This is a genomic window from Pseudomonas sp. TE21394, assembly GCF_054057835.1.
This window is the reverse complement of the sequence record NZ_JBSRZR010000001.1, coordinates 2392012-2506923: the sequence shown is the minus strand read 5'-3', so window position 1 is coordinate 2506923 and position 114912 is coordinate 2392012. Positions and strand designations below refer to the sequence as shown.

Genomic DNA, 114912 nt, shown 5'->3' with positions numbered 1-114912 from the left:
TCGTTTACCATTGTTTCCAAATATGTAGCCGTAAGCGAGGAAGTACCCGCATGACGATCCGCCCGCAACCGCTGATGCGTACCTTGGCCGCCGCCGTGCTGAGCCTGGTCATCGGCGCTCCGGCCGCCATGGCAGATGCACCGGTCACCCTGACCATGTACAACGGCCAGCACAAGGAAATCGGCGAAGCCATCGCCAAGGCCTACGAGGCCAAGACCGGTATCCACATCAATATCCGCAAGGGCAGCAGCAACCAGCTGGCCAGCCAGATCATCGAGGAAGGCGAACGCTCGCCGGCCGATATCATCTACACCGAAGAGTCTCCGCCCCTGAACAACCTGGGCGAGCTGGGCCTGCTGACCAAGATCGACGATGCCACGCTGAACATGCTTCCCAAGGAGTACGTTGGCGCCAACGGCACCTGGATGGGCGTCACGGCACGCACCCGCGTCGTCGTGTACAACCCGAAGAAGATCGACGAGAAAGACCTGCCAACCACTGTCATGGATTTTGCCGGCCCTGAATGGGACGGCCGCGTCGGCTATGTGCCTACCAGCGGCGCGTTCCAGGAGCAGGCTGTGGCCATCCTGAAGCTGCACGGGCGTGAAGCCACCGAAGAATGGTTGACGGGCCTGAAAGCCTTCGGCAAGACCTACACCAACAACATGGTCGCCCTGAAGGCCGTGGAAAAAGGCGAAGTCGCTGCGGTGCTGGTGAACAACTATTACTGGTACGCCCTGGAACGCGAGCGCGGCAAGCTCGATTCCAGGTTGTACTACCTGGCCGATGGCGATGCCGGCAACCTGGTAACCATCTCCGGTGCAGCAGCGGTCAAGGCCAGCAAGCACCCGAAGGAAGCCCAGGCCCTGCTCAACTGGATGGCTAGCGAAGAAGGCCAGCGCGTGATCACCCAGACCACCGCCGAGTACCCGCTGCACAAGGGCATGGTTTCCGACCGCGGCCTGAAACCGTTCGAAGAGCTGCGCCCGCCGAAGATTTCGCCTGCGGACCTGGGCAATGCCGAGGAAGCCATCGAGCTTGAACGCGAGGTCGGTCTGCTCTGATGACTGCCGCCCTGTCCGAGCCGGTGCCGGTACGCTTCGTACCGCGCCGCAAGCGCCCCTCCATCTGGGTGGTGCTGCCTGTGCTGTTCCTGGTGGCGATGAGCTTGCTGCCGCTGCTGTATGTCGCCACCAAAGCCTGGGAAGCCGGCTGGCGCGAGGCGTTGCACCTGCTGTGGCGGCCGTTTGTCTGGGGGTTGATGCGCAACACCCTGATGCTGATGGTCGGGGTAACGCTGGCCTGCCTGGTGGCCGGCCTGGCCCTGGCCTGGCTGCTGGAGCGCAGCAACCTGGCCGGCCGCCGGCTGTGGGGTGTGGTGCTGTGCCTGCCTTTTGCCGTGCCGTCGTTCGTCAGCAGCTTCACCTGGGTGTCGTTGAGCTCGGATTTCGAAGGCCTGGGCGGGGCGATCATGGTCATGGCCCTGTCCAAGTATCCGTTGGTATTCCTGCCGGTGGCCGCAACCCTGCGCAACCTTGACACCTCGCTGGAGGAGTCGGCGCGCACCTTGGGTTGCAGCCGCTGGGGCGTGTTCGTCAAGGTCACCCTGCCGCTGCTTTGGCCGTCGATGCTCGGCGGCGCACTGCTGATTGCCTTGCACATGCTGGTGGAGTTCGGCGCGCTGTCGATCCTCGGCCTGCAGACCTTCACTACGGCGATCTACCAGCAGTTCGAACTGGAGTTCAGCAATGCCAATGCGGCCATGCTGTCGGCAGTACTGCTGGCGCTGTGCCTGGTGATGCTGTGGCTGGAATTGCGCGTTCGCGGCAAGGCCCGCCACGTGCGCATCGGCCAGGGCGTGGCACGCCGCGCACAGCTGGTGCGGCTACGCGGCTGGGGCGTACTGGCGCAGCTGTTCTGTGTCGCCCTGGCGGTACTTGGCAGCGGCATTCCGCTGGCCATGCTCGGCTACTGGCTGAGCGTGGGCTCATCGGCGGCATTTCCGGTGGCAGCCATCTCCAAGGCGCTGGTCACCTCGCTGTCGGTTTCGCTTGGCGGCGCGGGCTTCTGCGTGCTGCTGGCGCTGCCGATCAGCTTCCTGGTGGTGCGCTACAAAGGGCGCCTGGCGATCTGGGCCGAACGCCTGCCGTACCTGCTGCACGCCCTGCCCGGCCTGGTGATCGCCCTGACCCTGGTGTTCTTCGCCCTGCACTATGTACCGGCGCTTTACCAGACCACGGCCTTGTTGTTGCTCGCCTACGCGCTGCTGTTCCTGCCACTGGCCCAGTCGCCTGTGCGTACTGCGCTGAACAAGGCTTCGCCGACACTGGAGGAAGCCGCACGCACCCTGGGCGCGAACAGCTTTGCCGCGTTCTGCCGGGTGACCTTGCCGATCATCTTCCCGGCCATGGCAGCGGCCTTTGCGCTGGTGTTTCTGGATGCCATGAAAGAATTGACCGCGACATTGCTGCTCAGCCCTACCGGCATGACCACCTTGGCCACCGAGGTTTGGGCACATACCGCCAACGTCGAGTTCGCGGCAGCAGCGCCTTATGCGGCACTGCTGATCGTGGTGTCAGGGTTGCCGGTCTACCTGCTGACTACGCGGATGTATCTGAACAAGGCGTAACCTGCTTCGCGGGCTTGCCCGCGAAGAGGCCGTCAGGCGATGTTACATGGCATGCGCCGCACGATAGGCCCGTGAGCCTTGCCGGCCGGCAGGATGTAGAGCCGGCCGCGTCAGGCTCTGAACTGGCCCAGGCTTGCCCGCAGTTGTGCCGCCAGGTCATCCAGCACCTTGCTGCTGGCCGTGGTCTGCATCACTACTTCGGCCGAACGCTCGGCCTGTGCATGGATGTTCTCCACTCGTCCCCGTACCGCCTGCGCACCATGGGCCTGCTGTTCGGCTGCCCGGGTCGCCAGGCCGATGGCCGCATGCACCTGCTCGACCGCCGCCTGCACCGACTGCTGGCGACGTTCGTTGTCACGCAGCACCAGCAGCCCCTCACTGGCCTTGAGCCCGGCCTGGCTGATTGTTGCCACTGCCTCCTTGGCACCTTTCTGCAAAGCGGCGATATGCGCCTGGATGTCACCGGTGGAGCTTTGCGTCTTGCTCGCCAGCGCCCGCACTTCGTCAGCCACAACAGCGAACCCGCGCCCGGTCTCACCCGCCCGGGCCGCCTCGATGGCTGCGTTGAGGGCCAACAGGTTGGTCTGTTCGGCAATACCGTGGATGACCGTCAGCACCACTTCAATCTGTTCACTCTGCTTGGCCAAGCGCTCGATTACCTGTGAGCCGGTTTCCACCTGCCCGGCCAGATTCTCGATCAAACCGGCCAGCTGGGTCGAAGTGCGGCTGTTTTCATCGGTAGCCTGACGAATATCCACAACCTGCTGCAGGGCCGCCTGCATCGCCTGGCTTTCGGCCTGGGCCTCATCAGCCATGCTTGACAGGTCGCGCAGGCTGGCCGCCACTTCATCGCGCTGCAGCGCGGCCGCGGCGTCGGCGCCGGCATTGCGCTGGGCCATCGCGCCAATTTCCACGCCGGTGCGCTGCGCCACCTCGCCCGCCTCGCGGACGATGGGCTGCAGTTTGTCGACGAAGCGGTTCACCGCTGAGGCCATGTCGCCGATCTCGTCGTGACTGTCGAGCGGCACGCGCTTGGTCAGGTCGCCTTCGCCGGCCGCCAGGTCGTCGAGGGCGGCAATCAGCAGGCGCAACTTGCTCAGCACCCGGCGACCAAGCACCACGGCCACCACCAGCAGAACGCCCAGCCCGACCAGTACCAGGCCCAGGCCGATACGCCAGCGCAGCTCGGCAGCGGCATCGCGCACGGTCTGGGCGGTGTTGGCCTGCATGGCAGCAGCACTGCCCTGCGCTTTCTGCAGACGCTCGCGCAGGGTCTTGCCACTCTCCGCAGCAGCACCGCCCAGGCTATCGCCGACCAGTTGCTCGCCACTGGCGATCAGGGCGGTGAAGCGCTGGTCGAGGGCCCTGAGCTCCTGATCGATGCCGGCCGTGGAAACGCCCATGATCACCTTGCCGATTTCCGCGCCATTGGGGCTGATCGAGGCTTCGACGAAGTACACCGCCGGGTCGCGTCGGGCGGCATCGATCACCTTGTCCAGCGCGCGCTCGCCCTGGCCTTTGTCCATCAACGCCTGGTTGATCGGGTTTTGCCGGTTCAGGTAGCGGGTCAGGTGCTGGCCTTGGGCATCGTCATATACCACGAACAACACGTTGGGATTGCGCTGGGCGCGCCGGGCAAAGTCCGAGAGCACCGGTACATCGTTGTCCCAGATCGCACGCGGGGCCACCGACGCCAACAGCTGGGCCATGTCGTTGGCGGAGTCCTTGAGGTTCTTTTCCAGGGTACCGCGCAGTTGCTGCTGTTCGCTTTGCAGGCGTGCCGACAACCCTGCGCTCAGGCGCTGGCGAGTGCTGCTGGACAGGCTGTCGAGCCCCGAGCGGACATCTTGCCCGGCTTGCTCCAGATCGCTGGCAAGTTCGCGGCTGTCGTTACCCAGGCGTTCGCCCAGTTCGGCTTCCAGTGACGTGACCGTGCTGCGGGTAAGCGCAACGGCTACCAGCACTTGCACCAAAAGGGCGATACCAAGGGCAACAAACACAGGCCGCAAAAGGCGGCTTCGTAACAGTGAGAGGATGGCAGACACGGTGAAACCCTCGTGTATTCTGGCGCCACTACTTTGATGGCATCTACAGAAACTTCTTACAGCAAGGGTTGTGCCGGTGGCAGCGGGGATAAGTGCCAAGGTTCAGCAGGTTGCCTGTAGCAGCCTCTTCGCCGGCAGCCCCGCTCGCATAGTTCGCACACAGGGCCTTTGCCACAAATGAAAACGCCGCGGCCCCTATCGGGACCACGGCGTCAGATCAGCCTGGGAGGCAGATCAGGCGAACGGATGGCGCAGCACGATGGTCTCGTTGCGGTCCGGGCCGGTGGAGATGATGTCGATCGGCGCACCGATCAGCGCTTCGATGCGCTTGATGTAGGCACGCGCATTGGCTGGCAGTTCTTCCAGGGTTTTCACGCCCAGGGTCGACTCGCTCCAGCCCGGCATCTCTTCGTACACCGGCTCCAGGCCGATGTAGCTGTCGGCATCGGAAGGCGCGTCGATGACGGCACCGTTCTCGTTCTTGTAGCCCACGCAGATGTTGATGGTTTCGAGGCCGTCCAGTACGTCCAGCTTGGTCAGGCAGATGCCCGAGATACTGTTGACGTCGATGGCGCGACGCAGGATGACGGCATCGAACCAGCCGCAACGGCGGGCACGGCCAGTGGTCGAACCGAACTCGTGGCCGCGCTTGGCCAGGGTAGCGCCAGTCTCGTCGAACAGTTCGGTCGGGAACGGACCGGAACCCACGCGAGTGGTGTAGGCCTTGGTGATACCGAGGATGTAGTCGAGGTACATCGGGCCAACGCCGGAACCGGTGGAGATACCGCCAGCGGTGGTGTTGGAGCTGGTGACGTACGGGTAGGTACCGTGGTCGATGTCCAGCAGCGAACCCTGGGCGCCTTCGAACATGATGTCCTTGCCGGCGCGACGCAGGTTGTGCAGCTCGGCAGTGACGTCGAGCATCATCGGCTTGAGCTGTTCGGCGTAGGCCATGCACTCGTCCAGGGTCTGCTGGAAGTCGATGGCCGGCTCTTTGTAATAGTTCACCAGCTGGAAGTTGTGGTAGTCCAGCAGCTCACCCAGCTTGGCGGCGAAACGCTCACGGTGGAACAGGTCGCCCACGCGCAGGCCGCGACGGGCGACCTTGTCTTCATAGGCTGGGCCGATACCACGGCCGGTGGTGCCGATCTTGGCTTCGCCACGGGCTTTTTCGCGGGCCTGGTCAAGGGCCACGTGGTACGACAGGATCAGCGGCGCAGCCGGGGAAATGCGAAGGCGCTCGCGCACCGGTACGCCTTTCTCTTCCAGCTTGGTGATTTCACGCATCAGCGCGTCCGGTGCAACGACCACGCCGTTGCCGATCAGGCACTGTACGCCTTCACGCAGGATGCCCGAGGGAATCAGGTGCAGAACGGTCTTCTCACCGTTGATCACCAGGGTGTGACCCGCGTTGTGGCCACCCTGGTAGCGCACTACGGCGGCAGCATGTTCGGTCAGCAGATCGACGATCTTGCCTTTGCCCTCATCACCCCACTGGGTGCCCAGGACGACGACATTCTTACCCATTACATTGGTCCTCATTCACGCAAACTTGGTTGTCGGCCTGTTGCCGACGCAGAAACTCACTGGGTCAGCGGCAGAACCTGCCAGCGCCCGTCTTGCTGAATCAATTGCCGATCACAATCCGCCTCGAGAGCAGCACTCAACGGCTGGCCAGGCAGGGCCTGAACCACACGCTGGCCCTCGTTGCGCAACTGGCAGACTTGCTGCCAGAGGGCCGCGTCGCCACTGTCCGGCATCCAGATGCCGCCAGCTGGCAATACGACCTCCGCTCGCCCCAGTGTGACCAGGGTCTTCAAATCCGTGGAGAAACCGGTGGCCGGGCGTGCCCGGCCAAAGTCGGCGCCGATGTCGTCGTAGCGCCCGCCCTGGGCGATCGATTGGCCTTCGCCAGGCACGAACACGGCGAATACCACGCCGGTGTGGTAGTGGTAACCGCGCAGTTCGCCGAGGTCGAAGTACAACGGCAGTTCGGGGAAGCGCGATGCCAGGCGATCGGCGATCGCCAGCAGGTCATCCAGCGCCGCCAGCACGCTGGCCGGGGCACGGCCCAGGCGCACGCGGGCCTCTGCCAGCACCTCACGACCACCGCACAGCTCGACCAGCGCGCGCAGCATGTTGCCCAGGTCCTTCGGCAGGTCGGCGGTCAACGCCTGGACCTCATCGACGGCCTTGCGCTGCAGGGCGTCGAAAAGTTGCTGCTCGACCGCACCAGACAGGCCGGCAGCGTGGGCCAGGCCACGGTAGATACCGACGTGGCCGAGGTCCATGTGCACGTCCGGCACATCAGTCAATTGCAACGTGGCGAGCATCAGGCTGATGACCTCGACATCGCTGGTTGGGCTGGCATCGCCGTACAACTCGGCACCCAGCTGGATCGGGCTGCGCGAGGTGGACAGGGCGCGCGGTTGGGCGTGCAGCACGCTGCCGGCATAGCACAGGCGGCTCGGGCCTTCACGGCGCAGGGTGTGGGCGTCGATGCGCGCCACCTGCGGGGTGAAGTCGGCGCGGAAGCCCATCAGGCGGCCGGACTGCGGGTCCACCACCTTGAAGGTGCGCTGATCCAGGTCCTGGCCGGCGCCGGTGAGCAGCGACTCCAGGTACTCGATATGCGGGGTGACGACCAGTTCGTAGCCCCAACTCTGGAACAGGTCCAACACCTGGCGGCGCGCGATTTCGATGCGCGCAGCCTCAGGTGGCAGTACTTCCTCGATGCCATCTGGCAGTAGCCAGCGGTCTACCGTTGCCATTACGCCATTTCCCCTCTGGTCCGGGTGGCTTGCCAGCAGGCGAGCCGTCAGTAAAGCCGGTATCGCGCACAGCAGCGGGCAGCACTGATCCCAGCGCAGCCACCGTACCCGATACCCTCGAATTGCCATGCGACCTGACCAAACCGTCAACTGGCGTTTGCCAATCAACCTTGCAGACGCAAAAAAGCCGGGAAATTTCCCGGCTGCCTCATCATACACCCCTTTTCAATCAGGATGCACCCCGCCAGGTGTTTTAGCTGCCAGGCGGGGTGCCGCTACATTGAAAATCAGGGCCTGAGCATCACGGCCTGCTCTTGTCCAGGAAACGGAAGAACTCGTTTTTCGGGTCCAGGACCAGCACGTCGCTCTTGCTCGAGAAGCTCTCGCGGTACGCCTGCAGGCTACGGTAGAACGCATAGAAATCGGCGTCCTGAGTGTAGGCCTTGGCGTAGATGGCGGCCGCCTGGGCATCGCCATCACCGCGGGTTTCTTCTGCTTCGCGATAAGCTTCGGCCAGCAGTACGCGGCGCTGACGGTCGGCATCGGCACGGATACCCTCAGCCAGCTCGTTACCCTTGGCGCGGTGCTCGCGGGCTTCACGCTCACGCTCGGTGCTCATGCGATCGAACACGCTGCGGTTGACTTCCTTCGGCAGGTCGATGGCCTTGACGCGCACGTCGACCACCTCGATACCCAGCTCCTTGGCGGCCATGCGGTTCAGCGATGCAGTGATGTCAGCCATCAGCGCATCACGTTCACCGGAAACCACCTCGTGCAGGGTGCGTTTACCGAACTGGTCACGCAAGCCGCTTTCCAGACGACGCGACAGACGCTCGTCGGCGATCTGTTTCATGCCGGAAGTGGCGGTGTAGAAGCGCTCGGCATCCTTGACGCGCCATTTGGCGTAGGCGTCGACCATCACCGCTTTCTTCTCCAGGGTCAGGAACCGCTGGGTCGGGGCGTCGAGGGTCATCAGGCGGGCGTCGAACTTGCGTACCTGGTTCACGTACGGAATCTTCACGTGCAGGCCCGGCTGGACATCCGCCTGGACCACCTTACCGAAGCGCAGCATTACCGCGCGCTCGGTCTGGGCCACGATATAGAAGCTGTTCCAGGCAACGATGGCCAGGACCACGGCGGCGATCAGGGCGATCAGCGATCGGTTGCTCATCAGCGGCTCTCCCTAGTGCGCAGCGGCTGCTGTTGCTGTTGCAGGTCCTGCGCCGCACGGGCGGCCGCATCGTTGACCGATGGTGACACGCTGGTGGTTGGCGCGGACGGGTTGCGGCTGCCTTCGACCATCTTGTCCAGCGGCAGGTAGAGCAGGTTGTTCTGCCCATCCTTGGTCGCCACCATGACCTTGCTCGAATTGCTGTAGACCTCCTGCATGGTTTCCAGGTACAGGCGCTGACGGGTCACGTCAGGTGCCTTGCGGTACTCGGCAACCAGCTTGCTGAAGCGGTCGGCCTCACCCTTGGCCCGGGCAATGACTTCGTCACGGTAACCGTTTGCATCCTCGATGATGCGCTGGGCCTGACCACGGGCTTCCGGCACCACGCCGTTGGCGTAGGACTCGGCCTGGTTGCGCGCGCGCTGCTCGTCTTCGCGCGCACGGATCACGTCGTCGAAGGCCTCCTGCACTTCACGCGGGGCTGCCGCGCTCTGCACGTTGACCTGGGTAACGGTGATACCCGTGCGGTAGTTGTCGAGGAAGCGCTGCAGGCGTTCGCGGATATCCACGGCCATCTGCTCGCGGCCTTCGGTCAGCACCTGGTCCATCGAGGTGGAGCCCACCACGTGGCGCAGGGCGCTTTCGGTCGCGTGCTGCAGGCTGACCTCGGGCTGGTCGACGTTAAGCACGAAGTCCTGCAGGTTGCTGATCTTGTACTGGACGGTCAGCGGCACCTCGACGATATTCTCGTCTTCGGTCAGCATCTGGCCCTGCTTGGTGTAGGCACGCTCGCGCGTGACGTTTTCCATGTACTTGCGATCGATCGGCGGGAAGTAGATGTTCAGGCCGGGACCGACCGTTTCATAGTACTTGCCGAAGCGCAGCACCACGGCCTGCTCCTGCTCGTCGACCACATACACGGCGCTGTACAGCCAGATTGCAGCCAGTACCGCCAGGCCGATACCCAGCAGGCCCAGGCCACCGCCCTTGCCGACATTGCGGTCGCCGCCGCCACGTTTCTTGCCACTGCCGAACATGCCGTTCAGGCTGTCCTGCAATTTGCGGAAGGCCTCGTCCAGATCCGGCGGACCTTTCTTGTCACCGCCGCCACCGCCACCACGGCGGCCGCCCCAGGGATCCTGATTGTTCGAGTTGCCACCCGGCTCGTTCCAAGCCATAGCGCTCTCCATCTGATAAAGCAAAGACGCGCCCACGGCGCGCCGTCCAATGCTACAGAATGCCTGTCACTGCTGCCCGGCGACCTCGACGAGCATTTATTGCAAAGTGTGTTGCTCGACAAACACTTGCGGCTCCATGCCTTCACGGCTGACCAGGCGATTCAGTTCCACCTTGGGCAGTCGCACGCTCAGCAGGCTGCGCCCTTCTTCATCATGCGCTTCACCCTGCACGGCACCCAGGGCAAAGAATTGCGCGCGCAAGCGGGCAAAACGCTGCTCCAGACACAGGGTACCGACAAACAGATCATCCCCCAGCAACTCGGCAATCGCCTGGCCGACCAGCTCCAGGCCACGCCCATCGCGTGCCGATACCCAGACCCGCTCTGGCTTGCCATCGGCATTGCGCTGGATCTGCGGCTCGACATCTTCGAGCAAGTCGAGTTTGTTATACACCTCGAGGATCGGCAACCCTTCGGCACCAATCTCGCCCAATACTGCCAGTACCTGCTCGATCTGCTCCATGCGCTCTGGCTCATGGGCGTCGATCACATGCAGCAACAGGTCGGAATTGCTCGACTCTTCGAGCGTAGCCCGAAATGCCTCGACCAGCTTGTGCGGAAGGTGGCGAATAAAACCCACGGTGTCTGCCAGCACGATCGGCCCCAGGTCGTTCAGCTCGAGCCGACGCAGGGTGGGGTCGAGGGTGGCGAACAGCTGGTCCGCGGCATACACCTCGGATGCAGTCAGAGCATTGAACAGCGTGGATTTGCCGGCGTTGGTATAACCCACCAGCGACACCGACGGGATATCCGCGCGCTTGCGCCCGCGACGTGCCTGCTCGCGCTGGCTGCGCACCTTCTCCAGGCGCGACTTGATCTGGCGGATGCGTACCCGCAACAGACGGCGGTCGGTTTCCAGCTGGGTTTCACCCGGGCCGCGCAGGCCGATACCACCCTTCTGCCGTTCAAGGTGGGTCCAACCGCGGACCAGCCGCGTGCTCATGTGCTCGAGCTGGGCCAGTTCGACCTGCAGCTTGCCTTCATGGGTACGCGCCCGCTGGGCGAAGATATCGAGGATCAGCCCGGTACGGTCGAGCACACGGCACTCGAACACGCGCTCGAGGTTGCGCTCCTGACTGGGCGTGAGGGTGTGATTGAAAATCACCAGGTCTACCTGTTCGGCATGGACCAGGTCGTGCAACTCTTCGACCTTGCCGCTGCCAATCAGGTATTTGGCGGAAGGCTGATGCCTCGACACCGTGACCAGCGAGACGATGTCGGCACCGGCCGACAATGCCAGTTCCTGAAACTCCTGCGGGTCTTCGCGCGCCTCAGGGTTCTGACCTTCCAAGTGAACGAGCAACGCCCGCTCACCACCACCGTGGCGCTCAAAGAACAATGCAGGCTCCTATCAGGCGTTGCCTGGCTCGCTGTCGCCGTGTTCGGAATCGGACGGGCTTGGCAGGCGAACCGGACGCGCAGGAACCACGGTCGAGATGGCGTGCTTGTAGACCATCTGGCTGACGGTGTTCTTCAGCAGTACTACGAACTGGTCGAAAGATTCGATCGAGCCCTGCAGCTTGATGCCGTTGACCAGGTAAATGGATACCGGGACCTTTTCTTTTCTCAAGGTGTTCAAGTAAGGGTCTTGTAGCGAATGCCCTTTTGACATATGCCGCACTCCTGTAAGGATCAATAATAGAAAATCAAGAAAATCGATAAATTAGGCCGCCCCTTCGCAAGAATAGACGGCAATCAGCAGGGACTCAGCTCAATATGGAGATGGCCCCGAGGTATTTCAAGGTGCGGGACAGATTGTCGCAGGCCAGGCTGTCAAGCCAGTGCACGTCAGGCCAGCCACGCAACCAGGTAAACTGCCGCTTGGCCAGCTGCCGGGTGGCAATGATACCGCGTTCACGCATCTCATTCTCAGCCAGCTTGCCATCGAGGTAGTCCCAGACTTGCCGATACCCCACTGCCCGTATAGACGGCAGCCCCGCGTGCAAGTCACTTCTGGCTCGCAGCGATCGGACCTCATCGACAAAGCCCTGTTCCAACATTTGCGAAAATCGTAACGCAATTCGCTGATGCAAAATGTGACGATCTGTAGGAGCAATCGCCAAACTCGCGACAGTATAGGGCAAATGTCCGCCAGCGCCTGCGTCTGCGTCGCGACTTTCCGCGAATTGACGCCGACGATGGACTGTCATGCTCTCGCCACTCACCCGATATACCTCCAGCGCCCGGATCAACCGTTGCGGGTCGTTGGGGTGGATGCGCGCCGCCGATTCCGGATCGACCTCGGCCAGTTGGCGGTGCAGCTCGGCCAGGCCCACAGCCTCGGCCTGGGCCTCCAGCTCGGCACGTATCGCAGCGTCGGCGGCCGGCATGTCGGCCAGCCCATCGATTAACGCCTTGTAATAGAGCATGGTGCCGCCCACCAACAAGGGGATCTTGCCGCGCCCGGTGATTTCGGCCATCGCCTCCAGGGCATCGGCACGGAACTGCGCTGCCGAATAGCTCTCGGCCGGATCGCGAATGTCGATCAGCCGGTGCGGGTGGGCGGCGAGGATTTCCTTCGAAGGCTTGGCCGAACCGATGTCCATGCCGCGGTAGACCAGTGCCGAGTCGACACTGATCAACTCGCAGGGCAGAACCTTGGTCAGTTCGATGGCCAGGTCGGTCTTGCCGGCTGCCGTTGGGCCCATCAGGAATATTGCAGGGGGCTTGCCGCTCATGTCATCGACCGCGCAGGAAGAGTTTGTCCAGGTCGTCCAGGCCCATCTGGGTCCAGGTGGGCCGGCCGTGGTTGCACTGGCCGCTGCGCTCGGTATTTTCCATGTCGCGCAGCAGTGCGTTCATCTCGGGGATCGCCAGGCGCCGGTTGGCGCGCACGGCGCCGTGGCAAGCCATGGTGCCGAGCAGCTCGTTCAGGTGCGCCTGGATACGGTCGCTGGTGCCGTATTCCATCAGGTCGGCGAGCACATCCTGCACCAGACGGTTGGCCTCGGCCTGCTTGAGCAAGGCCGGGATCTGGCGAATCGCCAGGGTTTCCGGACCCAGGCGCTGCAGTTCGAAGCCCAGACGCTGGAACCACTGCGCGTGCTCTTCGGCGCAATCGGCTTCGCGCTGGCTCAGGGCCAGTGTTTCGGGCACCAGCAGCGGCTGGCCACTGAGGCCTTCACTGGCCATGGCCACCTTCAGGCGCTCGTACATGATGCGTTCGTGGGCTGCGTGCATGTCGACCAGCACCAGGCCGATGGCGTTCTCGGCGAGAATGTAGATGCCCTTGAGCTGCGCCAGGGCGTAGCCCAGCGGGGGAATGTCGCCCTGGCTTTCGGGCAGCGTCGCCACCGGGACCACGCCTTCATCCAGCGGCTTGTAGAACTCGCGATACACCGCCTGCGCCTCGGCGGCCGGCAGCGGTTGCGCAGGGCGCGGGGTGTACTGGTACTGGTAACCCGCACCACTGCCGCCACCCGCATAAGAGTGCTGCGGGGCACGTGGCTGTTCGAGCACAGGCGAGGCCAGGCGCATTTCGCCCTGTGGGCCGAACTCGCCGGCCTGCGGCCCGGTGGGGCGGATGATTTCAGGCACGGCGGCAGGCGCAGCCAGCTGGTCTTCCGGGCGCACGTCGGCCAAGGCGCGATGCAGGGTGCCATAGAGGAAGTCGTGCACCGCGCGCCCCTCGCGGAAACGCACTTCATGCTTGGTCGGGTGCACGTTGACGTCGACGCCGTTGGGCTCCAGCTCCAGGAACAGCACGAAGGTCGGGTGTCGACCATTGAACAGCACGTCGCGGTAGGCCTGACGCACGGCGTGGGCGACCAGCTTGTCGCGCACTGCACGGCCATTGACGAAGAAATACTGCAGGTCGGCCTGGCTGCGCGAGAAAGTCGGCAGGCCGACCCAGCCCCACAGGCGCAGGCCGTTGCGCTCCACATCGATCGGCAGCGCCTGCTCCATGAAGCCTGGGCCGCAGATGGCGCCGACCCGCCGCGCACGTGCGGTTTCGTCGTGAGCCTCATGCAAGCTGAGGACGCTCTTGCCGTTGTGGCGCAGGTGGAAGCCGACATCGAAGCGCGCCAGTGCCAGGCGCCGGATGACTTCCTGCAGGTGGTCGAATTCGGTTTTTTCGGCCTTGAGGAACTTGCGCCGGGCCGGGGTGTTGAAGAACAGGTCGCGCACTTCCACCGACGTGCCTACCGGATGTGCCGCCGGCTGGACCCGCGGGGTCATGTCACGGCCTTCGGTTTCCACCTGCCAGGCCTCGGTCGCGCTGGCAGTACGTGAAGTGAGGGTCAGGCGCGCCACCGAGCTGATCGAGGCCAGGGCCTCGCCGCGGAAGCCCAGGCTCAACACCCCTTCGAGGTCTTCCAGCTCGCGGATCTTGCTGGTGGCGTGGCGGGCCAGGGCCAGCGGCAGGTCGTCGGCGGAAATGCCACTGCCATCGTCACGCACCCGCAGCAGCTTGACGCCACCCTGCTCCACTTCCACGTCGATGCGGCGGGCACCAGAGTCGAGGCTGTTTTCCAGCAGTTCCTTGGCGACCGAGGCCGGCCGCTCGACAACTTCGCCGGCGGCAATCTGGTTGGCCAGCCGCGGGCTGAGCAGCTGGATGCGCGAACCGCCACTCATTGCGAGGCCAATGTGGTGGCAGGAATATCGAGGCGCTGGCCAACCTTCAGCTCATCGGTCTTGAGGCTGTTGCTACTGCGCAGGCTGGTCACGCTGACCTGGTAGCGGACCGCGATCATCGCCAGGGTCTCGCCAGGGCGCACCGTGTGCTCCCGCGGGCCTGCGGCGATCTTGCCGGTGTCACGCAGCCAGGCGATGTAGGTGCCAGGCGGCGGGTTCTGCTGGAAGTACTGGCGCACACCGGTATGGATCGAACGGGCGAGGGCCTGCTGGTGGCTCGCAGTGGCGAGCTTGGCGGCTTCGTTGTTGTTCGAGATGAACCCGGTTTCAACGAGGATCGACGGAATATCCGGCGACTTCAGCACCATGAAGCCAGCCTGCTCCACGCGCTGCTTGTGCAGCGAGGTGATACGCCCCATGTTGCCCAGCACCTTCTGCCCGACGTTGAGGCTGGAGCTGAGCGTGGCGGTCATGGACAGGTCGAGCAGTACCCCGGCGAGCATGCGGTCCTTGTCGTCGAGGCTGACGTTACCGGCGCCACCGATCAGGTCGGATCGGTTTTCCGTATCGGCCAGCCAGCGCGCGGTCTCGGAGGTGGCGCCGCGGTCGGACAGGGCGAATACCGAGGCGCCAAAGGCGGCACGCGACGGCGCAGCATCGGCATGGATCGAGATGAACAGGTCGGCGCCCTTCTTGCGGGCAATTTCCGTACGCTTGCGCAGCGGGATGAAATAGTCGCCGGTGCGGGTCAACTCGGCACGGAAGCCTTTTTCAGTGTTGATCTGGCGCTGCAGCTCCTTGGCGATCTGCAGCACGATGTCCTTCTCATGCTGGCCACGCGAGCCGGAGGCGCCAGGGTCTTCGCCACCGTGACCGGCGTCGATGGCCACCACGATGTCGCGCTTGCCGTTGGGTACCGGTGGCAGCTTGATCGCGGGTTGGGCCGGAGTGACAGGCACGGCCGGCGTGGTTGCCGGCGCCTGTACCGGGGCCGGTGGCGCGCTTGGCGCACTGGCGGCAATGGCGTCGGCTTCCTGGTCGTACAGGTCGACCACCAGGCGGTTGCCGTACTGGGCATTGGGCGCCAGGGTGAAGCTCTTCGGGGTGACCGACTTTTTCAGGTCGACCACCACACGCAGGTCGGTCGGGGTGCGCTGGGCCGAACGCACGCTGCTGATCGGTGTGTTGGAGGTGGCCACGTTCAACGGCGCGGCCAGGGTCGCGCCATTGATGTCGATAACCAGGCGATCCGGTGCGCTCAGGGTGAAGACGCTATGCTGCACGGGGCCAGACAGGTCGAAGACCAGCCGCGTGTTGTCTGGCGCGCGCCACAGGCGCATGCTCTTGACTTGAGTGACGGCCAGAGCGTCAACGGTCACCGTTGTCAGCAGCAGCCCAACGATGGCGACCAGTGCGCGTATGCGCATACCTACCCCACTTACTGTTTATGATGTTCAGCCAGTGCCACGCACCAGGCCTCGCCGCGAGCCCCCTGCGGCGAAAGTTTCAGCGAGCGTCCGCCCGCTTGGGGGCTTATGGTAATGGTCAGGTCAGGCTTTGGCAAAACGCCCGCACCCTTTTGTGGCCACTCGAACAGGCACAGCGGGTCGCCCTCGAAATAGTCACGAATCCCCATGAACTCCAGCTCTTCCGGATCGACCAGGCGGTACAGGTCGAAGTGGAACGCCCGGATCTCACCGATCTCGTAGGGTTCGACCACGGTGAAGGTCGGGCTTTTCACTGCACCAGTATGGCCCAGGCCACGGATCAGGCCACGCGACAGCGTGGTTTTGCCGGCTCCCAGGTCACCTTCCAGAAAGATCACGCCGTGACCGCCGGTCACCTCGGCCAGTTGTGCGCCGAAGGCGACCGTGGCCGCTTCATCGGCCAGAAACAGGTTTAAGCCAGACACGCAGAATGCTCCTCCAACAACTCACGAATGACCGGTGCCAGATCGCTGGCGGCCAGGCCTCTACCTTTGCTTCCCAGGCGCTCGCCCGCACAGGCGTGCAGCCATACCCCCAGCCCCGCGGCCTGCCAGGCATCCAGGCCTTGGGCCAACAGCGCCGCCAGCACGCCCGTCAGCACATCGCCCAGCCCGGCACCGGCCATCGCCGGGTGCCCACGCTCACACAGCAGCAGCTGGCCGGCCGGGTCGGCGACCAGCGTGCCAGCTCCCTTGAGCACGCAAACACTGTTGTAACGGCGCGCCAGCTTGCGCGCGGCGCCATGACGGTCGGCCTGCACCGCCTCGGTGGAAATCCCCAGCAGCCGCGCCGCCTCGCCCGGGTGCGGGGTGAGAACGCTGCCACTGGGCAGGGCCAGCGGGGTGCGCGCCAGCAGGTTCAGGGCATCGGCATCCCACACCTGCGGACGCTCGGCATTGGCCACCGCCGACAGCAGGCTACGGCCCCAGGCGGCCTGACCCAGGCCGGGGCCGACCACCAGCACCGAAGCACGCTCCAGCACCGTCATCAACTGATTGGCCGATTCGACTCCCAGGCACATCGTCTCCGGCATGCGGGTGAGGCCGGCAGCAACATGTTCAGGGCGGGTCGCCACGCTGACCAGCCCGGCTCCACAGCGCAGCGCGGCTTCGGCGCTGAGCAACACGGCGCCACCGGTGCCGAGGTCGCCACCGACCACCAGCACATGGCCGAAGTCGCCTTTGTGAGCCTGCGCCTGTCGCCCCGGCAGGCGGGCGACACTCACGCTGCTGAGCAGTTGCGGGGCATGGCTGGGGTGTTTGGTCTGCGGCATGCGGTCAAAGGCTCCAATGTCTGGCAGAATTATACGCACCTGAGCCCGTAATGCCTTGTCCATCCATGTCCGCTTGTACGCCTGACCTCGCCCAACTGGCCCAATCCATCAAGATTTGGGGCCAAGATCTCGGTTTTGCCCACGTTGGCATCGCCGGGGTCGACCTTGGCGAACACGAACACCACCTGCAACGCTGGCTCGATGCCGGCTACCAGGGCGAGATGGAGTACCTGGGTGCCCACGGCAGCAAGCGGGCGCACCCGGAGCAACTGATCCCCGGCACGGTGCGCGTGGTATCGCTGCGCATGGATTACCTGCCCGGCGACACGCAGATGGCGCAGCGCCTGGCGCAGCCGGAAAAGGCCTATGTGTCGCGCTATGCACTGGGGCGGGACTACCACAAACTGGTGCGCAAGCGCGTGCAGTTCCTCGCTGACCGTATTCAGGAGGCCATCGGCCCGTTCGGCTACCGCGCCTTCGTCGACAGCGCCCCCGTGCTGGAAAAGGCCCTGGCCGAGCAGGCCGGGCTGGGTTGGATCGGCAAGAACACGCTGTTGCTCAACCGCAAGGCGGGCAGCTACTTCTTCCTCGCCGAACTGTTCGTCGACCTGCCGCTGCCGGTGGACGAAGCTACCAGCAGCGAGCATTGCGGGCGCTGCCAGGCGTGCCTGGACATTTGCCCGACCCAGGCATTCGTCGGGCCCTATGTGCTGGATGCGCGACGTTGCATCTCGTACCTGACCATCGAGCTGAGGGGGCCGATTCCCGTCGAGTTGCGCGCCAAGATGGGTAACCGGGTGTTCGGTTGCGATGATTGCCAGATCGTCTGCCCGTGGAACCGCTTTGCCAGGCCCAGCCAGGAGCAGGACTTCCAGCCACGCCACGGCCTGGAAAATGCCGAACTGGCCGAAATGTTCCTGTGGGATGAAAGGACGTTCCTGCGCAAGACCGAGGGCGGGCCGTTGCGCCGGGCCGGGTATGAGCGCTGGTTGCGCAACCTCGCAGTGGGGCTTGGCAACGCGCCATCGACGATTCCGGTGATCGAGGCATTGAAGGCGCGGCGCGAGGATGCCTCGGCACTGGTGCGCGAACACGTGGAGTGGGCGTTGGCGCAGCACGGCATTCGATAGTTAGAGGTTTGCATCCACCTTGAACTGCGCCAACCTGCAGGAGCGGCTTCAGCCGCGATCACCGACACAGCCGGTGCCATCCACCGCCTCCCCTGTTTCGCGAAGTGATCCGTTCCTACACGGACCGCTTCAGCCTCACTGCTGGTCGTTGTAGTGGAACTTGGGCATTTCCCAGTGGAAACGGATCGCCAACAGGCGCAACAGGAAGCCGCCAAACAACGTGAGCAGCATCGCCTGCTCCGCCGGCACCTTGAAGTAGACGCAGCCCAGGTAGAACCAGGCCGCTGCAAACGACACGCTGGCATACAACTCGCGACGGAACACCAAGGGAATGTCATTGCAGAAGATGTCCCGCAGGATCCCGCCAAACACTCCGGTAATCACCCCACTGAGCGAAGCCACCAGCATGCCCTGCCCCATTTCCAGCGCAGTCATGCAGCCAATCAGGGTAAAGGCCACCAGCCCCAGGGCATCGAGCACCAGGAACAGCGAGCGCAGGCGGCGCATCATCGGCGCGATGAAAATGGTCAGCAGCGCTGCACAGCTGGTCAGCACCAGGTATTCCGGGTGCTTTACCCAAGTCAGCGGGTAATGTCCGAGCAGCACGTCGCGCACCGAGCCGCCCCCCAGGGCGGTGACGCAGGCGATCAGCACCACGCCGAACCAGTCCATGCCGCGGCGGCCGGCAGACAACGCGCCGGTCATGGCTTCGGCGGTGATGGCGATGAGGTAGAGCATCAACAGCATGGTGCGGGGTCCGTGCGGGCGGGCAAGAAAGGCGCGCAGTCTAACCAGTTGCACATGGCACCAAAAGGGGGCACAGATACAATATCTGCGCCTTTTCGATTCACACCTTGATGAAGTGTTCGCGGTAGTGGCGCAGCTCGGCGATCGATTCGCGGATGTCGTCCAGCGCCAGGTGAGTGTTACCCTTCCTGAAGCTGTCACGCACATCAGGTGCCCAGCGTGCTGCCAGCTCCTTCAAGGTGGAGACATCCAGGTTGCGATAGTGGAAGTAGTTTTCCAGGTCGCGCATGTGGCGGTAGAGGAAACGGCGGTCCTGGCAGATGCTGTTGCCGCAGATCGGCGACTTGCCTTTCGGCACCCACTGCTCGAGGAAAGCAATGGTCTGCGCCTCGGCTTCGGCCATGCCGACCTTGCTCTCGCGCACGCGCTGGGTCAGGCCCGAAGCGCCATGGGTGCGGGTGTTCCACTCGTCCATGCGCGCCAACACCTCGTCACTGTGGTGGATGGCAATCACCGGCCCTTCGGCCAAGGTGTTCAGCTCGCTGTCGGTGACGATGGTGGCCATTTCGATAATGACGTCGCTGTCCGGATCCAGGCCGGTCATTTCCAGGTCGATCCAGATCAGGTTCTGTGGGTTTTGCATGCAGGGGGCTCCTCCTATAGGCGTTCATAGTAGCGCAGTGGCCAGGGCACGCCCATTCACACCATGCAGGTAAGCGAAATGGTCCGGCGCCTGGCATGCTAAACTGCCTGCCGTTTTCAACCTGCCCCACCACCCACGGAACCTCCATGGCCAAACGCCAGCTCAACCGCCGCCAAAACTGGCGCATCGAAAAAATCCAGAACGAGCGCGCCGCGCGTGCGGCCAAACGTGAGCAGCATGTGCTGCAGGAGCTGGAGGGTGGCGACTTGGGGCCGGAGCAACTGGGCCTGGTGATCGCACACTTCGGTGTGCAGGTAGAAGTGGAAGCCCAGGACGGCGAAGCCGCGGGCCAGGTGTTCCGCTGCCACTTGCGCGCCAACCTGCCGGCCCTGGTCACCGGCGACCGCGTGGTCTGGCGCGCGGGCAACCAGGGCATCGGCGTGATCGTCGCGCAGATGCCGCGCAGCACCGAGCTGTGCCGGCCGAACAACCATGGCCAGCTGAAGCCGGTGGCGGCCAACGTCGACCTGATCGTGATCGTCTTCGCCCCGGCCCCCGAACCGCACCCCAACCTGATCGACCGTTACCTGGTCGCGGCGGAACACGCCGGCATTCGCCCACTGCTGCTGCTGAACAAGGCCGACCTGATCGATGACCAGAACGGCCCGGGCCTGCATGCACTGCTTGAGGTGTACCGCGAGCTGGGCTACCCGCTGCTGGAAGTATCGGCACACCACGGTGACGGCATGCAACGCCTGCAGCAGATGCTCGATGGCCACATCAGCGTGTTCGTCGGCCAGTCGGGGGTGGGCAAGTCGTCGCTGGTCAACAGCCTGCTGCCGGATGCCGGCACCCGCGTCGGCGACCTGTCGGAATGGTCTGGCCAGGGCACCCACACCACCACCACTGCGCGGCTGTACCACTTCCCTAATGGCGGTGACCTGATCGACTCGCCGGGCATCCGCGAATTCGGCCTTGGCCACGTCAGCCGCAGCGATGTGGAGGATGGCTTCATCGAGTTCCGCGACCTGTTCGGCACCTGCCGCTTCCGCGATTGCAAGCATGATCGCGAACCGGGCTGTGCGCTGCTCAAGGCGCTGGATGAGGGGCGCATCAAGCCGCAGCGCATGAGCAGCTACCGCTCGATCATCGCCAGCCTGCCGGAAGACGCCTACTGACCTGCCCGCTCCCGCAGGTACTACACAAGGCTCAAGGGCCACGCCAATCCTGTGGGAGCAGGCACCGCGGTGCTTGGCACGGGCTTCGCCCGTGTTCGCGGGCAAGCCCGCTCCCACAGGTTCCGCGCTTGCTTCAGCTACAGCGCGATCCTGTAGGGTTTACTGCTCCTTGGTCTCATCCATCTTCAACGTCCCCTCTTCGAAGATGTTCAGCTTCTGGCGCAGTTCACGCGGCTGCATGGGGGCCTGCTCGGTCCCCCCTGGCACAGCCGGTGCCGCAGCGGCCGGGCGTGTAGGCTCGGCAGCCGGTGCTTCTGGCGCGCCCTGCTCACCCTCGATGTTGCGCTGGGCCTTCTTGGTCAGCACGATGATGTCGATGCGGCGGTTGACCGGGTTGAACGGGTTGTTGCGGTCGAACAGCGACGACGAGGCATACCCCACCACGCGCGCCACCTGGCCATCCGGATAGCCACCGGCCACCAGCGCACGACGCGCGGCGTTGGCGCGGTTGGCCGACAGCTCCCAGTTGCCGAACTCACCGCTGCCCGCATACGGCTTGGCATCGGTGTGGCCACTGATGCTGATCTTGTTCGGCACCGCCTTGATGGTGTCAGCCATGGCCAGCAGGATGTCTTCGAAGTAAGGCTGCAGGCGCGCACTGCCGATGTCGAACATGGGCCGGTTCTCCGCATCCATGATCTGGATGCGCAGGCCGTCCTGGGTGATCTCGAACAGGATCTGGTCCTTGAACTTCTGCAGTTGCGGGTTTTCCTCAACCTTGTTCTGCAGCTCTTGCAGCAACAGCTCCAGACGCTCGCGCTCGACCTGCTCGGCCATCGTTTCCACCTGATCCTTGTCCAGCTGGATGCTGGTATCAGGCGTCGGCTCCGACTTGGCCTCGGGGTTGATGGTCTTTTCCGGGGCCAGCTGCGGTGAGCCACCGAGGTCGATGATGTACGGCGTACCGCTTTCCGAGAAGCCGATCGGGTCCTTGAAGTAGCCGGCAATGGCGATCTTCTGCTCCGGCGTGGCCGTGGACAACAACCACAGCACCAGGAAGAACGCCATCATCGCCGTGGCGAAGTCGGCGAAGGCAATTTTCCACGCGCCGCCGTGATGGCCGCCGCCATAGCGCTTGACGCGCTTGACGATGATGGGCTGATTGTTCTCCATGACTCAGCGACCGCGAACCGCTTGTTCCAGTTCGGCAAAGCTCGGGCGGTGCTTGGGGTACAGCACCTTGCGCCCGAATTCCACCGCCAGCGAAGGCGGCATGCCCGAGGCCGAGGCCACCAGCGAAGCCTTGATCGATTCGTAGAGGTTCAGCTCTTCCTTGGCATCGTGCTCCAGGCACTTGGCCAGCGGACCAAAGAAGCCATAGGCCGCCAGAATACCGAAGAAGGTACCTACCAGCGCCGCCCCCACATGGAGGCCGATGGAGGCCTGGTCACCATCGCCGAGCGAAGCCATGGTCACCACGATACCCAGTACCGCCGCAACGATACCGAAACCTGGCATGCCGTCGGCGATGCCGTTCACCGCATGGGACGGGTGCTCCAGCTCTTCCTTCATGCTCAACAGCTCCATGTCGAACAGACCTTCGAGCTCGTGCGGCGCCATGTTGCCGGTGGACATGATGCGCAGGTAGTCGCAGATGAATGCGGTCATGCGCTCGTCGGCCAGCACTGTCGGGTACTTGGCGAAAATCGGGCTGGCTGCGGCATCCTCGATGTCGGCCTCGATGGCCATCATGCCCTCACGACGGCTCTTGTTGAGGATTTCGTACACCAGGCCCAGTACTTCCAGGTAGAAGGCATGACTGAAGCGCGAGCCGAACATCTTCATCGACTTCTTGATGACGTGCATGGTCATGTAGCCAGGGTTGGCCTGCAGGAACGCACCAAAGGCCGCACCGCCAATGATCAGTACTTCGAACGGCTGGATCAGCGCCGCGATCTTGCCGTGAGAGAGTACGTATCCGCCGAGCACGCTCGCGAATACGACGATGATGCCGATAATTTTAGCCATAGGTTCAAAGCACTTGCTGTCGTGGTCAGGGGAAGAGACGGGAGCCTGAAAACTCTTCTTCTACTTATCGGCAGAACTGCGCCAGACTATAGCCACTCATTGCGAAAAGCCAGTTCGGACTGATGTCAAAATGACAATTGAAACCAAGGTGCCCGCTCAGGCCCCACGTACGCTAGAGGCCTGGGTAAAGCTGCTCGAGGGTGTTCGCATCCCGGTGCCGAAGCACAGCTACGACCGGGTCATGACCGCGATCCACGATAGCCGCCGCTCGCTGCGCGATATCGCCGAACTGATGCAGGATAGCCCGGCGCTGGTGCTGTCGGTGATGCGCGAAGCCAATCACCCCACCAATGCCAGCCTGGCCGAGCCGGCCGAGAGCCTGGAAGTCGCCATCAACCGCCTGGGCCTGGAGCGCAGCGAACAACTGCTCAAGCGTCTGCCTGCGCTGCCTGCGGAAGAGATCCCGCCGGTACTGTGCCAATTCCAGCTGATCAGCCAGCACGCCTCGCAGCAGGCCAGCGGCCTGTTCGCCAGCCGCCTGGCACGGCTATGGCAGGAAATTCACTGGGGCAGCCTGCTGTTCCTGGCACCACTGTGGCCGCTGGCGCTGGCCTACCCCAAGCTGCTCGACACCTGGGAACTGCGGGTTATCCACAAGGGCGAAGACGCCGCCCATGTCGAGGAACAGCTGTTTGGCGTGCGCATCATGACGCTGTGCCAGACCATGGCAGAGTACTGGCGCCTGCCACAGTGGGTGACCCAGGGTTATCGCCTGCTGCTGGAAGAACGCGAACAACTGGCCCAGGTGCTCAACATCGCCCGCGATCCGGACCTGCTCAGCCAGCAACATCGCCTGGACGCCGAGCCCGGCCTGCGTCGCTGGTTCAACCAGCCGGCCAATACCGTGCTTTTGGCCAACAACCTGGCCCTGGCGGCGCAGGTGGGCTGGGACAACCCGCACCTGCTGCGCTGGCAACTGTTGACCGCGCTGTACCTGCAGACCTCGCTGGAAGACGTGCAGCAGCAGGTGCACCAACAGGCAGCAGCCAGTGCCCGCCGCCATGCCCAGCACGCCCTGTTCCATCCGGCCGAAGCGCTGATCTGGCCTTGGCACCAGCGCCGCCCGCATCCGGACATGCTGACCTCGCCACCGCCCGGCAACGACGACCTGACGCGCTGGCGCAAGCTGTGCCAACACCTGCTGGCCCAACCCAGCCCGTTCACCAACGGCGTGCACCTGGCCACCCAGGTCCTTGAAGCCCTGTTGGCCTGCGGCATGCAGCGCGTCCTGCTGCTGAGCCTGGACAAGGCCAGCGATCAACTGCGTGTGCAGCAGTTCGCCGGCCTGCCCAAGGAGGTCGGGGCGCTTACCCTGCAGGTATCGCAGAACAAATTGCTGCAGAAGCTGCTGGCCCAGGCCGGCCAGTTACGCATTACCCCGCAGAACCACAGCCAGTTCTCGGCGCTGCTGCCGGCCCCACTGCAGGCCTTGTTCAGCAGCGAGCACGTGCTGCTGCGCTCGCTGGCGGTGAACGACCAGGTGTTGATGCTGATGGTGGCTGACCAAGGCAGCCGACCGCTGGCAGATGTCAGCGTGCAGGCTTTCGCCAAGACCGCACAATGCACCGAGCGGGCGCTGTCGGTGTTTGCCAACCGCAAGGCCTGAGCCTTGCGCTACAATCTCCCCCTCTTTGCAACTGGAGACCGTGGATGACTGACTTTTCCGGCCTGCCCCTGGTAATAGAAGCTGCAGACTTGCTGCCGCGCCTCGGTTCGCCACAGCTGATCCTGGTCGACCTGAGCAATAGCAACCGCTATACCAGCGGGCACATCCCCGGTGCACGCTTCGTCGAAGGCAAGCGCACCCAGCTCGGCCAGCCCCCTGCGCCCGGCTTGCTGCCAACCCAGGGCGAGCTGGAAAAACTGTTCAGCGAGCTTGGCCACCGCGACGATGCGGTGTATGTGGTATACGACGATGAAGGTGGCGGCTGGGCCGGGCGTTTCATCTGGCTGCTCGATGTGATCGGCCACAAGCGCTATCACTACCTGAACGGCGGCATACAGGCCTGGCCGGCCGACAAACTCTCCACCGAAGTGCCCGCCAGCGCTAACACCCCCGTGCAACTGCGCATCGACACGGCGCCCACAGCCACCCGCGAGTACCTGCAAAGCCGCCTGGGCGCGGAAGACCTGGTCATCTGGGATGCCCGTGGCCCGCAGGAATTCCGCGGCGAGAAAGTGCTGGCAGCCAGGGGCGGCCACATTCCCGGTGCCATCAATTTCGAGTGGACTGCCGGCATGGACCTCAACGACCACCTGCGCATCCGCCCGGACATCGCCCAAGTCCTGCAGAACCTGGGTATCACCCCCGACAAGGAAGTGATCACCCATTGCCAATCCCATCGCCGCTCCGGTTTCACCTACCTGGTGGCCAAGGCCCTCGGCTACCCACGCGTCAAGGCCTACGCCGGCTCGTGGAGCGAATGGGGCAACCACCCGGACACGCCTGTAGAAGTCTAAGGAACCTGCATGAAATCCCGTTTGTTCATCATCAGCCAGTACCTGCTGCCGCACCATCTGCTGTCGCGCCTGGCAGGCTGCATCGCCGAATGCCGTGTACGCTGGTTCAAGAACGCCTTTACCGCCTGGTTCGCCAAGCGCTACCAGGTGAACATGGCTGAAGCCCTGGTCGAAGACCTGAGCGCCTACGAGCACTTCAATGCGTTCTTCACCCGCGCCCTGAAGCCAGGCGCACGCCCGTTGGACGAAACCCCGGGCGCCATCCTGTGCCCGGCCGACGGTGCCGTCAGCCAGCTTGGTCCGATCGAGCACGGCCGCATATTCCAGGCAAAGGGCCACGGCTTCAGCGCCCAGGAACTGCTGGGCGGTGACCCGGCGCTGGCCGCACCGTTCATGGGTGGCGAATTCGCCACCATCTACCTGTCGCCGAAGGACTACCACCGCGTACACATGCCGCTGGCCGGTACCCTGCGCGAAATGGTCTATGTGCCGGGCCGCCTGTTCTCGGTCAACCAGACCACCGCTGAAAACGTCCCTGAGCTGTTCGCTCGCAACGAACGCGTGGTGTGCCTGTTCGATACCGAGCGCGGGCCGATGGCCGTGGTGCTGGTAGGTGCGATGATCGTCGCCTCGATCGAGACCGTGTGGGCCGGGCTGGTGACGCCGCCCAAGCGCGAGCTGAAAACCTTCCGTTACGACGAAGCCAGCCGCGCGCCGATTCACCTGGAAAAAGGTGCCGAGCTGGGCCGCTTCAAGCTGGGCTCGACCGCTATCGTGCTGTTCGGGCCAGAGCAGGTGAAATGGGCCGAGACGCTGGGTGCCGGCTCGGCTGTACGCATGGGGCAGCAGTTGGCGATGCCTGTGCAGGCCTGATTCAAGCAGCATGAAAAAGGCCCTGCACGAGCAGGGCCTTTTTATTGGGGCCGCTACGCTGCCTCCAGGTCGCGATCAGCCGCGTGCGTCGCGGTCACGCACGCCGAGCAGGTACAACACACCATCCAGCCCAAGGGTGGAAATCGCCTGTTTGGCCGACTGGCGCACCAGTGGCTTGGCACGAAACGCCACGCCCAGGCCAGCCAGTGACAGCATCGGCAGGTCGTTGGCACCATCGCCCACGGCAATGGTCTGTTCCAGCTCCAGGCCTTCTTCGCTGGCCAGCTTCTGCAGTAGCTCGGCCTTGCGCTGAGCATCAACGATGGGTTCCACGGCCACGCCGGTCACCTTGCCGTCGACCACTTCCAGCTCGTTGGCAAACACGTAGTCGATACCCAGGCGCGCCTGCACCTGGCGCGCGAAGTAAGTAAAGCCACCAGACAGGATCGCGGTCTTGTAGCCCAGGCGCTTGAGCTCGGCGAACAGGTTCTCGGCCCCCTCGGTCAGGCGCAGCGAAGCGCCGATTTCGTCCAGCACCCCGACGTCCAGGCCTTTGAGCAGGGCCATGCGCTCCTTGAAGCTGGCGCGGAAGTCCAGCTCGCCACGCATGGCGCGCTCGGTGATTGCCGCCACCTGGTCGCCCACACCAGCGGCCTTGGCCAGTTCATCGATGACTTCGGCTTCGATCAGCGTCGAGTCCATGTCGAACACCGCCAGACGACGGTTGCGGCGGAACAGGTCGTCCTTCTGGAAAGCGATATCAATGCTCAGTTCCTCGGCCAGGGCGAAGAAATCGGCACGCAGGGCCTGGCCGTCGCTCGGCACACCACGCACGGAGATCTCGATGGCCGCCTTGCCTTTGCCAGTCTGGGCATCCAGCGCGACACGGGCCGACAGGCGCTCGATACGCTCGATGGTCAGGCCGTACTGGCTGATCACCGCACTCACCCGCTGCAGTTGCTCGGGGGTGACCTTGCGGCTAAGCAGGGTGACGATGTGGCGCGCCTCACCCTGGCCGTCGGCCCAGTGCTGGTAGTCGGCCTCGGAAATCGGCGTGTAGCGGGCCTGCAGGTTCAGTTCGTGGGCCTTGGCCTGCACGCTTTGCAGCAGGGCAGTGGCCACTTCGTTGTCCGGAAGGTCGACCAGGATGCCGAACGACAGGGTGCCGTGCATGACGGCCAGGCCGATGTCGAGGATACTCACACCGCCCTGCAGCAGGACGCCGGTGATGGCCGCAGTGAGACCGGGACGGTCCTCACCGGTGATGTTGATCAGGACGATTTCGCGCACAACCTGGCTCCGACTTCGATGAAAAATGCGCATTCTACCGATTTTCCGTGACCATCGGGCGCCGACGATACTTTGCCGACAAAACCCGGCTCGCTATACTCCCCACACTTTCATGCCATTAAGAGCCGAGCTCAGTGAACCGGCCCACGCCCGTCAAACCAGACAACTTCTTCCTGATGATCTATCGCGCCCTGAGTCAACGTCGCGTGCCGCTGGCACTGCGCATCGCCTGCACCAACATTTTCCTGGTGGCACTGGCGCTGGTGATCTACGCCTGCGTGATGGGCCTGCAATTCAAGCAGGCCATGCACGAGCAGGCCGATGCCCTGGGCCAGAGCCTGACCACCCAGACCGCCACCTCGGCGACCGAACTGCTGGTGGCCAACGATATCCTCAGCCTCAACGTGCTGCTGGGTAACCTGGTGAAGAACCCGTTGGTAGCCCATGCCGCCATCTATAGCGTGGACAACCGCATTCTCGCCGAAGCCGGCCAGCGTCCGCGCAACAGCCTGCTGGGCGAGGCCGAAGGCCTGTACCAGACCAAGATCACCTTCCAGGACGTGACCGCCGGGCAACTGCGTATCAGCCTGGACATGAGCCAGTTCCAGCAGCCGATGCTTATCAGCTTGCAGAGCATGGGCATCCTCGCCGCCATCCTGCTGGTGCTGGCGCTGACCCTGAGCCTGCGCCAGGGCCGCTTCATCACCTTGCCGCTGCTGCAATTGCGGGTCTGGCTGCGCGACCCGCAGCCCCATACCCCGGCTACCGACCGCCAGGACGAGATCGGCGATATCGCCCGCCAGCTGCACGCACGCCTGGCGCCGCCGCCACCACCGGAGCCGGAGCTGGAGGAAGAAGACGACGAGCATTTTCACGACCTGCAGGACGCCCCTGTCGCAGCGAAAGCCGCACCACGCGCCAAGGTTGCCGCCCAGGCCGATGAAGATGACGACGAGGCCTTCGCCGGCCTGCTGGACGACGACAACGCCCCACGGGTTGCCGTGGTTGAGTCCGACGAGCCGCAGTTCACCGCCGTGCTTGCCGTACAGCTGGGTTCCCAGGAACAGCTGCGTCGCCTGCCACGCACGCGCCTGACCGAGTTGACCGAGCGCTACCGCGACTGCCTGGAGCACGCGGCCTCGCTCTATGACGGCGAAACCCACACGCTCAACGACGGTAGCACCTTGGTGCTGTTCCACAGCCGCGACTGCGGCGAGGAGTACCTGACCAACGCCATCTGCTGCGGCGAGCTGCTGCGCGCCCTGGGCCATGCCCTGCAGATCGAGGTGGCGGACAGCGGCATCACCTTGCAGTTGCAACTGGGCCTGGCCTTGGGTAACGACCTGCAAGGCCTGGAGCTGGTAGACCTGCTGATGACCGAGAAGGCCCAGGACGCGCTGGCGCTGTCGCAACACAGCCGCAACCTGTTGCTGGTGGAGCGGCAGATCAGCGATGACACGCTGATTCGCCAGCGCGCCCGCATTCGCCCGATTGCCAGCCCGGAAGGAGCCTGCTGCGTGGAGCGGTTGATGGAGCCCTACCCATCGATGCTGGAACGGCAGTTGACGCGGATGCACGAGCGTAGGGCCTGACAGATGTAGATACCTGTTCGCGATGCCAACCTTTCGACAGGTTTACTGCAGCCATAAAAAAGCCCGCACCAATGCGGGCTTTCTTATAACTGACGGTTCGATCAGAACCGATAGACTTCCATATCGGTACGAATCGGCGCAGCCATCGGGATCTTGGATTTCTCCGGAGTTTTTTTCACCTGTACCGGTGCAGCTGACTTCTTGGGCGTTTCTTCGGCAATCGCAGGCTGATTGGCCAGCGGTTTCACTGCGGTGCTCAGCTGTTCGGCCAGCTTCTGCAGCAATTGGCCCTGGGCCTGCACCTGCGACGCCTCACTGCCCTCGTGCTGTTGCTCAAGGTGCACGATGCGGTTGTCGCGCACATGACCACGGCGGTCCAGCAGGCGCCACTGGGCGTCCAGGATGGCCGGCTGGTCCTTGCCCGAATCCAGGCGAGTGATCGATAGCAGCACTTGTACATCCGGGGTGAAGCCGGCAGTCGCCGGAGCCAGCACCACGCGCTGGCTGTCCAGACGCCAGGCAAGCTGGCGCACCAGCAGCTGGTCGATATCTGCCGAAAGGCTACCAGCCCAACGACCGTCGGTCGCCGAGCTCAGGCTGCCGTCGGCCTGACGCTGCAGGAATGTCTCGCGTTGCAGGTAATCGGCTACCGATACCGGGCCGAGTACCACGGCCATGCCTGCACTCTGCGAAGGCTGGCCAGGATCACCACTGTCGAGCTGGTACAGGGCAACCGGCTGGTGCATGGTGCACCCGCCAAGGCCCAGCAGGCCAGTCATCAACAGCGCAAATGGAAGGCGCAGAAGTTTCATCATCCCATCCAGGCGGTCGCCAACAGGCCAACCGCAGTGATACACGTAGATTCAAACGGGCACACGGCCACGCCGGCACCGCAAGGGCCATATCATCCGCGAAATAACCGTCCGACTCCAGCATTTCTGCCCGGAACAGCGCTGAAATTGCCGTTCCAGACATTTCAAGCGGTCAAGCCGGCACTTCCACCTGCAATCCGTCGACTCGCTGGAACCCGCGCGGCAGCTTGCTGCCACGCCGTCCACGCTCGCCCTTGTAATGCTCCAGGTCGTCCGCTTTCAGGGATAGGGTACGCTTGCCGGCTTGCAATACAAGTGTCGCACCCTCGCCTATCACAGCAAGATCGGTAACAAATTCTTCACGGCTGGCCACTCGATCGCCGGGTATACCGATGATCTTGTTGCCCTTGCCTTTACCCAGCTGGGGCAGATCGCTGACCTTGAATACCAGCAGACGGCCTTCGGTAGTCACCGCTGCCAGCCAATCCTGCTCGCGGTTGGCCACCGCGCGGGGGGTCATGACCTTGGCGCCGTTGGGCAGGCTGAGCAAACCCTTGCCGGCCTTGTTCTTGGCTTGCAGGTCCTCACCCTTGACCACGAAGCCGTAGCCGGCATCCGAAGCTACCACGTACAGCGCCTCGTCATCAGGCAGCAGCACGCATTCAAACGTGGCCCCCGGTGGTGGCGTCAGGCGCCCCGTCAGCGGCTCACCCTGGCCACGCGCCGACGGCAGGCTGTGGGCGGCCAGCGAATAGCTGCGGCCGGTGGAATCGATCAGCACGGCGAATTGGTTGGAGCGCCCGATGGCTGCGGCCTTGAAACCATCGCCCGCTTTGTACGACAGGCCGGTGGCGTCGATGTCGTGGCCCTTGGCGCAGCGCACCCAGCCCTTTTCCGACAGCACCACGGTAACCGGCTCGGTCGGCATCAGCTCGTTTTCCGACAGCGCCTTGGCTTCGGCGCGCTCGACGATCGGCGAGCGGCGATCGTCGCCATAGGTTTCGGCATCCTTGATCAACTCGCTGCGGACCAGCTTGCGCAGCTTGGCGTCGCTACCCAGCAGGGCCAGCAGTTTGGCCTGCTCCTTCAGCAGTTCGTCCTGCTCGCCACGGATCTTCATCTCTTCCAGACGCGCCAGCTGCCGCAGGCGAGTCTCGAGAATGTAGTCAGCCTGGATCTCGGTCAGGTCGAAACGGGCGATCAGGGCCTGCCTGGGCTGGTCCTCGGTACGGATGATGTGGATCACTTCATCCAGGTTGAGGAACGCGGTGAGCAAACCTTCCAGGAGGTGCAGGCGCTTCTCCACCTTGTCCAGACGGTGCTGCAAACGGCGACGAACGGTAGCGGTGCGGAACTCCAGCCACTCCAGCAGCAACGCACGCAGGTTCTTCAGCTGTGGCCGACCGTCCAGGCCGATAATGTTGACGTTGACCCGGTAGGTACTCTCCAGGTCGGTGGTGGCGAACAGGTGTTGCATCAGTTCGTCGACGTCGACGCGATTGGAGCGCGGGATGATGACGATGCGGCACGGGTTCTCATGGTCCGACTCGTCGCGCAGGTCGGCGACCATCGGCAGCTTCTTGGCCTGCATCTGCGCAGCGATCTGCTCCAGCACCTTGGCCCCGGAAACCTGGTGCGGCAGTGCAGTGACGACGATATCGCCATCTTCCACGCGGTACACCGCACGCATTCGGATCGAGCCGCGGCCGCTTTCGTACATCTTGAGGATTTCTGCCCGCGGCGTGACGATCTCGGCCTCGGTCGGGTAGTCCGGCCCCTGGATGTGCTCGCACAGCTGCTCGATGCTGGCCTTGGGCTCGTCCAGCAGGCGCACACAGGCCGTAGCCACTTCCCGCAGGTTATGCGGCGGTACGTCGGTGGCCATGCCCACGGCAATACCGGTGGTGCCATTGAGCAGAATGTTCGGCAGACGCGCCGGCAGCACGGCCGGCTCCTGCAAGGTACCATCGAAGTTCGGCACCCAGTCCACGGTGCCATGGCCGACTTCGCTGAGCAGCACTTCGGCATAGCGCGACAGCCGCGCTTCGGTGTAGCGCATGGCGGCGAACGACTTCGGATCGTCCGGCGCACCCCAGTTGCCCTGGCCGTCGACCAGGGTGTAGCGGTAGCTGAACGGCTGCGCCATCAGCACCATGGCCTCGTAGCACGCCGAGTCGCCGTGGGGGTGGAACTTGCCGAGCACGTCGCCGACAGTACGCGCCGATTTCTTGTGCTTGGCGTCGGCATCGAGCCCCAACTCGCTCATGGCGTAGACGATGCGTCGCTGCACCGGCTTCAGGCCATCGCCGATGTGCGGCAGGGCGCGGTCCATGATCACGTACATGGAATAGTTGAGGTAGGCCTGTTCGGTGAAGTCAGCCAGCGAGCGGCGTTCGACGCCGTCCAGGCTGAGTTCCAGTGAGTCGCTCATGCGGGCCTCGTCATTTCAGGTTCTGGCGCAGCAGCATGGTGCCGCCGCGCTGGGTAAATTCAAGTTGTTTCAGGGCACTCATGCCCAGCAATACGGTTTGCCCGTCCAGGCCCGGCACCACAATGGCGCGTACGTCCTGCAGGCGGATGTCCCCCAACTGCAGGCTGGCCAGGCGCGTCCGGTAGCCTTCGGTGCGGCCGTTGGCGGTACTGAGCTGCACCGGGCTACCACGTTCCAGGCTCAATTCGCGACCGAGCGCCTCGGGGATGGCCACGTCGGTGGCGCCGGTGTCGAGCATGAAGTGCACGACCTGGCCGTTGATCGCACCATCCATCACGAAGTGGCCCTGGCCATTACCCAGCAGGCGCACTTCGATAAAGCCTTCGCCATGCGACGACTGCACCTGCGCATTGGGGTTGCGCTGGCGGTCCTCCCACTGGCCGAAGAAACGTGTGGCAAGGAACAGCGCCGCAGCCCAGGCGACGAACATCAGAACCTTGCCAGCCCGCCTGCCCGGTGCCTGGCTCATGGCTTGGCGCTCCAGCCACCTTGCGGCGCGTCGAAACGCCAGACGATCGGCCGTATCTCGCCATCGGCACGCGCGCCGTTGTTGTTATCCACGCCGATCCAGGCGCCCTCGGCATCGATCACCAGGGCCTCGGCCAGACCATACGGCTGTTGATAGCGGCGCGACTCGATCAGGGCGTCGGCAGCGAACGACCAGCAGCGCTCGACCGCACCGCTGTCGGCATCACGCCGGCACACCCGGTAGGCGTTGCGCTCGAGGGTGAACAGCTTGCCCTCGAACCAGGCCAGGTCGGCAAAGTCGCGCGACAGGGCCCGGGCATCAGGCATTTGCGCCGGTTGCATCTCGACCCCGGCTTCGCTGAGCAGGACACAGCTGCGGCCACAGGCCCACACCGACTGCTGGCGTTCGATCGCCACCAGGCCACGGCGCTCGCGCTCGGCAGCCAGCCACAGGCGGTCGCCCGCCGGGTTGATGGCCAGGCCTTCGAACAAGGCATTGAAGTTCAGCAGCATGCCGCTGGCCCGGGCCTGACGCACCATGGCCGGGTCGATCTTCAACCAGCCCGCCTGGTCATCCGGTGGCAATTGCAGTACGCCGGCATTAGCCTCGCTGACCAGGTACAGGTTGCCGGCCTGGTCGCAGGTGATGCCTTCCCAGTCCAGTTCGCCCCCGCGGATATACGACGCCGCCCAGTTGCGCGACTTCAGGCCCCACGGCAGGCCGCTGTCCGGCGCCGGCGGCGGGGTGAAGATGAGCGGCTGCGCGCGCCAGGCCGCGTCCTGCCGGTCGAAGCGGTAGATGCGGTCGTCGTCGCGGTCGGACACGCCCCATAACCCGCCCCGGCACTCCGCCAGGCCAGACAGGTTGCCCCCGCGCATGCCGTCAATCGGGTATTCGGCCCTCAGCTTCAGCTCTGGCCAGTCGCCCGCCGGGCTTGGCAGGGCAACCAGCATCAGGCAGGCAGCCAGAAGCCGCCGAATCAAACCATGACCTCGGCCAGGTTGCCCTTGGTTTCCAGCCAGCTCTTGCGATCGCCCGCGCGCTTCTTGGCCAGCAGCTTGTCCATCAGCTCGCAGGTGGCCTGTACATCGTCCAGGGTCAGTTGCACCAGGCGCCGGGTATTCGGGTCCATGGTGGTTTCACGCAGCTGGGGCGGGTTCATCTCGCCCAGGCCCTTGAAGCGGGTGACCTGCGGCTTGCCGCGCTTCTTCTCGGCCACCAGGCGGTCGAGGATGCCATCGCGCTCCGCTTCGTCGAGGGCGTAGTAGATTTCCTTGCCCAGGTCGATGCGGTATAGCGGCGGCATGGCCACATACACATGCCCGGCCTCGACCAGGGCGCGGAAATGCTGGACGAACAGCGCGCAGAGCAGCGTGGCGATATGCAGGCCGTCAGAGTCGGCGTCGGCGAGAATGCAGATCTTGCCGTAGCGCAGTTGCGCCAGGTCGCTGGCCCCCGGGTCAACGCCGATGGCCACGGCGATGTTGTGCACTTCCTGGCTGGCCAGCACTTCACCGCCGTCCACTTCCCAGGTGTTGAGGATCTTGCCGCGCAACGGCAGGATCGCCTGGAATTCCTTGTCGCGCGCCTGTTTGGCCGAACCACCGGCCGAGTCACCTTCGACCAGGAACAGCTCGGCGCGCATCGGGTCCTGACCGGCGCAGTCGGCCAGCTTGCCGGGTAGCGCCGGGCCCTGGGTGATGCGCTTGCGCTCGACCTTCTTGCTGGCCTTGAGTCGGCGCCCGGCGTTGCTGATCGCCAGTTCCGCCAGTTGCATGCCCAGTTCGGGGTGGGCGTTCAGCCAAAGACTGAAGGCGTCCTTGACCACGCCGGACACGAACGCCGCCGCCTCGCGCGAGGACAGCCGCTCTTTGGTCTGCCCGGAGAATTGCGGATCCTGCATCTTCATCGACAGCACGAAGGTGATGCGTTCCCAGACGTCTTCCGGCGCCAGCTTCACGCCGCGCGGCAGCAGGTTGCGGAATTCGCAGAACTCGCGCATGGCATCCAGCAGGCCCTGGCGCAGGCCGTTGACGTGGGTGCCACCCTGGGCGGTGGGGATCAGGTTGACGTAACTTTCCTGGATGCTGTCACCACCTTCGGGCAGCCACAGCAAGGCCCAGTCGACGGCTTCCTTATTACCGGCCAGGCTGCCGCAGAACGGCTCGTCGGGCAGGCGCTGGAATTCGTTGACCGAGTCGACCAGGTAGGAACGCAGGCCATCCTCATAGTGCCACTCGACCTTTTCGCCGCTGGCCTTGTCCTCGAAACTGACCAGCAGGCCCGGGCACAGCACGGCCTTGGCCTTGAGCACGTGCTTGAGGCGGCTGATGGAGAACTTCGGCGAATCGAAGTACTTGGGGTCGGGGCTGAAGTACACGCTGGTGCCGGTATTGCGCTTGCCGACCGAGCCGATCACTTCCAGCTCGCTGGCCTTGAAACCGTCGGCGAAGGTCATCTGGTATTCGTTGCCGTCACGTTTGACGCGCACGCGCACCTGGGTCGACAGGGCATTGACCACCGAGATGCCCACCCCGTGCAGACCACCGGAAAACTGGTAGTTCTTGTTGGAGAACTTGCCGCCGGCGTGCAGCTTGGTGAGGATCAGCTCCACCCCGGACACGCCTTCTTCCGGGTGGATGTCCACCGGCATGCCACGACCGTCGTCGCTGACTTCCAGCGAGTGGTCGGCATGGAGGATAACCTGCACCGAACGGGCGTGCCCGGCCAAGGCTTCGTCGACACTGTTGTCGATGACTTCCTGGGCAAGGTGATTGGGGCGGCTGGTGTCGGTGTACATGCCTGGCCGCTTGCGGACCGGGTCAAGGCCCGAGAGGACTTCGATGGCGTCTGCGTTATAGGCGCTAGCGCTGGGATTGGCCATGGGGTCTCGTCGTCAGTCTGGTGAATGCAAGAAAGTCAAAATACAGAAAAATCGAGCGCTGCATACTGCCCGCGCGCAATGCCGGCGAAGGCCAGCAGTGCCGGCAGGCGCTCGGCGAAGCCCTGGAAACTGTGGTCACCACCAGCCTGGATGCGCAGGGCACAGCCACGGTAATAGCGCTCGGCGTGACGATAGTCCAGGGTTTCATCGGCGGTCTGCAGCCACACTTGATAGCGGCTGGGGTCCACCGGGGCCGGTACCTCCAGCTCGGCCAGCGCCTGCACGTGATCGTTGGTCAGCTCCCAGGTTTCACCACTGTAGTGATTGCGCTGGGTGCCCAGGTAGCCGTCGAAATGCTTGTGCGGCGTCACCGCCGGGTTGACCAGCAGGGCCTTGAGGCCATGGTGCTCGGCCAGATGGGTGGCATAGTAGCCGCCGAGCGAACTGCCTACCAGCAGAGGCGCACCCAGTTCGGCGATGGCCGCTTCAAGCTGGGCGATGGCCTGGCGCGGGTGGTGGTGCAGGGCGGGCACGCGCAACTGCCCAGCCATGCCGAGCTGCTGCATGACGGCCTCGAGCTGGCGTGCCTTGGTCGAAAGCGGCGAGCTGTTGAAGCCATGGATATAGAGGATGGAACCCGACATGCTGCCCCCGGTAATCTGTGGCCTGGCGCCTGATGATGCGGGCGCAGGGACGCGCAGTGTAGCGCGTTCGGCGGGTTTTGACGCAGCGTCACGGGTTTCGCAACAATTTTGCCCCGCTTGGCTGACGCGGGCCCGGAAGGAGCGGCCGCGCCTGCAGTCGCAGCTCAGTAGCCCGGGCTGTCGAAGTCGAGCTTCACTGCGAAGTCCGACGCCCGCTCCACTCCAGTCTCCAGCCACCCGTCGGCGTGCAGGCGCAACCAACGGTAGCCAGGCTGTTCTTCACTGACCTTGAAGTCCTCGCTGCCTGCCGCGAACTGAATGCAGGTGGACGGTGTGGCCAGCAATCGGCGACCCGCGCGCATTTCATCCCATGGCTGGTGCACATGCCCCCAGAGCAACGCCCGCACCTGTGGATAAGCGTCGACGATAGCGAACAGCGCCTGCGCGTTGCGCAAGCCGATCGGCGCGATCCAGGCACAGCCGATGTCCACTGGCTGATGGTGGAGACACACCAGGCAGTGCCGGTCGCCCGCCGACTTCAGGGCCGCTTTCAGCACCGCCAGCTGCTCATCCTGCAACCACCCATGTGTCGCTCCGGGCACCGCTGTGTCGAGCATAACGATGCGCCACGCACCGATATCGGTCACTGCCTGCATGAATTCCGGGGCGACCTGCGCCATCACCCGCGCCTCGTCATGGTTGCCTGGCAACCAGCGAGTGGGCACGGCGAACGGCGCGGTAAGCTCGCGAAACGCTTCATACGACGCCACGCTGGCATCCTGGGACAGATCACCGGTACACAGCAGCAGGTCGACAGGTGTTTGCTCGCGGCGCACCTGGGCTATCACATGGCGCAGGCTGTCACGGGTATTGAGCCCGAGCATGCTGCCGGCCGGGTCAGCGAACAGGTGGGCATCGGTCAGTTGCACCACATGCACGGGGCGCGATTGGTCTGGCTGCGGCAACGGCCGTCTCCTCTAACGGATTCAGCACGAATTATGGCTGCACATCGGTTACGAGCAAACACCCGCAGCCGACCCACGTCACAATTCCGCGATCGTCAGCGAACGCTGGCCAGTTCGTGGCCGCAGGCCAGGCAGTGGCTCAGCCATTCGCCGAGGAACAGGTTGAGCTGGGCCTTTTCGTCCGGCTGGTGCATGGCCGCGTTGGGATAGGGGTAGATGCTGCGCAGGCGTCGGGCATGCTCGGCACTGACCACTTCGGCCATGCGGGCATCGTGGTACACCTGCACTTCCAGATGCGGCACCGGCAGCCATGGCAGGCTGTGCTCCTGGCGCACATGCAGGGTGGTGGTGTACGGGCACGCGAGCACCACGTCGAGCACCAGCACGCCAAGCATCTGGTCGCCCTGCGTCATGCCGATGCGGCGCGAACTCTGGGTGGTGCGCATGTCGGGCAACAGGCGCATCAACCGGGCGTAGTTGGCCTCGCAGGCTGCCTGCAGCCCGACCAGGTCGACCCGATAACGTTCGCGCAACAGGTTCACTTCCACATACCTCGTACTTCGTCGCGGTTCAGCGCCAGCCATTGCAGGCCGATGATGGTAGCCGCGTTGCACACACGCCCGTCGCGCACGGCTTGCATGGCATCCTCGAACGACCACACCCGCACGCGAATGTCTTCACCCTCCTCCTCCAGGCCATGCAGGCCACCTGCACCTTCGCTGCTGCAGCGGCCGAGGAACAGGTGTACGTATTCATCACTGCCGCCAGGCGACGGGAAGTAACGGGTCATCGGCCACAGCGCGGTGAAGGCCAGGCCAGCCTCTTCTTCGGCTTCGCGGTGGGCGACCTGCTCAGGTTGCTCGTCCTTGTCGATCAACCCGGCAACCATCTCGATCAGCCAGGGGTTGTCAATCTTGCCCAGGGCCCCTACCCGGAACTGCTCGATCAGCACCACTTCATCGCGTTGCGGATCATAGGGCAGCACGCACACTGCATCATGGCGCACGAACAGTTCGCGGCTGATCTCGCGGCCCATGCCACCGGCGAACAACTCGTGGCGCAGGTGTACCTTGTCGAGCCGGTAGAAGCCCTGGAAGCAGTTATCGCGCTTGACGATCTCGACCGCCCTGGGTACTGAGTTCAACGTATCTGACATGGGAATCCTCATTACCTCGCTTACCAGCATCGCGCCATCCTACTCTGCACGCCAGCGGGTTTCACCCCTTTCCGCTAACCGTTCGCGCAGTCGGGACAGCGCGCCAGCTCTCTGTTAGCTTAGTGGCGAACTGAAGGCCGCGCAGACGGTCAAAGGCCGACTTTCCCTGTTCTGCAAGGATCACCATGACACTTGTCAAACTGACTTCCGTGGCCGTGCTGGCCCTGGCCCTGGGCGCCTGCCAGAGCCTGTTCACGCCCAACTATCGGGCGCCGCTCGAGGTCAAGCGCGAAGCCTGGGAGCATGTCAAACCCGGCTGCAGCGAAAGCGACTGCCCGCTGGTGAACATTGACACCATCCATTTCCCGACCTTGCCGAAGCTCGACGGCATCGTCGAGAAACGCCTGCTGCAGCTGACCGAGGACAACCAGCGCGGCAATTCGCCAACTACCCTGCAAGCCTACGAGCAGCAGTACCTGGCCAGCGCCGACAAGCGCAACAGCAGCTACCTGCAGGCCAAGGTACGCGAGCAGCATGACGGCTTGGTGATCATCGAGCTGTCCAGCTATCTGGACAGCGGCGGCGCTCACGGCATGCCCGGGCGCGGCTTCATCAACTATTCGCGCAAGCTGGACAAGGTGCTGACCCTGCAGGACATGCTGGTGCCCGGCCAGGAAGACACTTTCTGGAAAACCGTCGAGGAATCGCACCGCGCCTGGCTGATGAGCGTGGGCATGGACAAGGACACCGAGTTCCTCAAGACCTGGCCGTTCAAGCAGTCGCCGCACATCGCCCTGACCTACGGCGCGGTGGTGGTGAAGTACGAGGTCTATGCGATCGCACCCTACTCCATGGGCCACGTGGAACTGAAGATCCCTTACCCACGCCTGAATGGCGTGCTCAAGCCTGAGCTGTTTCCCGGTCGCGGCTGAAACCCAGCAGCCCGTGCACCAGCCCTGCCAGCAGCAATGCCGGCAGGGTCGCCCCCAGGTCGGGGGCCTGTGTGGCGATGCCATGATAAGCCGCCACGCCCACCACCCAGGCCAGCAGTGCCTGCCAGTGCAAGCCACTCTCGTGCACTGGCAGGCGACGACGACGGATCAGGTAGTGGTCCACCAGCACCACGCCGAACAGCGGCGCGAACACTGAGCCGATCAGCAACAGGAAGTGCTCGTACTGTGCCAGCGGCGCCAGCACGGCGATCAGCGTGCACAGCACGCCAATGACCAGCGCCAGGTGTTCGACCTTCAGGCGCACCAGCACGCTGCTGGAAACGGCCGCAGAATGGATGTCGGCGAAAGCCTTTTCCGACTCGTCCAGCAGAATCAGCAGCAGTGGAATGCCCATGCCTGCGCCCGCCAGGGCCAGCAGCAAGGCGTTGACCTCGCCACTGGCGGCGAAGGCCAGGGTGTAGGCCACGCCCAGGCTCATCAGCCAGGCATTGCCGATGAAATAGCCGATTACCGTACCGCCGAACACAGACTTGCCGTTGCGGGCGAAACGCGAGTAGTCGGCGATCAGTGGCAGCCAGGACAGCGGCATGGCAATGACGATGTCGAAGCCCACGGCCAGCGACATCGATCCGTCCCCGGCGCGGCCCCACAATCCAGCCAGGTCCGCCTTGACAAACAGGTTCCAGGTCAGCCACAGGCATGCACCCAACAATAGCCAGATGCCCCACGCACGCAGCACCTTGCGGACGAAGGCCAGTGGCCCGCTGACTGCCAGCAAGGTGGCCAGGGCGCCAAAGCACAGGGTCCAGAGCATCGGGCTGTTCCAGGCGCTGGCTTCACCGAACGCCCGCGCGCCCAGCAGGCTGGCGGCATCGCGCATGACGACGATCTCGAACGCACCCCAGCCCACCAGTTGCAACAGGTTGAGCAGCGCTGGCAGGCGTGCGCCATGGCTGCCCAGGCTGAGTTTCAGGGTGCCCCATGGCCGACAGGCCGGTATCGCTACCGATGACACCCGCAGCGCCCAGCAACAGCACGCCCATACCCGTACCCAGGGCAATTGCCAGCATCGCGCCAGTAAGGCCCAGGCCTGGCGCCAGCATGGCGCCGACCTGCAGCACCATCAGGCCAATGCCGAGGGAGAACCACAGCGAGAACAGGTCGCGGGTGCCGAAGATGCGCTGGGCGGTGGGGACCGGGTGTTCGGGTGAGAATTGGCTGGGTGATGTCATGCTTGCAGGCACTCGGCAAGGTAGTTTGATTGGACGCGTGATAGAGCCTTGTGTCGCGAAAGGGCCGCAAAGCGACCCCGGCTTTTCAGCTTCACGACTGAAATTGCCGGGACCGCTTCGCGGCCCATCACGACCCGACGCTGCTCCTACACAGGGTTAGCGCTGCGGGTCAGACCTTGTGGTACAGCTGGCTGCCTTCCTGGCGGAACCGCTCAGCCTGCTCGCGCATGCCTTGCTCGACCGTGACGTCCACGGTTTCGATCTTGGCGGCATACTCCCGCACTTCCTGGGTGATCTTCATCGAGCAGAACTTCGGCCCGCACATCGAGCAGAAATGCGCGACCTTGGCCGACTCCTTCGGCAGGGTCTCGTCGTGGAAGGCACGGGCGGTATCCGGGTCCAGGCCCAGGTTGAACTGGTCTTCCCAACGAAACTCGAAGCGCGCCTTGGACAAGGCGTTGTCGCGAATCTGCGCGCCCGGGTGGCCCTTGGCAAGGTCGGCAGCATGCGCGGCGATCTTGTAGGTGATGATGCCGGTCTTCACGTCATCCTTGTTCGGCAGGCCGAGGTGCTCCTTGGGCGTGACGTAGCAGAGCATGGCGCAACCGAACCAGCCGATCATCGCCGCACCGATACCCGAGGTGATGTGGTCGTAGCCTGGGGCGATATCGGTGGTCAACGGGCCGAGCGTGTAGAACGGCGCCTCGTCGCAGCACTCCAGCTGCTTGTCCATGTTTTCCTTGATCAGTTGCATCGGCACGTGGCCGGGGCCTTCGATCATGCACTGCACGTCGTGCTTCCAGGCAATCTTGGTCAGCTCTCCGAGGGTTTCCAACTCACCGAACTGCGCGGCATCGTTGGCGTCGGCAATCGAGCCCGGGCGCAGGCCGTCGCCCAGCGAGAAGCTGACGTCGTAGGCCTTCATGATTTCGCAGATCTCTTCGAAATGCGTGTACAGGAAGTTTTCCTTGTGATGCGCCAGGCACCACTTGGCCATGATCGAGCCACCGCGGCTGACGATACCGGTGACGCGCTTGGCAGTCAGCGGCACATAACGCAGCAGCACGCCGGCGTGGATGGTGAAGTAGTCCACGCCCTGCTCGGCCTGCTCGATCAAGGTGTCGCGGAACAGCTCCCAGGTCAGGTCTTCGGCTACACCATTGACCTTTTCCAGGGCCTGATAGATTGGCACGGTACCAATCGGCACCGGCGAGTTGCGGATGATCCACTCGCGGGTTTCGTGGATGTGCTTGCCGGTGGACAGGTCCATGACCGTGTCCGAACCCCAGCGGATGCCCCAGGTCAGCTTGGCCACTTCTTCCTCGATCGAGGAACCCAGTGCGCTGTTACCGATGTTGCCGTTGATCTTCACCAGGAAGTTGCGGCCGATGATCATCGGCTCCAGTTCCGGGTGGTTGATGTTTGCCGGAATGATCGCGCGACCACGGGCGATTTCCTGGCGAACGAACTCGGGGGTGATTTCCTTGGGAATATTGGCACCGAAGCTGTGGCCGGCGTGCTGCTCGTTCAGCAGGCCGGCAGCGCGGGCCTCCTGCAGCTTCATGTTTTCACGGATGGCCACGTATTCCATCTCGGCAGTGATGATGCCTTTGCGGGCGTAGTGCATCTGCGAGACGTTGGCGCCCGCCTTGGCACGGCGCGGGTTGCGCACATGGGCGAAGCGCAGCTTGGCCAGTTCGGCATCGTTCAGGCGCTGCTGACCGAAGTGGGAACTCAGGCCGTCCAGGCGTTCCGTATCACCGCGGGCTTCGATCCACGCGGAACGCACATCGGCCAGACCCTTGCGTACATCGATGACCACGTTGGGGTCGGTGTACGGGCCGGAAGTATCGTAGACCAGAACCGGAGCATTGGCCTCGCCACCGAAATCGGTCGGGGTATGGTCCAGGCTGATTTCGCGCATGGGCACGCGGATGTCGGGGCGCGAGCCTTCGACATACACCTTGCGCGAACGCGGGAACGGTTGCACGGACTGCTGATCGACTTGTGCCGATTCGCTGAGGTTTATCGCTTTTTCTTGTTTGGTCATCACAGGCTCTCCAGACGGCTTCCTAGCAGTGGAATGTCGGGGTGAACCTGAAAGGCGCGGACGCACCCCTTCATGGGTGCAGTGCCGGATATGGGGTGCCTGAAGCTGCATGCAGCCGCGACATTCCCGGACCTGGCACAAGAGGCTGGCCGGGAAGGCGAGCAATCTTGTTCCCTACGCAGGCGCTAACCTGATCAGGTTCAACGGGATCCGCAACTTTGCGATCTCAGCCTTTGCTTCAAGGCACCCCGACAAGAACATGCGCAGTCTAGACTGGAGTGGTCGGCAAAGCCAAGCGGGTAAATGCGCGGGTGATGAAAGGCACACCGAGCGATTGTTGCCAGGTGCGCATGGCACTACACTGGCGCGGCGCTCGATACTCAACAGTTCAGTAATTCAATTTTCGTACAAGGATTGCCTCTATGCTGCGCAAACTCTCACTGGCGATAGCCGTGTCTTGTGCGTCCAACGGAGTGGTCTGGGCAGCGGACGTGCCCTCTACAGTGAAAACCGACCTGGTCAGCGTCTATCAGGAAGCCGTGGACAACAACGCCGATCTGGCCGCAGCCCGCGCCGATTACGGTGCCCGCCGCGAAGTGGTGCCGCAGGCCCGAGCCGGGTTGCTGCCAAACCTGTCTGCCGGTGCCGAGATGATGAACACCCGCACCAAGCTGGATGAGCCATCGATGACCTCCAACCGCAGTGGCAATTCATGGAGCGCGACCCTGGCCCAACCGATTTTCCGCGCTGACCGCTGGTTCCAATTGCAGGCCGCCGAGGCCGTCAACGAACAAGCGGCACTGGAACTGTCCGCCACCGAGCAGAACCTGATACTGCAAACCGCTCAGAACTACTTCGCCGTGCTTCGTGCCCAGGACAACCTGGCTGCCACCAAGGCCGAGGAAGCAGCGTTCAAGCGCCAGCTGGACCAGTCCAACGAGCGCTTCGATGTGGGCTTGTCGGACAAGACCGATGTCCTGCAGTCGCAGGCCAGCTACGACACTGCGCGCGCCAACCGGATCATTGCCGAACGCCAGGTACAGGATGCCTTCGAAGCACTGGTTACGCTGACCAACCGTGAGTACACGTCGATCCAGGGCGTGGTCCACACCCTGCCGGTGCAGGTACCTACCCCGAACGATGCCAAGGCCTGGGTCGAAACCGCCGGGCGCCAGAACCTCAACTTGCTGGCAACGAACTATGCGGTGTCTGCGGCCGAGGAGACGCTGCGCCAGCGCAAGGCAGGTCATGCACCGACACTGGATGCGGTAGCCAAGTACCAGAAGGGTGACAACGACAGCCTCGGCTTCACCAACCCGTCCCTGCCAGGGGTGCGTTACAGCGGTGATGTCGAGCAGACCAGCGTCGGCCTGCAGCTGAACATTCCGATCTACAGTGGCGGGCTGACCAGTTCGCAAGTGCGCGAAGCCTACCAGCGCCTGAGCCAGAGTGAGCAGCAGCGCGAGAGCCTGCGTCGCCAGGTGGTGGAAAACACCCGCAACCTGCACCGCGCAGTGAACACCGACGTGGAACAGGTTCAGGCGCGCAAGCAGTCGATCATCTCCAACCAGAGCGCCCTGGAAGCCACCGAAATCGGCTACCAGGTGGGTACCCGCAACATCGTCGACGTGCTCGACGCCCAGCGCCAGCTGTATACCTCGGTGCGCGACTACAACAACAGCCGCTACGACTACATTCTCGACAACCTGAGCCTGAAGCAGGCAGCCGGCACCTTGAGCCCGCAAGACCTTCAGGACCTCAAGCAGTACCTGAAACCAGACTACAACCCGGACAAGGACTTCCTGCCGCCGGACCTGGCTGCTGCAGCGGCGAAGAACTTCGAGCGACGGCCGTAGGAATATGTCGGGCGCCTCACCGAAAGACGGCGAGGCGCGCGACCTTGCCGTCATAGTCAGACGGGGACGGGAGAGACCTGCAGCTTGGCAATGAGAAAATCATTGCCATATTCCGTGTCTGTATGGTTTTCGATAGTAATGCTGGTCAAATCATCCTTTACCGTGAAGATGCCAGAAAAGACTTGCCATTCATGGAGTCGGGAAAGTGTCACTTTTTCGATCACCACGTCCCCCGAAGCCTTCACTTCCAGTTCAGGAGGATTGCCCGGGTAATCCAACATCACCGTCATGGAAAACTCGTACTTTTTGTCACGCACCAGCAGGGGGTATTCTTTTTTCAAAAATACGCCTTTATGCCCAGCTTCAATTTTGTGTGTATGAAGATAAAGGACCTTACCTTCATCCTGGGTGTCCCGGAATTCAAGCCTGTAATCTTCACGCATTACCCAGCCATTCAAGCGCTCTTCATCCTCACCTGTTTCAAAATCGGTGACATCAACCGCTGAACGAAACATAAACTGAGAAAATCTATAATCATTCCCATCCAACTCAGGGTTATGATTAGCTATTTCAATGAAAAACGAGCCATCATCCTGCTCGACATCAATAGAACCGTAGTAATTCGACCAGCGATCCTCACTCTGTTGCCATAGGTTCGTCTCTTGAATAATAAACCTGCTTCCCGCGGGATTTTTGCCCACTACAGAAATACGCGCCGGACTTAGCTCACTGACACTCCGGGCGCGCATGCCAAACTGATAGCTCCCCGGCACTAAGCCGACGTATTGCTTTTTAAGTACGATGCCGTCCGCCTTTTTTTGAATGGTTGGAAAATCCAGCACATAGCCCTCCTGGCCTTCTGGAATGATCTTCGCCTCTTCACCGACGAAGTCACTGACCTCCCATCCATTCATAGCCCGATCAGCAAAATCAGTGAAATCGCTATAACTTTTAACTGCCATGTTCGACACTCCCTTGACATTAAGCCATGCCAAACAAAAGCTAGATGAAACTGCTTTAACGTGAAACTGGCAATACTGACAGTTGACAGCGTTCCTGACTATCAGCGACCTGTTCAGCCTCACGTACAATCTGCGCTTTCACTTATGAAGCAAGTCACCAAGCCCCTTCAGCAACCGTTGCAACGCGCCCTGGTTGGCCCGCATCACCGACCTGCCCGCCTCGCCCATGCGCTGCGCATCCTGCGGCAATTCGATCAAACGCCGCACCGCCTCGGCCAGCCCTTCGGCATCGTCCACCTGTTGCAGCGCCCCCGCCTCACGCAGCATGGCGCTGATTTCGAGAAAATTGAACACATGCGGCCCCATCAGCACCGGCAAGGCCAGTGCTGCGGGCTCCAGCGGGTTGTGCCCACCAGTCGCTACCAGGCTGCCGCCAACGAAAGCAATGTCGGCCAGTGCATAGAGGAACAGCAACTCGCCCATGGTGTCGCCAACCAACACCTGCGTCTGCGCATCGACAGAGGTACCGACCGAACGACGCACGCTGGTGAATTGTTCGCTGCACAGCGCATGCACCGCAGCGAAACGCTCGGGGTGACGCGGCACCAGGATCAGCAACGCATCACCATGCACCTGCAACAACTGCCGATGCGCCTGCAGGATCAGGGCATCTTCGCCTTCATGGGTGCTGGCGGCGATCCACACCGGGCGCTGGTCGGCACCCCACTGTTCACGCAACGCCCTGGCACGCGGCAGCAGTTGCTCGTCGATCTTCAGGTCGAACTTGATCGAACCGGTGACCTGCACGCACTCAGGACGCGCGCCCAGGTCACGGAAGCGCCGGGCCTCGGTTTCGGTCTGCACGGCGATCAGGCTCATCTCGGCCAGCATCGGCCGGGTCAGTTTGGCAAAGCGCCCATAGCCACGGGCCGAGCGCTCGGAAAGGCGCGCGTTGGCCAAGGCCACCGGGATGCTGCGCTTGGCGCACTGGTGAATGTGGTTGGGCCATAGCTCGGTTTCCATGATGATGCCCAGCTTCGGCCGGACATGATCGAGGAAACGCCCCGCCGCCCAAGGCAGGTCATAGGGCAGGTAGCAGTGCTGCACGCATGGCTCATCGGCGAACATGGCGCGAATGCGCTCGGAACCGGTCGGGGTCATGCAGGTCAGGGTGATCGGCAGCCCCGGGTAGGCCTTGAGCAAGGCACGCACCATGGGCGCCGCAGCGATGCTTTCGCCCACCGAAACGGCATGCACCCATATGCCGCTCTGGCGCATGGCCGGCAGCTTGCAGGCAAAGCGCTCGCCGATGCGCTGGCCATAGGCCGGCGCCTTGCGCGAACGCAGGTAGAGGCGCAGCGCAACCAGCGGCAGGCCCAGGTGAAACAGCAGGGTATAGAGTGTTCTGTTCATGGCGGCGGAGTTTACCCGATCGCACGCAGGTGTACTGCAAAGCGCTCGGCCAGCCACTGCGCGGCGGGCCCCAGTGGCTGGTCACGGCGCCAGGCCAGCTCTGCCACCAAGGCCGGCGGACACCACTCGCTGTCCAGTTCTACCATGTGTGCCTGGTAGGTCGGGTACTGCACCACGTGCCGTGGCAGCCACGCCCAACCCAAACCGCGCATCAACAGTTCGGCCATGGCATAGAAGCTATCGGCACGCCATACCTGCGGGCTGATCGCCTCACCACCGGGGTAGCCACTCTGCTGCGGAGTGATCAGCAACTGTCGGTGCCGGGCCAGTTGTTGGCGGGTTACCCGACCTTCGCCTGCCAGCGGGTGGCCGACCGCGCACACGGTGACCATTTCCACACTGCCCAGGGCGCGCCGCTCCAAGGAGGCCGGGATACGTTCGTGGTTGAAGAACAAGCCCAGGTCGGCGCGTCGCTCCACCAGCTTGCGCGCCACATCGCCTTGGGCGCCACTGGCCAACTGCACCTCCAGGAACGGGTAGCGGCTGGCCAGCTCGTCGAGGCTGTCGATCACCGGCTGGTAGGGCATGGCCTCGTCCTGAGCCACCCGCAGCAGAGCCTCCTGGCCGCGCATCAGCGCCAGCGCACGGCCATCCAGGCGCTCGCACTGGCGCAACAGCTCACGGGCATCTTCCAGCAGGGCACTGCCGTTTTCAGTCAGCCGGGGCTGGCGGCCACTGCTGCGCTCGAACAAGGTGACCCCCAGGTCGGTTTCAAGCAGGGCTATCGCGCTGCTGATCGCCGACTGGGCTTTGCGCTGTTCGCGGGCGACGGCCGAGAACGAGCGCAGTTCAGCAACCCGCAGGAACGTGCGCAGCTGTTCGAGGTTCCACTGCTCGGCCATCGACCTATCTCCCGTATAGATAGGTAATGACTTTACCCCATTCAAGGTAAGTCTAGAATCTGCCGCCAGTTACCGGAGGATCCTCGCCATGAATGCCTACACCTACCTCGCCATCGCCATTTGCGCCGAAGTCATTGCCACCGCCTCGATGAAAGCGGTCAAGGGCCTGAGCACGCCCTTGCCGCTGTTGCTCATGGTAGTCGGGTATGCCGTCGCATTCTGGATGCTGACCCTGGTGGTACGCAGCATTCCGGTGGGGATCGCCTATGCCATCTGGTCAGGGTTGGGGATCGTGTTGATCAGTGTGGCGGCGCTGGTGATCTATGGGCAGAAGCTGGATGTGCCGGCCATGCTGGGTATGGCGATGATCGTGGGCGGGGTGGTGGTGATTCAGCTGTTTTCGAAGACGGCTGGCCATTGATGTTGCCTGTATACTTGCCAGCTGTCCCAGTTTTCGAGGTACCGCCATGCCATCCGCCATTTCCACTGACGTGCTGATCGTCGGCGCCGGGGTCGCAGGCCTCTGGCTCAATGCCCGCCTGCGCCGCCTGGGCTATTCGACGGTGCTGGTGGAGCGCGCCAGCCTTGGCGGCGAGCAAACCATCAAGTCCCAGGGCATCATCCATGGTGGTACCAAGTATGCCCTGCACGGCGCCCTCACCGGTGCCTCGGAAGCCATCGCCGACATGCCGCGCCGCTGGCGCGAAGCGCTGAATGGCAGCGGCGAGCTGGACCTTACCCATACCCGCCTGCTGTCCGACGCACACTACCTGTGGTCGCCAGGCACCCTGGCCGGCAACCTCACCAGCTTCTTCGCCAGCAAGGCCGTGCGCGGCCGGGTCGACCAGGTCAAGGGCGAGCAACTGCCACCCGCACTGCAGGACCGCGCCTTCAAGGGCAAGGTCTATCGCCTGGCCGAACTGGTCGTCGACGTGCCCAGCCTGCTGGCCAACCTGGCCGAACTGGCGGGTGACAGCCTGCTGGCCGGCGAGCGCATCGAACCGTTGCGCGAGGCTGACGAGCTGGTCGGCCTGCGCGTCGACGGCCGCGACATCCGCGCCCAACGCATCGTGCTCAGCGCCGGCGCCGGCACCGAAGACTTGCTGCATGCCCTGGGCCTGACCCAGCCTGCCATGCAGACCCGCCCGCTGCACATGGTCATGGCCAAAGGTGCCAACCTAAAGCCGCTTTATGCCCACTGCCTGGGCGGCGGACCCAAGCCGCGGGTGACAGTGACCACCCATCCGGCCGCCGATGGCCAGTGGGTCTGGTATATGGGCGGCGACCTGGCAGAGGCCGATGGCGTCGCCCGCGAGCCGTCTGCGCAAATCGTGGCGGCACAGAAGGAAATCGCCAGCCTGCTGCCATGGGTCGACCAGAGCCAGGTGCGCTGGGCCACCCTGCGGGTCAACCGCGCAGAACCGGCGCAGTCGGGCCTGGTGCGCCCGGACAATGCTTTCCTCGCCGACCAGCAGCGCCTGCTGGTCGGCTGGCCGACCAAGCTGGCCCTGGCACCGGACTTCAGCGACCGGGTCATCGCCCACCTGGAGCGCGACGGCATCCGGCCACAGGCCCATGCCGACCTCGCCGACCTGCCGCGCCCACCGCTGGGCGTACCGGCCTGGGAGCAACTGCTGCCATGAGCCTGCCAACCCTGCACGACTTCCACCGCAACCTGGGCAGCACCGGCTTCAGGGTTTCGCCTCTGGGCCTGGGCACGGTCAAGCTGGGCCGCGACCAGGGCGTCAAGTATCCCGCCGGCTTTACCATCCCCGGTGATGACGAAGCCCGCCTGCTGCTGGCCCAGGCTCGCGAGCTGGGCATCAACCTGATCGACACCGCCCCGGCCTATGGTCGCAGTGAAGAACGCCTGGGCCCGCTGTTGCGCGGCCAGCGCGATGAATGGGTGATCGTCAGCAAGGTGGGCGAAGAGTTCGTCAATGGCCAGTCACACTTCGACTTCAGCGCAGCCCACACCCGCCGTTCGGTAGAGCGCAGCCTGCAGCGCCTGGAAACCGACCGTATCGAGCTGGTGCTGGTGCACTCCGATGGCAACGACCTGGCGATCCTCGAACAGCAGGAGGTGTACCAGACCCTCGCCGAACTCAAGCAGGAGGGCAAGATCTGCGGCTATGGCCTGTCTGGCAAGACCGTCGCCGGTGGCCTGAAGGCCCTGGAACAAGGCGACTGTGCCATGGTCACCTACAACCTCAACGAGCAGGCAGAACGCCCGGTGCTGGACTACGCTGCCGAACACGGCAAGGCCATCCTGGTGAAGAAGGCCCTGGCCAGCGGGCATATCTGCCTGGCCCCGGGCGTCGACCCGGTGCAAGCCAGCTTCGAGCTGCTGTTTGCCCATCCGGGCGTCAGCAGTGCTATCGTCGGCACCATCAATCCGCTGCACCTGGCCCACAACGTGGCAACCGTCGCCCGTATTCTTGGCCAGCATTGAGTTGCCCCAGGCCCTCGAGCCTGGAGACTGACCCGACGCAAGGAGGAGCCGCGTGGCGCGAACGCTGATCCGCAAGAACCCGAGCAACTTCAAGACGCTGCCGCTGCATGTCGAGGCCACGCCCGAAGGGCTGATCTACCAGAGCATCGGCATGCCGCTGAATTTCGCCCAGACCCAGCAGCGGCGCAAGGCCATCCAGTTGCCCGATGCGCAGCGCTTCGTGGTGGAGCTGGCCAACCTGGGTGTATCGGTGCGGCTGACCTTGCATTGGCAAAACCGCGATTACTGGGTGTTGGTACGCCAGCGTCGACAGGACCGTGGCGATGTGGTGCTGAAACTGATTTCCGGTTACGTGCCGGCGCAGGAGCTGAACCTGCCGTTGCACACCGCCGTGCAGGAAGTCGCCGAGGAATGCCTGCTGGAAACCCCGGAAGGCTGGCTGGGCGGGCGCTTCAACGATACCTGGCTGCCTGTGCCCTACGCGGCCGCCCTGCACTATCGCGAAAACCCACACTTTGTGCTGACCCCGCAGTCCGGTGCCGCGCGCCCGGTGCATTGCGGCAAATTGATGCTGCTGGAGCGGCCACGTGCTTATGTACACCTTCCTACCGCCTCGTTGCAGCTGATCTATGACATGCGCCTGCAGGTACCTCGGGAAGCCAAGAAGCTCAGCCTGTTCCACGTCGACGAGCGGCTCGAGGGTGACCAACTGGTGGCGCGGCTCAACCGCAAACGGCCGGACCTGTACCTGATGCCTTTGCAGGATGGCCAGCCATTGCCTGAGCTGTATACGCTCAAGAAGGATGAACTGGTGCCGGCAAGCACGCGGGGGCTACACCTGGCTGAAAGTTTTGCTCACCAGGAGGGTTGGATGGTGAAGGAAGAGCGGGTGCGCTGGAAGGATTGGGTGAAGCAGCAGGGGTTAGTGGAAAGCAAGCCGGTGCGAGCCTCGCACCTGCAACGCTTTGGAGACAAGGCGCGGGCGCTGCTGGAGCGGGCGCGTATTTCGCTGCACAAGTGATCAGGGGCCGCCGCGCGGCCCCGGCTTCAGTTCTTGCGGATCTTCTCGACAATCGCCGTGGTCGAGCTGTTCTCGACCAGCCCCAGCACCTTCACGGTACCGCCGTAGGCCTTGACGATATCGGCGCCCACCACCTGGTCGATGCCATAGTCACCACCCTTGACCAGCACATCGGGCTTGACCTGGCTCAGCAGGTTTTCCGGGGTACCCTCGGGGAAGCTGATCACCCAGTCCACTGCTCCCAGCCCGGCCAATACGGCCATGCGCCGGTCGACGCTGTTGATCGGCCGGCCCGGCCCTTTCAGGCGGCTGACCGAGGCATCGTCGTTGACCGCGACGATCAGGCGGTCGCCTTGGGCACGGGCCTGCTCCAGGTAGGTGACATGGCCCGCGTGCAGGATGTCGAAGCAACCGTTGGTAAAGACGATCTTCTCTTTGTGCGCCCGCGCATCATCGATGGCCAGCAGCAACTGCTCCAGGCCCAGCACGCCGCGCTCGGAGCCTTCCTCACGCTGGATGGCCCGGCGCAGCTCAGGGGCGCTGATCGCCGCAGTGCCCAGTTTGCCGACCACGATACCCGCCGCCAGGTTGGCCAGTGCCACCGCGTGCGGCAGGTCCTCTCCGGCAGCGATGGCTGCCGCGAGGGTGGAGATGACGGTATCGCCGGCACCGGTCACGTCGAATACTTCCCGCGCCCGTGCCGGCAAGTGCAGCGCCGGCTGGCCGCTGCGCAGCAGGGTCATGCCGTGCTCGCCACGGGTCACCAGCAGGGCCCCCAGGTCGAGGTCTTGCAGCAACTGCAGGCCCTTGGCGACCAGATCGGCCTCATCGGCGCAACGGCCGACGATGGTCTCGAACTCGCTGAGGTTCGGTGTGATCAGGCTGGCACCGCGGTAGATCGAAAAGTCCTTGCCCTTGGGGTCGGCCAGCACCGGAATGCCCTTGGCCCGCGCCGCCTGGATCAGGCCCTGGTGATTTTTCAGTGCGCCCTTGCCGTAGTCGGACAGGACCAGCACCTTGACGCCCTCGAGCAGGCTGTCGACCTCAGCCCCCAGCGACAGCGGGTCGGTGGCGAACGGTTCTTCGAAATCGATGCGCAGCAGTTGCTGGTGACGGCTCATGACCCGCAGCTTGACGATGGTCGGCTGGTGCGCGATGCGCTGGAACACCGAACGCACGCCGGCGGCCTGCAGGCTGTTGGCCAGGCTGTCGGCGGCCTCGTCCTGGCCGGTGACGCCAATCAGCGAAGCTGGTGCACCCAGGGCGGCAATGTTCAAGGCAACGTTGGCCGCGCCCCCGGGGCGATCCTCGATCTGGTCGACCTTGACCACCGGGACTGGCGCTTCCGGCGAGATACGCGAAGTACCGCCATGCCAGTAGCGGTCGAGCATGACATCGCCGACCACCAGTACCGGGGCTTGATCGAAACGCGGCAGGGACAACTTCATGGGCAACCCATATGGAAATAATGAACAGGGGCAGGATATTAGCACAGGGTTGAGAACGGCTTTACGGCCAGATCACCCTGGGAAAATTCCCGTGACAATCGGGGCCGTGATGGCCCCGATCAACGAGGGGTTCAGGTGATATCGGCCTTGGCCTGCTCATCCAGGCCCATGGCATGCAGGCGGGCATAATGGCCATTAGCCGCAAGCAGCTCGGCATGGGTGCCACGTTCGACCAGGCGGCCCTGGTCCATGACCAGGATCTGGTCGGCCTTCTCGATGGTCGACAGACGGTGGGCAATCACCAGCGTGGTCCGGCCTTGCATCACGTGGTCCAGGGCAGCCTGGATATGCCGCTCGGACTCGGTATCCAGCGCCGAAGTGGCTTCGTCGAGGATCAGCAGCGGTGCGTTTTTCAGCAGCGCCCGGGCGATGGCCAGGCGCTGGCGCTGGCCGCCGGAAAGCAGGACGCCGTTTTCACCCACTTCGGTATCGAAGCCTTTCGGCAACCGGTCGACGAACTCCTTGGCATAGGCATCGGCCGCAGCAGCTTCGATGGCGGCGCGCGGTGCGCCGGCCAGGTCGCCATAGGCGATGTTGTTGGCCACGGTATCGTTGAACAGGGTGACGTGCTGGGTCACCTGAGAAACATGGCGGCGCAGGTTGCGCAGGCGATAGTTCTCGATTTCCACGCCGTCGAGCAGGATCTGCCCCTGGTCGTGGTGATAGAACCGCGGGATCAGCGCTGCCAGGGTCGATTTGCCGCTGCCGGAGCGGCCCACCAGGGCAATCATCTGCCCAGGCTCGGCGACGAAGCTGATGTCGCTGAGCACCTCGCGATCAGTGCCCGGGTAGGTGAAGCTCAGGTTGCGTACCTCCAGGCGTCCTTCAACCCGCTCTTTCTCGACGGTGCCGGTGTCCACTTCAGGCGCTTCGTCCAGTTGCTCGAAGATGCTCTCGGCTCCGGCCAGGCCCTTCTGGATTGTCGAACTTACCTCGGAAAGCTGGCGAATCGGCTTGGGCAGCAAACCAGCAGCGGTGATATAGGCCACCAGGTCACCGGCGGTGGACTCGCCGCGCAGGAACAGCACCAGGAACATCAGCGCAGCCATGGCGATGTAGATCACCAGCTGCAGCATCGGCGTGTACAACGAACCGGTCTTGGTCATGCGCAACTGCTTGTCGGTGTTGCTCTGGCTGGCCTTGCCGAAACGCTGCTCCTCGTAGGCCTCGCCGCCGAAGCTGCGCACCACGCGGTAGCCTTGGATGGTTTCCGAAGCGACATGAGTGACGTCGCCCATGGCCACCTGGATCTTCTTGCTCTGCTTGCGGAATTTCTTGCTGGCGACACTGACCATTACCGCGATCAACGGCAGGATGGCAATCATCACCAGGGTCAGGTGCCAGTTCATCCACAGCAGGTAGGCGAACAGGAACACCACGGTCAGACCTTCGCGGATCACGACCTTGATTGCATCGGTGGCCGCACCGGTGACCATGGTCACGTTGAAGGTGATGCGCGAAATCAGGTGCCCGGAGTTGTGGTTGTCGAAGTAGCGGTTGGGCAGGACCAGCAGCTTGTTGAACAACTCCACGCGCAGGTCGTGCACCAGGCACAAGGAAACCTTGGCCAGAAAGTAGTTGCCAAGGAACGAACCCAGGCCCTGCCACGCGGCAATGAGGATGATCAGCAGCGGTACGGCCTGCAGCAACTGCAGGTCACGCAGGTAGGGAACGTTGGGGAACAACACCGCTTCGGGGTTGCTCAGCCCATCGACGAAGTACTTGAGGATGCCGGCCAGCATCGGCTGGGTCGAGGCAAAGATCACGAAACCAACGATGCTCAGCAGGAAAATGCCGACATAGGGTTTCACATAGCTCAGCAGCCGGAAGTAGATCTTCAGGCTGGAGGTGTGTTCCGCCGGTCGCGGTGTTTCGGCCATTATCGAGCTCGCTGTTCAGGTTGAACCGGCAATTTTACCACAGGCGACATTTTCGGCACGCCCCCACGGCAGCAACATGGCCAGGCCCACGGGCAGCCAGCTGATGAACCATTCGGCACGTGGGGTACCGGTGAGGCTGGCGGCATCGAACTGCATGGCCAGGGTCGAATAAACCCAGAAGCCGAGCAGGATCTTGCCGAACAGTGTGTTGCGTGCACGTACGATTTCACCCAGCGTGTACAGCCATACCAAAACCCACAGCACCATACCGGGCAGGCCGATTTCCACCGCGATATGGGTGAACATGTTATGGGTGTGGTCGAAGTGCTTGCCCACCGCACTCACGTCGTAGGCTGCCCCCAGGCCGAGACCGGTCCACGGATGTGCCGCAATCATGTCGACCACGGCACGGAAGATTTCCGGCCGGTAGGACGAGCCGCGCTGGGTGATCAGGTCATACACCAGGTAGAAGGCCAGACCAGTGGCAGTGGCCGCCAGGATCGAAAACACCCGGCTATGCCAGTCACGGAACCACAGCGGGGCCAGGATCACGGTCAGCACCAGAGCCAATACCGCGCCACGGCTCTGGCTGAGCATGGCGAACGCGCCCAGACAGGCCAGCGCTGCCAGCCACAACAGCTGCAGGCCGCGTTGCCGTGGCGGCAGGTAGAGCAGGAAGAGCACGGCCGAGCCGATGACATAAGCACCCAGGATCGGGTGCGATATTTCACCGATGCCTTGCAGGCGAGCCAGCAAAGGCTCGCCCTGCATGCCATAGAAACGGATCACGGAGACCAGCGCGGCAACGGCCAGCAATGCGCTGCCGGCCAGCAACAACTGGCGAATGCGTGCCTGGCCAAGCTGTGCCAGCAGTGGAAACGCCAGCAGGAAGATCAGGATGTAAAGCAACCGCTTGGCCTCTCGCCCCGGATCTTCTGCTATCGACCATGTCAGGCTCAGCCCGCTCCATGCCAACAGCAACAGCACGCTGCCCCACAAAGCTGGCTGATGCTTCCAGGCCTGCACCAGGACATGCCTGGCGGACCAGGCCAGGACCAGCGTGGGCAACCACAGGAACAACACCAGGCCTTGCTGATAAATCTTGTTGCTGGGTGCCAGGGCGATGGCCGCCAGGAACCAGACCAGACCCAAGCCCAACCAGGCTCGAGCCCAGCTTTTTCGATACAACATCCTCTTCCCCCGATGAATCAAATACACCATCCATGGTGCTACTGCATTATTTTCGGCATTATTGCCGGTCATTTTGTTCGCCAGACGACAAGGCCCTATTCATGCAATGCTCCCGGCTCCCCCAGGTCGACTTCGATCAGCTGACACAAGGCGCTCAGGTGCTTGAGGCAGATAGCCATGGCGCCAAAGTCTACCTTCTCGCGGATGGTAATTTCCTCAAGGTTTTTCGTCGCAAGCGCCTGATTTCATCTGCACTGCTGCGTCCGTACTCGCAGCGCTTCGTCGACAATGCCGCACGCCTGGCGCAAATGGGCATTCCCACCCTGGAAGTGATCAGCCAGCACAAGCTCGACCTGCCAGGTCGCACTGCGGTGCTGTATCGCCCGCTGCCAGGGCGGACCTTGTTGCAGATGTCGCGCGACGACGGTTTCAGCTGGGATATCTACCTGCCGCGCCTGATCGAGCTGATCCGCCAGTTGCATCGCAGCGGCGTGTACTTCCGCTCCCTGCACTTGGGCAATGTGGTGGTTACCCCCGACCATCAGCTGGGCCTGATCGACGTGGCGGACATGCGTTTCCTGCGCGCGCCATTGTCGGCGCGCATGATTCGTCGCAACGTGCAGCACATGGTGCGCTACATCGAGCGGGAGAACCTCGGTGACCGGTTCCCCGTTGCCGCCTTCGAGGCAGCCCTGCTGGCGCGCTGAAGGTCAACCGCGCAGCAGGTTATGCGAGCCGTTGCTGAACGCTTGCCAGGCCTGCTCCGGGGCCAGCGCCTGGCGCTGCCGGGCGGCCGCTGCAGGGCCATCGAGCGTCGCGCATTGCTCGATCGCCTTGGCCCAGGCGTCTTCATCGGCAATTGGCAGGTAGCAACCCGTGTCCCGCAACTGCTCACGGAATACCTGCAGGTCGCTGCAGACCACCGGCACATCGGCCATGACCGCTTCCTGCACTACCAGCCCCAGTCCTTCGGAACGCGAAGGGACCATGAGCCAGTCGAATGCACGGTACAGTTGCTGCAGGTCGTCGCGGTGACCGCTCAGGTGTACGCGCCCGGCCAGGCCCAGCGCGTCGATACGCGCCTGCAGCGCCGCATGCAGCGGGCCTTCACCGATGATCGCCAATTGCAGCCCCGGCTGGCGCGCGCTGGCCTTGGCAAAGGCCTCGATCAGCATCTCGAAGCCTTTGCTCTCCACCAGCCGCCCGACCGCACCCAGTAGCAAACCGCTGGCCGCTGGCAAGTCCAGCGCTTGTCTGGCCGCTTCGCGGCTCAACAACGGCTCGGCGAAAGCCCGCGGATCCAGGGCCATGCGCAACGTCTGCACGGGCCTGCCCAGATCGTTTTCAAGCGCCGCCGCGAGCGTCTGGGAAACAGCGGCAATGCTCAGCCGCTCTGCCGGGAACATGCGTAGCAGGCGCAAATCACTGGCACTCAGCCGCGTCTTGCCATGGAACAGTACCTTGGCGCGCAGCCGCGGAACCTGCTGCAGCAACGGCAACACCAGCCGCGCCACGCCGACGCCGTCGAGCAGCACCACTTCGGCCTGGGCCTCGTCCAGCGCCTTGCGCAAGCGCATGCGTAACCATGGACGCAAAAGGCGCCACAGGTGCCGCCCTTTCAGGGCCCGTGACGGCATGTGCCACTCCCGGGTCGAGCCGAGCCCACAGCAGAGCCCGCTACCGAGCAGTAGCCAGTTACTGATACGGGCATCGGCACCCGCGTGCGATAATACTTGCCGATGCACCTTGTGGATGGACATGTACGGCGTTCCACCCGCCCACATCATATTGACGATGTTCATGGGTCCGCTCCCGCTCATGTCAGGTGGGACAGCGACTTCATTGAACAAATAGGGTGATTGCCATGCCGATTACGGCACCTGCCACCAACGTCAATGCCAACTTGATCCGATCCCGCTTACGACGCTTTGCCTTGCGCTCCACTTCGATGGGCAAGGTCACATGGTTACCAAACCCGGTGTGCAATACTGCATCACCCTCCAGGGTGACCGCTGTCAGATTTAACTCAGCATAGCGTCGGGAAAGAGCCTTTTCCCCAGAATAGGCGGCAAATGGCGCGCAGCGCTGGTAGTCGGCCAGCCGACGCAACCCTGGGTTGAGCGAAAAGGCCTGCCACTCGGCCTTCTCGGACAGCAGCGGATAACAAGGCACACCGGCGATCACCTGACGATCGCCCAGGTGGATATAGGGGCTGTGGATGGCCAAGTCATGGGCGTGGCTGCGCAGCCACACCTGCAACAGGTCGGGGCTGGCCTGCAGAATGGCCCGCGAGTCTTCGACGAAGCCCTGGCGGTAGAAATGCCAGTCATCCTCGCAGTGGAAGATGTACGGCGTCCTGACGTGGCTGTAGGCCAGGTCGATGGACGGCAACTGACCGAGCTTGGGCCGGTTGACGAACACCTTGCAGTGCGGTTTCCAGTGCTCCGGCACAGCGGCGTGCACGGCATCGTCACCGGAATCCTCGGTGATGAATACCTCACGAATGGGCGCGGTGTTGTAGCGATCGAAACTCTCAAGGGTATCTTTGAGCAGATCGAACCGCCCACAGCTGGTCACGACGAGCGTGACATCACTATCATTTGAAAAGCGCACCGGACTCCCTCCGCCTTGCGACTATCGACTTTCAACACCCGCTCCGTACGGGCGAAAGTTCTTGTGTTAGATGCCCAGCTTCAGGCGCAGCCGCTGCCATGCAGACAACGGCGGATGGGGCCTGAGCGCCGGGCGCATGTGGTCGACGATGCTACGTCCAACGGCCCCGAAACTGAAACGGGAAACCGCCAGATGGCGACCATTTTCTGCAATCTGCCGGGCCAGTGCAGGGTCCGCACGCAAGCAGCGGAGTTTTTCCTGAAGGGTCGGGATGCTGTCATAAAACACCACGTTGTGCATGTCCTGCAGGCCCAGCGCGCGGTTTTCTGCCTCGCCCTGGTCGTACGCCAGCAACACACAGCCGCAGGCCATGGCTTCGAAGTTCTTGATCATGTATTCGCCCATGCCGACATCGGCACTGACGAAGAAGCGGATACGATTGAGCGTGTTGCAGTAGTCCTCGCCCGATTTGGTACGGGTCACCACCAGGTTCTCCACCCGGCCCAGCTCGTCCAGCAGCGCCTTGCGTCCGCTATAGGCGACACTGTTGGTGCTGCCGACAAACGCCAGCTCGATGTCACGCTCGCGCCCCTGGTCACTGAGCAAGTGCTCGTCGTAACCCTTGGGCACGAACACGGCATCGAACCCTTCCTGGCGCAGGCGCTCGCTGACCATGTACCCGGAGCTGATCACCCGCGCCCATGGCAGTTGGCGATAATGCGCACTGAACTTGCCGGTGTACTTGCACGGGATGTAGTTCTGGTAGGCATCATGTTCGAGAATGACCAGGTTCGGCACCGTGCGGATGAACGCCACCTGGCGAATCTCTTGCTTGAAGCGCAGGAAGAACAGGATGCGGTCATAGCGCTCGACCTGCACTTCCCGCTTGAAATAGCGACGCAGGTTACGCTGGTCTTCGCTGGTCAGCCAGCGCAGGTCACATTCGCAGTTGGCCGCGACGCCATCGTACAGGCGGTCGAGAATGGCCCGCTGTTCCTTCTGCACCAGAAATAGGACTTTCATTGCTTTCCTTGGGCGCTCTGCGCCATCGCGGTCAACCATGGGGTCTACAGCTCGCGCCGCCAGAACAGTTCATGGCGGCGCACGGCCTTGCGGAAGAACTCGTTCTCCCCGTAAGGCGATGGTCTCCGTCCGGCCAGCCAACGCTGCAACCAGCGGCGCACTCGGCGCTTGAACGGCGCGGGCGGCTGCAGGTCGTGCATCATGCCCAGGGCCATGGCCTTGTCGCGTTGGGTCGCCAGGTCGAGCACCAGGCTACAGGGCGCCCAGGCCTGATCAGCGCTCATCTGCGGTGGCAACGCCACGCCATCGCCACTGTCACCCATCGGCCAACGGTCGTTGTCATGCAGGTGGTTGGCATAGCAGAGCAAGGTTTGCGGCTGCCAGGCCAGGCCTTGCAAGGCCTCCAGCACTGCGGCCTGGGCGCAGACGTGGTCGGGGTGCGGGTCGAGCTGCGGGTGCGGCATCACCAGCACTTGCGGCCTGACCATTTCCAGCAAGGTCCGCAGGTCGGCAAGCAGGTTGTGCCAGGTCGGCGCGCCATCGCCATCGGCCGGCAGTGGGAACGGGTTGAACTGGCGGAACATACGGATATCGGCGAGTCCAGCCTCACGGGAAGCGGCCGGCTGGTCTGGCGCGGCCTGCATGGCGGGCAGTTGCAGGCAGAAATAACCCAGTTGCACGCAATGCGATTCCGGGACGCCGGCCCAGCGTGGCACGGCGATGCTGTCCCAGGCCCGCAAGCGGCCTTTCAGCCGTGCAGCCTCGGCCTTGGCCAGGCCCATCTGCTGGTAGTGTTCAGCCTCGATCTCACCGGCGGTCAGGGTCACCACCCAGGTTTCGTCAGCCTGGCTGTAGAGACCATAAGCGGCCAGCTCGGCGTCATCGGCATGCGGCGCAATCACCATGACCCGGCGCCGTTGCAGCTCGACCGGCGGGGTTATCCACAGGCGCGGCTGGCCTTGCAACCGGCAATGACGGCCACGCAGGCGCAACGAACCGGCTTGCAAAGGTGCCGCCAGGCCGCTCAGGTTGAGGAACCGCATGCCATCGACACCGCGCTCGAAGGTTTGCCGGTCGTCCTGCCCGGTAGCCAGCAGTTCGACCCGAGGGTCGAAGAAGCGCCCGAGCCAGGTGCTTTTCACGCGCAACTCGAGGATCAAGGTTTCGTTGCCCTGCAGCACGCAATCGGCCTTGAGCAGGCCAGCGTCCAGGCTGGCGGCAACCGGCCGGGCCTGGTCGCCGAAGTCATAGGCGTAGTCCTCGCTGGGCGCATAGAACAGATGGTCGGCAAACCAGGCTTCATGGCCCGCCCACAACAGCGGCAACAGCAGCAGCGGCAGCCACCACCAGGTGAATAGCCCCAGGGCAACCAGCGCAACCACGCCCACCAGCAGGCCCAGGCGCTTGTTGCGCCGATGGCGTTTGAGCAACTGCTGCTTGCGGCTCACGCCTGGTATACCGACACGGGGTTGCACCAGCGGTCCTTGTACTCGCGGTCGGCACGACCGAACGAGAACCGCAGCGGCTTGTTGCGCGCCCGGGCATCCTCCCAGGCAGCCTGGGTGTTGAGGAAGCTCAAGACGCTACCGGGGCTGAAGGCCTTGGTTTGCGGGTCGACACCACCATTGATGTATTCGACGCTGATCCACTCCGGCGCTTCGACACGGTACACCAGCTGGATCGCAATCGGCTTGCCATCCAGCAGCAGCACCGAACCGATCAGCAGCTCGCGCAAGCGCTCCAGCACATCGGCCATGCGCTCGGCCCCGGTGGCCGGGAAGCCCCAGCGACGCTGGAACAGGTCGCAGTACATGCTGGCAATCTCCTGCGCGCTGAAGTCGCCGATCGGACGCACCACCCCGCCCGCCTCTTCCAGCAGGCGCAGCTCGCGGCGCTGGTTGTAGCGGAACTTCTTCGACAGCTCTTCCGGTGCACGCGCCATGGCCAACTGTTCCTTCTGCGCCTTGAGGCCACTGAAGCGGCCCTGGTTCAGTTCGGACAGGTAACGCGCCGTATGGCGCAACGGCGCTGCGGCATCGGCCGCCGCCGGCAGGATGATTTCGGCATTGCCCAGGTCGAACAGGGCTTTCTTGCCGGTACGCTTGAGCACATCCTTGGACAGCGCCAGGTGGTGGCCCCAGGCCGGGATGGCTGCCTTCAGCACGCCAGCCTGATGCCACCCCAGGTAACGCACCGGCAGCTGCGCCAGGTCGGCCAGTTGTTCGACGACCAGCGGATGGGTAGCGACGCTGCCGCCAAAGCGGGTCCATGCCTCGGCGTAGGCTTTGGCGTCGATGGTTTGCCAACCGCGTTCGCGGAAGGCCTGAATACGGTTGAGCATCAAGCCTTCCCTACCAGAGAACGGACTTGCGGCAGCTGCCAGAAGGCTTCGCGCACCGCCTGGTCGGAGAAGCGCTCACGCAGACGCTGCAGCATGTGCGCGGTACAGGCCTGGCGCTGCGGCTCATCAAGCACGGCCATGTGCTTCAGGCCTTGGGCCAGCTGGCCGGCATCGCCCAGCGGGAACAGCACGCCGACACCCTCGACCACTTCGCGCGCACCGCCACAGGCCGTTGCCAGCACGGGAACTCCGGCGGCCATCGCCTCGAGCAGGACCATGCCGAACGGCTCATGGTCGGAACTGAGGGCAAACACGTCGAACGCCTGGAAATAACGGCGTGCGTCGGGCACCTGGCCAAGGAAGTCCACTTGCCCGGCAACGCCCAGTTCGGCGGCCAGGGCCTTGAGCCTGACCTCCAGGCGGCCCTTGCCGAGGATCGCCAGACGTGCACCGGCCGGCAGCCCCGGCAGCGCTTCGGCAAAGCCACGCAACAGGGTGGCCTGGTCCTTGTCCGGGTGCAGGCGCCCGACATTGCCGACAATCCATGCCTGCGCATCCAGGCCCAGGGCCTGACGGGCTTCGGCGCGTGGCACCAGGGCCGCTTGCAGGGCTTCGATGTCGATGCGGTTGTAAAGGGTCTGGATACGTTCGGCTGGCCACTTCGGCAGGCAGCTGCGCATCTCGTCACGCACTGCGTCTGATACCCCGAGCAGGCTCAGGCGCTGGCTGAACAGGTTGGCGAACAGGCGGCGGCCCTTGCGCTGGTAGTCGCCAAAGGCATGGTGCACGCCGATCACCGGCAAGCCGGTACCCAGCAGCGCCACGTAGATCGGCTTGAAGCGATGGGCAATGCAGAAGGTGAAATTGCGCTCGGCGGCAATCCGCCGCAACGCGCGGATGGCGCCGAGCTTCAGGCCGCGCACGGCCTTGGAGCTGAATTCCAGGAACAGTACCTCGTCCGAGGCGCAGCCGGCCGCCACTTGCGGGTCGGCAGCGCCGGTGAGGAACACCGTGATCACCTGGTAGCCATGCCCCTGGAACAGGCTGGCGTACTGACGGGCGCAGTCCAGGAACGGCCCGTCATAGCCATGGCAGAACTGCAGGACGCGCGGTTCAGAGCGGCTGGTCATACAGGGCTGCGCCGTCCTTCACCACCAGGATGTCCTCCATGATGAGGTACTGCAGATCCGAGCCGAAGAACATGTTCAAGGCGTCGGTCGGCGAGCAGATCATCGGTTCACCACGGCGGTTCAACGAGGTGTTGAGCGACACGCCATTGCCAGTCAGGTCCTCCAGCGCCTTCATCATGTCGTAGTAGCGCGGGTTGTATTCGCGCTTGAGCACCTGGGCCCGCGACGTGCCATCCTCGTGGACCACTTCCGGCACACGGGTCTTCCACTCTTCAGCCACTTCGAAGGTGAAGGTCATGAACGGCGCCGGGTGGTCGACCTTGATCATCTGCGGGGCGACGGTGTCGAGCATCGACGGGCAGAAAGGCCTCCAGCGTTCGCGGAACTTGATCTGCTCGTTGATGCGGTCGGCCACGCCCGGCACGCTCGGGCAACCGATGATCGAACGGCCACCCAGCGCACGCGGGCCGAACTCCATGCGGCCCTGGAACCAGGCCACCGGGTTGCCATCGACCATGATCCGGGCAATGCGCTGCGGCATGTCGTCGAGCCTGCGCCACTTCGGCGCGTTCGGGTGGCGGGCACAGGCAGCGATCACGTCTTCGTTGGAATACGACGGGCCGAGGTAGACGTGTTCCATCTTCTCGACCGGTACGCCACGGGCGTGGGAAACGTAGGCTGCAGCGCCCACGGCGGTGCCGGCGTCACCGGAGGCTGGCTGTACGAACAGCTCCTTCACATCGGAACGGGCGATGATCTTCTGGTTGAGCTTGACGTTCAGCGCACAGCCGCCAGCGAAGGCCAGCTTGCCGGTTTCACGCAGGGTGTCGCCCAGGTAATGGTCGATCATCTGCAGGGCGATTTTCTCGAACAGCGCCTGCATGCTGGCTGCGTAATGGATGTACGGCTCATCGGCGATGTCGCCCTCGCGCTTGGGGCCGAGCCATTCGATCAGTTTCGGCGAGAAGTAGAAGCCCTTGCCCTTCTCCTTGTAGCGGCGCAGCCCGATCACGTTGGCGTATTCGGTGTTGATCACCAGCTCGCCGTTTTCGAAGCTGGCCAGGCGCGAGAAGTCGTATTTGCTGGCGTCGCCATACGGCGCCATGCCCATGACCTTGAACTCGCCGTCGAGCATCTCGAAACCGAGGAACTCGGTGATTGCGCCGTACAGGCCACCGAGCGAGTCCGGGTCGAAGAATTCCTTGATCTTGTGAATCTTGCCGTTTTCGCCGTAGCCAAAGAAGGTGGTGGCATATTCGCCTTTACCGTCGATGCCGAGAATTGCGGTCTTTTCCTTGAAGCCCGAGCAGTGGTAAGCGCTGGAGGCGTGGGCCAGGTGGTGCTCGACCGGCTCGATCTTGACCTTTTTCGGGTCGAAGCCCAGCTGCTCCAGGCACCAGACGATCTTCTTGCGGTAGCGCTTGTAGCGGCGGTTTCCCATCAGGATGGCGTCGAGGGCACGATCCGGGGCGTACCAGTAACGCTTGGCATAGTGCCAGCGTGCCTTGCCGAACAGGCTGATCGGGGCGAACGGGATGGCTACCACGTCGACATCGGATGGCTTGATGCCGGCCTGCTCCAGGCAGAACTTCGCCGACTCGTAGGGCATGCGGTTCTTCGCATGCTTGTCACGCACGAAGCGCTCTTCTTCGGCGGCGGCAACCAGCTTGCCGTCTATGTACAGGGCCGCGGAAGGGTCATGGCTAAGGGCGCCGGACAGGCCAAGAATCGTCAATGCCAAGGGATCAGCCTCTTCATTCGTAGAAATGCGCCAGCGGCCCAGCGGGCGGGTGGCGGCTAAAGGGCGGGATTATAACGCAAACATGTGCACAACGCGGCAACCCGTACCGCCCCCATTGCCGGCAAGCCAGTACAGGCAGGCAAGATAAGCTTATTCAGCGATCAACCAGTCCATGCGGTAGCTGCCGGCGGTCTGCGCCAGCTCCTTGGCCAGCCAGGGCAGCAGCTCCTTCAGTTCGTCCTCCAGCCCCCATGGCGGGTTGGCGATGGCCAGGCCCGAACCATTCAGGCCCTGCGGGCTGTCCTGGTGGTGCACGTACAGCTCGACACGCAGCAGCTTCGGTGCGCCGGTGCTGGTCAGGTCCTGGTAGAAACGGGTCAGCGAGCGCTGATCCTTGATCGGATACCAGATGGCCGCGACCGTCTGGCGCATGCGGCTGATCGCTTCTTTCATCGCCGTGGTGCAGCGCTTCAGTTCATCAGCCTGTTCAAATGGCGGGTCGATCAGCATGATCGCGCGCTTTTCCTGCACCGGCAGCAGGGCTCGCGGCACATGCCAGCCTTCGCCCAGGTGCACGACCACACGCGGGTCCTTCTTCATGTTCTCCTTGAGCAGCGGCCCGTCTTCGGGATGCTTCTCGTTGAGCAGGGCGCGATCCTGCTGGCGCATCAGGCGGCGGGCCAGCTCGGGCGAACCGGGGTAATAGCGCAACTCGCCATCGGCGTTCAGGCGCTTGATGATGCGCAGGTAGTCAGCAGCCATGGCCGGCAGGTCGTCGCGGCTCCACAGGCGGGCCACCCCTTCCAGGTATTCGCCGGTCCGGGTTGCCTGGTCACCTTGCAGGTCGTACAAGCCGAGCCCTGCGTGGGTATCGATGTAGGCGAACGGCTGCTCCTTGCGCGACATCAGGGCGATGAGGCGGGTCAGCACAATGTGCTTGAGGACGTCGGCGTGGTTGCCGGCGTGGAAGGCGTGACGATAATTCATGGCAACTCCTGCGGGGGCGGCAAGTTTACCTTGCCTTGCAGGCGGAGTCAGGCCTGGCTGTCGATCAGCGACGCCCGCCAGGCAGGCGCCGCCGTTTCAACCGGTGTTACTTGTCAGCGTGATACGCCGCATCAGCCGTTTCGAAGCGCTGTACCATCGCTTTCGAAGGGCTGCCCAGCTTGCTCACCACAACGATGGCAATGCTGGCGAACAGGAAGCCCGGGATGATTTCGTACAGCCCGAGGGTGTCGAAGTTCTTCCACAGGATCACGGTCAGCGCACCGACCACGATACCGGCCAGTGCGCCGTTACGGGTCATGCCTTTCCACAGTACCGAAATCAGCACTACCGGGCCGAATGCGGCACCGAAACCAGCCCAGGCGTATGCCACCAGGCCCAGTACACGGTTTTCCGGATTGGCGGCCATGGCGATGGCGATCAGCGCTACGGCCAGGACCATCAGGCGACCGACCCACACCAGCTCGACTTGCGAAGCGTTCTTGCGCAGGAAAGCCTTGTAGAAGTCTTCGGTCAGGGCGCTGGAGCAAACCAGCAGCTGGCAGCTCAGGGTACTCATCACCGCCGCCAGGATGGCCGACAGCAGCACACCGGCGATCCACGGGTTGAACAGAATCTTGGCCAGCTCGATGAACACACGCTCGTGGTTTTCGGTGACCGGGCCTGCCAGCTCGGGGTGCGCCGAGAAGTAGGCAATGCCGAAGAAGCCCACGGCGCAGGTGCCAGCCAGGCACAGGATCATCCAGGTCATGGAGATGCGGCGGGCGTTGGCGATCGATTTAACCGAGTCGGCTGCCATGAAACGCGCCAGGATGTGCGGCTGGCCGAAGTAGCCCAGGCCCCAACCCATCAGCGAAATGATGCCGATGAAGGTCGCGCCCTTGAACATGTCGAAGTGAGCCGGATTCACCACCTCGATAGCGGCGAAGGTCTGATCGAAGCCGCCGGTGGAGATCAGCACGATCACCGGGGTGAGGATCAGCGCGAAGATCATCAGCGATGCCTGCACGGTGTCGGTCCAGCTCACCGCCAGGAAGCCACCAATGAAGGTGTAGGCAATGGTCGCCGCCGCACCGGCCCACAGGGCGGTTTCATAGGACATGCCAAAGGTGCTTTCGAACAGACGGGCACCGGCTACGATGCCAGAAGCGCAGTAGATGGTGAAGAACACCAGGATCACGATGGCCGAAATGATTCGCAGCAGGCCGCTGTGGTCTTCGAAACGGCTGGAGAAGTAGTCCGGCAGGGTCAGTGCATCGCCGTTGTGCTCGGTCTGCACGCGCAGGCGGCCAGCGACGAACAGCCAGTTCAGGTAGGCGCCGACGGTCAGGCCGATGGCGATCCAGGCCTCGGACAAACCAGCGAAGTAGATGGCGCCCGGCAGGCCCATCAGCAGCCAGCCACTCATGTCGGAAGCACCGGCGGAGAGCGCGGTAACCACGCTGCCCAGGCTGCGACCGCCAAGAATGTAGTCGGAAAGGTTCTTGGTGGAGCGATAGGCCGCGAAGCCGATCAGCACCATTGCCGCGATGTAGATCACGAACGTGATCGTTAGTGGGTTGCCCATATGTGTGCCCTGGCGTTTGTTTTTATCTCATGCACAACCGCAGCATGGCGGTTGCACCCAGGCGGCGAATGCTATTCAACAACGTGAAGCGGGTGCAACCATTTTCACCGAGAAGTTGCACCTGCCGGAGCATTTTCCGATAAAGCCGATTTTTTGCTCCTTTTTGGAGCAAACAGACTGGTTTTCAGAATAAAACGCACCGAAAACACGCCTTTCACATGTCCGTGATCGACCAGCTGACGAGTTGCACCTTTTTCATCGAAAATTAGGGTTGCACCTGGTTGCACCCGAATTGTCCTACAGCTACTCTTGGCGCCAGCTTAGGCCACAACCGTGGCAATAACGAGGATAAGAAATGGCGACGACCACCCTTGGGGTCAAACTCGATGACCCGACCCGTGAGCGACTCAAGGCAGCTGCGCAGTCCATTGACCGCACGCCGCACTGGTTGATCAAGCAAGCGATCTTCAACTATCTGGAGAAGCTCGAGGGTGGTGCCACCCTGACCGAACTCAACGGTCACGCCAGCAACCTGGCCGACGACGCCGGCGAAATCCAGCCCGACCACAGTCACCAGTGCTTCCTCGAGTTCGCCGAGAGCATCTTGCCGCAGTCGGTGCTGCGCTCGGCGATTACCGCCGCCTACCGCCGCCCCGAACAGGAAGTGGTGCCGATGCTGCTGGAGCAGGCTCGCCTGAGCGCGCCGCTGGCCGAGGCGACCAACAAGATGGCCGCCGGCCTCGCCGAAAAACTGCGTAACCAGAAGAGCGCCGGTGGCCGTGCCGGTATCGTCCAGGGCCTGCTGCAGGAGTTCTCGCTGTCGTCCCAGGAAGGCGTGGCACTGATGTGCCTGGCCGAAGCGCTGCTGCGCATCCCCGACAAGGGAACCCGTGACGCACTGATCCGCGACAAGATCAGTACCGGTAACTGGCAGCCCCACCTGGGCAACAGCCCGTCGCTGTTCGTCAACGCGGCTACCTGGGGCTTGCTGCTGACCGGCAAGCTGGTGTCCACCCACAACGAATCCGGCCTTACTGCCTCGCTCACCCGCATTATCGGCAAGAGCGGCGAGCCGATGATCCGCAAGGGCGTCGACATGGCCATGCGCCTGATGGGCGAGCAGTTCGTCACCGGCGAAACCATCGCCGAAGCCTTGGCCAATGCCAGCCGCTTCGAGTCCAAAGGCTTCCGCTACTCCTACGACATGCTCGGCGAAGCCGCACTGACCGAGCACGACGCGCAGAAGTACCTGGCGTCCTATGAACAGGCCATCCACTCGATCGGCAAGGCTTCCCATGGCCGTGGCATCTATGAAGGGCCGGGCATCTCGATCAAGCTGTCGGCCCTGCACCCGCGCTACAGCCGCGCCCAGTACGAGCGCGTGATGGAGGAGCTGTACCCGCGCCTGCTGTCGCTGACCCTGCTGGCCAAGCAGTACGACATCGGCCTGAACATCGACGCCGAGGAAGCCGACCGCCTGGAGCTGTCGCTCGACCTGCTCGAGCGCCTGTGCTTCGAGCCTTCGCTGGCCGGCTGGAACGGTATCGGCTTCGTCATCCAGGCCTACCAGAAGCGCTGCCCTTATGTGATCGACTATGTCATCGACCTGGCCAAGCGCAGCCGCCACCGCCTGATGATCCGCCTGGTAAAAGGTGCCTACTGGGACAGCGAGATCAAGCGTGCCCAGGTCGAGGGCCTGGAAGGCTACCCGGTCTACACCCGCAAGGTGTACACCGACGTGTCCTACGTCGCCTGCGCCCGCAAGCTGCTGGCCGTACCCGAGGCCATCTATCCGCAGTTCGCCACCCATAACGCCCATACCCTGTCGGCCATCTATCACATCGCCGGGCAGAACTACTACCCGGGCCAGTACGAGTTCCAGTGCCTGCACGGCATGGGCGAGCCACTGTACGAGCAAGTGGTCGGCAAGATTTCCGAAGGCAAGCTGAACCGCCCGTGCCGCGTCTATGCACCGGTCGGCACCCACGAAACGCTGCTGGCCTACCTGGTCCGCCGCCTGCTGGAGAACGGCGCCAACACCTCGTTCGTCAACCGCATCGCCGACCATTCGATCTCCATCCAGGAACTGGTCGCCGACCCCGTCGCCAGCATCGAGCGCATGGGCACCCAGGAAGGCAGCATCGGCCTGCCGCACCCGCGCATCCCGCTGCCGCGTGAACTGTATGGCAGCGAGCGGGCCAACTCGGCCGGCATCGACATGGCCAACGAACACCGCCTGGCGTCGCTGTCTTGCGCCATGCTGGCCACCGCCCACAACGACTGGAAAGCCGCCCCGCTGCTGGCTTGCGCCGCCAGCGAGAGCGCTGCCGTAGCCGTACTGAACCCGGCGGACCACCGCGACGTGGTCGGCCATGTGCAGGAAGCCACTGTCGCCGACGTCGACAACGCCATCCAGTGCGCCCTGAATGCCGCACCGATCTGGCAGGCCACCCCGCCGGCCGAACGTGCTGCCATCCTGGAACGCACCGCCGACCTGATGGAGGCCGAGATCCAGCCGCTGATGGGCCTGCTCATCCGCGAAGCCGGCAAGACCTTCGCCAACGCCATCGCCGAAGTGCGTGAAGCGGTAGACTTCCTGCGCTACTACGCGGTGCAGGCACGCAACGACTTCAGCAACGACGCCCACCGCCCACTGGGCCCGGTGGTGTGCATCAGCCCGTGGAACTTCCCGCTGGCGATCTTCACCGGCCAGGTGGCCGCGGCCCTGGCCGCCGGCAACCCGGTGCTGGCCAAGCCGGCCGAGCAGACCCCGCTGATCGCCGCCCAGGCCGTGCGCCTGTTGCTGGAAGCCGGCATTCCGGAAGGCGTGCTGCAACTGCTGCCAGGCCGTGGCGAAACCGTCGGTGCCGGCCTGGTCGGTGATGAGCGCGTCAAGGGCGTGATGTTCACCGGCTCCACCGAAGTCGCCCGCCTGCTGCAGCGCAACGTCGCCGGCCGCCTGGACAACCAGGGCCGCCCGATCCCGCTGATCGCTGAAACCGGTGGCCAGAACGCGATGATCGTCGACTCCTCGGCGCTGACCGAACAGGTAGTGATCGACGTGGTGTCCTCGGCGTTCGACAGCGCCGGCCAGCGTTGCTCGGCACTGCGCGTGCTGTGCCTGCAGGAAGACTCCGCCGACCGTGTGATCGAAATGCTCAAGGGAGCCATGGCCGAAAGCCGCCTGGGTAGCCCGGACCGCCTGGCCGTCGACATCGGCCCGGTGATCGACGCTGAAGCCAAGGCTGGCATCGAGAAGCACATCCAGGGCATGCGCGAGAAAGGCCGCCCGGTCTACCAGGTGGCGATTGCCGATGCCGCCGAGATCAAGCGCGGTACCTTCGTCATGCCGACCCTGATCGAACTGGAAAGCTTCGACGAACTGAAGCGCGAAATCTTCGGCCCGGTGCTGCACGTGGTGCGCTACAACCGCCGCAACCTCGACCAACTGATCGAGCAGATCAACAACTCCGGTTACGGCCTGACCCTCGGCGTGCACACTCGCATCGACGAGACCATCGCCAAGGTGGTGGAAACCGCCAATGCCGGCAATATGTACGTCAATCGCAACATCGTCGGTGCCGTGGTCGGTGTGCAGCCGTTCGGTGGTGAGGGCCTGTCCGGTACCGGCCCGAAAGCCGGCGGCCCGCTGTACCTGTACCGCCTGCTGTCGACCCGCCCGGCCGACGCGATTGGCCGCCATTTCCAGCAGCAGGATGGCGAAGGCAAGCCGGACCGCACCCTGCACGAGCAGCTGATCAAGCCGTTGCACGGCCTGAAAGCCTGGGCCGAGAGCAACCAGCATGCCGACCTGGCCGCGCTGTGCAGCCAGTTTGCCAGCCAGTCGCAGAGCGGCATTGCCCGCCTGCTGCCAGGCCCGACCGGCGAGCGCAACAGCTACACCATCCTGCCGCGCGAGCACGTGCTGTGCCTGGCCGACAACGAAGCCGACCTGCTGGCGCAGTTCGCCGCAGTGCTGGCTGTGGGCAGCTCGGCGGTGTGGGTAGACGGTGAACCTGGCAAGGCCCTGCGCGCTCGCCTGCCGAAAGAGCTGCAGGCCAAGGTCAAGCTGGTGGCGGACTGGAGCAAGGACGAAGTGGCATTCGACGCCGTGATCCACCATGGCGACTCGGACCAGCTACGCGGCGTGTGCCAGCAGGTGGCCAAGCGTGCCGGGGCGATCGTCGGTGTGCACGGGCTGTCCAGCGGCGATCATCAGATTGCGCTGGAGCGCCTGGTGATCGAGCGGGCGGTGAGTGTTAACACTGCGGCGGCGGGTGGTAACGCCAGCCTGATGACCATTGGCTGATAGCTGAGGGTTGTTGAAGAGAAAGGAGAGCTTCGGCTCTCCTTTTTTTATGGGCGCTGAGTTGAAAATCAGGCCTTCTTCCTGCCCAACTCAGTATCATCCATGAGCGCTTTGTCCATCACATCGCCAGAGCCACCAGAGACACCAGCTTTTGCCTCCCTCCGAAAGTAGCATCAGCCCAAGCCACACCGAATAACCCATATTGGAAACCAGCATCGGCCAAACCAGGATTGTGGATATCGAAGGAACGAAAAAAAACATACGAAAGGGGATCTGCACCATCGCCAGGTAGATGGCCACCCGACAACGCAGAAGAAACAAAACGCAAGTCGCGATCAAGGAGAGCTGCAGAGCCAGGCCCAGCCAGACTATGAACTCCAGCCCTCCTCCCCAGTTCTGCATGTTGTGCAATCCATCGTTGAAATCCGTCCAGAAAGGTATTGCGCCTCGCGCCATGCTGCGAAGGACGTAAAGAACGAGGTAGAACGCATCCATGCCTCCCCAGAACAGGAAAGCGGTTCTACGTATGCTCAAGCTCGAGCTCTCCAACGTCACCTCCAGTTTTCGCAGATGTACCGCTTTCTGTAGGAGCGGTCTCGCGTGGCGAAACGGCCGCAACACGGCCTCAGCAATTTCATCTGTGAAGTGAAGCCCAGGGCCGCTTCTGCACGGAGCAGCGAATCCGCTCAGACCATTGATGAAAGTGCGATCAAAGCAAACAGCTGTGCTGTTGTAAGCGAGATACACAATAACATCCAAAGCCAATTGGCCAGCGTGAAACGGCTGTTGGCCAAGCCGTATTTGTCACCTGCGCTAAAGTTGGTGCCTTTTTGCATGGGTACCAGAACGATCAGCCAGGCAGCATGAGACACCAGCCCCGCAAAATAGGCTTCCCACGGTTGGTTCTCCAGAACAATGCTGGCAACCACCCAAACAACGCACATAACGTAATAGCCCAGCGTGAGCCCCAGGATGGACCATGGATAGCTTCTACCTGAGTCGCGAATATGGTCATTCACCCTTCTCAATAATGGGTAGATGAAGAACACAGCAAAAGCGCTTCGCCAGAACGGGCTGACCTTCTCACCTGTTCTGGCTCCATATAGCTTCCAACTTTGATAGAAACAATACAGCCAGTAGAAGCCCATGGTGAAGAAGGTCATTACGCCAAACTTCATAGGCGAAACTACGAAGAAGGGCACCTGATCGCGTTGGCCATCTGTCAAGTCATTACTGTGGACATCACTCATCTGAAACGCCGCCTTGTGAAAACCAAAGAGCACATTCAAGGCCAAATGCCACTTGGTCCGCGATAGTCCAAATCCACTCCGACTTGTGGGAAACGTCTCGGTTTTTTCGGCGTCTGTTCGGCCTTTCTCGTGACCCCTACTGGTAATGCGCAGGTCCCGGCATCAACACACTAGCCGTGGGCTCACGCCAAAGGGCCCGCGCAGGGATCCCAGCTTTCTGAACCCATATCACCCAAACCTATTAACCTCCCCCACCCCACCCTATCGGCCTAGACTCGCAGCATCTCGCAACAGGACCGCGACCATGCCCGAGACCCTGCTCAGCCCCCGCAACCTGGCCTTCGAGCTCTACGAAGTACTCGACGCCGAAGCCCTGACCCAGCGCCCACGCTTTGCCGAGCACAGCCGCGAAACCTTCGACGCCGCGCTGACCACCGCCCGCACCATCGCGGAAAAGTTCTTCGCCCCGCACAACCGCAAAGCCGATGAAAACGAGCCGCGCTATGTGGACGGCCACGCCGAACTGATCCCGGAAGTGAAACCCGCCATCGACGCCTTCCTCGAAGCCGGCTTCCTCAACGCCAACCGCGACTTCGAAGTCGGCGGCATGCAGTTGCCCAGCCTGGTCTCACAGGCCTGCTTCGCCCACTTCCAGGCCGCCAACGCCGGCACCACGGCCTACCCGTTCCTGACCATGGGCGCAGCCAACCTGATCGAAAGCTTCGGCAGCGAAGAACAGAAGCGCCTGTTCCTGCAGCCGATGATCGAGGGCCGTTACTTCGGCACCATGGCCCTGACCGAACCCCATGCCGGCTCTTCGCTTGCCGATATCCGCACCCGTGCCGAGCCTGCCGGTGACGGCAGCTACCGGCTCAAGGGCAACAAGATCTTCATTTCCGGCGGCGACCACGAACTGTCGGAAAACATCGTGCACATGGTGCTGGCCAAGCTGCCGGATGCCCCGCCCGGGGTGAAAGGCATCTCGCTGTTCATCGTGCCGAAGTACCTGGTCAACCCGGACGGCAGCCGCGGCATGCGCAACGATGTGCTGCTGGCCGGGCTGTTCCACAAGATGGGCTGGCGTGGCACCACGTCCACCGCGCTGAACTTCGGCGACAACGGCCAGTGCGTCGGCTACCTGGTCGGCCAGCCGCACCAGGGCCTGGCCTGCATGTTCCAGATGATGAACGAAGCCCGTATCGGGGTGGGCATGGGCGCAGTGATGCTTGGCTATGCCGGCTACCTGTACGCCCTGGACTATGCCCGCCAGCGGCCTCAGGGCCGGCTACCGGATAACAAGGACCCGCACAGCCCGGCGGTGCCGATTGTCGAGCACACGGATGTGAAACGCATGCTGCTGGCACAGAAGGCCTATGTGGAAGGCGCGTTCGACCTGGGCCTGTACGCAGCGCGCCTGTTCGATGACACCCACACCGCCGCCGATGAAAGCGCCCGTAAACAGGCGCAAGACCTGCTCGACCTGCTGACCCCGATCGTCAAGTCCTGGCCTTCGACGTTCTGCCTCAAGGCCAACGAACTGGCGATCCAGATTCTTGGTGGCCACGGCTATACCCGTGAATATCCTGTCGAGCAGTACTATCGCGACAACCGCCTGAACCCGATCCACGAAGGCACCGAGGGCATCCAGTCGCTTGACCTGCTGGGGCGCAAGCTGGCACAGCACAACGGCGCCGGGCTCAAGCAACTGCTCCGCCTGATCGCCGCAACCGGCGAGCGCGCCAGTCATCACCCGAGCCTCGACCTACTGCGCCAACCACTGGAACAACTGGTCACCCGCCTGCAAGCCGTAACCTTGGCCCTGCTCGGTGACCTGGCCCAGGGCAAACTCGCCGGCGCCCTGGCCAACTCTGCCCTTTACCTCAAGGCCTTCGGCCACTGCGTGATCGGCTGGCGCTGGCTGGAACAGGCCATTCACGCCGAGCTTGGCCTGCTCAAGGGCAGCCCGGTCGACCGCGACTTCTACCTCGGCAAGCTACAGGCTGCTCGTTATTTCCTGACCTGGGAAGTGCCAGGCTGCCATAATGAGCTGGCATTGCTCGAGGCGCGCGACGACACCTGCCTCGCCATGCAAGACGAGTGGTTCTAGGGGGAGCCACCGTGTATACGGAGGCTTTCGCATGTTCGATTCCAGCGCCCTGCTGCGCCAGCGCTTCGCCGCGCTGCGCAGTTCGGCCGAGTTGTTTTCCCTGCGCCATGTGAAACAGTCGCACCAGGCGCTGTCGGTACGCCGCAACGTCGCAGAGCCGCCGCTGTTCAGCCAGGACGAAGGCGCCATGCTCACCGTGCGGGTCAATGGCGTAGAGGCTTATGCCGCCACCGCCGACCTGTCCCAGGCCGGGTTGCAACGCGCGCTGGAGCAAGCCGAGGCACTGGCCCGGCAAATCGCCCGCCACAGCTTGCTGGACCTGCGCGGGCAGGCAGTGACCAGTGCCCGGCATGACCACATTTCGCCCAACTTTGACCAGCCTGTGCCCTCCCTCGCCGATTGCCTTGGCCTGCTCGCGGCAGAATCGGCCAGCGTGCCCAAGGACAGCCGCCTGGTAGATTGGCAAGCCAGCCTGGGCATGAGCCTGGTCGAGCAGACCTATCTCAATTCGGCCGGCGCACAACTGCGCCATGCCCAGCGCTTCCTGTTCCCCGGCCTTGGGGTGACCGCCAGCGACGGCCAGGACAGCCAGAGCCGCAGCCTGGGCCGTGACAACTTCGGCCAGCAGGGCGGTTTCGAGATCATCGAGCGCTGCGGCCTGGTCGGCGCCGCCCGCCGGGTGGCGGACGAGGCGCTGCAACTGCTGCTGGCGCCGAACACTCCCAGCGGCCCGCGCGACCTGCTGTTGATGCCGGACCAGATGATGCTGCAGATTCACGAATCGATCGGCCACCCGCTGGAGATGGACCGCATCCTGGGTGACGAACGTAACTACGCCGGCACCAGCTTCGTCAAAGCCAGCGATTTCGGCCACCTGCAGTACGGCTCCAGCCTGCTGAACGTGACCTTCGACCCGACCATCGACGAAGAGCTGGCCAGCTACAGCTTCGATGATGACGGGACCCTGGCCAGCAAACAGTTCCTGATCCGCGACGGCTTGTTGCTGCGCCCGCTGGGTGGTGCGCTGTCGCAGTTCCGCTCCGGCCTGGACGGTGTGGCCAACAGCCGTGCCTGCGGCTGGAACCGTGCGCCGATCGACCGCATGGCCAACCTCAACATCGAGCCGGGCGACAAATCGCTGAACGAGCTGATCGAGGGCATCGAGCACGGCATCCTGATGCGCACCAACCGTTCCTGGTCCATCGACGACGCGCGCAACAAGTTCCAGTTCGGCTGCGAATGGGGCCAGCTGATCGCAGACGGCGAACTCAAGGGCATCGTCAAGAACCCCAACTACCGCGGCATCTCCGCGCATTTCTGGCGCAACCTGGCGGCAGTCGGTGACCGTACCACCTTCCAAGTGCTGGGTACGCCCAACTGCGGCAAGGGCGAACCCAACCAGGTGGTACGGGTTGGTCACGCTTCACCGGCCTGCGTGTTCCGCCAGATCGACGTATTCGGAGGAGACGCCTGATGCAACACGCATTCGAAACCCTGGTCGGAAACCTGCATGCCGCCTTGCAAGCGGGCGAACACTTCACCCTTGGCTACAGCGCCGAACGGTCGCAGTTCGTGCGTTTCAACCATGCCAAGGTGCGCCAGGCCGGCGAAGTGAGCCAGGCCAGTGCGCAACTGCGGCTTGTCTGCGATGGCCGTCAGGCAGAGCAACAGGTGACCTTGAGTGGTGACGCGCAACTCGATGGCCAGCGCCTGAACACTGCCCTTGAGCAACTGCGCCAGACCTTGCCGCTGTTGGCCGTCGATCCGTACCTGCGTCTGGACGAAAGCGCCTGGCGTAGCCACAGCCAGCAGCAACAGCCGCTGCCCGAACTGAATGAAGTACTGGCCCTGCTCGAGCACGAAGCCGGCGACCTGGACTTGGTCGGCATCTACGCCGCCGGCCCCGTGTGCCGGGGCTTCGCCAGCTCGTTCGGAGCCTTCGGCTGGCATCAGGCCAACAGCTTCAACTTCGACTGGAGCCTGTTTCACGCAAATGGCGAGGCGGTGAAGGCCAACTACGCGGGGCAGGCGTGGCGCGCTGACGAGTTCACCACGCGCCTGCGCCAGGCACGAGAACAACTAGGTTTCCTCGGCCGCCCGGCAGTTTCCCTGAAGCCTGGCAGCTATCGCGCCTACCTGGCCCCGGCGGCGATGGACGAGATTGCCGGCATGCTGTGCTGGGGCGGGTTTTCCGCGCAGGCCCTGGCCACCGGCAACAGCGCCTTGCAGCGCCTCTACCACGGCGATGCGCGGCTGAGCCCGCTGGTGAATTTCACCGAGCAGGTCAGCGGCTCGCTGAGCCCGGCGTTTTCCGATGAAGGCTCACCGCGCCTGGATGTGCCGCTGATCCAGCAAGGCAAGGCGCTGCAACGGCTGGTCAGCGCACGCAGCGCCGCCGAATTCGGGTTGTTGGCCAATGGTGCCGATAGCTACGAATCGCCATGTGCGCTCAGCCTTGCACCAGGTGGTTTGCCCAGCGAAGCGGTGCTTGAGCGGCTCGGCACCGGGCTGTACATCAGCAACCTGTGGTACCTGAACTACTCCGACCTGCCAGCAGCGCGAATGACCGGGCTGACCCGCTTCGCCACCTTCTGGGTGGAGAATGGGCAGATCCAGGGGCCGGTGCGCACCATGCGCTTCGATGACAGCCTGTACAACTTGCTGGGTAACCAGCTGGAAGACCTGACCCGTGAGCGCGAGATGATTCTATCGACCAGTACCTATGGGCAGCGCAGTACCGGGTCGAGTCATTTGCCGGGGGCGCTGGTCAAACGCCTGACCCTGACATTGTGATTGGACTTGCCGGGCCTTTCGCGGCTAAAGCCCCTCCAACAGGGAACGCACACCCCCTGTGGTAGAGGTTTGCGCCGCGAAAAGGCCGGCACTGACAAACGAGGAAGTCATGCCCGAACGCACCCCGCTGGACCCCGTCACCGCCCGCTGGATCCCTTGGGTGGTGGCCATCGCCTTCTTCATGCAGTCCCTGGATGGCACCATCCTCAACACCGCATTGCCGGCCATGGCCCGCTCGCTGGCCGAAAACCCGCTGCGCATGCAAGGCGTGATCATCGCCTACATGCTCACGGTGGCCTTGTTGATCCCCGCCTCGGGCTGGATCGCCGACCGCTTCGGCACCAAGCGCATCTTCTTCAGCGCCATCCTGCTGTTCAGCTTCGGCTCGCTGCTGTGCGCCGCGGCCAACAGCCTCGGCTTCCTGATCTTCGCCCGGGTCGTGCAAGGCCTGGGCGGTGCGCTGATGCTGCCGGTCGGGCGACTGGTGGTACTGCGCGCCTACCCACGCACCGAGCTGGTGCGCATCATGAGCTTCATCACCATTCCCGGCCTGCTCGGCCCGCTGTTGGGCCCGACGGTTGGCGGCTGGCTGGTGGAAATTCTAAGCTGGCACTGGATCTTCCTGCTCAACCTGCCCGTCGGCCTGGTCGGCTGCTATGCCGTATGGAAGTTCATCCCCGACCTGCGCGGCGCCGAACGCACCACCTTCGACGGCCCAGGGTTCCTGCTGTTTGGCGCGGCGATGGTGCTGATCACCATCGCCATGGAGGGCCTGGGTGAGCTGCACCTGCCACACCTGCGGGTGATGTTGCTGCTGTTCGCCGGCATGGCCTGCCTGGCGGCCTACTGGCTGCGCGCCGGGCGCGACCCGGAGCCACTGTTCTCGCCCAGCCTGTTCCGCGTGCGCACCTTTGCCATCGGTATCCTCGGCAACCTGTTCGCCCGCCTGGGCAGTGGCGCCCTGCCGTTCCTGGTGCCGTTGCTGCTGCAGGTGGCGCTGGGCTACTCGCCGGCCCAGGCCGGCATGAGCATGATTCCGCTGGCCGCGGCGGCCATGCTCGCCAAGTCCATCGCCCGGCCGCTGATCGAACGCTTTGGCTACCGCATCATCCTCACCGGAAACACATTGCTGCTGGGCGTGCTGCTGGCCAGCCTCGGCCTGGTCGACGAGCAGACGCCCTATGCCGTGCTGCTGCTTCAGCTTGGCCTGCTCGGAGCAGTCAACTCCATGCAGTTCACGGCAATGAACACCGTCACCCTGATCGACCTTGACGACGCCAGCGCCAGCAGCGGCAACAGCCTGCTGTCGGTGGTGGCGCAGCTGTCCTTGAGCCTGGGCGTGGCCTGCGCCGGTGCGCTGCTGGGTGGTTTCACCGCTGCCGGCAGCGCCGAAGGTGTGGAAACCACCTTGGGCGCATTCCAGCTGACCTTCGTGACCATCGGCGTGATGGCCATGCTCGCGGCGGCGATCTTCCTGCAGCTGGCGCCGACGGACGGAAGGCGTGCCCGTCGTCCGGAACAACACATGGAGTCGTAGGGCGAATGGCCACGAGGCTGGTAGACTATGCGGCATTTTTCGCTTCGCACCGCAGGCCTGCCTCGTGACCACCGATTCCACCGCCTTTGCCTCCCTGCCGCTGTCCGCTGCCATGCTGGCCAACCTGGACGCCCTCGGATATGCCTCGATGACGCCGATCCAGGCCCAGAGCCTGCCAGTCATCCTCAGGGGCCAGGACCTGATTGCCCAGGCCAAGACCGGCAGCGGCAAGACCGCCGCCTTCGGCATCGGCCTGCTCAACCCGATCAACCCGCGCTATTTCGGCTGCCAGGCGCTGGTGCTGTGCCCCACCCGCGAGCTTGCCGACCAGGTGGCCAAGGAACTGCGCCGCCTGGCCCGCGCCGAGGACAATATCAAGATCCTCACCCTCTGCGGCGGCGTTTCGCTGGGCCCGCAGATCGCTTCGCTGGAGCATGGCGCGCACATCATCGTCGGCACCCCGGGCCGCATCCAGCAGCACCTGGACAAAGGCACCCTGGTCCTCGACGGCCTGAACACTCTGGTGCTGGATGAAGCCGACCGCATGCTCGACATGGGCTTCTTCGACGCCATCGCCAGCATCATCGGCAAGACCCCGTCGCGCCGCCAGACCCTGCTGTTCTCGGCCACCTACCCGGCCGGTATCAAGCAGTTGGCCGCCGACTTCATGCGCAACCCGCAACAGGTCAAGGTCGAGAGCCTGCACAGCGACAACCAGATCGAGCAGCGCTTCATCGAGATCGACCCGCAGCAGCGCCTGGAGGCCGTTACTCGTGTGCTCGGCCACTATCGCCCGCAGTCCTGCGTGGCGTTCTGCTTCACCAAGCAGCAGTGCGAGGACCTGGTCGCCCACCTGACCGCCAAGGGTATCGTTGCCCAGGCCCTGCATGGCGACCTGGAGCAGCGCGACCGCGACCAGGTGCTGACCATGTTCGCCAACCGCAGCAGTTCGGTGCTGGTAGCCACCGACGTGGCTGCCCGCGGCCTGGACATCGACGGCCTGGACATGGTCATCAACGTCGAGCTGGCGCGTGACGCTGAGATCCATGTGCATCGGGTGGGCCGTACCGGCCGCGCGGGCGAAAAAGGCATTGCAGTCAGCCTGGTGGCACCTGCCGAGGGGCACCGCGCCCAGGCCATCGAAGACCTGCAGAAGAGCCCGCTGCGCTGGGACCAGCTGGACAGCCTGAAGAGCAAGGGCGGCGAGCCGCTGCTGCCACAGATGAGCACTCTGTGCATCGCTGCCGGGCGCAAGGACAAGCTGCGCCCGGGCGACATCCTTGGCGCGTTGACCGGGGATGCCGGGATCCCGGGCAAGCAGGTGGGCAAGATTGCGATCTTTGACTTCCAGGCCTTTGTTGCCGTGGAGCGGCCACTGGCCAGGCAGGCCATGCAGCGCTTGAACAACGGCAAGATCAAGGGGCGCTCCCTGAAAGTGCGCATCGTCTGATGCTGATTTTTGGGCCGCGCAGCCCCAGCAATCCTGAAGAGGTAACACCGTGCACTCCACCGACGTGATCATCCTCGGCGCCGGCGCCGCCGGCCTGATGTGCGCCCAGCTCAGCGCCCGCCGCGGCCGCCGGGTGCTGGTGCTCGACCACGCCAACAAACCGGGCAAGAAGATCCTCATGTCCGGCGGCGGGCGCTGCAACTTCACCAACCTGTACACCGAACCCGGCAACTTCCTCTCGCACAACGCCCACTTCTGCAAATCGGCCCTGGCCCGCTATACCCAGTGGGACTTCATCGAGCTGGTGTGCAAGCACGCCGTGCCCTACCACGAGAAGAAGCTCGGCCAGCTGTTCTGCGACAACAAGGCCAGCGACATCCTCGACATGCTGCTGGCCGAATGCGACGAGGCCGGTGCCGAGATCCGCATGCACACCAGCATCGAACAGATCGAGAAGACCGAAGGCGGCTACCTGCTGCAGACCAGCGGCGGCCAGTTCGCCTGCCAGTCGCTGGTGATCGCCACCGGCGGCCTGTCGATCCCGACCCTCGGGGCCACCGGCTTCGGCTACCAGGCGGCGCGCCAGTTCGGCCACACCCTGCTGCCGACCCGCGCCGGCCTGGTGCCATTCACCATTACCGAGCCCCAACTAAAGGCACTGTGCAGCGAGCTGTCCGGCACCTCGCTGGATTGCACCGCCAGCTGCAACGGCACCAGCTTCCGCGAGAACCTGCTGTTCACCCACCGCGGCCTCAGCGGCCCGGCGATCCTGCAGATCTCGTCATTCTGGGAAGCCGGTGACACGGTCGAGATCAACCTGCTGCCCGACCGCGATGCGCTGGCCTGGCTGCAACAGATGCAGGCCGAACGCGCCAACGCCGAACTGAAGACCGTGCTCGGCGAGGTATTTACCCGCAAACTGGCCAACCTGCTGGCCGAGCAGTGGTTCGAGTCCAGGCCCATGAAGCAGTACACCCCGGCAGAACTGGCGCAGATCGCCGAAAAGCTGGCGAACTGGCAGGTAGTGCCGGCCGGCACCGAGGGCTACCGCACCGCCGAAGTGACCCTGGGTGGGGTGGATACCCGCGAAGTGTCGTCCAAGACCATGGAGTCGCTGAAGAGCCCCGGCTTGTATTTCATCGGTGAGGTGCTGGATGTGACCGGCCACCTGGGCGGTTTCAATTTCCAGTGGGCCTGGGCCTCCGCCAACGCCGCTGCGCAGTTCGTGTAGAGTAGAATCCATTCAGCAGCACGGAACGCTTCTTGCTGACCGTGCCGCCATGCATTCAATCGATCACTGCCCAGCAGGCCATCATGTCATCGAGCTCGTTCCGTCAGTCACTGCGTCGCCTGTGGGGCCAAGACAAGTTCAGCTACAGCATCCGGGTGACCATCGCCCTGACCGGCAGCCTGGCCCTGTGCTGGTACCAGAACGAGATGGCCCTGCTGATTCCGCTGTTTCTCGGCATCATCGCCAGCGCCCTGGCGGAAACCGATGACAGCTGGCAGGGCCGCCTCAGCGCCCTGGCCGTTACCCTGGTGTGTTTCGCGATCGCCGCGCTGGCGGTCGAATTGCTGTTCCCCTACCCCTGGATCTTCGTCATTGCCCTGGCCCTCGCCGCCTTCAGCCTGACCATGCTCGGGGCGCTGGGCGAGCGCTATGGCGCCATTGCTTCGGCAACCTTGATCACTTCGGTATACACGATGATCGGCGTAGACCAGCGCGGCGGCCAAGTCACCGACTTCTGGCACGAACCGCTGCTGCTGGTGGCCGGTGCGGCCTGGTACGGGCTGCTGTCAGTGCTGTGGCAAGCGTTGTTTTCAAACCAGCCGGTGCAGCAGAGCCTGGCCAGGCTGTTCTTCGAGCTGGGCAGCTACCTCAAGCTCAAGGCCAGCCTGTTCGAGCCCATCCGCACCCTCGACGTCGAAGCCCGACGTCTGGAGCTGGCCCGACAGAACGGCAAGGTGGTGGCGGCCCTCAACGCAGCCAAGGAGATCATTCTGCACCGGGTCGGCAACAGCCAGCCCAACTCCAAGGTCAGCCGGTACCTCAAGCTGTATTTCCTGGCACAGGACATCCATGAGCGGGTCAGTGCCTCGCACTACCCCTACAACGCACTGACCGAGACATTCTTCCACAGCGACGTGATGTTCCGCTGCCAGCGTCTGTTGCGCAAACAGGGCTCATCCTGCCAGGAACTGGCCCGTTCGATCCGCCTGCGCCAACCGTTCGTGCTGGCCAGCGGTTACCCCGAAGCCCTCGAGGACCTCAACGCCTCGCTGGAACACCTGCGCATCCAGAGCAACCCGGCGTGGCGCGGCCTGTTGCGCTCGCTGAGGGCACTGGCTGCCAACCTGGCGACGCTGGACCGCCTGCTGAGTGCGGCCAGCAACCCAGACAGTCTGGCCGATGCCAGCGACAGCAGCCTGCTCGATCGCTCACCCCGTTCGCTGAAGGACGTGTGGACCCGCTTGCGCACCCAACTGACACCAACCTCACTGCTGTTCCGCCATGCCTTGCGCCTGCCGCTGGCATTGTCGATCGGCTATGGCATGGTGCACCTGATCCACCCGACCCAAGGTTACTGGATCATCCTCACCACCCTGTTCGTATGCCAGCCCAACTACGGTGCAACCCGGCGCAAGCTGGGGCAGCGGATAGTCGGCACCGCGTTCGGCCTTACCGTAGGCTGGGCGTTGTTCGACCTGTTCCCCAACCCGGTTGTGCAGTCGTTGTTCGCCGTGGTCGCAGGGGTGTTGTTCTTCGTCAATCGCACCACCCGCTATACCCTGGCCACGGCAGCCATCACCCTGATGGTGCTGTTCTGTTTCAACCAGATCGGCGATGGCTACGGCCTGTTCCTGCCACGCCTGTTCGATACCCTGGTGGGCAGCCTGATCGCCATCCTCGCGGTGTTCCTGTTCCTGCCCGACTGGCAAGGGCGGCGCCTGAACAAGGTGCTGGCCAATACCCTGACCTGCGCCAGCCAGTACCTGCGGCAGATCATGCAACAATATGCCCACGGCAAGCGCGACGACCTGGCCTACCGCCTGGCCCGGCGTAATGCCCATAACGCCGACGCGGCACTGTCCACCACCTTGGCCAACATGCTCATGGAGCCCGGGCATTTCCGCAAGGAGGCCGACGTCGGCTTCCGCTTCCTGGTGCTGTCACACACCTTGCTCAGCTACCTCTCCGGGCTGGGCGCGCACCGCGATACCGCCTTGCCTGCGCAAGTGCAGGAACAGTTGATCGAAGGTGCCGGGCAGAGCCTGGCCAGCAGCCTGGACGAGATCGCCAACGGCCTGGCCGCGCGCGCGCCGGTGGCGATTCATAGTGATGCCGAAGAAGCGCTGGCCGATGCCCTGGAGCAGATGCCGGACGACCTGGATGAGCACCAGCGTCTGGTACAAACGCAGCTGGCGTTGATCTGCCGACAGTTGGCCCCCTTGCGGACCCTGGCCGCGCACCTGATCAAGGAAGGTGCGCCAAGCTGATTTCCTGGGTGTCTGGGCGATCAGAAGCCATGCTGACGCAGCAGCCGTGCATAGCTGCCATCGGCCTTCATCGCCGCAATCGCCCGCTCGAACCGTTCGACGATCTGCGCATGCTCCGGATGCTTCAGGCTGACCAGGATATGCAGGGTGTTCTCGCCCAACGGGGGCTCCACCAGCATCACCCCATCACGCACTTCCTGCGGCTCGCGCTGCAGGTTGTAGCGGGCCACGTATTCGTCTTCCACCGCCAGGTTAACCCGCCCAGCGGCTAACATGCGTACCGCTGATGAAAAGTTGCGCACCGGCACTTTGTGCAGGCGGCTGTCACCATCGAACGCCGGGGAATAGGCGTAACCACGCACCACGGCGATGCTGTAGGAATACAAGTCGGATTGACGCCTGTAGCGAAACGCCTCGCCTTTGCGCTGCAGCAGCCGGACGCGGTTAGTCAGGTAGGCCGAGGAAAACTGCCCGATACGCTCGCGCGAGTCGTTGTGCCAGGCGTTGATCAGCACGTCGTAGCGCCCTTCGCTGACCCCGAGCAACGCCCGCGCCCATGGCACCTCCTCGAACCCGCTGGTGTAGCCGGCCCGAGTCAGCGCGGTAGTGACGATGCTGGTCGCCAGGCCGCCGCCGGGCATGCTGGTGTCGGTGAACGGCGGCCAGTTGTCCGCCACCAGGCGCAGCCGGTCAGCACCCAGAGCAGGCGTCGCCAGCATCATTGCCAGTAATCCCAGCACACAAAGCAGTGGCCGCATGCTCAAGTCCTTTTCGCAATGGGGGAGCACACATTGTCAGGGCGGTCTTCTTCGCAACTACCGATGAGATTACACAAAGCCTCTGCCCAGGACAGCGGCCAATAGTGTCATTTAGCCTCTATTTTGGCCGAAGCCTCTGTCTGGCCGCATAAAGCCGCGATCTGTTCAGGGATAACCCAGCACTTCACGGATCTGCCGCAAGTGCCGGATGATCCACTGCTTGTCGATTGCCCCCCAGTCATGGATGCGGTAATGCCCGGCGTGATTGCGCGCGCCTTCCTGCTGCTCGAATTCGCAGACGATATCCAGGTCGGCCAACGCGGCGATGGTGTCCTGGGCGGTGCGCCGCGGCATGCCGGTAGCCTCCATCAGGGCGGGCACGCTGGTCGCGGTCTGGCTGTCGATCAGCCAGGCGACGTACAGGCGCCGGTAGAAGCTGCTCTTGGTCTTGCTCACTGCCATGCTGCGTGGTCCTTAACAGTTGCCCGGCAGCTCCCGATAGGTCAGGTAGACGCGCAGGTCGAATTCCAGTTGGTGGTAGTCCGGCTCCATGTGCTGGCAGAGCTGGTAGAACGCCTTGTTGTGATCACGCTCGCGCAGGTGCGCCAGTTCGTGCACCACGATCATGCGCAAGAATTGCGGCGCTGCTTCCTTGAACAGCGAGGCAATGCGGATTTCCTTCTTCGCCTTGAGCTTGCCGCCCTGCACCCTTGATACCGCCGTGTTCAGGCCCAAGGCACGGTGGGTCAGGTCGAGGCGACTGTCGAACAATACCTTGTCCAGGGGCGGCGCGCTGCGCAGGTACTGCTGGCGCAGATCCTGGGCATAGCCGTACAGCGCCTTGTCGCTTTGCACGTCGTGGCGGCCAGGGTAACGGCGCTGCAGATACTCGCCCAAGCGGCCGCTGTCGATCATCTGCCGCACCTGCTGCTGCAGGTGCGGGGGGTAGGCTTGCAAGTAACGTAATACAGTCATGGCGCGGGTTTCGGTATGACGAATGCCGATTCTAGCCAATCAGGGCACTGGCCAGGAGAAAATCGCCGGGAAACTGCTGGCATCCGCTGCGGTCATCGGATACGCCACCAGGAAGCCTTGCACGTACTCACAACCGTTGGCCTTCAGCCAGGCCGCCTGAACCGGGGTTTCCACGCCCTCGGCGATCACCGTGATGCGATAGTCGCCGCACAGGCTGATGACGCTGCGCACCAGCGCGGCGTCCACCGCCGAGTCGGGCAGGCGCGCCACCAGGTGGCGGTCGAGCTTGAGGGTATCGATCGGCAGGTCACGCAACATGCGCAACGAACAGTCGCCGGCACCGAAATCGTCCAGCGCCACCCGCACACCCAGGTCGCGCAAACGGTGGATCTGTTTCACCGCCGCATCGATGTTGTACATCAGCGAGGTTTCCGCCACCTCTACTTCAAGCTGTGCCGGGTCCAGCTGGTACAGCTGGATCACCCGCTGCAACTCTTCGACCAGGCCAGGCATGACGAATTGTGCACGGCTCAGGCTGATACCCAGCACCAGGTCCGGGGCAAAGCGCTGGCACCAGGCCTGACGCTGGGCCGCACCCTGGCGGTAGATCCAGCTGGCCAGGCGGTTGATCAGGCGCGCCTCTTCCAGCAGCGGGATGAACAACCCGGGCGGCACATCGCCAACACTGGGGTGCTGCCAGCGCAGCAACGCCTCGAAACCTCGCAGCTGGCCGCCATTGAAGGCGACCTGCGGCTGGTACACCAACGTAAAGTCCTGCTGCTCGATGGCCGCGCGTACGCTGTCTTCGAGCATAAGCCGCGAACGTGCCCGGCCATTGAGCTCCTGGTCATAGAAGCGGTACTGCTGGCGCCCCGCCTGCTTGGCCGCGTACATCGCCGCATCGGCGGCACGCAACAGGCCTTCGACGTTGGCGCCGCAGTCCGGGTAGGTGGCGATGCCGATGCTGACCCCAAGGCACACGTCGAAGCCGTCCACCTCGTGGCTGATGGAAACGCGCTCCAACAGCCGCTCGGCATAACGCCCGGCCTGCTCCGGATACGGCAGGCCGTCGAACAGCGCGGTGAATTCATCACCGCCCATGCGCGCCAACAGCGCCTCGCTGCCCAGGCAGTCCTTGAGCTGCTCGGCCACCCAGCGCAACACCCGATCACCGGCGTCGTGGCCAAGCGAGTCGTTGATGCGCTTGAAGCCGTCCAGGTCCATGTACATCAGCGCCTGCGCCTTGTCCGAGCGCTCGTTGCGCAACAGCACGCCTTCGGCGGCCTGGTAGAAACCGCGGCGGTTGAGCAGGCCGGTGAGCGGGTCGGTCACGGCCTGGTACTCCAGCTGCTGGTGCAGGTTGCGCACCACCGACATGTCCAGCACCGTCACCACCATGGCCTGCTGGTCGACCGGCAGCGGCGCGCAGGACAATGCCACGGGCAACAGCTCACCACCAGAGGTGCGCAGTTGGGCATCATGCACACGGAAAATCTGCCTGCCCAGGTACGCCTGGTAGAAGCCCGAGTCCTCCCACAGGCCGGCATTGGCCAGCTGCACCAGATCGAGCAGGCGGGCGCCCTGCAGCTGTGCTACCGGCGTGGACAACAGGTTGGATATGGCCGGGTTGGCAAAGCGGATGATGCCCTGCGCATCCACCACCAGAATACCCTCGGCGGCGTTTTCCAGGATCGACGCATTGAACGCCGTGGCCGCCTCCAGCTCACGGGTCAGGCGTTGCAGCATGCGCCGGTTTCGCTGCTGCTCGAGCAGGGCCTGGACCTTGGGCTTGAGGATCTGTGGGTCGAACGGCTTGAACATGTAGTCCACGGCGCCGCTGGCATAGCCTTTGAGCACGGCGGCTTCGGACTGTTCGTTGGCGGTGAGGAAGATGATCGGCGTCAGCCGGGTACGCTGGCTGCCGCGCATCAGCCGGGCGACTTCAAAGCCATCCATCTCCGGCATCTGTACATCCAGCAAGACCAGATCGACTTCATGTTCAAGCAATGTGTTCAAGGCTTCGATACCCGAACTTGCCGTTAGTACCTGCCAATCCTGACGGGCCAGCAATGCCCGCATGCTGATGAGGTTCTCGGGGTAATCGTCTACCACCAGGAGAACCGAACTGCCATCCAGTGGCTGTGGTAGAGCGTGAGCGCCATCCATGCTGCTTCTCTATTATGTGACCGACTTCAAAAATACACTTGGATCCACTAGTACTCTAGCTCTGAGCGAATAACACGCAATGCAATCAGAACGCTATCAGCGACTCAACTGTACCGAAGCCGACTAACGGTCGGTTCGCCGGGCTTTCCGTGCTGCCGATGACCAGGCCTGCATTAGCAGCAGGTTTCCTGCACCGCGAAAATGAAAAACCCGCATTTCTGCGGGTCTTCCGTGTTGCCAGTCGATCAGTTGACCTTGGCGGCCAGCTCGCCCTTGGCATAGCGCTGGAACATGCCTTCCAGGGAGATCGGCTTGATCTTCGAGGCATTGCCAGCGGTGCCGAAGGCTTCGTAGCGGGCGATGCACACATCACGCATGGCCTTCACGGTTTCGGCGAAGAACTTGCGTGGGTCGAACTCGCTCGGGTGCATGGCCATGTGGCGGCGGATGGCGCCGGTGGACGCCAGACGCAGGTCGGTGTCGATGTTCACCTTGCGCACACCGTACTTGATGCCTTCGACAATTTCCTCGACCGGTACACCGTAGGTTTCCTTGATGTCGCCGCCGTACTGGTTGATGATCGCCAGCCACTCTTGCGGTACCGAGGACGAACCGTGCATCACCAGGTGGGTGTTGGGGATGCGTTTGTGAATTTCCTTGATGCGATCGATAGCCAGCACGTCACCGGTTGGAGGCTTGGTGAACTTGTAGGCACCGTGGCTGGTACCGATGGCGATCGCCAGGGCGTCGACCTGGGTCTTCTTGACGAAGTCCGCAGCCTCTTCCGGGTCGGTCAGCATCTGACTGTGGTCCAGCACGCCTTCGGCGCCAATGCCGTCTTCTTCACCGGCCATGCCGGTTTCCAGCGAACCCAGGCAGCCCAGCTCGCCTTCTACCGAAACACCGCAGGCGTGAGCCATGGCAACGGTCTGCTGGGTAACGCGCACGTTGTACTCGTAGTCGGTCGGGGTCTTGCCATCTTCGCCCAGCGAACCGTCCATCATCACCGAGCTGAAGCCCAGCTGGATCGAACGCTGGCAGACGTCAGGGCTGGTGCCGTGGTCCTGGTGCATGCACACCGGGATGTGCGGGAATTCTTCGATGGCCGCCAGGATCAGGTGACGCAGGAACGGCGCGCCGGCGTATTTGCGGGCACCGGCCGAAGCCTGGACGATCACCGGGGAGTCGGTCTTGTCGGCCGCTTCCATGATGGCGCGCATCTGCTCGAGGTTGTTGACGTTGAAAGCTGGTACGCCGTAACCGAACTCGGCGGCGTGGTCCAGCATCTGGCGCATGCTAATGAGTGCCATGGTGTATCTCTCTCCCGACAAGCGTCGTTTGTTTCGTGCAAGCCTGCCGCAGGGGCGGTTGCTGTTCAAGTAGTGTGGGCCACCCTCGCGGCCCGGCCAGTCACGGTGCCTTGCAGCCCCGCCCAATCAGATCGTTGGTTGCCACCCAGTACACCAGGCCCTCTTCGCCCTTGGTATGGAAGGCCAGCATGCCATCGCTGTACAGCGCACCCGATGCACCGGGCTCGGCCTTGAGCCGGTAGACCTGGTCACCGCCCCCCAGGCGCACGTCGACCTGGTCACGTTGCGCATCGGCGAAACGCCACAGCACTTCAGCCTGGCTATCGCAGACCCAACGGGTCCAGTCCTCTGCCGGGGCGGGTTGCGCCGGCTGCAGCAGCGAGCATCCTGCCAGTGTCGCCAGGGCCATCACGGCCAAAAGCGCTTTCATTCAGCTTCCTCGATACAGGGCCGCACCGCGGCCCCTTTTCAAGACCACAAATCAGTCTTCAGGTTGCCTGTCACCCGATCAAGGGCAACCCGGCGCCTTGCGCTGGTGGTCTTCGTCGTATTTCTCCAGGCCTTCCGGGCCCACGCGCTTGCTGATGACCGGCACGGTCTCGGCTTGCCATTCCGACTGGTAACAGCCGCCCTTGGGCGGCTGCGCCGGGTCGACATCCGAGGCCGGGCTGCCAGCGCAAGCGCTCAGCAGGCCAACCAGCATCATCACAGGCAATTGCTTGACCATCAGGCCACTCCCTTTGCCAAGCGCCGGCATCATCAGGCCTTGGCCCGTTCTTCCAGAATGGCCACGGCCGGCAGGACCTTGCCCTCGACAAACTCGAGGAAGGCACCACCACCGGTAGAAATGTAGGAGATATCGGCGCCAACGCCATACTTGTCGATCGCCGCCAGGGTGTCACCGCCGCCGGCGATGGAAAACGCCGCGCTGTCGGCGATGGCCTTGGCCAGCACCTCGGTGCCGTTGCCGAACTGGTCGAACTCGAACACACCGACCGGACCGTTCCACAGGATGGTTTTCGACGACTTCAGCAGCTCGGCGAAGTGGGCTGCGGTTTGCGGGCCGATGTCCAGGATCATGTCGTCAGCGGCAACATCGGCAATGGCCTTGACCGTGGCTTCGGCGCTTTCGGCAAACTCCTTGGCAACCACCACATCGACTGGCAGCGGCACGCTGACCTTGGCGGCGATAGCCTTGGCCGTGTCGACCAGGTCCGGCTCGTACAGCGACTTGCCCACCGGGTGGCCGGCGGCAGCGAGGAAGGTGTTGGCGATGCCGCCGCCGACGATCAGTTGGTCGCAGACTGCGCTCAGACTGTTCAGCACATCCAGTTTGGTGGACACCTTGGAGCCGGCAACGATGGCAGCCATCGGCTTGGCCGGGGCTTTCAGGGCCTTGCCCAGGGCATCCAGTTCGGCCGCCAGCAGCGGGCCGGCAGCGGCGACCTTGGCGAACTTGGCGACACCGTGGGTCGAACCCTCGGCGCGGTGGGCGGTACCGAATGCGTCCATGACGAACACGTCGCACAGGGCAGCGTATTGCTGCGCCAGCTCGTCGGCGTTTTTCTTCTCGCCCTTGTTGAAGCGCACGTTTTCGAACAGCACCAGGGAACCGGCCGGGACTTCGACACCGTCGAGGTAATCGGCCACCAGCGGCACCTCACGGCCCAGGGCCTTGCTCAGGTAGTCGGCGACTGGCTTGAGGCTGTTCTCGGCCGAAAATTCGCCTTCGGTCGGGCGGCCAAGGTGCGAGCAGACCATTACCGCCGCGCCCTTCTCCAGGGCCAGCTTGATGGTCGGCAGCGCTGCCAGGATGCGCGCGTCGCTGGCTACCACACCGTCCTTCACAGGCACGTTGAGGTCTTCGCGGATCAGTACGCGTTTACCTTGCAGGTCGAGGTCGGTCATCTTCAACACGGTCATGAATGCAGTCCTTCAGGGCTGTTTGTTGCGGGTGGGGTGGACGACGTGCAGATAATGTTCGGCAACGTCGAGCATACGGTTGGCAAAGCCCCATTCGTTATCGAACCAGGCCAGCAGGTTAACCAGGCGTGGGCCGGCAACACGGGTCTGGCTGGCATCGACGATCGCCGAATGCGGGTCGTGGTTGAAATCACAGCTGGCATGCGGCAACTCGGTGTAGGCCAGCAAGCCTTTCAGCGGGCCTTCCAGCGCCGCCTCGCGCAACACCCGGTTGACTTCGACCGCACTGGTATCGCGGGCAGTCTGCAGGGTGATGTCCAGGCACGAAACGTTGACGGTCGGTACGCGTACCGCTTTGGCCTGGATTCGCCCGGCAAGTTCCGGAAGCAGACGCTCGATGCCACGCGCCAGACCAGTGGACACCGGGATCACCGACTGGAAGGCCGAACGCGTGCGGCGCAGGTCTTCGTGGTGGTAGGCATCGATTACCGGCTGGTCGTTCATCGCCGAGTGGATGGTGGTGATCTGCACGTACTCGATACCGAACGCCTGGTCCAGCACGCGCAGCAGCGGCACGCCGCAGTTGGTGGTGCACGAGGCGTTGGACACGAGGCGCTCACGGCCGGTCAGGCAGGCCTGGTTGATGCCAAAGACCACCGTGGCGTCGACATCGGCCTCGCTGGCCATCGGCTGCGAGAACAGCACCCGCGGTGCACCGGCGTCGAGGAAACGCTGGCCATCGGCGCGGGTGTGGTAGGCGCCGGAGCATTCCAGGACCAGGTCGATGTCCAGGGCGGCCCAGTCGATGCCTTCAGGGGTGGCACTGCGCATCACCTTCACGCAGTCGCCATTGATATGCAGACAGTCGCCGTCGACCTTCACCTCACCGGGAAAGCGCCCGTGGGTGGAGTCGAAGCGTGTCAGGTATTCCAGGCTGGCCTGGTCGGCCAGGTCGTTCAGCGCGACGATCTCGAAACCGGCCTTTGCCCCCCGCTCGAACAGCGCGCGCAAGACACAGCGGCCGATACGGCCATAACCGTTGAGTGCAACTTTGTAGGGACGCGGGTGGGACATAGGTAGCTCTTGAACTCCGGCAGTTGAACGGGGCCGCTGCGCAGCCCATTCGCGGCACAAGGCCGCTCCTACAGGGGACGGCATACGCAATACCCTGTGGGAGCGGCCTTGTGCCGCGAACGAGGGCCAAAGGCCCTCGCCTTCCTTCTATCAGTCTTCCAGCAGCTCTTCGGCAGTCCCGAGGATGTTCTCCACGGTGAAACCGAACTCTTCGAACAGAGCCGAAGCAGGCGCCGACTCACCATAGGTGGTCATGCCGATGACGCGGCCTTCCAGGCCAACGTACTTGTACCAGAAGTCGGCATGGGCGGCTTCGATGGCAATGCGCGCGCCCACTTCCAGCGGCAATACCGACTGCTTGTAGGCAGCGTCCTGGGCATCGAACACGCTGGTGCACGGCATGGAAACCACGCGCACCTTGCGGCCTTGCTCGGTCAGCTTGTCGAACGCCTGGACCGCCAGGCCCACTTCCGAGCCGGTGGCGATCAGGATCAGCTCAGGCTCGCCGGCGCAGTCCTTCAGCACGTAGCCGCCGCGGCTGATGTCGGCGATCTGCTGGGCGTCACGCGCCTGGTGCTGCAGGTTCTGGCGCGAGAAGATCAGTGCCGAAGGGCCGTCCTTGCGCTCCAGGGCGTGTTTCCAGGACACGGCGGATTCCACCGCGTCGGCCGGGCGCCAGGTGTCCAGGTTCGGCGTGCTGCGCAGGCTGGTCAGTTGCTCGATCGGCTGGTGGGTCGGACCGTCTTCGCCCAGGCCGATGGAGTCGTGGGTATAGACGTGGATCACGCGCTGCTTCATCAGCGCCGACATGCGCACCGCGTTGCGGGCGTATTCCATGAACATCAGGAAAGTCGCGCCGTAAGGCACCAGGCCACCGTGCAAGGCAACGCCGTTCATGATGGCGGTCATGCCGAACTCGCGCACACCGTAGAACACATAATTGCCGCTGGCATCGTTGGCCTCGACACCCTTGCAGCCCTTCCACAGGGTGAGGTTGGAGCCGGCCAGGTCAGCCGAACCGCCGAGGAACTCGGGCAGCAGCGGGCCGAACGCGTTCAGGGTGTTCTGGCTGGCCTTGCGGCTGGCGATGGTTTCGCCCTTGGCCGCCACTTCATTGATGTAGGCCTGGGCCTTCTCGCTGAAGTCGGCCGGCAGTTCACCGGCGGCACGGCGCTGGAACTCGGCAGCCAGCTCTGGATAGGCCTTGGCATAGGCTTCGAAACGCTGATTCCACTCGGCTTCAGCCTTGGCACCGGCGGCCTTGGCGTCCCACTCGGCGTAGATGTCGGCCGGGATTTCGAACGGGCCGTGGTTCCAGTTCAGCTCTTTGCGGGCCAGGGCGATTTCGTCGTTGCCCAGCGGTGCGCCATGGCAGTCTTCCTTGCCCTGCTTGTTCGGCGAGCCGAAACCGATGATGGTCTTGCAGCAGATCAGGGTCGGGCGATCGCTCTTGCGGGCGGTCTCGATGGCGGTCTTGATCTCGTCGGCGTCATGGCCGTCGACATTGCGGATCACCTGCCAGTTGTACGCTTCGAAGCGCGCCGGGGTGTTGTCGGTGAACCAGCCGTGCACTTCGCCGTCGATGGAAATGCCGTTGTCGTCGTAGAACGCGATCAGCTTGTTCAGGCCCAGGGTGCCAGCCAGCGAGGCGACTTCGTGGGAGATACCTTCCATCATGCAGCCGTCGCCGAGGAACACGTAGGTGTTGTGGTCGACGATGGTGTGGCCGTCACGGTTGAACTGGGCCGCCAGCACTTTTTCCGCCAGGGCGAAGCCCACGGCGTTGGCGATGCCCTGGCCGAGCGGGCCGGTGGTGGTCTCGACGCCTGGGGTGTAGCCGTATTCCGGGTGGCCCGGGGTGCGGCTGTGCAGCTGGCGGAAGGCCTTGAGGTCATCGATCGACAGGTCGTAGCCGGTCAGGTGCAACAGCGAGTAGATCAGCATCGAACCGTGGCCGTTGGACAGCACGAAGCGGTCACGGTCGACGAAATTCGGGTTGCTCGGGCTGTGCTTCAGATAGTCGCGCCAAAGCACTTCGGCGATATCCGCCATGCCCATGGGGGCACCTGGGTGGCCGCTGTTGGCCTTTTGCACGGCATCCATGCTGAGGGCACGAATGGCGTTGGCACGTTCACGACGGCTGGGCATCGCTGATCTCCTGGGGGCTTGAATAGGTGGTGTCACGAAAAAGGCGGCCATTTTCGCCCACTGGGGGGGCTCGGGGCAATGACGTATGGTCGCAGTCAGGGGATTTTCCTGTGATTGGCTTTCAATTCGGCGCAAAACCGGGCTAAGCGTCCCGCTCATCACCCAATATCAAAACTTTTTGATATTGCCCTTGCTAGGGCAACGATGCCTGTCTAGACTGCCGCCCCATGAACCTTCGTGCGCAGTTGATTCCCGAGCAATGCGAAGCACTGGCCGCCCTGTGCAAAGCCAGTGGCGACGAGTTGCGCCTGAACGTATTGCGCGCACTGGCCAATGACTCGTTCGGCGTGCTGGAACTGGCACAGATCTTCGACGTCGGCCAGTCGGGCATGAGCCACCACCTGAAGGTCCTGGCCCAGGCCGAGCTGGTCGCCACCCGTCGCGAAGGCAACGCGGTCTTCTACCGCCGCGCCCTGCCCGACAGCCTGCGCCTGGGCGGCCGCCTGCATGCGGCACTGCTCGAAGAGGTCGACGAGCTGGCCCTGCCACCCGAGGTGCAGGCCCGTATTGCCCAGGTGCAGCAACGTCGCGCCGCCACCAGCCAGGACTTTTTCCAGCGCGTGGAAGAGAAGTTTCGCGCCCAGCAAGACCTGATCGCCGGCCTGCCGCAGTACCGCGAAAGCCTGCTGGCGCTGCTCGACAAGCTGAATTTCGACCCGGCCGCCAGTGCCCTGGAAGTCGGCCCTGGTGATGGCGGTTTCCTGCCCGACCTGGCCCGGCGCTTCGCCCGGGTCACCGCGCTGGACAACAGCCCGACCATGCTCGAACTGGCACGCCAGGTCTGCGAACGTGAGCGCCTGAGTAATGTAAACCTGCAGTTGGCCGATGCACTGGGTGCAACGGATGTGGAAGCCGACTGCGTTGTGCTGAACATGGTCTTGCACCATTTCAGCGATCCGGCCCTGGCCCTGCGCCAGCTGGCCAAACGGGTGAAGGCAGGCGGCAGTCTGCTGGTCACCGAACTGTGCAGCCATGACCAGGGCTGGGCGCGGGAAGCCTGCGGCGACCTCTGGCTCGGTTTTGAACAGGACGACCTGGCCCGTTGGGCCACGGCAGCCGGGCTGTTCCCGGGGGACAGCCTGTACGTGGGCTTGCGTAACGGTTTCCAGATCCAGGTCCGCCATTTTCAGCGGACGGCTGGCGACATACACCATCGGTAAATTTCAGGAACCTTCGAGATGAGCGAATACTCCCTTTTCACCTCCGAGTCCGTGTCCGAAGGGCATCCGGACAAGATCGCCGACCAGATTTCGGACGCCGTCCTTGATGCCATCATCGCCCAGGACAAATACGCTCGCGTCGCCTGCGAAACCCTGGTCAAGACCGGTGTCGCCATCATCGCCGGCGAAGTCACCACTTCGGCCTGGGTCGACCTGGAAGACCTGGTGCGCAAGGTCATCATCGACATCGGCTACAACAGCTCCGACGTTGGGTTCGATGGCGCCACCTGCGCCGTGATGAACATCATCGGCAAGCAGTCGGTGGACATCGCCCAGGGCGTGGACCGCTCCAAGCCGGAAGACCAGGGTGCCGGTGACCAGGGCCTGATGTTCGGCTATGCCAGCAACGAAACCGAAGTGCTGATGCCGGCGCCGATCTGCTTCTCGCACCGTCTGGTCGAGCGCCAGGCCGAAGCGCGCAAGTCCGGCCTGCTGCCATGGCTGCGCCCGGACGCCAAGTCGCAGGTCACCTGCCGTTACGAAAACGGCAAGGTTGTCGGCATCGACGCCGTGGTGCTGTCGACCCAGCACAACCCTGAGGTTTCGCAGAAAGACCTGCAGGAAGCGGTGATGGAGCTGATCGTCAAGCACACCCTGCCTGCCGAACTGCTGCACAAAGGCACCCAGTACCACATCAACCCGACCGGCAACTTCATCATCGGTGGCCCCGTGGGTGACTGCGGCCTGACCGGGCGCAAGATCATCGTCGACTCCTACGGCGGCATGGCCCGCCATGGTGGTGGCGCGTTCTCCGGCAAGGACCCGTCCAAGGTCGACCGTTCCGCCGCCTACGCCGGCCGCTACGTGGCCAAGAACATCGTCGCCGCCGGCCTGGCCGAACGCTGCGAGATCCAGGTTTCCTACGCCATTGGCGTGGCCCAGCCGACCTCCATCTCGATCAACACCTTCGGTACCGGCAAGGTTTCCGACGACAAGATCATCCAGCTGGTGCGCGAGTGCTTCGACCTGCGTCCGTACGCCATCACCACCATGCTCGACTTGCTGCACCCGATGTACCAGGAAACCGCCGCCTACGGCCACTTCGGCCGCACCCCGCAGCAGAAGACGGTCGGCGACGACACCTTCACCACTTTCACCTGGGAGCGTACCGATCGCGCCCAGTCGCTGCGTGACGCTGCCGGCCTGTAACTTTTCCTGCAGCGCTGGACGAAAGCCCCTGCCGAATGTTCGGCAGGGGCTTTTTTGTGACATATCCCCTGACAAACCCTGCATGGCACCGCACACTTCACCTGCCTAGGCTGAGGGCTCCGACACGCCATGCAAGGATGCTGGCCATGCCACTCATGCTGTTGTTCGCCTTGCTGTTGATACTCCAGGCCCCACTGACGCGGGCCGGCCAATGCCCGGACTGGAGCCCGCAGCAAGCCGCCACTGAAACCGCCCAGTTGCGCACCACGCTCGCCCGCTGGGATGACCACTACCATCGCCAGGGCGTTGCGCTGGTGCCCGATGAGTTATACGACCAGAGCCGCCGGCGCCTGGCACACCTGCAGCAGTGCTTTGGCCTGGCGAACACCGCGTCGCCCTTGGCCAGTGCCCGCGGGCCGGTCCCCCACCCGGTACCGCATACGGGGGTCGACAAACTGGCCGACCAGCAAGCCGTGGTGCGCTGGTTGGCCGGCAAGCGCGGGGTCTGGGTGCAGCCCAAGGTCGATGGCGTAGCCGTCACCCTCATCTATCGACAGGGCCGTCTGGTGCAGTTGATCAGCCGCGGCGACGGGGTGCAGGGGCATGACTGGAGCCGCCACATCCCGAGGCTAGGCGCGATCACCCAGCAGCTGCCCCAACCCGTGGACCTGCTGTTGCAGGGCGAACTGTACTGGCGCCTGGACGCGCATGTACAAGCCCGGGCAGGCAGCACCAACGCCCGCGGTACAGTGGCCGGGCTGCTGGCACGCAAGGTGTTGAGCAATGAACAGGGCAATGGCATCGGCCTGTTCGTCTGGGACTGGCCTCAAGGCCCGGCGCAACAGGCCGAGCGTCTTGCACAGCTGGCGCAACTGGGCTTTCCCGAAGGCCAGGAGTACAGCGTCGCCATCAATACAGCGGAGGATGCAGCCCATTGGCGCGACCATTGGCACCGCACCGCGCTGCCCTTCGCCAGCGATGGAGTGATCCTGCGCCTGGGCAGCCGCCCGCCCGCCGAGCGCTGGCAGGCCAGGGCGCCCTACTGGATCGCAGCCTGGAAGTACCCCTTCACACAGGCGTTGGCGGAAGTCCGCGAAGTCCGCTTCCGCGTCGGCCGTACCGGCAAGGTCACGCCGGTGCTGCAGGTCATTCCGGTAACCCTCAATGACCGGCGGATCACCCAGGTAAGCCTGGGCTCGCTGGCACGCTGGCAAAGTCTCGATATCCGTCCCGGCGACCAGGTGGCCGTGAGCCTTGCCGGGTTGACCATCCCGCGCCTGGAGCAGGTGCTACACCGCGCCGTCGAGCGTCACCCAGTCACCCCACCAACACCCGGCCAGTACCACGTCCACAGTTGCTGGCAGGCCGCTGTCGGCTGTGAGGAGCAGTTCGTGGCCCGCCTCTCCTGGCTAAGCGGCAAACACGGGCTGGCACTGCCTCGCGTCGGCCCTGGCACTTGGCGCCGGCTGGTGGCCGCCGGGCTGGTGACCTCGATGACCGACTGGCTGCACCTGGATGCCGAACGCCTGAGCCAGATCCCGGGAATCAGCGACGTCACTGCGGCGCAGTTGCTGGGCAGCTTCCAGCAAGCCCGCTCGCGGCCATTCGCCCAATGGCTGCGTGGGCTAGGAGTGCCCACGCCAGCAGGGGTGCAGGTGGCCGGCGACTGGCCAGACCTGGCCGCGCGCGCAGCCGTCGAATGGCAAGCCTTGCCCGGTATCGGCGCAAAGCGCGGCCAACAGCTGGTGGAATACTTCACCAACCTCGAGGTTCAAACCATCGCCAACCAACTTGACCTGGCCGGCATCGAAGGGTTTCGGGTCGACAGCCAGCAGACCATGCAATGATTTTTTACCAGTTTACCTGCAAGGAAATTCCTCGAATCAAGCGGAAAGGCCCGACAAGGGTTCCTAAATGAGCAAAACCAAGGCAGGATTTCCCCCAACTTTTGCTGCCCCGCCCCGTCAAGGAGGCTTTTCATGACACGTATTTCGACCCTGTTCCTGCTCGCGACACTCGGCCTGGCTGCTGGCGCCGTCCAGGCTGCCCAGCCGGATGCCGGCCTGACCGGTTGCGCCGCCAAGCGCAGCGCCATCGAGAACCAGCTGAAGCTTGCCCGCGACCAGGGCAACGCCGGCCAGGTCTCAGGGCTGGAAGAGGCGCTACGCGGGGTCGACAACTGCACCGATGCCGGCCTGCGCAAGGAGCGCGAGCAAAAAGTACTCGAAGCCCGTCACGAGGTGGCACAGCGGGAAAAGGATCTGAAGAAGGCCGAGAAGAAAGGCGATTCCGAGAAGATCAACAAACGCAAGGACAAGCTGGCCGAATCGCGCAAGGAGCTGCAGGAAGCGGTGGAAGACCTGGACCGCTGAAGCCAGCGGCAACCACGGTCAATGATTACGAAATTCGCTATGACAGGCCTTGCATGCCGCTTCGACCTTGTCCATCGGCGCCTTCAGCCGGGCAGCGTCAAGCGGCTGACCGCGGGTGACATCGACCAGTTCGCCAGTGACCCCTTCCAACTGCCGGGCCAGGTCATGAAAGCGGGCCTGGCGCTCCCAGACCTCGGTGCGCGCACTGCTGTCGCCACCATCACGTGCCGATGGAAAGTGCTGCCAGGGCTGGTGCGAAAGGTTGTCGAGCTTCAGCGCACCGTCGGCAAACTTCACCCCGTCGAACGGCAGCCGGCCCCGCAGCATGCCGCCCAGGTCTTCGCTGGTCCTGAGCATGTCCTTGAAGATCGCCTTGCGCTTGCCCAGCGGCGAGTTCGGGTCAACCCGCTCGCAACCACTCATGGCACCGCCCAAGGCCAATGCTGCCAGCAGAACAACGGTCAATCGCTTCAACATCACGCTCACTTCGGCCTACGCAAATGGGCGGCCAGTATCGCTGCCCACGAGCCAAAGACCAATAGCCACATAAAAAACAAGGGCGAATATCAATCTTCGCCGTGACAGGAATACACACATGAAATCAGCCCTGCGCCATCTGGCCTGGACGCTCCCGGTGCTGGCTCTGCTGGCCGGCTGCAACGGCGGCGAGAACGCCAGGCCGGAGCCACATGCCATCGCTACCTACGTCCCGACCACCTGGAAAGACCTGCCGACTGTCAGTGACGAAGACCTGCTGGCCGGTTTCTACGCCTGGCGCAATGGCTGTGAAAAGCTCAAGCGCGACCCGGTATGGGCCGCTACCTGCGAAGCCGCCGGCAATGCCACGGCCAGTGCTGCACAGGTGCGCACCTTCCTGGAGCAGAACCTGGAGGTATATGGCCTGCGTTCCGCCGAGAACAACGCCCATGGCCTGATTACCGGCTACTACGAACCGGTCTACCCCGGCAGCCTCAAGCCGTCGGCAAGCAACCATGTGCCGGTCTACGGCATTCCCGATGACATGATCGTGGTCGACCTGGCCAGCGTGTACCCCGAGCTCAAGGGCAAACGCCTGCGCGGGCGCCTCGACGGGCGGGTGCTCAAGCCTTACGACACCGCCGAAGTCATCAACCGCGACGGCGTCAAGGCACCGGTGCTGGCCTGGCTGACCGACCCCATGGACCTGCAGTTCTTGCAGGTCCAGGGTTCCGGTCGGGTGCAACTGGAAGACGGCCGCCAGCTGCGCCTGGGCTACGCCGACCAGAACGGCCATCCGTACCGCCCGATCGGGCGTTGGCTGGTAGAACAAGGCCAGCTGAAAAAGGAAGAAGTGAGCATGGGCGCCATCCACGCCTGGGCCCAGGCCAACCCGCAGCGCGTGCCGGAGCTGCTTGCCAGCAACCCCAGCTATGTGTTCTTCAGCACCCGCCCGGACAGCAACGAAGGCCCGCGCGGTTCGCTGAACGTGCCGCTGACCGCCGGTTACAGCGTAGCCATCGACCGCAAGGTGATTCCGCTGGGCAGTCTGCTGTGGCTGTCCACCACCCGCCCGGACGGAAGCCCGATAGTTCGCCCCGTGGGCGCTCAGGATACCGGAGGGGCGATTACGGGCGAAGTGCGGGCCGACCTGTTCTGGGGCACCGGGCCGGAGGCCGGAGAACTGGCCGGGAACATGAAGCAGCAAGGACAGATCTGGATGCTGTGGCCCAAGGGCAAGCCGCTGCCTGAGGTGCCCAAGGTGCCCTGAAGGTCAAGCGAGCCCTGTGGGGCGGGCTTACCCGCGAGCAAGACCACGCGGAGCATGGCACCGGCTTCGCTGGCGTTCGCGGCTGAAGCCGCCCCCCACACGGACGGCGGCAGTTGTCAGATGGAAACCACGAAGAACGCCACGATCATCGCCATCCCGGCAAACCACACCAGCGAGCGCAGCACCGCCCAGTCCGCCAGGTAGCAAATGATGTAAAGCAAGCGGCTGGTGATGTACATCACCCCCAGCACATCCTGGGTTACCTGCTCGGCATTGCCGACGATATCTGCCACCAGCACCGCCGCGGCAAAGGCCGGAAAGGCTTCATAACTGTTCTGTTGGGCGGCATGCGCGCGGCGTGGCAAGCCGGAAAGCGTATCCAGGAAAGCGCGCGGATCGTGGTTGTCTCTCAGGCCGAAACGGCCACTGCTCGCCTTGGCGATCAGCGCGCAGAGCGGCGGCAGGACCAGCGCGATCAGAATGCACCACAGGGCAACGGTCATAGGCAGGACTCCTTGTTCAGTCTTCGGGTCAAAGCTTCATTATCAACATGCCGGCCAACACCAGCCCGCAAGCTAGGAGTCTTGGCCCGCCAAAAGGTTCTTTGAGGTAGCGCATGCCCAGCAGTACCACCAGGATAACGCTCAATTCCCGCAGTGCTGCCGCCTCGGCCACCGACCCCAGGTGCATCGCCCACAGCACCAGTGCATAACTGAGCAGTACGCAAAGCCCTACCGCCAGCCCCAGGCGCCACTGCAGGCGCCAGAACAGTACGAACGGCGCACGGCGTGCCACGCAGGCCAGCAAGGGGAACGGCCAGGCGCTGAGCAAGGTAAGCCACACCAGGTAATCCCAGGGCTTGCCCCACAGGCGCACGGCCTGACCATCGAACCAGGTGTAGCTGCCGATGCACAGGCCAATCAGGGCAACCACCGGCAGCATCGACCACGGCAGCCGGTCGCCGCCACCGCCCTGCCACAACAGGCAGGCCATGCCACAGGGGATCAACAGGATGCCGATGATCTGCTGCTGGCTCAGTGACTCGCCGGCAAAGGCCAGGGTCAGTGCCAGCACCACCAAGGGCGACAGGCCGCGCATCAAAGGGTAGACCAGGCCCAGGTCGCCGACGCGATAGGCCTGGATCAGCAGGAAACGGTATAGCTGCTCGGCCAGCGCCGATGCCAGCAGCCAGGGCCAGATATTGGCCGGCGGCACCTCGACGAAGGCCGCCGCCAGCACCGCGAAGGCCAGTGCCACGGTGTCCATGCTGGCGATCACCAGCAGGCGTTCACCGCTGAATTTGATCAGGGTATTCCAGGTTGCATGCAACAGGGCGGCGATCAATACCAGGGAAGTTGCCAGCACGCCGTTGAGTCCTTGTGACGTTTTTGAGGGATGACTATATAGCGTTGGGGTGCCGGTTTGCCTGTAATGTGTTCGCCGATGGAGATTCAGCGCCTGTGAGACCGAGCGCCGCGCGGGCGGCGCTCGGTCTCACAGGCGCTGAAAATGTTGTGACTTGTACGTCATTCCACAGCCGAATCCGGGAACTGGTCCTGGATGTACTTGATCTCGGTCCGCCCGTGGGGCGCCGGCAGCCCGTCTTCGCCCAGGTTGACGAAGACCATCTTGTCCACCGTGAGAATGGCCTTGCGGGTGATCTTGTTGCGCACTTCGCACTTGAGGGTGATCGAGGTGCGGCCGAACTCGGTGGCGGTGATGCCAAGCTCGATGATGTCGCCCTGGCGCGAGGCACTGACGAAGTTGATTTCCGATATGTACTTGGTCACCACGCGCTGGTTGCCCAGCTGGACGATGGCGTAGATCGCCGCCTCTTCGTCGATCCAGCGCAACAGGCTGCCACCGAACAGCGTGCCATTGGGGTTGAGGTCTTCGGGTTTAACCCACTTGCGGGTGTGAAAGTTCATCTGTGCTCCTGACCTGCTTGGCTACGGTGCAGCAATGATGGCAGAGCGGCCGACGTCGCTCCATTGAACATCGACTATCGTCGCGATTAATCGACGGAAAACCTTGGGCAAGCCGGCGGTCGCGGCTATAATCTCCGCCGCTTCACATGGTTGCCCACAGCGGTGCCATGCCCGCCACCTGTCCGAGGGGCGCTGCAGCAGGCTAGGCCTGTCAGGCTCGGATGGGGCGTTGTCCGCTCCCGCGGACGCTCAACGCACAACGGCGCCCATTCGCACACTACGAATGGAGGCTCTCATGAGCGCTGCAAACATGCCTGCTGGTTTTACCGATTACAAAGTCGCCGACATCTCCCTGGCCGCCTGGGGCCGTCGCGAAACCATCATCGCCGAATCGGAAATGCCTGCATTGATGGGCCTGCGCCGCAAGTATATGGCCGAGCAACCGCTCAAGGGTGCGAAGATTTTGGGCTGCATCCACATGACCATCCAGACCGCCGTGCTGATCGAAACCCTGGTCGCCCTGGGGGCCGAAGTGCGCTGGTCGTCGTGCAACATCTTCTCTACCCAGGACCAGGCCGCCGCGTCCATCGCCGCCGCCGGTATCCCGGTGTTCGCCTGGAAAGGTGAAACCGAGCAAGAGTACGAGTGGTGCCTGGAGCAGACCATCCTCAAGGATGGCCAGCCATGGGACGCCAACATGGTCCTCGACGACGGTGGCGACCTGACCGAACTGCTGCACAAGAAGTACCCGCAGGTACTGGAGCGCGTGCACGGCATCACCGAAGAAACCACCACTGGCGTGCACCGCCTGCTGGACATGCTGGCCAAGGGCGAGCTGAAAGTCCCGGCGATCAACGTCAACGACTCGGTCACCAAGAGCAAGAACGACAACAAGTATGGTTGCCGTCACAGCCTGAACGACGCCATCAAGCGGGGTACCGACCATCTTCTGTCGGGCAAGCAGGCCCTGGTGATCGGTTACGGTGACGTGGGCAAGGGCTCGGCCCAGTCCCTGCGTCAGGAAGGCATGATCGTCAAAGTCACCGAGGTCGACCCGATCTGCGCCATGCAGGCTTGCATGGACGGTTTCGAAGTGGTTTCGCCATTCATCGACGGTATCAACAACGGCACCGAAGCCAGCATCGACAAGGCCCTGCTGGGCAAGATCGACCTGATCGTGACCACCACCGGTAACGTCAACGTCTGCGACGCCAACATGCTCAAGGCCCTGAAGAAGCGCGCCGTGGTCTGCAACATCGGCCACTTCGACAACGAGATCGACACCGCCTTCATGCGCAAGAACTGGGCCTGGGAAGAGGTCAAGCCGCAGGTGCACAAGATCCACCGCACCGGCGCCGGCAGCTTCGACCCACAGAACGACGACTACCTGATCCTGCTGGCCGAAGGCCGCCTGGTCAACCTGGGTAACGCCACGGGTCACCCAAGCCGCATCATGGACGGTTCGTTCGCCAACCAGGTACTGGCACAGATCTTCCTGTTCCAGCAGAAGTTCGCCGACCTGTCGCCCGAGAAGAAGGCCGAACGCCTGACCGTTGAAGTGCTGCCGAAGAAGCTCGACGAAGAAGTGGCCCTGGAAATGGTCCGTGGCTTCGGCGGCGTGGTCACCCAACTGACCCAGCAGCAGGCCGACTATATCGGCGTCACCGTGGAAGGCCCGTTCAAGCCGCACGCCTACCGCTACTAAGCGGCAAACTTCAGGCGGCAGGCAGGTGCAGACGCGCCGATGCCGCTTGAAGCCCCAGGCTCAAACTTCTTGAACGATGCCCAAGCCAGATCGGCCATCACCGATCTGGCTTCTACTTGCAGCTTGCCGCTTGCAGCTGGCTGCTAGAGGAACGTCCGATGTCCCAGGAACGCCGCTACAGTTTCGAGTTCTTCCCGACCAAGACCGATGCCGGCCACGAAAAGCTGATGGGCGTCGCCCGCCAGTTGGCCGCCTACAATCCGGATTTCTTCTCCTGCACCTACGGTGCCGGTGGCTCGACCCGCGATCGCACGCTGAACACCGTGCTGCAGCTGGAAAGCGAAGTAAAGGTACCTGCCGCGCCGCACTTGTCGTGCGTGGGCGACACCAAGGCTGAGCTGCGCGGCTTGCTGGCCGAGTACAAGGCCGCAGGCATCAAGCGTATCGTCGCCCTGCGTGGCGACCTGCCATCGGGCATGGGCATGGCCAGTGGCGAATTGCGCTACGCCAGCGACCTGGTCGAGTTCATCCGTCAGGAAACCGCTGACCACTTCCACCTGGAAGTGGCTGCCTACCCCGAGATGCACCCACAGGCGCGCAACTTCGAGGCCGACCTGGCCAATTTCGTGCACAAGGTCAAGGCCGGTGCCGACAGCGCCATCACCCAGTACTTCTTCAACGCCGACAGCTACTTCTATTTCGTCGAGCGTGTACAGAAACTGGGCGTGGATATCCCGGTGGTGCCCGGCATCATGCCGATTACCAACTACAGCAAGCTGGCACGCTTCTCCGACGCCTGTGGCGCCGAGATCCCGCGCTGGATCCGCAAGCAACTGGAAGCCTATGCCGACGACACCGCCAGCATCCAGGCATTCGGCGAAGAAGTGATCACTCGCATGTGCGAACAACTGCTAAAAGGCGGAGCACCGGGCCTGCACTTCTACACCTTGAACCAGGCCGAACCGAGCCTGGCCATCTGGAACAACCTGAAGCTGCCACGCTGAAATTTTTAGCAAAATCTGTTTAAGATCCGATTAAGGCTTTGGTCATAGACTAAAGCCTTATTCATTTTCGGGTTACACAGGTCTTGCCTGCCATGCAGCATTCGCATCCACAGCTCGTCTATCTGGCTTTTGGCCCGGCTACCTATCATCAAGAAGCCTGCTTCAGCATCGTCAGCGCCCTGGCCCATCTGGACTCGGCAGCAGGCGAAGCCATGGACATCCAAGTCTACACCGACAATCCGCAACCCTATGCCGGCCTGCCGGTCACCGTGCACTTGCTGGACGAAGCGACGCGCCAGGCATGGAACGCCCCTCACGGCTACCGTTTCCGCTGCAAGCACGTGCTGTTGCGCCAGGTATTGCAGCAATACCCGCTGGCCGTGCTGATCGACACCGACACGTTTTTCCGCAAGTCGCCGCTCGAGCTGTTCGCCCGGGTAGGCCCGGGCCGCCTGCTGTGCAACGCCATCGTCGCGCGCTACGGCAGCAACCAGAAGTGCCTGCTGTACAAGAACCTGCAGGCCATACTCGGATCCCGCGGCCTTGCCGATTGCCAGATGCCACTGGTCAACTCCGGGGTGATCGGCCTGACCGCCGAAGATGCAGGCACCCTGGACCGCTCCATCGCCATGATGGACGAGTTTCATCCGTTGGCCCGCGAGGCCTATATCCTTGAGGAGTTCTGCCTGGCGGTGGCCGCCTACCGCACGCTGGACCTGGCCGAGTGCACCGACGTCATCCACCACTACTGGAGCCACAAGGCGCAATTCCGCGCCAAGATCCAGGCCTGGCTGCGCAAGCACGGCCACGACCCGCTGAGCCACGCGGCGCTGGCCGACGTGCCGCTGGTCAACGACCAGCTGCCACGACCACCGGCACTGCAACGCCTGGGCTACAAGGCATTGAGCATGACCCTGCCCAGCCATGAACGGCAGTTCGCCCGCGAGCTGCTGTATGGCTGCTACCCCTACCCCAACGAGTTCGACCGCGCCTGCGCGCCGGCCTGGTGGGACAAGGCCCTGGAAAACCTCAATGCCCGTCATGGCAACATGCAGCCCGAGCAACTGCGACAGTGCCTGCGCCACCCGGGCTTGCGCCTGACATTGGGCGAGCGACGCAAGGACATAGAGGCGCACCTGCTGCGGTCTTCGCAGGGCTGAACAGCCTGCAGCAGCGGCATTGCGTCGTGATCGGGGCGCAGAGCGGCACTGGACTTCACCCCCCTAGCGAAATTTGCAGGGGCTGCATTGCAGCCCCTGCCCACTTTGGCTGTCGGGGCGCTGGTCTTGAACAGACCAAGCTTGTAATCTCCGGCCATGCCGTACGTCGCCCGTCTGTTGTGGATCCTCATGTTCGCTTGCCTGAGCCCCGTGGCCCTGGGCGAGCGCCTGCGCCTGGTGACCGATGACTGGGCCCCTTATGTCTACCTGCATGGCGGTCAGCTACGCGGCATCGACTACGAAGTCACCACTCGGGTTTTCGCACGTCTCGGCGTCGAGGTAGACGTGCAGATCCTGCCGTGGAAGCGCTGCCTGGCAATGATCGAGCAAGGCCTGGCCGACGGCATCCTCGACGTATTCCAGAACGAGTCACGCCAGCCCTACCTGGTTTACGCCGCCGAGCCCATGTCGGAGGTCGAGTTCGTCCTGTTCCAGGCCAGCGCACGTCGCCATCCGGTCAGCAAGCTGGGGGATCTCGCCGGCCTCACCGTCGGCACCTCGCCCGGCTATAGCTATGGTGCAGCGTTCAACGAGGCCACCTACTTCAAACGCGAAGCCGCCCCTACCCACGAAGCCAACTTCGGCAAGCTGGTGCTGGGCCGTATCGACCTGGCAGTCACCGACCGCAAGGTCGGCCATTACCTGCTGCGGCACCTGGGCCTGCAACAGCAGGTCGAGGCATTGCCGTTGGCGATCAACCGCCAGGCGCAATACCTGGCCCTGGTACGCAAGCCGGGCCGTGAGTTGCTGGCCCAGGCCTTTGCCAAAGAGCTGCGGCGTTTCAAGCAGGAACCGGCCTACGCGGCAATCAGCCAGCGCTACACAGGCGACATCGGAGACATTCCCAGCGCCGTTGAGCAGCAGGAAAGCAGCACGGCGCGATAGCTCTGTTATACTCGGGCCTTCCCGCCCGGCTCACGCCCGGACGCTCGGCCTCGCAACAGGCATCCCGATCGGCATCGACGCACCTTAGCGTCCACCCTCCGTTACTTGGATGTGCAGTGAAAGCCCAGCTGGACCGGACGCGATCGCATCCCATCGATGCCCGTCGCGCCAGGCAGAACATCCCACACGGGCCCAGCCCACACGAGAACAGGATTGCCCATGTCCTTTGCTTCCCTCGGTCTCTCCGAGGCTCTTGTCCGCGCTATCGAGGCTGCGGGCTACACCCAGCCGACCCCCGTGCAACAGCGGGCGATTCCCGCCGTGTTGCAAGGCCGCGACCTGATGGTCGCCGCACAGACAGGTACTGGTAAAACCGGCGGCTTCGCCCTGCCGATTCTTGAGCGCCTGTTCCCGGCCGGCCATCCCGACAAGTCGCAGCGCCACGGCCCACGCCAGCCTCGCGTGCTGGTTCTGACCCCGACCCGAGAACTGGCTGCCCAGGTGCATGACAGCTTCAAGGTCTACGCCCGTGACCTGCCGTTGGTCAGCGCCTGCATTTTCGGCGGCGTCGGCATGAACCCGCAGATCCAGGCCATCGCCAAGGGTGTCGACGTGCTGGTCGCCTGCCCGGGCCGTCTGCTCGACCTTGCCGGCCAAGGCAAGGTCGACCTGGCCCACGTGGAAATCCTGGTGCTCGACGAAGCCGACCGCATGCTTGACATGGGCTTCATCCATGACGTCAAGAAGGTCCTCGCCCGCCTGCCGGCCAAGCGCCAGAACCTGCTGTTCTCGGCCACCTTCTCCAAGGACATCACCGACCTCGCCGACAAGCTCCTGCACAACCCGGAGCGAATCGAGGTCACCCCGCCGAACACCACCGTCGAGCGTATCGAGCAGCGCATCTACCGCCTGCCCGCCAGCCACAAGCGCGCCCTGCTGGCGCACTTGATCACCCTGGGCGCCTGGGAACAGGTGCTGGTGTTCACGCGCACCAAGCACGGCGCCAACCGCCTGGCCGAATACCTGGAAAAGCACGGCCTGACCGCCGCCGCGATCCATGGCAACAAGAGCCAGAATGCCCGTACCAAAGCGCTGGCCGACTTCAAGGCCAACAGCGTGCGGGTACTGGTCGCCACCGACATCGCCGCCCGCGGCCTGGACATCGACCAACTGCCCCATGTTGTCAACTTCGAGCTGCCGAATGTCGAGGAAGACTACGTTCACCGTATTGGCCGTACTGGCCGGGCCGGGCGCTCGGGCGAGGCCATTTCCCTGGTCGCGCCGGATGAAGAGAAGCTGCTCAAGAGCATCGAACGGGTAACCAGGCAGAAGATCCCGGATGGCGACCTGATGGGCTTCGACGCCAGCCAGGTAGAAGCGGAAAAGCCGGAAGTACGCGAGCGCCCACAGAACAATGGCCGTGGGCGCAACCAGCAGGCCCGTGGCGAAGGTGGCAAGGACGCCAACGGCGGCCGCAAGGACAAGGGCAAGGATAAAGGCAAGGCCAAGCAGCAGGCTGCGGACAAGCCGGCAGAGAAGGACAAGGCGGGTGACAAGCAACAGCCGCGCAAACCGCGCGACAAGAAGCCACGTCAGCAGCAGCAACAAGCCAGCACCAGCGTGCCGAAAGTGCCTGCCGATCGCGACCCGGAAGAGTTCCTGGACGACGAAATCGACAACTTCGGCAACCGTGCCGACTATGTCAGCCCGTACCAGAACGGCAAGGGCCAGGGCCGCAATCGCCGCCCGGGCGGCAATGCCGGCCAAGGCAACGGCCAGCGCAGCAACAGCGGCGGCCAAGGTCGTACGGGCGGTCAGCAGCGCAGCGGCGGTGGTGGCGAGAAGCGCCCAGCCCGTGCCAACAACGGTGGCGCTGCCCGCCGTGATGGCGCTGGCCGTGGGCGTCCGGCCCGCGATGATGCAGCCCGCCAAGAGCCGGCCGTGCGCAACCCGCGCCAGCCGGAAAAACAACCGGTGATCATCCGCAAGGAATCCAAGCTCGACCGTTACCCAACGCCCGAGCAACTGGATGACCTGCCAAGCCGCCCGCGCGGCGAGCGCCCGGCACTGCTGACCCGCAAGGGCTGACAGATGGAAATACCGAGGGGCCGCTTTGCGGCCCCTCGGTATTCAGCAGGTCTGAATCACTTCTGCTTGACACCTTCGAGACTGATATCCAGGTCCAGGGTCTGCGAAGTAGCGCCCGGCCCTTTGATACCGAAGTCGTTCAGGTTCAGCGTGGTGGTGGCGTTGAAACCGGCACGCTCGCCACCCCATGGGTCCTTGCCTTCGCCGTTGAAGGTGGCCTTGAAGGTCACCGGCTTGGTCACGCCATGCAGGGTCAGGTCACCGGTCACGTCAGCAGTCTTGTCACCCGTCGGCTTGACGCTGGTGGAGACGAACTTGGCTTGCGGGTATTTCTTCACGTCGAGGAAGTCGGCGCTGGCAATGTGCTTGTCACGCTCGGCGTGGTTCGACCACAGGCTGGCGGTTTTCAGGTCGACGTTGATCTTGCTGGCTTCAGGCTTGGCACTGTCCCAGGTGAAGTTACCGTCGAAGTCCTTGAAGGTACCGTGGATGAAGCTGTAGCCCAGGTGGCTGATCTTCCAGTCGACGAAGGCGTGCTGGCCTTCCTTGTCGATCTTGTACTCGGCCGCCATGGCCTGGCCAGCGGAGATCAGTGCGGTACCGAGCGCCAGAGCGGCAAAAGTCTTTTTCAACATCCTTAATTTCCTTCCTATGCAATTGAGGTTGAGAGTCAAGCTTTGCGGCCCAGCATGCGGGTCAGGGTCGCGTCACGGTCGATGAAATGGTGCTTGAGGGCTGCCAAGGCATGCAGCGAGGCAAAGATCACCAGGCCCCAGGCCAGCCATAGATGAATCGCGCCAGCCAGGTCTGCCTGGTCCGGCAGGTCGCTGACCAGTGCTGGCACTTCGAACAGGCCAAATACCGGAATACCGACGCCATCGGCGGTGGAAATCAGGTAACCGGCGATCATTACCGCGAACAGCCCGATGTACAGTGCCAAATGGCCCAGCTTGGCGGCAAGGCGGGTGAGTGCGCCGTGATTGGCCGGTGCCGGTGGCGGCGGGCTGATGAAACGCCAGACCACCCGCAGCAGCATCACCGCCAGCAGTACCAGGCCGATGCTCTTGTGCAGGTCCGGGCCAGCCTTGCGCCAAGGGCTGTAGTAGTCGAGGCCGACCATCCACAGGCCCAGGCCGAACAGGCCGAAGACTGCCAGAGCCACGCCCCAGTGCAGGACGACGCTGACTACGCCGTAGCGAGAAGGTGAGTTGCGCAGTTGCATGTTGACGTGTTCCCCGTGAAAGTTGTGCACAGACTAACGCGTAACGTATCGAAGAAAAGCGGAAAAAATTGCTCTGGATTATCGACAAATCCGATAGGTATTCTGAAACATTCCTATTAAGGAAACATTAACGATAGCCGGGGCGTTGCTGCTTGCCAGCGCCGGCGCTTTCGCGGGGGAAACCGCTCCCGCAGGGGCGCCACTGTTTACCAGAACCGTGCCGGACCTGTGATGCGTCCGGCACTGGCATGCCATCAACCAGCCTTGGCCTGGGTATTGGCCACAGCTTTCTTGGCCGGCTCGGACTTGGCTGTTGCCTTCCGGGTCTCGGCTGGCTTGTGAGCCGGCTTGTGCACCGGGGCATGCTTGGCAGGTACCGCTTGGGGCGCAGCAGGCTTGGCCACCGCTTCCTTGGCCACAGGCGTTGGCGCAACCGGGGTTGGCGCGGCTTGCGGCGCTGGCGCAGGTGCCACCTCCTCGGCCTTGGCAACCGGCTCGTCCTTCACTTCAGGCTTATCCGCCGCACCGAACAGGCGCGAGAAGAAGCCCGGCTTGTCCTGCTTGGCCTCTTCGGGCTTTTTCGGCTCGGCTTTGGCAGGGGCTTTGTCGTCCTTGTCGTCCTTGTAGTCCTTGTCGCCCTTGTCGCCCTTGTCGGCAGCACCGCCGAACATATTGGAGAAGAACCCGCCCTTGCTCTGCTTGGCCGCCCCGGTGCCTGCCGCTGCAGCTGCTGCCACAGGTGCCGCCTTGGCCGGATCGAACGACTTGCCCGCCAGCAGGTCCTGGACCTGGTTCGCCGCGCGCTGACCACTGCGCAGGGCACCTTCCAGGGTGCCCGGGTAGAGGGCATCGGTGTGCTCACCGGCAAAGGTGATGCGCTGCACCGGGCGCTCCCACAAGCGCCAGTACTTGCTGATCTGCCCGGGCCCATAAGCCAGGTAGGCGCCGCCGGTACCGGCGTCGGTGCTGTAGCGCTTGACCTCGTAGCCGGTGAACGAGCCGCGGGCCTGCGGATAGAACGCATGCAGGCGGATCAGCACCTGGTCGACCATCTGCTTGTCGCCGAACGCCTGCAGCAGGCGGGCATTGTCGCCCGAAAGGTTGATCACCACGTTGGCACCACCCTTGAGCGCTGGCTCGATCCACAGCATGCCCAAGCCCGCATTGCTGAAGATTTCACCCGACATGCGCGCGCGGCTTTCCCAGACCGGCTTCTTGAACTTCAGCATCAGCTGGTCGCGCCAGCCATAATTGGTGCCCTTGACCGCCGCCAGGTGCTGGCTGTCCAGGCTCGGGGTCATCTGGATCTTGGCCAGCGCGCGCAGCGGCACGGCCATCACCAGGTAATCCGCCTGGTAACCGACGCTGCCAACCTTGACCGTGACGCCGTCCTTGTCCTGGACGATGGCCGTCACCGGCGAGCTGGTCTTGATGGTCTTCAGCTGCTTGACGAAGGCCTGGGCCAGCACCGGGCTGCCACCCGGCAGGCGTGCAGCGCGCAGGTCACGGTCGCTGACGCCACGGTAAACGCGGTTCTGCTGGGCGAAGTACAGCAGCGACAGGCGCGACGGTTCATCGTAGCGGGTACGGATCTGCTGGTTGATCAGCTGACGGGCGGTGGCCGGTAGCTGTAGCTTGTCCAGCCAGGTGGAAACGTTGATCTGGTCGAGAGCGAACAGCGTGCTGGTGGCCTGCGGGTTCAGCGGGTCGTCAATCGACCGGGCCAGGTCATCAAGGGTTTTCTCGTAGCGCTTGAGTGCCTCGGCAGTGGCCGGCTGCTTGCTGACCAGGTCGGCGGCACTGAAATACTCGCCGTCGATCAGGTAGCCGGGGGTACGCACGAACTCAGGTGCCGGCAGTGTTTCAAGCTTGAAACGGTCAAGGTACTGGTTGAGCACCGGCTGCGCCTTGGCATTGCCGATCCACTCGCTGGTGGCCAGGCCCGAGCGCCCACCCATGCCTGGCTTGGCTTCCAGCAGCGTAACCTGCCAACCCTTGTTCTGTAGCTCATAGGCAGCCGTGAGGCCCGCCAGGCCGCCACCCACGACGATCGCCGAGGGTGTCTTGTCCTTTGCCAGCGCGGCGCCGCTGGACACACCAATCAATACCAACGCGCACAGGCGCACCCAAGCAGCAGCCATGTCGGCGAACTCCGAGTCAGGGGGTTACAGTAACGAGTAGAGGCAGGAATGCCCCGAGAGAGATGCGTTAAGAATACGTCAGGTCCGCCGGCCCTGCCAGCACAGCGACATCAAGTGCTTTTGCCAGATGACTTTTTTGCCGGTAGCGCGGTCACCGGTACGCTCGAAGGTGGCGGCCCCCACCGCCATTGAACCGCAGCGGTTGTCCTGCCCGGCGCCATTGCTTAGGCTTACGCGGTCGAACCAAGCCGCAAGCCAGGAGAAGTGCCGATGGGCCTCAATGACCAGTGGATGCAACGTGACCTCAAGGTCCTGTGGCACCCCTGTACCCAGATGAAAGACCACGAGCAGCTGCCGCTGATCCCGATCCGGCGCGGCGAAGGCGTGTGGCTGGAAGACTTCGAAGGCAAGCGTTACCTGGACGCGGTGAGCAGCTGGTGGGTCAATGTGTTCGGCCATGCCAACCCGCGTATCAACCAGCGTATCAAGGACCAGGTCGACCAGCTGGAGCACGTGATCCTGGCCGGTTTCAGCCACCAGCCGGTGATCGAGCTGTCCGAGCGCCTGGTGGCCATGACCCCGGCTGGGCTCGACCGGGTGTTCTATGCCGACAACGGTTCGTCGTGCATCGAAGTGGCACTGAAGATGAGCTTTCACTATTGGCAGAACGTCGGCAAACCAGGCAAAAAGCGCTTCGTCACCCTGACCAATAGCTACCACGGCGAAACCATCGCTGCCATGTCGGTCGGCGATGTGCCGCTGTTCACCGAAACCTACAAGGCACTGCTGCTCGATACCCTCAAGGTGCCCAGCCCCGATTGCTACCTGCGTCCCGACGGCATGAGCTGGGAAGCGCATTCACGCAACATGTTCCAGGCCATGGAGCAGACCCTGGCCGAACACCACGCCTCGATCAGTGCGGTAATCGTCGAGCCGTTGATCCAGGGCGCCGGCGGCATGCGCATGTACCACCCGGTGTACCTCAAGCTGCTGCGCGAGGCCTGCGACCGCTACGACGTGCACCTTATCCACGATGAGATCGCCGTGGGCTTCGGCCGTACCGGCACGATGTTCGCCTGCGAGCAGGCCGGCATCCGCCCGGATTTCCTGTGCCTGTCCAAGGCCCTGACCGGGGGCTATCTGCCGCTGGCCGCCTGCCTGACCACCGACAAGGTCTACCAGGCGTTCTACGACGACTACCCGACCCTGCGCGCATTCCTCCACTCGCACAGCTATACCGGCAACCCGCTTGCCTGTGCTGCGGCACTGGCGACGCTGGACATCTTCGAACAGGACAACGTGATCGAAGCCAACAAGGCCCTGGCTGCGCGCATGGCCAGCGCCACCGCGCACCTGGCCGAGCATGCCCATGTCGCCGAAATCCGCCAGACCGGCATGGCCCTGGCCATCGAGATGGTCA

Annotated in this window: 96 protein-coding genes, 2 pseudogenes and 2 riboswitches (1 of these 100 only partly in view); of the genes and pseudogenes, 34 read left to right on the top strand and 64 right to left on the bottom strand. The window is 63.5% G+C overall.

The annotated features are described in order from the left end of the window. Positions 1-50: 50 nt before the first annotated feature. Both ACVWZT_RS11545 and ACVWZT_RS11540 read left to right on the top strand, forming a co-directional pair. The gene (locus ACVWZT_RS11545; protein ID WP_457469411.1) at positions 51-1064 is read left to right on the top strand and encodes an extracellular solute-binding protein; all 1014 of its coding nucleotides are present in this window, start codon (positions 51-53) and stop codon (positions 1062-1064) included. Beyond that, positions 1064-2629: an ABC transporter permease gene (locus tag ACVWZT_RS11540; RefSeq protein ID WP_457469409.1), complete on the top strand. Its 1566-nt coding sequence runs from the start codon at positions 1064-1066 to the stop codon at positions 2627-2629. The genes ACVWZT_RS11545 and ACVWZT_RS11540 overlap by 1 nt, the downstream gene beginning before the upstream one ends. Positions 2630-2739: 110 nt before the next feature. Here ACVWZT_RS11540 and ACVWZT_RS11535 read toward each other — a convergent pair whose 3' ends face one another. From ACVWZT_RS11535 to ACVWZT_RS11475, 13 genes and pseudogenes are all read right to left on the bottom strand, one after another. Beyond that, positions 2740-3444 carry a methyl-accepting chemotaxis protein gene (locus ACVWZT_RS11535; protein WP_414707208.1) on the bottom strand — a complete coding sequence of 235 codons (705 nt, stop codon included), beginning with the start codon at positions 3442-3444 and terminating at the stop codon, positions 2740-2742. A 201-nt stretch (positions 3445-3645) separates the two neighbouring features. After that, positions 3646-3858, bottom strand: a pseudogene (locus tag ACVWZT_RS11530) (methyl-accepting chemotaxis protein); the annotation flags it as partial. A 1050-nt stretch (positions 3859-4908) separates the two neighbouring features. After that, complete coding sequence (locus tag ACVWZT_RS11525) at positions 4909-6201, bottom strand: adenylosuccinate synthase (RefSeq protein ID WP_063911922.1); 1293 nt, start codon at positions 6199-6201, stop codon at positions 4909-4911. Between the two features lie 56 nt (positions 6202-6257). Then, positions 6258-7445 (bottom strand): ATP phosphoribosyltransferase regulatory subunit, encoded by a 1188-nt coding sequence (locus tag ACVWZT_RS11520; RefSeq protein ID WP_296233904.1) that lies wholly within the window; start codon positions 7443-7445, stop codon positions 6258-6260. A 301-nt stretch (positions 7446-7746) separates the two neighbouring features. After that, entirely contained in the window at positions 7747-8616 is an 870-nt protein-coding gene (hflC, locus tag ACVWZT_RS11515) for a protease modulator HflC (RefSeq protein ID WP_296233903.1), read from the bottom strand. Continuing rightward, positions 8616-9794: an FtsH protease activity modulator HflK gene (gene hflK, locus ACVWZT_RS11510; protein ID WP_457469405.1), complete on the bottom strand. Its 1179-nt coding sequence runs from the start codon at positions 9792-9794 to the stop codon at positions 8616-8618. Before hflK ends, hflC begins: the two co-directional genes overlap by 1 nt. 96 nt (positions 9795-9890) lie before the next feature. Then, positions 9891-11192 (bottom strand): ribosome rescue GTPase HflX, encoded by a 1302-nt coding sequence (gene hflX, locus ACVWZT_RS11505; RefSeq protein ID WP_457469404.1) that lies wholly within the window; start codon positions 11190-11192, stop codon positions 9891-9893. 12 nt (positions 11193-11204) lie between these two features. After that, complete coding sequence (gene hfq / locus ACVWZT_RS11500; protein WP_003258160.1) at positions 11205-11465, bottom strand: RNA chaperone Hfq; 261 nt, start codon at positions 11463-11465, stop codon at positions 11205-11207. A 94-nt stretch (positions 11466-11559) separates the two neighbouring features. Further along, a complete protein-coding gene (miaA, locus tag ACVWZT_RS11495; RefSeq protein WP_457469402.1) occupies positions 11560-12531 on the bottom strand; it encodes a tRNA (adenosine(37)-N6)-dimethylallyltransferase MiaA in 972 nt (323 codons plus the stop codon). A gap of 1 nt (position 12532) precedes the next feature. Further along, a complete protein-coding gene (gene mutL / locus ACVWZT_RS11490) occupies positions 12533-14431 on the bottom strand; it encodes a DNA mismatch repair endonuclease MutL (protein ID WP_457469401.1) in 1899 nt (632 codons plus the stop codon). Continuing rightward, a complete protein-coding gene (locus ACVWZT_RS11485; protein WP_457469399.1) occupies positions 14428-15858 on the bottom strand; it encodes an N-acetylmuramoyl-L-alanine amidase in 1431 nt (476 codons plus the stop codon). The genes mutL and ACVWZT_RS11485 overlap by 4 nt, the downstream gene beginning before the upstream one ends. An 11-nt stretch (positions 15859-15869) precedes the next feature. Then, on the bottom strand, positions 15870-16328 hold the full coding sequence (gene tsaE, locus ACVWZT_RS11480) for a tRNA (adenosine(37)-N6)-threonylcarbamoyltransferase complex ATPase subunit type 1 TsaE (protein ID WP_414707207.1): 459 nt from the start codon (positions 16326-16328) through the stop codon (positions 15870-15872). A 2-nt stretch (positions 16329-16330) separates the two neighbouring features. Continuing rightward, positions 16331-17191, bottom strand: a complete 861-nt coding sequence (locus tag ACVWZT_RS11475) for an NAD(P)H-hydrate dehydratase (protein ID WP_457469397.1) — start codon at positions 17189-17191, stop codon at positions 16331-16333. Positions 17192-17256: 65 nt separating this feature from the next. On the opposite strand from ACVWZT_RS11475, the gene queG reads away from it, so the two are divergent. After that, positions 17257-18321 (top strand): tRNA epoxyqueuosine(34) reductase QueG, encoded by a 1065-nt coding sequence (gene queG / locus ACVWZT_RS11470; RefSeq protein WP_457472061.1) that lies wholly within the window; start codon positions 17257-17259, stop codon positions 18319-18321. Between the two features lie 135 nt (positions 18322-18456). Here queG and ACVWZT_RS11465 read toward each other — a convergent pair whose 3' ends face one another. Both ACVWZT_RS11465 and orn read right to left on the bottom strand, forming a co-directional pair. Further along, the gene (locus ACVWZT_RS11465; protein WP_170033022.1) at positions 18457-19068 is read right to left on the bottom strand and encodes a trimeric intracellular cation channel family protein; all 612 of its coding nucleotides are present in this window, start codon (positions 19066-19068) and stop codon (positions 18457-18459) included. Positions 19069-19168: 100 nt separating this feature from the next. Next, positions 19169-19711 carry an oligoribonuclease gene (gene orn, locus ACVWZT_RS11460; protein ID WP_296233868.1) on the bottom strand — a complete coding sequence of 181 codons (543 nt, stop codon included), beginning with the start codon at positions 19709-19711 and terminating at the stop codon, positions 19169-19171. Positions 19712-19857: 146 nt separating this feature from the next. Here orn and rsgA point away from each other — a divergent pair, with 146 nt between their 5' ends. Then, positions 19858-20889, top strand: coding sequence for a small ribosomal subunit biogenesis GTPase RsgA (gene rsgA / locus ACVWZT_RS11455; RefSeq protein ID WP_296233866.1), 1032 nt, complete (start codon positions 19858-19860; stop codon positions 20887-20889). 159 nt (positions 20890-21048) lie between these two features. On the opposite strand, the gene motB is transcribed toward rsgA, so the two are convergent. Beyond that, the gene (gene motB, locus ACVWZT_RS11450) at positions 21049-22062 is read right to left on the bottom strand and encodes a flagellar motor protein MotB (protein ID WP_457469396.1); all 1014 of its coding nucleotides are present in this window, start codon (positions 22060-22062) and stop codon (positions 21049-21051) included. A 3-nt stretch (positions 22063-22065) separates the two neighbouring features. Continuing rightward, positions 22066-22917 carry a flagellar motor stator protein MotA gene (gene motA, locus ACVWZT_RS11445; RefSeq protein ID WP_296233862.1) on the bottom strand — a complete coding sequence of 284 codons (852 nt, stop codon included), beginning with the start codon at positions 22915-22917 and terminating at the stop codon, positions 22066-22068. 130 nt (positions 22918-23047) lie between these two features. Here motA and ACVWZT_RS11440 point away from each other — a divergent pair, with 130 nt between their 5' ends. Genes ACVWZT_RS11440 through asd form a run of 3 tightly spaced genes read left to right on the top strand, consistent with a single transcriptional unit; the run spans position 23048 to position 26310 of the window. Further along, positions 23048-24583 (top strand): HDOD domain-containing protein, encoded by a 1536-nt coding sequence (locus tag ACVWZT_RS11440; protein ID WP_457469394.1) that lies wholly within the window; start codon positions 23048-23050, stop codon positions 24581-24583. Between the two features lie 44 nt (positions 24584-24627). Next, entirely contained in the window at positions 24628-25437 is an 810-nt protein-coding gene (locus ACVWZT_RS11435; protein WP_296233858.1) for a rhodanese-like domain-containing protein, read from the top strand. A 9-nt stretch (positions 25438-25446) separates the two neighbouring features. Then, positions 25447-26310, top strand: a complete 864-nt coding sequence (gene asd, locus ACVWZT_RS11430) for an archaetidylserine decarboxylase (RefSeq protein WP_296233856.1) — start codon at positions 25447-25449, stop codon at positions 26308-26310. 75 nt (positions 26311-26385) lie between these two features. Here asd and serB read toward each other — a convergent pair whose 3' ends face one another. Beyond that, positions 26386-27600 carry a phosphoserine phosphatase SerB gene (gene serB, locus ACVWZT_RS11425; protein WP_296233855.1) on the bottom strand — a complete coding sequence of 405 codons (1215 nt, stop codon included), beginning with the start codon at positions 27598-27600 and terminating at the stop codon, positions 26386-26388. Positions 27601-27734: 134 nt separating this feature from the next. On the opposite strand from serB, the gene ACVWZT_RS11420 reads away from it, so the two are divergent. Further along, positions 27735-29192, top strand: a complete 1458-nt coding sequence (locus ACVWZT_RS11420) for a histidine kinase (RefSeq protein ID WP_457469391.1) — start codon at positions 27735-27737, stop codon at positions 29190-29192. 101 nt (positions 29193-29293) lie between these two features. On the opposite strand, the gene ACVWZT_RS11415 is transcribed toward ACVWZT_RS11420, so the two are convergent. The 9 genes from ACVWZT_RS11415 to ACVWZT_RS11375 form a co-directional block, all read right to left on the bottom strand. Further along, entirely contained in the window at positions 29294-30004 is a 711-nt protein-coding gene (locus tag ACVWZT_RS11415; protein WP_457469389.1) for a PqiC family protein, read from the bottom strand. 172 nt (positions 30005-30176) lie between these two features. Further along, the gene (parC, locus tag ACVWZT_RS11410) at positions 30177-32435 is read right to left on the bottom strand and encodes a DNA topoisomerase IV subunit A (protein ID WP_457469388.1); all 2259 of its coding nucleotides are present in this window, start codon (positions 32433-32435) and stop codon (positions 30177-30179) included. A gap of 10 nt (positions 32436-32445) precedes the next feature. Further along, positions 32446-32964 carry a retropepsin-like aspartic protease family protein gene (locus ACVWZT_RS11405; protein WP_296233850.1) on the bottom strand — a complete coding sequence of 173 codons (519 nt, stop codon included), beginning with the start codon at positions 32962-32964 and terminating at the stop codon, positions 32446-32448. Continuing rightward, a complete protein-coding gene (locus tag ACVWZT_RS11400) occupies positions 32961-33947 on the bottom strand; it encodes an esterase-like activity of phytase family protein (RefSeq protein ID WP_457469386.1) in 987 nt (328 codons plus the stop codon). Before ACVWZT_RS11400 ends, ACVWZT_RS11405 begins: the two co-directional genes overlap by 4 nt. Continuing rightward, entirely contained in the window at positions 33944-35848 is a 1905-nt protein-coding gene (parE, locus tag ACVWZT_RS11395; protein WP_225779454.1) for a DNA topoisomerase IV subunit B, read from the bottom strand. The genes ACVWZT_RS11400 and parE overlap by 4 nt, the downstream gene beginning before the upstream one ends. Before the next feature lie 35 nt (positions 35849-35883). Continuing rightward, complete coding sequence (locus ACVWZT_RS11390; RefSeq protein WP_457469384.1) at positions 35884-36492, bottom strand: YqiA/YcfP family alpha/beta fold hydrolase; 609 nt, start codon at positions 36490-36492, stop codon at positions 35884-35886. A gap of 164 nt (positions 36493-36656) precedes the next feature. Next, positions 36657-37457 carry a 3',5'-cyclic-AMP phosphodiesterase gene (gene cpdA, locus ACVWZT_RS11385; RefSeq protein WP_457469383.1) on the bottom strand — a complete coding sequence of 267 codons (801 nt, stop codon included), beginning with the start codon at positions 37455-37457 and terminating at the stop codon, positions 36657-36659. A gap of 95 nt (positions 37458-37552) precedes the next feature. Then, entirely contained in the window at positions 37553-38005 is a 453-nt protein-coding gene (locus ACVWZT_RS11380; protein ID WP_114170587.1) for a DUF1249 domain-containing protein, read from the bottom strand. Further along, positions 37996-38613, bottom strand: a complete 618-nt coding sequence (locus ACVWZT_RS11375) for an NUDIX domain-containing protein (protein ID WP_296233845.1) — start codon at positions 38611-38613, stop codon at positions 37996-37998. The genes ACVWZT_RS11380 and ACVWZT_RS11375 overlap by 10 nt, the downstream gene beginning before the upstream one ends. A gap of 185 nt (positions 38614-38798) precedes the next feature. On the opposite strand from ACVWZT_RS11375, the gene ACVWZT_RS11370 reads away from it, so the two are divergent. After that, a complete protein-coding gene (locus ACVWZT_RS11370) occupies positions 38799-39545 on the top strand; it encodes an RsiV family protein (protein WP_296233843.1) in 747 nt (248 codons plus the stop codon). On the opposite strand, the pseudogene cytX reads toward ACVWZT_RS11370, so the two are convergent. Both cytX and thiC read right to left on the bottom strand, forming a co-directional pair. Further along, positions 39514-40798: pseudogene (gene cytX / locus ACVWZT_RS11365) on the bottom strand (putative hydroxymethylpyrimidine transporter CytX). The gene ACVWZT_RS11370 and the pseudogene cytX overlap by 32 nt on opposite strands. A gap of 169 nt (positions 40799-40967) precedes the next feature. Beyond that, entirely contained in the window at positions 40968-42848 is a 1881-nt protein-coding gene (gene thiC, locus ACVWZT_RS11360; RefSeq protein WP_457469380.1) for a phosphomethylpyrimidine synthase ThiC, read from the bottom strand. Positions 42849-43002: 154 nt separating this feature from the next. After that, a riboswitch (TPP riboswitch) is annotated at positions 43003-43109 on the bottom strand. 161 nt (positions 43110-43270) lie between these two features. On the opposite strand from thiC, the gene ACVWZT_RS11355 reads away from it, so the two are divergent. Then, on the top strand, positions 43271-44704 hold the full coding sequence (locus tag ACVWZT_RS11355) for a TolC family outer membrane protein (RefSeq protein WP_457469378.1): 1434 nt from the start codon (positions 43271-43273) through the stop codon (positions 44702-44704). Positions 44705-44760: 56 nt separating this feature from the next. Here ACVWZT_RS11355 and ACVWZT_RS11350 read toward each other — a convergent pair whose 3' ends face one another. From ACVWZT_RS11350 to ACVWZT_RS11340, 3 genes are all read right to left on the bottom strand, one after another. Beyond that, positions 44761-45666 (bottom strand): carbohydrate binding domain-containing protein, encoded by a 906-nt coding sequence (locus ACVWZT_RS11350; RefSeq protein ID WP_457469377.1) that lies wholly within the window; start codon positions 45664-45666, stop codon positions 44761-44763. A 138-nt stretch (positions 45667-45804) separates the two neighbouring features. Next, positions 45805-47079 (bottom strand): lipid IV(A) 3-deoxy-D-manno-octulosonic acid transferase, encoded by a 1275-nt coding sequence (gene waaA / locus ACVWZT_RS11345; protein ID WP_457469375.1) that lies wholly within the window; start codon positions 47077-47079, stop codon positions 45805-45807. An 11-nt stretch (positions 47080-47090) separates the two neighbouring features. Beyond that, complete coding sequence (locus ACVWZT_RS11340; protein ID WP_457469373.1) at positions 47091-47981, bottom strand: LysR family transcriptional regulator; 891 nt, start codon at positions 47979-47981, stop codon at positions 47091-47093. A gap of 88 nt (positions 47982-48069) precedes the next feature. Between ACVWZT_RS11340 and ACVWZT_RS11335 the strand changes: the two genes are divergently transcribed. The 4 genes from ACVWZT_RS11335 to ACVWZT_RS11320 are packed head-to-tail and all read left to right on the top strand — an operon-like array spanning position 48070 to position 51454. Beyond that, complete coding sequence (locus tag ACVWZT_RS11335) at positions 48070-48402, top strand: DMT family transporter (RefSeq protein WP_225779464.1); 333 nt, start codon at positions 48070-48072, stop codon at positions 48400-48402. 46 nt (positions 48403-48448) lie between these two features. Next, entirely contained in the window at positions 48449-49624 is a 1176-nt protein-coding gene (locus ACVWZT_RS11330) for an NAD(P)/FAD-dependent oxidoreductase (RefSeq protein WP_296233830.1), read from the top strand. Then, entirely contained in the window at positions 49621-50433 is an 813-nt protein-coding gene (locus ACVWZT_RS11325; protein WP_457469372.1) for an aldo/keto reductase, read from the top strand. The genes ACVWZT_RS11330 and ACVWZT_RS11325 overlap by 4 nt, the downstream gene beginning before the upstream one ends. 52 nt (positions 50434-50485) lie before the next feature. Continuing rightward, positions 50486-51454 (top strand): metal ABC transporter ATPase, encoded by a 969-nt coding sequence (locus ACVWZT_RS11320; protein ID WP_457469370.1) that lies wholly within the window; start codon positions 50486-50488, stop codon positions 51452-51454. A gap of 26 nt (positions 51455-51480) precedes the next feature. Here ACVWZT_RS11320 and hldE read toward each other — a convergent pair whose 3' ends face one another. From hldE to ACVWZT_RS11305, 3 genes are all read right to left on the bottom strand, one after another. After that, positions 51481-52902 (bottom strand): bifunctional D-glycero-beta-D-manno-heptose-7-phosphate kinase/D-glycero-beta-D-manno-heptose 1-phosphate adenylyltransferase HldE, encoded by a 1422-nt coding sequence (hldE, locus tag ACVWZT_RS11315; protein ID WP_296233827.1) that lies wholly within the window; start codon positions 52900-52902, stop codon positions 51481-51483. A 131-nt stretch (positions 52903-53033) separates the two neighbouring features. Next, positions 53034-54842 carry a lipid A export permease/ATP-binding protein MsbA gene (gene msbA, locus ACVWZT_RS11310; RefSeq protein WP_296233825.1) on the bottom strand — a complete coding sequence of 603 codons (1809 nt, stop codon included), beginning with the start codon at positions 54840-54842 and terminating at the stop codon, positions 53034-53036. Positions 54843-54857: 15 nt separating this feature from the next. Beyond that, positions 54858-56033 (bottom strand): O-antigen ligase family protein, encoded by a 1176-nt coding sequence (locus ACVWZT_RS11305; protein ID WP_457469368.1) that lies wholly within the window; start codon positions 56031-56033, stop codon positions 54858-54860. Between the two features lie 101 nt (positions 56034-56134). Here ACVWZT_RS11305 and ACVWZT_RS11300 point away from each other — a divergent pair, with 101 nt between their 5' ends. Next, complete coding sequence (locus ACVWZT_RS11300; protein WP_296233823.1) at positions 56135-56740, top strand: toluene tolerance protein; 606 nt, start codon at positions 56135-56137, stop codon at positions 56738-56740. Between the two features lie 3 nt (positions 56741-56743). On the opposite strand, the gene ACVWZT_RS11295 is transcribed toward ACVWZT_RS11300, so the two are convergent. The 10 genes from ACVWZT_RS11295 to ACVWZT_RS11250 all read right to left on the bottom strand — a co-directional run bounded on the left by ACVWZT_RS11295 (position 56744) and on the right by ACVWZT_RS11250 (position 67740). After that, positions 56744-57835 (bottom strand): glycosyltransferase, encoded by a 1092-nt coding sequence (locus tag ACVWZT_RS11295; RefSeq protein WP_296233821.1) that lies wholly within the window; start codon positions 57833-57835, stop codon positions 56744-56746. Between the two features lie 37 nt (positions 57836-57872). Next, positions 57873-58646, bottom strand: coding sequence for a glycosyltransferase family 2 protein (locus ACVWZT_RS11290; RefSeq protein ID WP_296233819.1), 774 nt, complete (start codon positions 58644-58646; stop codon positions 57873-57875). A 66-nt stretch (positions 58647-58712) separates the two neighbouring features. Continuing rightward, on the bottom strand, positions 58713-59669 hold the full coding sequence (locus tag ACVWZT_RS11285) for a glycosyltransferase family protein (protein ID WP_457469365.1): 957 nt from the start codon (positions 59667-59669) through the stop codon (positions 58713-58715). A gap of 44 nt (positions 59670-59713) precedes the next feature. Further along, positions 59714-61117 (bottom strand): PIG-L deacetylase family protein, encoded by a 1404-nt coding sequence (locus tag ACVWZT_RS11280; protein WP_296233963.1) that lies wholly within the window; start codon positions 61115-61117, stop codon positions 59714-59716. Continuing rightward, the gene (locus ACVWZT_RS11275) at positions 61114-62010 is read right to left on the bottom strand and encodes an antimicrobial resistance protein Mig-14 (RefSeq protein WP_457469364.1); all 897 of its coding nucleotides are present in this window, start codon (positions 62008-62010) and stop codon (positions 61114-61116) included. The genes ACVWZT_RS11280 and ACVWZT_RS11275 overlap by 4 nt, the downstream gene beginning before the upstream one ends. After that, positions 62010-63140, bottom strand: coding sequence for a glycosyltransferase (locus ACVWZT_RS11270; protein WP_457469362.1), 1131 nt, complete (start codon positions 63138-63140; stop codon positions 62010-62012). The genes ACVWZT_RS11275 and ACVWZT_RS11270 overlap by 1 nt, the downstream gene beginning before the upstream one ends. Beyond that, positions 63124-64881, bottom strand: coding sequence for a carbamoyltransferase family protein (locus ACVWZT_RS11265; protein WP_457469360.1), 1758 nt, complete (start codon positions 64879-64881; stop codon positions 63124-63126). Before ACVWZT_RS11265 ends, ACVWZT_RS11270 begins: the two co-directional genes overlap by 17 nt. A 150-nt stretch (positions 64882-65031) precedes the next feature. Continuing rightward, positions 65032-65868, bottom strand: a complete 837-nt coding sequence (locus ACVWZT_RS11260; protein ID WP_296233813.1) for a 23S rRNA (adenine(2030)-N(6))-methyltransferase RlmJ — start codon at positions 65866-65868, stop codon at positions 65032-65034. A 106-nt stretch (positions 65869-65974) separates the two neighbouring features. Further along, a complete protein-coding gene (gene putP, locus ACVWZT_RS11255; protein WP_296233812.1) occupies positions 65975-67453 on the bottom strand; it encodes a sodium/proline symporter PutP in 1479 nt (492 codons plus the stop codon). A 104-nt stretch (positions 67454-67557) separates the two neighbouring features. Further along, positions 67558-67740 carry a hypothetical protein gene (locus tag ACVWZT_RS11250; protein ID WP_457469358.1) on the bottom strand — a complete coding sequence of 61 codons (183 nt, stop codon included), beginning with the start codon at positions 67738-67740 and terminating at the stop codon, positions 67558-67560. Positions 67741-67808: 68 nt separating this feature from the next. On the opposite strand from ACVWZT_RS11250, the gene putA reads away from it, so the two are divergent. Beyond that, on the top strand, positions 67809-71762 hold the full coding sequence (gene putA, locus ACVWZT_RS11245) for a trifunctional transcriptional regulator/proline dehydrogenase/L-glutamate gamma-semialdehyde dehydrogenase (protein ID WP_296233808.1): 3954 nt from the start codon (positions 67809-67811) through the stop codon (positions 71760-71762). Between the two features lie 96 nt (positions 71763-71858). On the opposite strand, the gene ACVWZT_RS11240 is transcribed toward putA, so the two are convergent. Further along, positions 71859-72257, bottom strand: a complete 399-nt coding sequence (locus tag ACVWZT_RS11240; RefSeq protein ID WP_457469357.1) for a hypothetical protein — start codon at positions 72255-72257, stop codon at positions 71859-71861. A gap of 191 nt (positions 72258-72448) precedes the next feature. Continuing rightward, complete coding sequence (locus ACVWZT_RS11235) at positions 72449-73012, bottom strand: hypothetical protein (RefSeq protein ID WP_457469355.1); 564 nt, start codon at positions 73010-73012, stop codon at positions 72449-72451. A gap of 304 nt (positions 73013-73316) precedes the next feature. On the opposite strand from ACVWZT_RS11235, the gene ACVWZT_RS11230 reads away from it, so the two are divergent. The 7 genes from ACVWZT_RS11230 (at position 73317) to yccS (ending at position 84397) form a co-directional block, all read left to right on the top strand. After that, positions 73317-75119 (top strand): acyl-CoA dehydrogenase, encoded by a 1803-nt coding sequence (locus ACVWZT_RS11230; protein ID WP_457469354.1) that lies wholly within the window; start codon positions 73317-73319, stop codon positions 75117-75119. A 31-nt stretch (positions 75120-75150) separates the two neighbouring features. Next, positions 75151-76593 carry a TldD/PmbA family protein gene (locus tag ACVWZT_RS11225; protein ID WP_457469352.1) on the top strand — a complete coding sequence of 481 codons (1443 nt, stop codon included), beginning with the start codon at positions 75151-75153 and terminating at the stop codon, positions 76591-76593. Beyond that, positions 76593-77912, top strand: coding sequence for a TldD/PmbA family protein (locus ACVWZT_RS11220; RefSeq protein ID WP_457469350.1), 1320 nt, complete (start codon positions 76593-76595; stop codon positions 77910-77912). The genes ACVWZT_RS11225 and ACVWZT_RS11220 overlap by 1 nt, the downstream gene beginning before the upstream one ends. A gap of 109 nt (positions 77913-78021) precedes the next feature. Beyond that, a complete protein-coding gene (mdtD, locus tag ACVWZT_RS11215) occupies positions 78022-79449 on the top strand; it encodes a multidrug transporter subunit MdtD (RefSeq protein ID WP_457469348.1) in 1428 nt (475 codons plus the stop codon). 112 nt (positions 79450-79561) lie between these two features. After that, the gene (gene dbpA, locus ACVWZT_RS11210; RefSeq protein ID WP_296233962.1) at positions 79562-80899 is read left to right on the top strand and encodes an ATP-dependent RNA helicase DbpA; all 1338 of its coding nucleotides are present in this window, start codon (positions 79562-79564) and stop codon (positions 80897-80899) included. A 49-nt stretch (positions 80900-80948) separates the two neighbouring features. Then, positions 80949-82130 carry an NAD(P)/FAD-dependent oxidoreductase gene (locus ACVWZT_RS11205; RefSeq protein ID WP_457469347.1) on the top strand — a complete coding sequence of 394 codons (1182 nt, stop codon included), beginning with the start codon at positions 80949-80951 and terminating at the stop codon, positions 82128-82130. Between the two features lie 83 nt (positions 82131-82213). Continuing rightward, positions 82214-84397, top strand: a complete 2184-nt coding sequence (gene yccS / locus ACVWZT_RS11200) for a YccS family putative transporter (RefSeq protein WP_457472059.1) — start codon at positions 82214-82216, stop codon at positions 84395-84397. A 20-nt stretch (positions 84398-84417) separates the two neighbouring features. On the opposite strand, the gene ACVWZT_RS11195 is transcribed toward yccS, so the two are convergent. The 10 genes from ACVWZT_RS11195 to tkt all read right to left on the bottom strand — a co-directional run bounded on the left by ACVWZT_RS11195 (position 84418) and on the right by tkt (position 94751). Then, complete coding sequence (locus tag ACVWZT_RS11195; RefSeq protein ID WP_457469345.1) at positions 84418-85155, bottom strand: substrate-binding periplasmic protein; 738 nt, start codon at positions 85153-85155, stop codon at positions 84418-84420. A gap of 165 nt (positions 85156-85320) precedes the next feature. Further along, positions 85321-85617, bottom strand: coding sequence for a winged helix-turn-helix domain-containing protein (locus ACVWZT_RS11190; protein ID WP_457469343.1), 297 nt, complete (start codon positions 85615-85617; stop codon positions 85321-85323). Positions 85618-85629: 12 nt separating this feature from the next. Beyond that, on the bottom strand, positions 85630-86130 hold the full coding sequence (locus tag ACVWZT_RS11185; protein WP_225779493.1) for a M48 metallopeptidase family protein: 501 nt from the start codon (positions 86128-86130) through the stop codon (positions 85630-85632). 39 nt (positions 86131-86169) lie between these two features. Next, entirely contained in the window at positions 86170-88296 is a 2127-nt protein-coding gene (locus ACVWZT_RS11180) for a putative bifunctional diguanylate cyclase/phosphodiesterase (RefSeq protein WP_457469340.1), read from the bottom strand. Between the two features lie 245 nt (positions 88297-88541). After that, entirely contained in the window at positions 88542-89606 is a 1065-nt protein-coding gene (gene fba, locus ACVWZT_RS11175) for a class II fructose-bisphosphate aldolase (RefSeq protein ID WP_170033124.1), read from the bottom strand. 100 nt (positions 89607-89706) lie between these two features. Further along, a complete protein-coding gene (locus ACVWZT_RS11170) occupies positions 89707-90036 on the bottom strand; it encodes an MliC family protein (protein ID WP_296233790.1) in 330 nt (109 codons plus the stop codon). Between the two features lie 78 nt (positions 90037-90114). Next, positions 90115-90366: a hypothetical protein gene (locus tag ACVWZT_RS11165; RefSeq protein WP_296233789.1), complete on the bottom strand. Its 252-nt coding sequence runs from the start codon at positions 90364-90366 to the stop codon at positions 90115-90117. Continuing rightward, positions 90366-91529, bottom strand: a complete 1164-nt coding sequence (locus ACVWZT_RS11160) for a phosphoglycerate kinase (RefSeq protein WP_296233788.1) — start codon at positions 91527-91529, stop codon at positions 90366-90368. The genes ACVWZT_RS11165 and ACVWZT_RS11160 overlap by 1 nt, the downstream gene beginning before the upstream one ends. A 12-nt stretch (positions 91530-91541) precedes the next feature. Further along, positions 91542-92603, bottom strand: coding sequence for an erythrose-4-phosphate dehydrogenase (gene epd, locus ACVWZT_RS11155; protein ID WP_296233787.1), 1062 nt, complete (start codon positions 92601-92603; stop codon positions 91542-91544). Positions 92604-92753: 150 nt separating this feature from the next. Continuing rightward, entirely contained in the window at positions 92754-94751 is a 1998-nt protein-coding gene (tkt, locus tag ACVWZT_RS11150) for a transketolase (protein WP_457469337.1), read from the bottom strand. A 227-nt stretch (positions 94752-94978) separates the two neighbouring features. On the opposite strand from tkt, the gene ACVWZT_RS11145 reads away from it, so the two are divergent. From ACVWZT_RS11145 to ACVWZT_RS11130, 4 genes are all read left to right on the top strand, one after another. After that, complete coding sequence (locus tag ACVWZT_RS11145; RefSeq protein WP_296235179.1) at positions 94979-95971, top strand: ArsR/SmtB family transcription factor; 993 nt, start codon at positions 94979-94981, stop codon at positions 95969-95971. Positions 95972-95989: 18 nt separating this feature from the next. Further along, positions 95990-97180, top strand: coding sequence for a methionine adenosyltransferase (gene metK, locus ACVWZT_RS11140; RefSeq protein WP_003249375.1), 1191 nt, complete (start codon positions 95990-95992; stop codon positions 97178-97180). Between the two features lie 146 nt (positions 97181-97326). Further along, entirely contained in the window at positions 97327-99027 is a 1701-nt protein-coding gene (ligB, locus tag ACVWZT_RS11135) for an NAD-dependent DNA ligase LigB (protein ID WP_457469336.1), read from the top strand. Between the two features lie 132 nt (positions 99028-99159). Beyond that, a complete protein-coding gene (locus ACVWZT_RS11130) occupies positions 99160-99552 on the top strand; it encodes a DUF1090 domain-containing protein (RefSeq protein ID WP_457469335.1) in 393 nt (130 codons plus the stop codon). Positions 99553-99570: 18 nt separating this feature from the next. Here ACVWZT_RS11130 and ACVWZT_RS11125 read toward each other — a convergent pair whose 3' ends face one another. Next, positions 99571-100029: a c-type cytochrome gene (locus tag ACVWZT_RS11125; protein ID WP_457469334.1), complete on the bottom strand. Its 459-nt coding sequence runs from the start codon at positions 100027-100029 to the stop codon at positions 99571-99573. Between the two features lie 118 nt (positions 100030-100147). Here ACVWZT_RS11125 and mltA point away from each other — a divergent pair, with 118 nt between their 5' ends. Continuing rightward, entirely contained in the window at positions 100148-101299 is a 1152-nt protein-coding gene (gene mltA, locus ACVWZT_RS11120; protein ID WP_457469333.1) for a murein transglycosylase A, read from the top strand. 116 nt (positions 101300-101415) lie between these two features. On the opposite strand, the gene ACVWZT_RS11115 is transcribed toward mltA, so the two are convergent. The 3 genes from ACVWZT_RS11115 to ACVWZT_RS11105 all read right to left on the bottom strand — a co-directional run bounded on the left by ACVWZT_RS11115 (position 101416) and on the right by ACVWZT_RS11105 (position 103227). Further along, entirely contained in the window at positions 101416-101802 is a 387-nt protein-coding gene (locus tag ACVWZT_RS11115) for an MAPEG family protein (protein WP_289133641.1), read from the bottom strand. A gap of 28 nt (positions 101803-101830) precedes the next feature. Continuing rightward, on the bottom strand, positions 101831-102664 hold the full coding sequence (locus tag ACVWZT_RS11110) for an EamA family transporter (RefSeq protein ID WP_457469332.1): 834 nt from the start codon (positions 102662-102664) through the stop codon (positions 101831-101833). Between the two features lie 161 nt (positions 102665-102825). Then, entirely contained in the window at positions 102826-103227 is a 402-nt protein-coding gene (locus tag ACVWZT_RS11105) for an acyl-CoA thioesterase (RefSeq protein WP_009399312.1), read from the bottom strand. A 178-nt stretch (positions 103228-103405) separates the two neighbouring features. Continuing rightward, positions 103406-103502, top strand: a riboswitch (S-adenosyl-L-homocysteine riboswitch). Positions 103503-103522: 20 nt separating this feature from the next. On the opposite strand from ACVWZT_RS11105, the gene ahcY reads away from it, so the two are divergent. From ahcY to ACVWZT_RS11080, 5 genes are all read left to right on the top strand, one after another. Further along, a complete protein-coding gene (ahcY, locus tag ACVWZT_RS11100; protein ID WP_296235173.1) occupies positions 103523-104932 on the top strand; it encodes an adenosylhomocysteinase in 1410 nt (469 codons plus the stop codon). A 158-nt stretch (positions 104933-105090) separates the two neighbouring features. Then, positions 105091-105936 carry a methylenetetrahydrofolate reductase [NAD(P)H] gene (gene metF, locus ACVWZT_RS11095; protein WP_457469331.1) on the top strand — a complete coding sequence of 282 codons (846 nt, stop codon included), beginning with the start codon at positions 105091-105093 and terminating at the stop codon, positions 105934-105936. 92 nt (positions 105937-106028) lie between these two features. Further along, the gene (locus ACVWZT_RS11090) at positions 106029-107096 is read left to right on the top strand and encodes a hypothetical protein (protein ID WP_457469330.1); all 1068 of its coding nucleotides are present in this window, start codon (positions 106029-106031) and stop codon (positions 107094-107096) included. Between the two features lie 156 nt (positions 107097-107252). Next, on the top strand, positions 107253-108041 hold the full coding sequence (locus ACVWZT_RS11085) for a substrate-binding periplasmic protein (protein WP_457469328.1): 789 nt from the start codon (positions 107253-107255) through the stop codon (positions 108039-108041). A gap of 219 nt (positions 108042-108260) precedes the next feature. Further along, positions 108261-110129: a DEAD/DEAH box helicase gene (locus ACVWZT_RS11080; RefSeq protein ID WP_457469326.1), complete on the top strand. Its 1869-nt coding sequence runs from the start codon at positions 108261-108263 to the stop codon at positions 110127-110129. Positions 110130-110185: 56 nt separating this feature from the next. On the opposite strand, the gene ACVWZT_RS11075 is transcribed toward ACVWZT_RS11080, so the two are convergent. The 3 genes from ACVWZT_RS11075 to ACVWZT_RS11065 all read right to left on the bottom strand — a co-directional run bounded on the left by ACVWZT_RS11075 (position 110186) and on the right by ACVWZT_RS11065 (position 113492). Next, positions 110186-110764: a YceI family protein gene (locus tag ACVWZT_RS11075; protein WP_170033162.1), complete on the bottom strand. Its 579-nt coding sequence runs from the start codon at positions 110762-110764 to the stop codon at positions 110186-110188. 35 nt (positions 110765-110799) lie between these two features. After that, positions 110800-111351, bottom strand: a complete 552-nt coding sequence (locus ACVWZT_RS11070) for a cytochrome b (protein ID WP_296235168.1) — start codon at positions 111349-111351, stop codon at positions 110800-110802. A 254-nt stretch (positions 111352-111605) separates the two neighbouring features. Beyond that, on the bottom strand, positions 111606-113492 hold the full coding sequence (locus tag ACVWZT_RS11065; RefSeq protein WP_457469323.1) for an FAD-dependent oxidoreductase: 1887 nt from the start codon (positions 113490-113492) through the stop codon (positions 111606-111608). Positions 113493-113762: 270 nt separating this feature from the next. Here ACVWZT_RS11065 and ACVWZT_RS11060 point away from each other — a divergent pair, with 270 nt between their 5' ends. After that, positions 113763-114912 carry the 5' portion of an adenosylmethionine--8-amino-7-oxononanoate transaminase gene (locus tag ACVWZT_RS11060; RefSeq protein WP_457469321.1) on the top strand. 257 nt of this gene lie beyond the right edge of the window, so the window shows 1150 of its 1407 coding nt (coding positions 1-1150); its start codon is at positions 113763-113765; its stop codon lies beyond the right edge, outside the window.

What these genes read in the sequence shown, in the direction of transcription:
- queG (WP_457472061.1), top strand. Translation starts at nt 17,257, where the DNA reads ATGTCCGCTTGTACGCCTGACCTCGCCCAACTGGCCCAATCCATCAAG.
- ACVWZT_RS11285 (WP_457469365.1), bottom strand. Translation starts at nt 59,669, where the DNA reads ATGAAAGTCCTATTTCTGGTGCAGAAGGAACAGCGGGCCATTCTCGAC.
- mltA (WP_457469333.1), top strand. Translation starts at nt 100,148, where the DNA reads ATGAAATCAGCCCTGCGCCATCTGGCCTGGACGCTCCCGGTGCTGGCT.
- ACVWZT_RS11435 (WP_296233858.1), top strand. Translation starts at nt 24,628, where the DNA reads ATGACTGACTTTTCCGGCCTGCCCCTGGTAATAGAAGCTGCAGACTTG.
- ACVWZT_RS11350 (WP_457469377.1), bottom strand. Translation starts at nt 45,666, where the DNA reads ATGGCAGTTAAAAGTTATAGCGATTTCACTGATTTTGCTGATCGGGCT.
- ACVWZT_RS11300 (WP_296233823.1), top strand. Translation starts at nt 56,135, where the DNA reads ATGCAATGCTCCCGGCTCCCCCAGGTCGACTTCGATCAGCTGACACAA.
- ACVWZT_RS11230 (WP_457469354.1), top strand. Translation starts at nt 73,317, where the DNA reads ATGCCCGAGACCCTGCTCAGCCCCCGCAACCTGGCCTTCGAGCTCTAC.
- ACVWZT_RS11240 (WP_457469357.1), bottom strand. Translation starts at nt 72,257, where the DNA reads ATGGATGCGTTCTACCTCGTTCTTTACGTCCTTCGCAGCATGGCGCGA.
- ACVWZT_RS11225 (WP_457469352.1), top strand. Translation starts at nt 75,151, where the DNA reads ATGTTCGATTCCAGCGCCCTGCTGCGCCAGCGCTTCGCCGCGCTGCGC.
- ACVWZT_RS11085 (WP_457469328.1), top strand. Translation starts at nt 107,253, where the DNA reads ATGCCGTACGTCGCCCGTCTGTTGTGGATCCTCATGTTCGCTTGCCTG.
- ACVWZT_RS11370 (WP_296233843.1), top strand. Translation starts at nt 38,799, where the DNA reads ATGACACTTGTCAAACTGACTTCCGTGGCCGTGCTGGCCCTGGCCCTG.
- ACVWZT_RS11115 (WP_289133641.1), bottom strand. Translation starts at nt 101,802, where the DNA reads ATGACCGTTGCCCTGTGGTGCATTCTGATCGCGCTGGTCCTGCCGCCG.
- orn (WP_296233868.1), bottom strand. Translation starts at nt 19,711, where the DNA reads ATGCAAAACCCACAGAACCTGATCTGGATCGACCTGGAAATGACCGGC.
- ACVWZT_RS11195 (WP_457469345.1), bottom strand. Translation starts at nt 85,155, where the DNA reads ATGCGGCCACTGCTTTGTGTGCTGGGATTACTGGCAATGATGCTGGCG.
- ACVWZT_RS11180 (WP_457469340.1), bottom strand. Translation starts at nt 88,296, where the DNA reads ATGGATGGCGCTCACGCTCTACCACAGCCACTGGATGGCAGTTCGGTT.
- dbpA (WP_296233962.1), top strand. Translation starts at nt 79,562, where the DNA reads ATGCTGGCCAACCTGGACGCCCTCGGATATGCCTCGATGACGCCGATC.
- ACVWZT_RS11160 (WP_296233788.1), bottom strand. Translation starts at nt 91,529, where the DNA reads ATGACCGTGTTGAAGATGACCGACCTCGACCTGCAAGGTAAACGCGTA.
- ACVWZT_RS11190 (WP_457469343.1), bottom strand. Translation starts at nt 85,617, where the DNA reads ATGGCAGTGAGCAAGACCAAGAGCAGCTTCTACCGGCGCCTGTACGTC.
- thiC (WP_457469380.1), bottom strand. Translation starts at nt 42,848, where the DNA reads ATGACCAAACAAGAAAAAGCGATAAACCTCAGCGAATCGGCACAAGTC.
- motB (WP_457469396.1), bottom strand. Translation starts at nt 22,062, where the DNA reads ATGGAGAACAATCAGCCCATCATCGTCAAGCGCGTCAAGCGCTATGGC.
- ACVWZT_RS11330 (WP_296233830.1), top strand. Translation starts at nt 48,449, where the DNA reads ATGCCATCCGCCATTTCCACTGACGTGCTGATCGTCGGCGCCGGGGTC.
- ACVWZT_RS11390 (WP_457469384.1), bottom strand. Translation starts at nt 36,492, where the DNA reads ATGTCGGGTTCCATCCTCTATATCCATGGCTTCAACAGCTCGCCGCTT.
- rsgA (WP_296233866.1), top strand. Translation starts at nt 19,858, where the DNA reads ATGGCCAAACGCCAGCTCAACCGCCGCCAAAACTGGCGCATCGAAAAA.
- ACVWZT_RS11075 (WP_170033162.1), bottom strand. Translation starts at nt 110,764, where the DNA reads ATGTTGAAAAAGACTTTTGCCGCTCTGGCGCTCGGTACCGCACTGATC.
- ACVWZT_RS11335 (WP_225779464.1), top strand. Translation starts at nt 48,070, where the DNA reads ATGAATGCCTACACCTACCTCGCCATCGCCATTTGCGCCGAAGTCATT.
- mutL (WP_457469401.1), bottom strand. Translation starts at nt 14,431, where the DNA reads ATGAGTGGCGGTTCGCGCATCCAGCTGCTCAGCCCGCGGCTGGCCAAC.
- epd (WP_296233787.1), bottom strand. Translation starts at nt 92,603, where the DNA reads ATGTCCCACCCGCGTCCCTACAAAGTTGCACTCAACGGTTATGGCCGT.
- ACVWZT_RS11535 (WP_414707208.1), bottom strand. Translation starts at nt 3,444, where the DNA reads ATGGCTGATGAGGCCCAGGCCGAAAGCCAGGCGATGCAGGCGGCCCTG.
- msbA (WP_296233825.1), bottom strand. Translation starts at nt 54,842, where the DNA reads ATGGCCGAAACACCGCGACCGGCGGAACACACCTCCAGCCTGAAGATC.
- ACVWZT_RS11105 (WP_009399312.1), bottom strand. Translation starts at nt 103,227, where the DNA reads ATGAACTTTCACACCCGCAAGTGGGTTAAACCCGAAGACCTCAACCCC.
- ACVWZT_RS11405 (WP_296233850.1), bottom strand. Translation starts at nt 32,964, where the DNA reads ATGAGCCAGGCACCGGGCAGGCGGGCTGGCAAGGTTCTGATGTTCGTC.
- putA (WP_296233808.1), top strand. Translation starts at nt 67,809, where the DNA reads ATGGCGACGACCACCCTTGGGGTCAAACTCGATGACCCGACCCGTGAG.
- ACVWZT_RS11235 (WP_457469355.1), bottom strand. Translation starts at nt 73,012, where the DNA reads ATGAGTGATGTCCACAGTAATGACTTGACAGATGGCCAACGCGATCAG.
- ACVWZT_RS11170 (WP_296233790.1), bottom strand. Translation starts at nt 90,036, where the DNA reads ATGAAAGCGCTTTTGGCCGTGATGGCCCTGGCGACACTGGCAGGATGC.
- ACVWZT_RS11440 (WP_457469394.1), top strand. Translation starts at nt 23,048, where the DNA reads ATGACAATTGAAACCAAGGTGCCCGCTCAGGCCCCACGTACGCTAGAG.
- fba (WP_170033124.1), bottom strand. Translation starts at nt 89,606, where the DNA reads ATGGCACTCATTAGCATGCGCCAGATGCTGGACCACGCCGCCGAGTTC.
- ACVWZT_RS11070 (WP_296235168.1), bottom strand. Translation starts at nt 111,351, where the DNA reads ATGCAACTGCGCAACTCACCTTCTCGCTACGGCGTAGTCAGCGTCGTC.
- ACVWZT_RS11145 (WP_296235179.1), top strand. Translation starts at nt 94,979, where the DNA reads ATGAACCTTCGTGCGCAGTTGATTCCCGAGCAATGCGAAGCACTGGCC.
- hfq (WP_003258160.1), bottom strand. Translation starts at nt 11,465, where the DNA reads ATGTCAAAAGGGCATTCGCTACAAGACCCTTACTTGAACACCTTGAGA.
- tkt (WP_457469337.1), bottom strand. Translation starts at nt 94,751, where the DNA reads ATGCCCAGCCGTCGTGAACGTGCCAACGCCATTCGTGCCCTCAGCATG.
- parE (WP_225779454.1), bottom strand. Translation starts at nt 35,848, where the DNA reads ATGGCCAATCCCAGCGCTAGCGCCTATAACGCAGACGCCATCGAAGTC.
- ACVWZT_RS11355 (WP_457469378.1), top strand. Translation starts at nt 43,271, where the DNA reads ATGCTGCGCAAACTCTCACTGGCGATAGCCGTGTCTTGTGCGTCCAAC.
- asd (WP_296233856.1), top strand. Translation starts at nt 25,447, where the DNA reads ATGAAATCCCGTTTGTTCATCATCAGCCAGTACCTGCTGCCGCACCAT.
- waaA (WP_457469375.1), bottom strand. Translation starts at nt 47,079, where the DNA reads ATGAACAGAACACTCTATACCCTGCTGTTTCACCTGGGCCTGCCGCTG.
- hflC (WP_296233903.1), bottom strand. Translation starts at nt 8,616, where the DNA reads ATGAGCAACCGATCGCTGATCGCCCTGATCGCCGCCGTGGTCCTGGCC.
- ACVWZT_RS11125 (WP_457469334.1), bottom strand. Translation starts at nt 100,029, where the DNA reads ATGTTGAAGCGATTGACCGTTGTTCTGCTGGCAGCATTGGCCTTGGGC.
- ACVWZT_RS11465 (WP_170033022.1), bottom strand. Translation starts at nt 19,068, where the DNA reads ATGCTGTTGATGCTCTACCTCATCGCCATCACCGCCGAAGCCATGACC.
- mdtD (WP_457469348.1), top strand. Translation starts at nt 78,022, where the DNA reads ATGCCCGAACGCACCCCGCTGGACCCCGTCACCGCCCGCTGGATCCCT.
- ACVWZT_RS11545 (WP_457469411.1), top strand. Translation starts at nt 51, where the DNA reads ATGACGATCCGCCCGCAACCGCTGATGCGTACCTTGGCCGCCGCCGTG.
- ACVWZT_RS11475 (WP_457469397.1), bottom strand. Translation starts at nt 17,191, where the DNA reads ATGCCGCAGACCAAACACCCCAGCCATGCCCCGCAACTGCTCAGCAGC.
- ACVWZT_RS11375 (WP_296233845.1), bottom strand. Translation starts at nt 38,613, where the DNA reads ATGTCAGATACGTTGAACTCAGTACCCAGGGCGGTCGAGATCGTCAAG.
- ACVWZT_RS11275 (WP_457469364.1), bottom strand. Translation starts at nt 62,010, where the DNA reads ATGCTCAACCGTATTCAGGCCTTCCGCGAACGCGGTTGGCAAACCATC.
- metK (WP_003249375.1), top strand. Translation starts at nt 95,990, where the DNA reads ATGAGCGAATACTCCCTTTTCACCTCCGAGTCCGTGTCCGAAGGGCAT.
- ACVWZT_RS11325 (WP_457469372.1), top strand. Translation starts at nt 49,621, where the DNA reads ATGAGCCTGCCAACCCTGCACGACTTCCACCGCAACCTGGGCAGCACC.
- ACVWZT_RS11080 (WP_457469326.1), top strand. Translation starts at nt 108,261, where the DNA reads ATGTCCTTTGCTTCCCTCGGTCTCTCCGAGGCTCTTGTCCGCGCTATC.
- ACVWZT_RS11270 (WP_457469362.1), bottom strand. Translation starts at nt 63,140, where the DNA reads ATGACCAGCCGCTCTGAACCGCGCGTCCTGCAGTTCTGCCATGGCTAT.
- parC (WP_457469388.1), bottom strand. Translation starts at nt 32,435, where the DNA reads ATGAGCGACTCACTGGAACTCAGCCTGGACGGCGTCGAACGCCGCTCG.
- ACVWZT_RS11305 (WP_457469368.1), bottom strand. Translation starts at nt 56,033, where the DNA reads ATGTTGTATCGAAAAAGCTGGGCTCGAGCCTGGTTGGGCTTGGGTCTG.
- ACVWZT_RS11340 (WP_457469373.1), bottom strand. Translation starts at nt 47,981, where the DNA reads ATGGCCGAGCAGTGGAACCTCGAACAGCTGCGCACGTTCCTGCGGGTT.
- ACVWZT_RS11520 (WP_296233904.1), bottom strand. Translation starts at nt 7,445, where the DNA reads ATGGCAACGGTAGACCGCTGGCTACTGCCAGATGGCATCGAGGAAGTA.
- ACVWZT_RS11130 (WP_457469335.1), top strand. Translation starts at nt 99,160, where the DNA reads ATGACACGTATTTCGACCCTGTTCCTGCTCGCGACACTCGGCCTGGCT.
- hldE (WP_296233827.1), bottom strand. Translation starts at nt 52,902, where the DNA reads ATGAAGTTGTCCCTGCCGCGTTTCGATCAAGCCCCGGTACTGGTGGTC.
- ACVWZT_RS11415 (WP_457469389.1), bottom strand. Translation starts at nt 30,004, where the DNA reads ATGAAACTTCTGCGCCTTCCATTTGCGCTGTTGATGACTGGCCTGCTG.
- ligB (WP_457469336.1), top strand. Translation starts at nt 97,327, where the DNA reads ATGCCACTCATGCTGTTGTTCGCCTTGCTGTTGATACTCCAGGCCCCA.
- motA (WP_296233862.1), bottom strand. Translation starts at nt 22,917, where the DNA reads ATGGCTAAAATTATCGGCATCATCGTCGTATTCGCGAGCGTGCTCGGC.
- ACVWZT_RS11485 (WP_457469399.1), bottom strand. Translation starts at nt 15,858, where the DNA reads ATGCGCATACGCGCACTGGTCGCCATCGTTGGGCTGCTGCTGACAACG.
- yccS (WP_457472059.1), top strand. Translation starts at nt 82,214, where the DNA reads ATGTCATCGAGCTCGTTCCGTCAGTCACTGCGTCGCCTGTGGGGCCAA.
- ACVWZT_RS11185 (WP_225779493.1), bottom strand. Translation starts at nt 86,130, where the DNA reads ATGACTGTATTACGTTACTTGCAAGCCTACCCCCCGCACCTGCAGCAG.
- putP (WP_296233812.1), bottom strand. Translation starts at nt 67,453, where the DNA reads ATGGGCAACCCACTAACGATCACGTTCGTGATCTACATCGCGGCAATG.
- ACVWZT_RS11295 (WP_296233821.1), bottom strand. Translation starts at nt 57,835, where the DNA reads ATGAACATCGTCAATATGATGTGGGCGGGTGGAACGCCGTACATGTCC.
- ACVWZT_RS11260 (WP_296233813.1), bottom strand. Translation starts at nt 65,868, where the DNA reads ATGAATTATCGTCACGCCTTCCACGCCGGCAACCACGCCGACGTCCTC.
- ACVWZT_RS11220 (WP_457469350.1), top strand. Translation starts at nt 76,593, where the DNA reads ATGCAACACGCATTCGAAACCCTGGTCGGAAACCTGCATGCCGCCTTG.
- ACVWZT_RS11165 (WP_296233789.1), bottom strand. Translation starts at nt 90,366, where the DNA reads ATGATGCCGGCGCTTGGCAAAGGGAGTGGCCTGATGGTCAAGCAATTG.
- metF (WP_457469331.1), top strand. Translation starts at nt 105,091, where the DNA reads ATGTCCCAGGAACGCCGCTACAGTTTCGAGTTCTTCCCGACCAAGACC.
- ahcY (WP_296235173.1), top strand. Translation starts at nt 103,523, where the DNA reads ATGAGCGCTGCAAACATGCCTGCTGGTTTTACCGATTACAAAGTCGCC.
- ACVWZT_RS11065 (WP_457469323.1), bottom strand. Translation starts at nt 113,492, where the DNA reads ATGGCTGCTGCTTGGGTGCGCCTGTGCGCGTTGGTATTGATTGGTGTG.
- hflK (WP_457469405.1), bottom strand. Translation starts at nt 9,794, where the DNA reads ATGGCTTGGAACGAGCCGGGTGGCAACTCGAACAATCAGGATCCCTGG.
- ACVWZT_RS11540 (WP_457469409.1), top strand. Translation starts at nt 1,064, where the DNA reads ATGACTGCCGCCCTGTCCGAGCCGGTGCCGGTACGCTTCGTACCGCGC.
- miaA (WP_457469402.1), bottom strand. Translation starts at nt 12,531, where the DNA reads ATGAGCGGCAAGCCCCCTGCAATATTCCTGATGGGCCCAACGGCAGCC.
- ACVWZT_RS11090 (WP_457469330.1), top strand. Translation starts at nt 106,029, where the DNA reads ATGCAGCATTCGCATCCACAGCTCGTCTATCTGGCTTTTGGCCCGGCT.
- ACVWZT_RS11525 (WP_063911922.1), bottom strand. Translation starts at nt 6,201, where the DNA reads ATGGGTAAGAATGTCGTCGTCCTGGGCACCCAGTGGGGTGATGAGGGC.